This window comes from Clostridium sp. FS41, assembly GCF_000954015.1.
GTDB lineage: Bacteria > Bacillota > Clostridia > Lachnospirales > Lachnospiraceae > Enterocloster > Enterocloster citroniae.
The window spans coordinates 346,030-458,551 of sequence record NZ_JYHN01000061.1; the positions used below are offsets into that span (position 1 = coordinate 346,030).

The window sequence follows — 112,522 nt, forward strand, 5'->3', positions numbered from 1 at the left end:
CGGAAGCTTCAAAACCCTGGGGATGGCAGTGGTGCCCTGCAGCATGAAGACCCTGGCGGGAATCCACAGCGGATACAGCGACAGCCTTCTTCTCAGAGCCGCGGACGTAACCATAAAGGAGCGGCGAAGGCTGGTTCTGGTCACCAGGGAATGTCCCCTGAGCCCCATCCATTTGCGCAACATGTATGAACTGTCCCAGATGGGCGCCGTCATCCTTCCTCCGGTGATGAGCTATTACCAGAGGCCGGAGACCATTGAGGAGATGACCGTCCATGTTGTGGGAAAGATAATGGATCAGTTTGGCCTGGAATGCCAGTCCTTCCGGCGCTGGGAAGGGTAGGTCCTGTATGGAAAAAAATATGGAAGGGGAACTGGCCATTACAAAGACCATCACATTTTCCCACGTCCGGGGCACCATCACGGCCCGCGCCTTCCGGCTGGACAAGGGCGCCGTCATACTGGTTACAGGAGGCACCAGGACCCATGTGGGGGCGTTCAGCCGGGCTGTTCCGGGCCAGGAAACCATGACCATCCAGTTTCCGGGACACAGGGACGGCGTCATCAGCGGACACTGGGCGGAGGAGATCAGCCGGCTGCTTAAAGAACCGGTGACCGTGGAATGCGGAATCCATTTTGATGATCTTTCCGGAGATGAGATCCAAATAATCCTGGGGCTTTGCGGGGAAATGCTGGAAAGCCTGTGCAGGTGCTGGAATCCGTAGTATAATAAAGTAATACGGCAGCATCCTATTAGCAGGAGGAACGATATGAAATATTATATGGTAGAGGGAATCATACAAAATGCGGAAAATATGAATGATCATATTATGAAACAGCACATGGCCTACACCCAGAAAGCCATGGATCGGGGAATGATACTGATCTCCGGGCTGAAGGCTGATATGAGCGGGGGCATGTTCATCATGAGAGCAGAGACCCTGGAAGAGACAGAACACTATCTGGCCAATGAACCGTTTTGTCTGAACGGGATCCAGGAGTATAAGGTGATTGAATTTAATCCCCATTACCTGAACCCATCGACAGAAAGCTGGATGGAATCCACAAAATGAATCCATAAACCATTGCCCGGACTAAAACATAAAGATCCTCTCCGGCATACCTTAATCTATAAGGTATGTAAACCGGAGGGGATTTTTTATGGAATATGGCCTGGCCCTGGCGGGCGGCGGCACCAGAGGTGCGGCACATGTGGGCGTGTTAAAGGCCCTGGAGGAAGCACGGATACTGCCCCCGGCAGTGGCGGGGACCAGCGCGGGCAGTATCGTGGCAGGGCTGTACGCTTCAGGAATGCCGGTCTCCGAGATGGAGAAGGTGGTAAAGCATTTGTCCAAACATGGAAATGACTATCTGGACCCGGATTATGCCGGACTTCTGGGATTTATGCCCCAGCTGCTGGCCGGCATGAATGTAAGCCTGTCCGGCCTTATAAAGGGAAAAAAGCTGCTGGCCTATTTTAATGAGCTGACAGGTGAGAAACAGCTGGATGAGTCCATTGTAAAGCTTGTGATCCCGGCAGTTGACCTGATGAGCGGCAGGACCCTGTGCTTTACCAATATAGATGAGGTCAGGGACCGGAAGGATCTGCACTGGGTGTGGGATGGGTATCTGTGCGAAGTGATGATGGCCAGTTCCAGCGTTCCGGCCATTTTCGCTCCCCTGGAGATGGGAAATTACAGACTGGTGGACGGAGGTGTTACCGACAATCTGCCTGAAAATCTTTTACAGAAAGCCGGAATCCAAACAGTCATATCAGTGGATATAGGAGGGCGGTACTGCGCCCCCTCGGATGATTCCATCCTGGAAACAGCCACCCATTCCTTTTCCATTATGAGCGAACGGCTGAAGGCATGCGGCTCCAACAGCGGATCGCTTTTACTTAAGCCTCCTCTTCCGGAAAGGGCCGGTCTTCTCACCTTTGACCAGATGATGGCGTGTATGGAAGCCGGATATCAATATACGAGAAAAATGATTCCGGAAATAAAGATGTGTCTATTCAGAAGAAGTTAAATCTTAAGTCCCTTCAACTTTGGAGGGACTTTGTCTATAATTTAAGTACAGTTAGTGAAATGGGGATATACCGTCTTTACTGCGGCCGGAATCCACACCGGGAGACTGAACCTGCAGATATGTGGTTTATGCCCCTGAGGCGGATTCGTGGACAGAGAGCGGTTAAGGTATATCTGAGGGAAGAGGTCTTAATACTGGGAAAAAGGGCCGGAGAGTTTTTCACAGTGACCAAACAGGGGGTATGCTAAAAAGCTTGGCGGCAATCGCTTTTTTATGTTATGATAATAATCAGTAAACCCAAGGAAAAGCGTGACAGCCGGACAGGAGCCACAAGTATGCGGATCACAGAGAACAAATGTCCCTGGTGCGGCAGGGACATTGAAAAACCCAGTTTCTACCGGGGCAGGTGCGGACATTGCAGCAAAACCTATGAAAGTTTTTTATTCCTCTATAACCGGGACCGTTTTACGGGAAGATCCAACAGCCGCAGTGAGATGAGCCTTCCCGTATATTATCTCATCACACTGCTCCCCCTTGCATTTCTGGTGAAGTACAGCTTCAGGGCATTTAAAAACAGCTTTGGCAGCGGTATCATCAGTCTTGTGATGTGCGTTCTCTATGTATATTTGGCCTATATGAGGCGTGTACACGTGTATCTTAAAAAGGTGGAAAAGAGTGGGGAACAGGACGCCCAGGAGAACGGCGGAGAGAGGGAGCAGAAGAACAACGGGGACCGGGCGCAGGGGGATTCCCATGAAGAAGCTGACGGGGACCGGGATGCTGACAATGCGCCCGTTGTGGTGAGAAAGGTGTTCTTATCAGATGATCTCAGCTGCGGGTTCTACCACACGGAGATGGAGATAGAAATGTTCCATCCAGAGGACGGTTCCTCTAAGGGGCGTCAGGCAGTTGTATTTCACATGACAGAGAATCTGGATATTCTCATGGAGGTGCCGGAGAATGCGCCCTTGATTTTCAAACAGCCGGGCATTCCCTTTAAACTGTATGACCGGGAAGGCATATGGGTAAATCATGGGATCACCCTGGAACTTGCCGGTGACCATCCCGATCTTTTCCAGGTACAGCTGTCCCTTCCAAGTGAGGCGGGTAAACTGAGCCGGGATGTGTATTATACGGCAATTGTCCGAATGGGCGAGGAGAAGGAACTGTTTTACGCAGTCCTGGACTGCCGGGACGGACTGGAGAGCCTGAAGACCGGAAAGGAGGTCTATGAGGTGAAGCTGTACCACCAGGATCAGGTCCAGAAGAAGCTGGCTATACCAGCGGACCTGCGCCTGTATCATGAGGACCGGACCCTGGTGTGTAACGGAACGGTTACATACTATTTTGCAAAGCGTTATTTGTTTGAATATCCGGGATGAAAAAAACGTAGGATTCTGAGGGATGACACCCTTTGGGATCCTACGTTTTATGTTGCGGGAAATAGATTGACTCTTTCTCAGGCATCCCATATACTTAGGCTAGAATGAATTTGGTTTTCACAGACCTGTAGTGTATAGATTCTGGAAGGAGCGCATGATCATGATGGAGCAGATGTCGTTGTTTGACGACCGTGAAGTATACAACCCCCTGGCCAGCCGGCTGAGGCCGGAGGATCTGGATGGATTTGTGGGACAGGAGCATCTTTTGGGGAAGGGGAAGCTTCTTCGCCAGCTCATAGAGCAGGATAAGATCCCTTCCATGATCTTCTGGGGACCGCCGGGAGTGGGGAAGACAACCCTGGCCGGCATTATCGCTCACAAAACACATGCCCAGTTCATCAATTTCAGCGCTGTTACCAGCGGTATCAAAGAGATCAAGGACGTGATGGCCCAGGCTGAGAACAGCCGCAGAATGGGGATCAAAACCGTTGTTTTCGTGGACGAGATCCACCGTTTCAACAAGGCCCATCAGGATGCCTTTTTGCCCTATGTGGAAAAGGGAAGCATCATACTCATCGGAGCCACCACGGAGAATCCCTCCTTTGAGATTAACGGGGCTCTTCTTTCCCGGTGCAGGGTATTTGTACTTCAGGCACTGACCCAGGAGGACCTGACAAAACTTTTAAAGATTGCCATCCGCAGTGAGAAGGGACTGGGTTATCTGAATGTGGATATTGATGACCATATGCTGGATATGATCGCGATGTTTGCTGCCGGAGATGCCAGAACCGCGCTGAACACATTGGAGATGGCAGTGACCAACGGAGAGATCGGCGCAGATAAGACAACGGTCACCATGGAAGTGCTGAAACAGTGTATTGGAAAGAAAAGCTTTTTGTACGATAAAAAGGGTGAGGAGCATTATAACATTATATCAGCCCTCCACAAATCCATGCGCAACACGGACCCGGATGCGGCCGTGTACTGGCTGGCCCGGATGCTGGAGGCAGGGGAGGATCCCTTATATGTGGCCCGCCGCCTGATCCGCTTTGCCAGCGAGGATATAGGGATGGCGGACAGCCATGCCCTTCCCCTGGCAGTGGCAGCCTATGAGGCATGTCATTTTCTGGGCATGCCAGAGTGCAATGTGCATCTGAGCCACGCGGTGATCTATCTGTCCATGGCCCCTAAATCCAATTCCGCCTATGTGGCCTATAATGCGGCCAAAGAGGATGCCCAGGCCACAATGGCGGAAACCGTTCCGCTGAATATAAGGAACGCTCCCACAAAGCTGATGGAAGAGCTGCACTACGGCAGCGGATATGTGTATGCCCATGACACCGAACAAAAGGTGGCGCGTATGCAGTGCCTGCCGGACGGGCTTTTGGGCAGGACATACTATCATCCCCATGGACAGGGGGCTGAACCTGAGGTAAAGAAGCGGCTGGATGAAATAAAGGCGTGGAAAGCAGGGCAATAAGGCCCCTTATGCGTTCCGTATATTTTCTTCAAGCACCTTTAGCAGATAATCCATATCCACTGGTTTTGACACAAACCCGGTCATGCCCGCTTTGGCAGCTGCATCGGAGTCTTCCTTAAAGGAGTTGGCAGTCATTGCAATGATCGGCACTGAGGCGCTGTCCGGATGGGAGCTGGAGCGGATGTTTACGGTTGCGTCCAGTCCGTCCATGACAGGCATCCGGATATCCATCAATATGGCCTGGTATTGTCCGGCAGGGCCTCCGGTGAACAGGTCCAGGGCCTCCCGGCCATTGCAGGCCCTGTCCACCTGTGCTCCCCACATCTGAAGCAGCTCAACGGCGATCTCTGCATTCAGGTCATTGTCCTCAGCCAGCAGGATGCGTACTCCCTTAAGGCTTACTGTCTCCGCGTGTCCCGTCTCCATATGGTCAGGGGCCGGAGATAACTTCGGGGTCTCCTGGGTGCATTGGGAGAGGGGGAAGCGGAGAAGGAAAAAGAATTCAGATCCCTTATCGGGAATGCTGTGTAATTCCAGTTTACCGCCCATGGCCTGGACAATGCTGCTGCTGATAGGAAGGCCCAGTCCCGTGCCTTCACTTCTGGATACCGAGGATCCCAGCTGTTCAAAGGAATCAAAGATCCGCTTCTGGTATTCCAGGGGGATCCCCACTCCATTATCCCTTACAGAGAACAGGAAGGATGCGGTTCCCATGTCTGAATCCGTCTCATGGACCAGAATCTGGACCAGGCCCCCTTTGGGGGTGAATTTGATCGCGTTGGAGAGCAGGTTTACAAGCACCTGGCGCAGCCGCACCGGATCCCCGTCTATGCTGGAATGCGAAAGCCTAAAATCCACTTCAAACCGAAGCTGCCTGGCTTCCGCCTGGGTGCGCATCATGCTTTCCAGATCATCCAGAAGGTTCCTGAGTGAAAACGTCTCCGGAGAGATCTGCAATTTTCCGTTTTCGATCCTGGACATATCCAGTATGTCATTGATCAGGGACAGAAGGTACTGGGAGGAGGAGAGTATCTTTTTTAAATTGGTCTCCACCTGGGCTGGGAGATGTTCTTCCATGCAGGTCAGGTTTGCCAGTCCCATGATGGCATTCATGGGGGTCCGTATCTCGTGGCTCATCCTGGACAAAAATTCTCCCTTGGCTTTACTCTTGGCCTCTGCTTTTTCCAGCTCACTTTGGATCATGGAATTTTTTAAGCGAGCCCTCATGATCATGACCAGGGAAGCGGCTGCCATGAGCACAAATGCGCTGAAGATGCTTATAAAGGCCAGCGGATTGGCGTAGATCAGTTCAGACATGGACATGGAGGAATATCCCATGGATACCATGTTGCGGTTTGTCAGGGCATTCCTTTCACCCGTGGACAGGTTGCCGATCGCTTTGTTCAAAATCGTCATAAGGTTGGGATTGATGGGGCGGTCCATGGCAAAACATATTTCAGTGCTGTTGTTAATACTGCTGATAGGAACCACATTGGCGTACCGGTGATTCTGCATCTCCTGTTCAATGGAGGAGGAAAGGCCATAAGCAAAATCCACCTCATTGCTGTTGACAGCACGCAGGCAATCCTCCGGGCTGTCATAATACCGAATCTGGGAGCAGGGGATTCCGGCGGGCATAAAACGTCCGTTCATGATACCGGCAGTAAGTCCTTCCGATGGATAGTTGCCAGACTTATTCTTGACAATAATGTTGTTAAGGTTCATGTAGGACCGGGATAGGGCAAGGCCGTTCTGGGCAGCGTATTCCTGTGGATCCAGATAATATCCCAGTATATCGGCCTTTCTGTCCTTTACCAGTTCCACTGCCTCCTCATAGGTCTTTGTAAATACATAATTAAATGTAAAGCCTGAGTAATCAGAAATATTTGCAAGCAGGTCAGGCAATATGCCGCTGTGGTGGTCTGAGTTATTATTCAGACAATAAAAAGGATGCCAGTTTTCCACGGCAGCCACTGTGACCGTTTTCTTTTGCGCAACATAATCCAGTTCCTCCTGGCTCAACTGGATTTTGGAAGTGTCCACGTTCTGAAAATTCTTTTCATATCTTTCATCTGAGAATCTAGGTTCGGAATCCAGGATCTTTTCCAATCCCAGATTCAGCCCGTCCAGGATCTCCTGATTCCCCGGTCTGGTTACAATATAATATGGCTGGGCGGTAAATTCAGCAGCGATCCTGAAGTCAGTGCCCGCCTCTGTTTCATTGCCCAGAAGGAGATCCACATCCCCGTTTTCCAGAAAACGATACAGATCCCCTTCTGAGGACAAATTTTCTTTGGAATAGACCCGGACTCCGCACTGGATGCTGTTGAGCTGGAGGAAGTCTCTGAGCCGGCGGATTTTTTCATCAGCCTGCCCGTATACGCCGATTATCTTTCCGTTTAGGGTATTGAGTTCATAGCTTTTTATATCAGGGTCATCTTTGCGGCACAGGAGGACCGCTTTGCTGTTGCCCATGCTGTATTTGGGATATGCCATGTATTGTTCAAGGGATGGGAGATAATAAGCTCCTCCCACAAGATCGAATTTACCCTCAATGAATTCATCAATCAGATCATTGGGATCCGCCTCCACATATATATAATCCCAATTATTATATTTGGCGATCTCGTTTAGATAATCGATCATCAGTCCGTGGAGATTTCCAAAGGCATCCACGGTGCAGATGCCGGGAGTCTGGGAATAACCAACGGTCAGGACCTTGGGCTCAGAGTCAGGTATGTCCTGTATGTACTCCTGGCTGTCCGGTTTTTGGGAAGCATAAAAAGGGGCTGTCCAAACCGGGAGCAGGATAGCCAGGGCAAGTACGATATATATGGTTGTGCTGCGAACATATTTCTTCATGGTTGTGCTGCTTCCTTTCAACTTGGTTCCGGAAAACTACGCTTCCATTCTACCACGCTTTTCACTCCATAAGCAACAGAATGGCGGTTATTTGCCAGAAAATATTAAGGAAACCGTTATATGTATTTAACAGGCCCCATGCTATACTGAATATAGTTCATAAAAAGGAGGTTTTGTGGGATGCGGGAGTACAGATCAGTGATCATTGCCCTGATCGCAGCGGTCAGTGCAGTTGCCTGCGTGATGATCTTTACCAGTGGGCTGGTAGACTACAAGAAAAGCGCAGGAGGCAGCGGTATTACGGCCACGGGCTCGGCCAGCTGTGATTTTGAGTCGGACCTGATCGTGTGGAGAGGCAGTTTTTCCGTGCGGGGCAACACGCCCAAGGAGGCGTACAGCGTGATCAAGAAGGATGCCGGGCTGGTAAAGAAGTATCTGGAGGATAACCAGGTGTCGGAGGATGAGATGGTATTCAGTTCCATTAACATTTCCCAGAAATACACATCCAGATATGATGATGAGGGAAGGTATCTGGGAGATGAACCGGACGGATATGAGCTGACCCAGACCATGACGGTATCTTCCTACGATATCGATAAGGTGGAGGCGATCTCCAGGGATATCTCCACATTGATCGAGGCAGGGGTGGAACTGGAATCCAATCAGCCGGAGTATTATTATACAGAGCTGGATGAGATGAAACTGGACCTGATTGAGAAGGCAACCGCCAATGCCAAGAAGCGGGTGGATATCATAGCATCGGGAACAGGGGGCACACCAGGGACGCTTCTCAGCGCCAATCTGGGAGTATTCCAGATCACGGCCAGGAATTCCAGTTCCGAGTCCTACAGCTATGACGGAGCCCTGGATACCAGCTCACGGCTTAAAACGGCCATGATCACGGTGCGGCTGAATTACAGCGCGCGGTAAGGAGCCAGGGATCTGAGGCGCCCTTGTCCATTGAGGGTATAGATAAGATGACAGACAAAAAGTGCTGTACCGGGTATGATTGGAAAATCATAAACGGGGCAGCACTTTTCTAATGAGACAGATTATTTTAGGAGAGCTTATCCAGTCCTGCTTTTTTCATCGCAGCAGTCAATTTATCAGGAAAATTGATCGTCATTCCTCCGTCCACCCCATAGGCGATACATTTTCCCATCCTGTTCTCATCCGTGATTCCCCATGCCCTGACAGAAAAGCCTTCTTTTTTCAGCTGCTTTACGTTATCTGCATTAAGCATATCCACATGGGGACAGACCTGAAAGCAATTTATTGCCTTGGCCTCCCCTATAACCTGGGAGGTTGGATTCCGGAACAGGTATCCAATACGTACATCTGCGTCATGTTTTCTTAAACAGACCAGGGAACTGTAATTAAATGATGTGAAAATACATTTATCCGCAGCCCCGTGGCTTTTAATGATATCCAGGGCATCTGCTTCAACCCCGTTTTCCTTTAGTTCAATGGCAAAGGTCAGTTGACGGTAGCCGAAATAGTACATGAATTCATCCAAAGTTACGATGTGATCCGGAATAAATCCCGGTCTTCCGTAGATCATCACCTTCCTCAGCTCCTGAAGCGTGTAACGGTCCACTCCACCCTGAAGACCTGCTGCCTGCTCAAGGGTGGCATCATGAAAGAGAACAAGCTGTCCATCCTTTGTCCTTCTGATGTCTGTCTCGATTCCGTTTGCCCCCATTTCCAGCCCCAGATAAAATGCGGAAAGGGTGTTTTCAGGAGCATAAGCGCTGGCTCCTCTGTGCGCGTAATTTATAAACATGATCATTTACCTGCATATTCATTTAGATATTTTTCTATTTTACCATCTATTTCTGCCAAACGTCCATCCAGATCCACATCGGGTTCTGCTTCCACGGAATCTACCAGGCTCATGACCTCACTCCATACCAAAGAGTCGGCCGGATTCACTGCGGCACCGCCCAGATACGGAAGCTGTTCATTAACCACCTGGCGGTTTGGATCCTCCAGATATTTCCTGTAGGTTTCTGTATCAGTGGCACCATTGGTTACAGGTATATAGCCTGAGGTCAGACAGTTTGAGGCAACCCTCTCATCATCCAGCATAAATTCCACAAACATAGTGGCTGCTTTTTGTTTTTCAGGGGTTGTCTTAAACAGTCCAAGTCCGTTTCCGCCCATGGTAATATCCATTGTATTGACCCGGGGAAAGGATGCCAGAGCAATCTCAAATTTACCATCCACCAGTTTTTCTACTTTGGCATAGCTTGCACAGGAAGTCATGAGCATTCCGATCTTCCCATTACAGAAGTCTTCCTGAGCGGTGGAATGCTGATTTTTAGGCATGCTTCCATCCACATTGGCCATCTGGGATACTTGTTCAAAAATCTTTTTCACAGGCTCTGTATTCATCTGTGGTTTGTTGCCTGCAATAGGCGCCGTAGAGCTGTTGTACATTAACGCCATTATATACCAGGGATAATCGCTGTGAAAAGTAAACCCATAATTGCCGGTCACATCCTTGATTTCCTTTGCGGCAGAAACCACATCTTCCATGGTCTTGGGAACGGGAATGCCTGCCTGGTCAAACATGGTTTTGTTGTAATACAGCATAGGCATGCTGTTCTGGAAGGGAAGGATCACTTTTTTATCCTTGTAGGTAAAACGTTTCCAAAAGCCCGGAAGAATGTCATCCATGATATCCTTTGAAATATAATCCTCCACTGGAAGAAGATAACCGCTGTCATACATCTGGGCAAGCCCGTGACGCTGTCCCAGCTGTGCCACATCCGGAAGCTTTTTTCCTGCAATTCCCGCCATCACTTTATTTACCATATCGTCATAGCCGCCCATGTAGGTTGCGTTTACTTTGATTCCTGTCTCCCTGGTGAACTCCTCACAAAGTTCAGCAAAGCAGTCCTCCTTGGTAGACCAGAATGTGATTTCATCCGCAGGCTCAATATCTGTCCCTGAAGACAGTGATTCCTGGGTCGTCCCCTGGGGATTCTGCGGTGAACTGGTTTGAGCGTCTGCAGATTCAGCCCCACTTTTTTCCTGAACAGCAGGGGTCTGCCCGCAGCCTGTCATTATAAGGGCTGCGGCCATACTGATTACCAGGCCATACATTTTTCTTTTCATGTTCGTTCTCTCCTTTTTATTTTATTCCTGATGTAAGCATTCCTTCCACAAAATACTTTTGAAGGAAAACAAACAGCATCATTACAGGTATCAGGATCATAGTGGAAGCAGCCATGATCATGGGCCATTGGGGACCCAGATCAGGTCTGATCAGATATCGCAGACCGATCTGCAGGGTCCGGAAACGGTTCTCATCCGTTACCATATAAGGCCACATATAGTTATTCCATGAATTTAGGAATGACAGCAGTGCCACCGTTGCTATACTGCTTTTGGCATTTGGAAGAATGATATGCCAGAATACCTGGATACTGCCGCATCCGTCCAGACTGGCTGATTGGATCAGGTCATCGGGCACGGTCATAAAAATCTGGCGCATCAGGAAAATATTAAATACATTTACCAGCTGCATCATAGCCACCCCAAAAGAGGTATTTACCAGGTTCAGCTTTTGAGCCAGAAGATAATTTGAAATAATGGCTGCCTCCTCGGGCAGGATGAGCATGGCCAGCATAAGAGAAAAAAGCGTTTTTTTAAACGGAAATTGCAGTTTGGCAAAGGCATATGCCGCCATGGAGCAGAATGTGGTCTGGCAGACAACGGAAATGGCTGCCGCTTTCATGCTGTTGATGAAAAATGCTCCAAAGGGTGCTGCATTCCAGGCATCCACATAATTTTCAAATTTCCAACTGCTGGGGAAAAGGTGAAAGTTTTCAACAAACACATCCTGTTCCTCCTTAAAGGAAGCACATATCATCCACAGGAAAGGAAACAATATGACTGCAGCAAAGGAGATCAGGATTAAATGCCTTATAAAGTCATAGACCGTAAATCGTTTCTTCATAACCTGTTTTCCTCTCTTATATGTCATAATTTACATATTTCTCAAAAGCCATCTGAACAAAATTAATGATAAGGACTGTTAAAAGCATAATAACTGCCACTGCTCCACCATATCCTACCCGAAATTGCTCAAATGCCTGTACAAACATGTAGGTGAGCATATTTGTGGTAGCGGAATCCGGCCCTCCTGATGTCATGACATTGATCTGTGTAAATACTTTAAATGCCTCGATCGTCACTGTGATCACCAGCATAAAGGTAGTGGGGGAAACCAAAGGCGCTTCTATGAGCCAAAGTTTCTGCAGTCTGCTGGCGCCATCGATCTCAGCTGCCTCCTTCAACTCATCTGACACATTTAACAGTGCTCCCAAATAAACCACGGCGCAAAAACCGGTTGTTTTCCAGCAATTCATCGCAACAAGGGATGGAAGCGCCGTCTTTTTGCTGTTTAGCCACTGCAGGGGTTCAATTCCCAGGAATTTCAGCAGCGTATTCAGTGTTCCGTACTGAGGATGATATATAAAAAGGAAGACGGCTGACATGGCTACCATGGATGTTACATAGGGGGCAAAAAAGATGGTTCTGTACAGCACATTGACCGCGCTTTTTCTGGCCAAAAGGGATGCAAGGAGAAATCCCAGGGCTATGGTTAGGGGAACAAACATTAGTGCATAGCGGACTGTAACGATCACGCTGTTTCTAAAATCCTGGCTGGTGAATAGCTCCTTATAATTATTGAGACCCACAAATTTCGGATCCCCCACAACCATATTCCAGGACGTAAAGCTTAAAAGTACGTTTCTTATGACTGGAAGAAAATTAAACAAGGTCAAACAGGCAAATGCCGGAAATAAAAGCAGCCCTGCGGCGATGACATCTGATCGTTTCATGCTGATGCCTCCTTATAAATAAATTTTATAAATCCTGACGAAATTCCCTCAATCTGTGTAATGATTGTCACATTTGGAATTATAAGATGAATATTGTCAAAAATGAAATACTTGTTTATAATAGATTTATAAAATAAATTTATAAGTAAAACTTATGAAAAAAACCTGTAAAACCTTGTCCTCTTTCTTGTAAAAAGGAGTTAAAATCATGCAGCTAAAGGATATTGAGTATATACGTACCATCGCAGAGGAGGGGAGCTTTTCTGCCGCTGCCGCCAAATGCTTCATAAGCCAGCCGGCCCTCAGCCTGGCGGTAAAACGGTTGGAACAGGAGTTGGGCATAAGCCTGTTTGAGAGAAGTACGCATTCCGTGAAATTGAGCTCTGCCGGGGAATTGTTTGTGTCAGAGGGAGAAAATATTTTAAGACTCAGCCATCAGCTGAAAGAACATATGGTAAATATTGCGCTCATGAAAAGAGGCAATATTCGGATGGGTATATCAACATTTTACAGTTCCTATTATCTGATCAAGATCCTTCCGTCCTTTTACAGGCTTTATCCGGGAATCCATATTGATATTGTGGAGGGGACTTCATTGGCTCTGGAGGAGATGGTATTAAAAGATGAGGTGGATTTTAGTTTGATCCCACTGCCTCTGCGAAGTGAAGGCTCCCTGGAATATCAGGTTTTGCAGCAGGAACAGATTCTGTTTGCTATTCCATCCTCCAGCCCTTTGCGCTCCAAACTGAAATCTTCCCTTGCCAGAGACTTCCCTTTTATTGACCTGTCTGATGCAAAGGATGAATCCTTTATCTTTTTAAAGCCGGAGCAGCGTTTTTACCGAATGGGGATGGATTTATGTAAGGCAGCCGGATTTCGGCCGAACATTCTGTATGAGCTTACCAATTGGGATGCCATCAATACTTTGATCGGGGTTGGGATGGGAGTTGGCTTTGTACCGGAATTAGTGACGGAACGAATCCATAAAAATATCCGGCAGCCTATATACTGCCGGATTCTCAACCAAACTGCCATCCGCTCCTATGCGGTGGTTTATAAAAAACATAAGGATCTTTCCCTGGAGGCAATGGACTTTATTAAATTTTTACCCCATCTTTTCCATAATTAGGATTACTTTTCCCCAAGAGGCCGTACCTTCTCCACATAGATCTTCCGAAACAGGATGGAACTGAGCACTACCGAGGTGATCTCAGCCAGGGGGATGGAGTACCATACCATGTGGAGCCCAAAGGTCCTGGCAAAAAAGTACGCCAGGGGAAGGATACATACCAGCTGCCTGGCTACGGATACCATCAGGCTGTAGACGCCGTTGCCCATGGCCTGGAACACGGAACCTACGATGATGCAGTATCCGGCAAACAGGAAGCTGAGGCTGATGATGCGCAGGGCCGGGACGCCGATGGACAGCATGTCCGCGTCCGCCTGGAAGAGCATGAGCAGCTGCGGGGTCATGAGCTGGAACACGGTCAGTCCGATGAACATGATCCCCACCGCGATCCCAATGCTTAAACGCACGGTTTCCATGATACGCTTCCGGTTCCTGGCTCCATAGTTGTAGGCAATAATAGGGATCATGCCGTTGTTGAGGCCGAAGATGGGCATGAATATAAAGCTCTGAAGCTTAAAGTAAACGCCGAACACAGCCACCGCTGTCTCTGAAAAGGTGATAAGGATCTTGTTCAGGCCAAAGGTCATAACCGAACTGATGGACTGCATTATAATGGAAGGAACGCCCACCTGGTAGATGACGGATATGGTCCTTCCATGGGGACGAAAGCCCTTAAAACTGATGCGCACATCCTTATTCTTGGCGTGATTCAGGCATCCGGCCAGCACCATGGCCACGATCTGTCCAAACACGGTGGCAGCGGCAGCGCCCTGGATCCCCATCTTGGGCATACCCGCCAGACCAAAGATCAGGATGGGGTCCAGAATGATGTTGATAATGGCCCCTGTTCCCTGGGTGATCATGCAGTAGAAGGTTTGCCCCGTGGACTGGAGGATCCTCTCGAACATCATTTCCCCAAACAGGCCAAAGCTGAAAATGCAGACGATCTGCAGGTATTGAACGCCGTATTCAATGATAACGGGATTATCTGTCTGGCTTTCAAAGAACAGCCTTGCCCCAAACAGGCCAAAGACTGCAAATACCAGAAAGCTTAGAAATGCCAGAAACAGTCCGTTGGCAGCCGCCAGATTGGCATTCTTGGCATTTTTTTCGCCCAGGGAGCGGGACAGCAGGGCATTGACGCCCACGCATGTTCCAGCGGAAACCGCGATCAGCAGGTTTTGGATGGGGAACGCCATGGAGACCGCGGTGAGGGCCGCCTGATTGATCATGGAAACAAAGACACTGTCCACGATATTATACAGGGCCTGGACCAGCATGGAAATGATCATGGGCAGGGACATGGAGATCAGTAATCTGCGGACGGGCATGGTGCCCATCTTGTTTTCTTGTGACATGTAATAACATCCTTTCTCATTTGTGCATAGTGGTTATTGTAACATTATCCATATAGTAAAGTCAATGGGCGCAGGTATTATGAAGGCAGGCGGGGGATCTGCTTTTTAATGTTTGCTGAATATTGTCTGGACAGACGGTGGGATTTATGGTATATTTAAAACAGTAACGATTACTATTATTGTAAGACGGATAAGAAAGGGGTAAAGTTATGGCAATATACCGCTGCAGGTTCTGTGGTTCCATGTATGATGAAGAAAAAGAGGGGGTTCCGGTCCGTGAATTAAAGGTCTGTCCGGTTTGCAGAGTTGCCTCCGATAAGCTGGTGCCGGCCGGGGGTGTCCCCAGCGTGTCCGGGAATGAGAGCCGTCTGTCCGGGTCTGTGTCCGCCCCGGCCGCCCCCGTATCTGCTGCCCCGGCCTCGGCCGCATCCGCCCCGGCTTCCCCGGAGAAAAGGGAAGCCCTTCCCTATGATCCGGAATACGCAAGGTTAGGCACGGACAGCCGGTATATGGATGAGATCCATGAGATGGCTGTCAAGGGCAAGTCCATCATAGCTGCCATGGGCACACAGATGAGTATGCCGGGATGGGATGACATCCTGTTTTTAGGCGCCCAGTTAAATCCCATGCCGTTAGATGAGCACGCGCCGGTGAAGACGGAGACCATCATTGGCAAAAAGGCCAGGAAGCCTATGGTATTGGAGCATCCGGTCTACATTTCCCATATGTCCTTTGGCGCCCTGTCAAAGGAGACAAAGACAGCCCTGGCAATGGGCAGCGCAATGGCGCGCACTGCCATGTGTTCCGGTGAAGGGGGGATCCTCCCGCAGGAGAGGGAGGCCGCATACAAGTATATATTTGAATACGTACCAAACCTGTACAGTGTGTCGGAGGAGAACCTGCGGCGTGCAGATGCAATTGAGATTAAGATCGGACAGGGCACAAAGCCGGGAATGGGCGGTCATCTGCCCGGCAGCAAGGTGACACCGGAGATTGCGGCTGTGCGCGGCAAGCCCTTGGGCCGGGATGTGATCAGTCCCTCCCGTTTCCCGGGGATCGACTCCAAGGAAGACCTGAAGGCTCTTGTGGACAGGCTCAGGGAGGAGTCTGAAGGCAGGCCCATTGGAATTAAGATCGCGGCAGGCAGGATCGAAAAGGATCTGGAGTTCTGCGTGTATGCAGGACCGGATTTTATTACCATAGACGGCCGGGGCGGAGCCACGGGGGCCAGCCCCAAGCTGATCAGGGACTCCGCCAGCGTACCTACCATCTATGCCCTGTACCGGGCAAGAAAATATCTGGATGAGGTGGGAGCGGACATGGAACTGGTGATCACAGGCGGGCTCAGGGTGTCCTCCGACTTTGCAAAGGCTCTGGCAATGGGTGCCGATGCGGTGGCCATCGCATCAGCGGCCCTGATCGCAGCGGCCTGCCAGCAGTACCGCATCTGCGGGACCGGTATGTGCCCGGTTGGGGTGGCTACCCAGGATGAGGCTCTGCGCCGCCGCCTGCCTATGGATGCGGCAGCGCAGAGGGTGGCAAACTTTTTAAATGTCTCTCTGGAGGAGATAAAGACCTTTGCAAGGATCACGGGCCACCACAATATTCATGACATGGATGTGGATGACCTGTGCACCATCAGCAGGGAGATCTCTGAGTTCACAAATATCAGACATGCATAGAGCAGCTGGAAGCATAGACCTGTTCCAGGATTTCCACATGAAGCCGTTCATCCATGATGATACGGCGCAGGTTTTCCGTGATATTTTCATCCCGTATGTATGATATCTGGTGCTGATACTTGCTGATGGCCGCCTTCTCACTGTCGATGGCATTGCGCATCAGGGCAGGAAGTTCCCGGGGATACTGGTTGTAGCTGGGAGACCAGTAAGTCCTTTTGCATCCGTACTGGGTCCACATCCTGGGATCTTCTCCCAGCTGCAATGCTAATTTTCCAAAAATTTCCAGATGGTGCATTTCCACAATGCTGATCCTGCGGAAAACATCGGCAATCTCCTTATTTGATTCCGTCATCAGATTGTTATAAACATAAAGGCTTATGGCTGACATCTCAGAATTGGCGCCGCCTACATTGTCCAGTATGACCCTGGCATAGGCCGGATTCTTTTCCTCAGCCTTTACTGGCGGGTACGGCATGTCTGAGGAAAAATGGAAATGATCCAAGGATAACATGGTGAGCTCCTTTATAATATAAAGTTTTCATAGTGTAATGTATGAAATATGACTATGGAATATACAAATTTTCTAAAAATCAAAAGTTGTAAATTTTGGTTCTTGACTTTAGCGGATGAATGTACTATTTTATTAGATAAATAATTAAAAGCAATGAAAGAGACTCTTGCCTGAGAAATGTAACAGGAAGGAAGGCGTCACCGACTGAGAGCGCCTCCGCGCAGGACTGGGCAAAGGGAACACTCCGGAGCTGATATATTGAAGCGGTTAAGGCCGGCAGTAGGTATATCCGTTGTACACGTTACGTACAAAGAGAGGGGAACTGACACCGTATGATGTGCTCTGACTGTATTAGCGTACAGGAAGGCAGGCATACAGGCCCGGATCCCAATGCGGGTGGTACCGCGGGAATATCATATGAATGAAATCCCGTCCCGGAATGCAGTTACTGTGTTCCGGGGCGTTTTTGTTGTATTGGAAAAGCCGTTTGCATTTTCCTGGAAATGTTCCGGAACCGGATGTCAAAGTATACCAAACACGTTCCGAAAGGAGAAACAACCATGGATTTTGTAAGCGGAGTTAAGGAGAAGGCTGTCCTGGGTATCCGGGATATACGAAGCGGGGATTATGACGGGAAGACGGTTCATATGAATGGCGCTGTCCACACCATACGTCAGATGGGGGAGATTTCATTCATTGTTTTGAGAAAGGCGGAAGGGCTGGTACAGTGTGTATACGAGGGAAGGAAATCAGGGTTTGATATCAGGGAGCTGAAGGAGGAGAGCACGGTGGAGGTGACGGGAACGGTCCGTGGGGAGGAGAGAGCGCCCCAGGGCTTTGAGATCCGCCTGCAGGGCATCCGTGTCCTGTCCAAGCCTGCACAGCCCATGCCCATTGCCATCAGCAAATGGAAGCTGAACACTTCCCTGGAGACCAAACTGGCCCTGCGTCCCATTTCACTGAGAAATATCAGGGAGCGGGCAAAGTTTAAGATACAGGAAGGGATCGTAAGAGGATTCAGGGACTATCTGTTCAGCCAGGGCTTTACGGAGATCCATACGCCCAAAATCGTGGCCAGAGGCGCGGAGGGCGGTTCCAATGTGTTCCGTCTGGATTACTTCAATAAAAAAGCAGAGCTGGGCCAGAGTCCCCAGTTTTATAAACAGACCATGGTGGGAGTCTATGACAGGGTATTTGAGGCAGCCCCTGTGTTCCGGGCAGAAAAGCACAATACCACCCGCCATCTGAACGAATATACCAGCCTGGATTTTGAGATGGGGTATATCGATGGATTTGAGGATGTGATGGAGATGGAGACAGGTATGCTCCAGTACGTCATGGCTTTGCTGGAACAGGATTACAAAAAGGAGCTGGATCTGCTAAAGGTAACCCTGCCGGATGTGAGCCGCATCCCTGCTGTGCGCTTTGATGAGGCAAAACGGCTGGTATCTGAAGCATATAACAGGAAGATCCGCAACCCATATGACCTGGAGCCGGAGGAGGAACTGCTGATCGGCCGCTACTTTAAGGAAAAGTCAGGCAGTGATTTTGTGTTTGTGACCCACTACCCCTCCAAAAAGCGTCCCTTTTATGCCATGGATGACCCGCAGGATCCCAAGTTCACACTGAGCTTTGACCTGTTGCTGCGCGGGCTGGAGGTGACCACAGGAGGACAGAGGATCCACGACTATGACCGGATCATTGAGAAAATGACCAGGCGGGGCATGGATCCCCAGGATATCCAGTCCTATCTCATGATCTTCAAGTACGGAATGCCGCCCCACGGCGGCCTGGGAATCGGCCTGGAGCGCCTGACCATGCGGCTATTGGATGAACAGAATGTAAGGGAGACCTGCATGTTCCCAAGGGATGTGACAAGGCTGGAACCATAGGACGCGGGAGAGACATATCTGGAAAGAGACATGATCGGAATCAGAGAGGAGTATTACCATGGCAAACATTATAAGCGATGAAACCATCGAGTATGTGGGCATTCTGGCAAAGCTGGAGCTTTCCGATGAGGAAAAGGAAGCTGCCAAAAAGGATATGGGCCGCATGCTGGATTATATTGATAAACTGAATGAACTGGACACATCCGGCGTGGAACCCATGTCCCATGTGTTCCCGGTGACCAATGTGTTCCGGGAGGATGTGGTGACCAACAGGGATGAGCGTGACAGTATCCTTGCAAATGCGCCTGAGCAAAAGGACGGCGCGTTCAAGGTTCCGAAAACAGTGGAATAGGAGGGCGAAGACAATGGATATACTTGATTTAACTGCCCTGGAACTGGGGAAAAAGATACAGGCAGGGGAAGTCACTGCCATGGAGGCGGCCAGGGCTGCCTTAAAACAGATCCGCGCATGGGAGGCGTCCATCCACGCATACGTGACAGTGGATGAGGAAGGCGCACTAAAAAGGGCGGCCGCGGTACAGGCTAAGATCGAGGACGGAGCCCTTACAGGGCCGCTGGCAGGCGTGCCCATGGCCGTAAAGGATAATATGTGCACCAAAGGGCTGAGGACCACCTGCAGTTCCAATATCCTCAGAAACTTTATCCCCACCTATACGGCCCAGGCTGTCTCAAACCTGGAACAGGCGGGAGCCGTTATTCTGGGAAAGACAAATATGGATGAATTTGCCATGGGAAGCACCACGGAGACCTCTGCTTTTGGCGTTACCAGGAATCCGTGGAACACGGAACATGTGCCCGGGGGATCATCAGGCGGTTCCTGTGCGGCCGTGGCAGCAGGGGAGTGCTTCTATGCCTTAGGATCTGATACGGGCGGATCCATCCGCCAGCCCAGCTCCTTCTGCGGTGTTGCGGGGATCAAGCCCACCTACGGCACCGTGTCCCGGTACGGCCTGATCGCCTACGGTTCATCCCTGGACCAGATCGGCCCTGTTGCCAAGGATGTGGCGGACTGTGCAGCCATACTGGAGGTTCTGGCATCCCATGATACAAAAGACAGCACTTCCCTTGAACGGAAGGACTGTGATTTTACCGCCGCTCTTAAAGAGGACGTAAAGGGAATGAGAATCGGTATACCGGAACCCTATCTGGGGCAGGGCCTGGACCGTGAGGTGAAGGACGCAGTGCTCCGGGCAGCGGATGTGCTAAAGGAAAAAGGCGCTGTGGTGGAAACCTTTGACCTGCAGTTGGTGGATTACGCGATCCCGGCCTATTATGTCATCGCTTCCGCGGAGGCCAGCTCCAACCTGTCCCGTTTTGACGGGGTGAAATACGGATACCGGACCCCTGAGTATGAGGGGCTTCACAGCATGTATAAGAAGAGCCGCTCCGAAGGGTTTGGCCCGGAGGTAAAACGCCGCATCATGCTGGGGTCCTTTGTTCTCAGCTCCGGCTACTATGACGCCTACTATCTGAAGGCGCTGCGCACCAAGGCTCTGATCAAAAAGGAATTTGACCAGGCGTTTTCAAACTATGATGTGATCCTGGCCCCCGCGTCCCCGGGCACGGCGCCTCGGCTGGGTGAATCCCTTAAGGACCCGTTAAAAATGTACCTGGGGGACATCTATACCATATCCGTAAACCTGGCGGGACTCCCGGGCATCACCGTACCCTGCGGGATGGATTCAAAAGGGCTTCCCATCGGCCTTCAGCTGATCGGAGACTGCTTTAAGGAGAAGAATATCATCCGCGCAGCCTATGCCTATGAGAGCGCACACGACTTTACGGCTCCGTCCCTGGCAGCGGGAGGAGCAAGGGAGGAGGGAACATTATGAGTAAACAGTATGAAACCGTCATTGGTTTGGAGGTCCATGTGGAGCTGGCCACCAAAACCAAGATCTTCTGCTCCTGTTCCACTGAATTCGGCGGCGCCCCCAACACCCACACCTGTCCGGTGTGCACCGGTATGCCGGGCTCCCTTCCCGTGCTGAACCGCCAGGTGGTGGAATATGCGCTGGCCGTGGGCCTTGCCACCAACTGTGAGATCAACCAGTACTGTAAATTTGACCGGAAGAACTACTTTTATCCGGATAATCCCCAAAACTATCAGATATCCCAGCTGTACCTGCCCATATGCCGCCACGGCTGGGTGGAGATAGAGACGCCCTCAGGGGTGGCAAAAAAGGTGGGGATCCATGAGATCCATATGGAGGAGGACGCGGGAAAGCTGATCCATGATGAGTGGGAGGACTGCTCTCTGGTGGACTACAACCGAAGCGGCGTGCCCCTGATCGAGATCGTATCAGAGCCGGATATGAGAAATGCACAGGAGGTCATTGCCTACCTTGAAAAGCTGCGCCTGATCATCCAGTACCTGGGCGCCTCCGACTGCAAATTGCAGGAGGGGTCCATGCGCGCGGATGTGAACCTGTCTGTCCGCGAAGCGGGAAGCCGTGAACTGGGGACCAGGACGGAAATGAAGAACCTTAACTCCTTTAAAGCCATTGCAAGGGCCATTGAGGGGGAGAGAAAGCGTCAGATCGAGCGTTTGGAGGAGGGGAAAAGGGTCATCCAGGAGACACGCCGCTGGGATGACAACAAAGAGAGCTCCAGGGCCATGCGCTCCAAGGAGGATGCCCAGGATTACCGGTATTTTCCGGACCCGGACCTGGCGCCTGTTGTCATTAGCGATGAGTGGATCGCCCGCGTCAGGGCACAGCAGCCGGAGCTGCGCACTGAAAAGATCAGCCGTTACATGGCGGAGTACGGTCTGCCCGCATATGACGCGGATCTGATCACCAGTTCCAAGCATATGGCTGACCTGTTTGAGGAGACCGTGGCGCTGTGTAACAGGCCCAAGGAGGTGTCCAACTGGCTGATGGTGGAGGCCATGAGGCTGTTAAAGGAGCAGGGGATGGATGTAGATGACATCCGGTTCTCACCTTCCAATCTGGCAGCCCTGATCGCCATGGTGGAAGGATCAGAGATCAACAGGACCGTGGCCAAATCCGTGTTTGAGGAAATATTCATGAATGACGTGGATCCCCGGGCTTACGTGACGGAGCACGGGCTTAAGGTGGTCAATGATGAGGGCGCCTTAAAACGCGCAGTGGAGGATGTGATCGCAGCCAACCCCCAGTCCGTGGAGGACTATAAGAACGGAAAGGAAAGGGCCATGGGCTTTTTGGTGGGCCAGACCATGCGGGCCATGAAAGGCAAGGCGGACCCGGCCATGGTCAACCGGATCGTAAAAGAATTTCTTTCAGTACAATAGCTTTATAAGCGTAACTTTTATTAGTAATAAGAAAATTTTGTATTGACGGAACGCTCCAGTTGGTGTATGCTTGTGTACAATGCACGAATGTGTAAACCACTGGCTGACAGATGTGTGCCTAGTAACTACAAAACCATATGGCAAACCACCGGCAGCCGGACGAATTTTGAGGCACGGTTCAGATACGGGCCGATTAATGAAAAAAGAATATGATGGGTATCAAGGAGGATATTATGAAGCCATATGCAGAGATGACCAAAGAAGAACTTCTGGTACTGCGCAAGGAACTGAAAGCACAGTACCGCGAACTGCAGGGAAAGGACCTGAAGCTGGATATGTCCAGAGGCAAGCCCTGCGTGGAGCAGCTGGACCTTTCCATGGGTCTGATGGATGTTTTAAGCAGCAATGATGACCTGACCTGCGAAGACGGAACAGACTGCCGCAACTATGGTGTGCTCACCGGTATTGATGAGGCCAAAGAACTGATCGCGGACATGATGGAGGTGAATCCTTCCACTGTTATCCTGTATGGCAACTCCAGCCTGAACGTTATGTATGATACGGTATCACGGGCCATGACCCACGGTATCATGGGGAATACCCCCTGGTGCAAACTGGATAAGGTGAAATTCCTCTGCCCCGTTCCCGGATATGACCGGCATTTTGCTATTACAGAATATTTTGGCATTGAGATGATCAATGTGCCCATGACTCCCCAGGGCCCTGATATGGATATGGTGGAGGAGCTGGTGTCTTCCGATGACACTATTAAGGGAATCTGGTGTGTGCCCAAGTACTCCAATCCTCAGGGCTATTCCTATTCAGACGAGACTGTGCGCCGCTTTGCAAGGCTGGAGCCGGCTGCGCCTGATTTCAGGATCTTCTGGGATAATGCCTACGGCGTACACCATCTGTACGACCATGACCAGGACCATCTGATTGAAATCCTGGCAGAGTGCAAGCGGTCAGGCAACCCTGATATGGTTTATAAATTTGCTTCCACCTCCAAGATCAGCTTCCCCGGCTCGGGCATCGCGGCCCTTGCCACCTCCCACAACAACCTGGAGGATATCAAGGCACAGTTAAAGAACCAGACCATTGGCCATGACAAGGTAAACCAGCTGCGCCATGTACGCTTTTTCGGAGATATCCACGGCATGGTGGAGCACATGAGAAAGCATGCCGACATTGTGCGCCCTAAGTTCGAGGCTGTTGAGGAGATCCTGGAAAGAGAGCTGGGAGGACTGGGAATCGGACAGTGGTCACAGCCCAAGGGCGGTTACTTTATCTCCTTTGATTCCATGGACGGATGTGCCAAGGAGATTGTTGCCAGGTGTAAGAAGGCAGGCGTTGTGATGACCCCTGCAGGGGCAACCTATCCATATGGAAAGGATCCCCATGACAGCAATATCCGTATTGCTCCCACCTATCCTCCTTTAGGCGACCTGATTACCGCATCTGAGCTGTTTGCCCTGTGCGTAAAGCTGACCAGCGTGGAGAGACTTCTGAAGGGTATGGATTAAGGCATCCTTTTCAGGAAAATGATTCAAGTGTAAAATGAAAGGCTTTATCAGATAATGATAGGGAGCGGATCATTCGTGAGAACGAGTCCGCTCCCTATTGCCGTTTTGGAAGACTGTGCACCGCAGCTCCCCTATAGGCAAGGGAAAATCCTATAAGGAGGCAAAGGCCATGAGAGGCGCTGCAGGGCGGTTTAAAGGAAAATACGATCTCTTTACCATCTATTTAGTACCGGGCGCCACGGTACTGCTGGCATCCCTTGACAGCTGGACCGCCACGAACCTGTCCGTGCTGGGCAACACCTCAGGCAACAAGCTGCTCTTTGCCCTTTGGGGCTTTATCACCGGCATTTATTACTGTATCTATATCCTGTACCTGTTTCATATAGGAAGATACAGGAATATGGCAGGAAAATGCTTTGTGTACACAGCTGCGGCATTTCTGCTCACTGCTGTTATGATTCCCTATACTCCGCAGCAGTATCCAATAAAAGCCCATCTTCATGTGCTGCTGGCATTTTTATCCCCCATACTTCTGACATTGGGTATTGTTTGCTTTCTCCGTTTTTTAAGCAGCAGGGACAGACCGCGCTACCGCAGGGCCTGGAATATCATGTGGATCCTGGCGGCATGTTCCCTGGTGCTGATCCTGATGGCGGGTTTTATTACCAGCTTCCTGGAGGTGTTTTTAGTGGTGGGGCTGTGCGGATATCTGCGCTATATGGAACGTCTGCTGGTGAGCCGGGACCATGGCCGGGCCGGTTGGTAACAATGTAAAAAACAACGTGAAAAGAGGCGGAAAGGTCGAATCCCTTCCGCCTCTTTTCGGGCAGTAAAAACAAACCGTTTATATGGAGTGTATTAGAGATATCTCTAACACGTTGGGGGGCATTAGAATGTAACTTCCTCATCATAGAAGCAGCATGTAAGCAACTTCTCCATCTGGGCCGGGGTAATGGACCTTGGGTTGGAACCTGTACATGCATCTCCCACAGCCAACTCGGCAACGGCGGGAAGCTTTTCCATAAATTCCTTCTCATCAATGATGCCGCCTTCGTAATCCCTGATACAGGTGGGGATATCCAGCTCCTTGTTCATTTCACGGATACGTGCAATGAGGGCATCGGTCAGCTCCTGGTCAGTTGTACCAGGAAGGTTGATAAATTTGGCGATCTTTGCATATCTTGCAGCGGCCTCAGGTTCTTTGGAGTTATATTTAATAACCTTTGGCAGGTACATTGCATTTGCACAACCGTGAACAATGTGGCCGCCTGAATATGCTGCACCTGTCTTGTGAGCCATGGAGTGGACGATTCCAAGCAAAGCATTGGAAAATGCCATTCCGGCAAGACACTGTGCATTGTGCATCTTATCACGGGCTTCCATATCTCCGTTATAAGAAGGTATCAGATACTCGTTAATCATCTCGATGGCATGGAGAGCTAACGGGTCCGTATACTCGCAGTTAAGGGTTGACACATATGCCTCAATGGCATGTGTCATGGCATCCATGCCTGTGTGGGCTGTCAGTTTCTTTGGCATGGTCTCAGCCAGTGCCGGGTCAACGATGGCCACATCAGGGGTGATGTTAAAGTCTGCAAGAGGATATTTGATTCCCTTGCTGTAATCAGTGATAACGGAAAATGCGGTTACTTCCGTGGCAGTACCGGATGTGGAAGGAATCGCACAGAATTTAGCCTTGGTGCGCAGGGTGGGGAAGTTAAACGGTATGATCAGATCCTCAAAGGATGTATCCGGGTACTCATAGAATGCCCACATAGCCTTGGCCGCATCAATTGGGGAACCGCCGCCCATGGCCACGATCCAGTCAGGATTAAATTCCTCCATGGCCTTTGCGCCCTTCATTACGGTTTCAACAGAAGGATCCGGTTCAACGCCTTCAAAAAGCTGAACCTCCATGCCTGCTTCCTTCAGGTAGTCCACAACCTTATCCAGAAAGCCGAAGCGTTTCATGGAACCGCCGCCAACTACTACAAATGCTTTCTTTCCGGTTAAAGTCTTTAATGCATCCAATGCATGTTCGCCGTGATATAAATCTCTGGGTAATGTAAATCTCATGATAAAACCTCCCTTTTACGAGAAATAGTGTTGTTAATTAATGTTATTTATTTAACAACTATATGATAGCATGGCGTGGCATAAATGAGTAGGTATGAAAAAGGAATACCGGTATTCCTAAAGGGACATTCCAGGTATTATCCCATGAGTAAATTGGATATTCCGTAATTTGTAATATTTGTAAAGACAAAATATCTATTCCATGGGGGAAACCTATGATATACTGAAACTACTTTGTTGCAATTAATGGAGTAGAGCAATGTTCCAACACGCTCTGGTAAAAGAGAGGAGATACATATGAGTTTTTTCATGGGAAAAAAGTTTGTGGGCTTTGGAGGAAAAGGCTCACAGAAAGGACCGCAGAAAGGACCGGAGGTGGTCTTTGACAGCGGGGAGGACGGCAACCGGAAGATGAAGCGTATGCTGCGTCCCATTAAGTTTGGTATTTTAGTGGTATTTGTGGCAATTGCGGCCCTGGATTCCTTCTATACCCTGTCTGAGAACGAGATGGCGGTGCTCACCACCTTTGGCAGGCCCTCCAGCGTTATGACCTCGGGACCTAAGTTTAAGTACCCATTTATCCAAAAGGTTTATAAGATGTCCAAGGAGATCAAAGGGATGCCCATTGGATATGACCCTGATTATAATACGGAGTATCCGGCTGACAGCGAGAACAATCCTGTCTCCCTGCCCTCTGAGTCCGAGATGATCACAAAGGATTTCAACTTTGTAAATGTGGATTTTTACATTGAGTACCAGATCGTGGATCCCATCAAGGCATATATCAACAGCGATACGGCCATTTCCATTCTAAAGAACCTGGCCCAGTCCTATATAAGGGATACGGTGGGATCCTACAGCGTGGATGAGGTGATCACCACGGGCAAGTCCGAGATACAAGCCAAGGTAAAGTCCCTCTTATCAGAACGCCTGGAGCAGGAGGACATAGGGATCGGCATTGTCAATGTGACCATACAGGATGCGGAACCGCCCACCGAGGCGGTGAACAATGCCTTTAAGGCAGTGGAGGACGCAAAGCAGGGCATGGACACCAAGATCAATGAGGCCAAGAAGTACCAGTCAGAGCAGCTTCCGGCCGCTAATGCAAAGGCGGATAAGGCTGCCAGGGACGCGGAAGCCTACAGGCAGCAGCGTATCAGTGAAGCCGAAGGCCAGGTGTCCCGCTTTAACGATATGTACGAGGAGTACGCAAAGTATCCCCTGATCACCAAGAAGAGGATGTTCTATGAGACCATGGAGGAGCTTCTGCCAACCCTGAAGGTGATCATCAATGGCTCTGACGGAACCCAGACCATGCTGCCCCTGGATTCATTTGTCAGTGAAAATCAGAACGGAGGTGCCCGGTAATGAAAACCCTAGGAAAATTTATGAGAAATATTGGGATCGTGGTGGTGATCCTGCTTGTGGCCACCATATTTAATCCGATCGTTGTGACCAGGGCCAATGAATACAGCCTGATCATCCAGTTTGGAAAGGTGGTCCGGGTGGAGGAGGCCGCGGGGCCATCCCTGAAAGTGCCTTTCCTGCAGTCTGTGCAGAAGATACCCAGGTACAAGATGATCTCCGACCTGTACCCCAGCGATGTCACCACCAAGGATAAAAAGGTGATGACCGTGGATTCCTTTGTGATCTGGGATATCAACGATCCGGTGAAATACCTCTCCTCCCTAAATGCCAGCAAGGAAAAGGCAGAGGTCAGGCTGGGGAATGTGGTCTACAACTCCATCAAGAACGTGCTGAGTTCCACCAACCAGGCGGATATCATATCAGGCAGGGACGGCGACCTGGCTAAGACCATAACTGATAATATAGGAAGCGCCATGGATTCCTACGGCATCCATATCTATGCCGTGGAGACCAAGAAGCTGGACCTGCCTGATTCCAACAAGGAATCGGTTTACCAGAGGATGATCTCTGAGCGAAACAACATTGCGGCCCAGTACACGGCGGACGGAGACTACCAGTCTTCACTGATTAAGAATGAGACGGATAAGACTGTGAAGGAAACCATAGCAAAGGCCGATGCGGAGGCTGAGAAGATCAAGGCCGAGGGCGAGGCAAAGTATATGCAGATCCTCAGCGAGGCCTACAATGATGAGTCCAAGGCGGATTTTTACAATTATGTCCGCTCCCTGGACGCCCTGAAGGCTTCCCTGAAGGGGGATAACAAGACCGTTATCCTGAATCAGGACAGTGAACTGGCAAGGATATTATCCGGGAACTGATTCAAAATATTTATATGAAGAAACAGAGCGCATTGGCGAGGGATTGCCAATGCGCTTTTTGTTGCTTTAAATGACAGCATAAAATAAACCTGATAAGCCGGCTGAAATTATGTGCAAATAATATAAAAATGGACAAAAATATGGAACAAAATAATGCATAACTTATATACGAAAAGGTCCACATATAGAAAATACCTATTAAACATGCACGAAACCACCATTGCAATCAATTGGATATGTATAACAATCGGCTATATAATAAAGACAACCTAAGATTGCAGTTCATCAAATATACCACCCCCTGGCATATAATGCAATCCCCGGGAGATATCTGAGCAGTGATTGTTAAAAAAATAACAAAACGTATTAAAGGAGGGTGTTATATGGCAACAGCACAAGATTACAGCTTAAGAAAGAAGGTATTTGCAGCAGCCTGGGTGGTCATTTTTGTGGCGGCAGGGATTTCGGCCTATTCCGTGTTTAAGGCATCCATCATGGAAGCCACAGGTGGGACGGACAGCCAGATATCCATTGCATATACCATACAGCAGCTGTTTGCGGCCACGCTTGGGATTTTTTCCGGCAGGGCGGTTGACAAGATCGGGCCAAGGATCGTGATATACCTGGGCGGCTTTCTTTATGGGTTTGGATGGCTTGTGGGAGGACTCACCACCTCAGTGCCCATGTTTTATCTGTTTTTCGGCGTGGTCAATGGAATTGGTTCAGGACTTATCTACAACTCCTCGGTTGCCACGGGCCTTAAGTGGTATCCGGAAAAGAAGGGGACCATGTCGGGACTGCTGCTTATGTCCGCATCCATAGGGCCTTTCCTGACTTCCAGGTTCGGGGAGATTTTGTGCAACGGATTGGGGCTTGGAGCCAAGGGCTTGTCGGTGATCGGGGCAGCCTACATTGTTCTTGTGTGGGCAGTGGGCTGGATCATGACTGTTCCGGGCAAGGACTGGGTGGCGCCTCCCATACCTGCTTCTGTCACAAACACGGAAAAGGCGGACCGGGAGTACGGACCGTTTGATATGTTAAAAACACTGCGGTTCTGGCTGATGATTGTGCTCATGTGTCTGGCCAGCATGACGGGGATCATGTTCGTGGGCGCGCTTTCAGGGATTGCCCAGGCCCAGCTGGGGGTGGGGACCGCGGCTGCCTCATGGATCGTTGGTATCAGCGCATTGGCAAACTTTGTGGGAAGAATGGGCTTTGGCCGTGTCTGCGACAGGCTGGGTGAGGCCAAGACGGTTTTGATCATCCTTGTGGTCACTATTTTGTCCCTGTTTGTTATGAGAAATGCGTTTACAATCCCTATGTTTATTGTCTGTCTTATATTTATCGGCGCTGCCTTTGGCGGAGTCCTTGTCTGTTTCCCGCCTTTTACACAAAAGGTATTTGGAATGGAAAACAGCGGGGTCAATTACGGGATCATGTTTTTGGGTTATGCGTCCGGTTCTTACTTCGGCCCCCAGATCGCGGCCAAGACAAAGATGCTGGGACCGGATGGGGCGGTGATGGCCACCTCCTATGCCAATGCCTACAGCATTGCCATTGCAGTGGGGGTTGCGGGAATTGTGGTATGCTTCCTTCTTATGTATGTAAAAGACCGGTATGCAAAGCAGGCAAAAGCCGCATAGGGAAGAACAGGAGATGGAAACAATGAAAAAAAACGAATTTTCAGGACTGACAGTGCTGGATCTGTCCCGGTACCTTCCCGGGGGATACGCCACCCAGGTCCTGGCCGACATGGGAGCGGAGGTCATCAAGGTGGAGGATACGGCGAGGGGGGATTTCTGCCGCTATGATGAGCCCGGGATCAATGGGGTGAGCTATTATTTTACAGCACTGGGCAGGAATAAGAAAAGCCTGTCCGTCAATTTGAAATCAGACGAAGGAAAGGAAATTTTTTACAGGCTGGCAAGAAAGGCTGACGTGATCCTGGAGAGCTTTAGGCCGGGGGTCACCAACCGTCTGGGGATCGGATACCAGCAGATCAGGGAGATAAAGCCGGATATCATATACTGTTCCCTGTCCGGATACGGGCAGTTTCATCCCAGCAGCCTGAAGGCCCTTCATGATATCAACATGCAGGCCCAGTCCGGATACCTGTCCCTGAACGGGGGAAAGACCAGCCCGCTGCATTTGTGCGACCTGGCCAGCGGAATGGTGGCGGCCCAGGCCATACTGGCGGCCCTTTACCAGCGCAGTGTGAGCGGCAAGGGGAATTATATCGACATTTCCATGTTTGATTCCTTTGTGTGGTGGAACAGTATGCTGGACAGCCGCTATTACTTTTACGGGCGTCAGCTGGAGGCCAAGGACCTGGAGTATCCGGCCGTGTGCTACAACATCTACGACACATCCGATGGCGGGAAGATAGCGGTCGGAATGGTGGAGGAGAAATTCTGGAAGGAATTCTGCCGCCTTACGGACGCGCCGGAGCTGGTGCCTGTCCAGATGTGCCGCAGGCATGAGGCGCCGGAAGCATTTGCCAGAATGGAAGGGATCATGGCTTCCAAAACACTGAAAGAGTGGGAGGAATGGCTGGGTGACAAGGACCTGTGCATGGCTCCGGTCCTGAACAAGGACCAGGCTGTCTCCAATATATTAAAGCAGGAAAATGGGCTTATTGAGTATCACACCTTCCCTGGTACAGGCAAGGTACTGCAGACAAATATCCCCCACAAAATGTCAAACCTTCCCCTGTCCCTGGATGAGGCGCTGCCTCCGCCGGTACTGGGAGAGCATACCCTGGACCAGCTGACAGAACTGGGATATACCGGGGAACAGGCTAAGGAACTGGCAGAAAAAGGGGTTATTAGATTATCAATAAAGGAGGAATAGATGATATGGGTAAGAATTGGTTCAGCGTTGACCCAAGGGAGCACCTTGGGGGGAAAGTAGCAATCGTAACAGGCGGAGGAACCGGAATCGGGGCAGCCTGCGCCGAGACCCTGGCGGCAGCCGGAGCAAAGATCGTTGTGGCGGCCAGGAGAAAGGAGAAGCTGGAGGGTACTGTTGCAGCCATCAGGGAGGCAGGAGGAGAGGCGGTCGCGGTGTCCGCGGATGTTACCAAGCAGGAGGATATTGACCGGATCGTGGCTGAGACCCTGAAGGCATATGGGAGGATCGACATCCTTGTATCCAATGCAGGCATGGCTCTTCCCAGGTGCCATACCTTTGATTTTACCAGGGAAGACTGGCGCAGGATCTTTGATCTTAACCTGGATGCGGGGTATTTCCTGGCACAGGCGTGCGGCAGGGAGATGGCTAAGACAGGAGGAGGACGGATCGTGTTCATGACCTCCCAGAGAGGCATTTCCGCCATGCAGAACATTGCCCCATACTGTATTACCAAGGGCGCTGTGATGGCCATGATCAAGGCGCTGGCCATTGACCTGGCTCCTTATCAGATCAATGTAAACGGCGTAGCGCCCGGCTATGTTATGACGGACATGGTATCCGGCCTGCTGGCCGATGAGGCGCGCCTTAAGAACGTGCTGGATAAGACCCCCCTGGGGAAAATGGGAACCACGGATGAGATGGCTGCTGCAGTGCTGTACTTCTGTCTGCCACAGTCATCCTACACAACAGGACAGACCGCTATTTTGGACGGAGGATGGTCCTGCCAGTAAACCGATGTTTAAAAATTGAGAGGAGATAATAATATGAGCGAAACAATGGCAGCAATTATCAAAACAGCCCCAAAACCAGGATGTATGGAGTATGTAACGGATTTTCCAAAGCCGGAGATCAAGGAAGACGAGATCCTGGTGCAGGTAAAAGCCTGCGGTATCTGCGGCACGGACCACTCCCTTTACGGATGGAACGAAGCCATTGCCAAGAACTATAACATTCAGTTCCCAGGCATATTCGGACATGAGTTTTCAGGCGTTGTGGCTGAGATCGGGCCTGCAGCCCCAAAGAACTTTAAGATCGGCGACAGGGTGGTGGTGAATCCGGTCCTGTTCTGTAACGTGTGCTCTTACTGCGCAAAGGGACAGATCAATATCTGTGATAACCGTCCGTTCTATGGAACAGACCTTCCGGGGGCGTTTGCAGAGTATGTGGCGATCCGCGGCACCAACCTGATCCCCCTTCCCGACAATGTATCCTTTGAGGAGGGCGCTCTTTTGGAAGCATTGGGCGTGGCTATCAATGCAGTGGACCGCGTCAATCCCCAGATGGGCGACTGCGCAGTTGTGCTGGGATGCGGGGCCATCGGCCTTCTGATGCTCAAAGTGCTTAAATACATAGGGGTCGAAAAGGTGATGATCACCGGACTCGGCATTGATAAAAAGCGCCTGGCCCTTGCAGAGAAAATGGGCGGGATTCCCATTAACTGTGATGAGTGCGATCCGGTGGAACGTGTAAAGGAACTGACCGGCGGACGGGGCGTACAGGTGGCTTTTGATGCGGCAGGTAACGCCCGTGCCGTGGAGCAGGGCGTACAGATGCTGGCTAAGAACGGAAAGATCGGCATTTCCGGCCTTCCAAAGGAAAAATCCACACTGGATATGACCACCATCTCCATGCGCCAGTTAAGTATCATCGGCAACAGGGCATATGAGAGAAAGACATGGTTCCAGGGACTGGATATGATGGCCAACGGACTGGATATCAAGGAGATCGGAAGCCATACCCTCCCATTCTCGGAATTTGAGAAAGCAATGAAGATGCTGGACAACAGGGAAGGCCTGAGGATCATTTTGGTTCCATAAGGATCAGGGGTATTGGGAAAGACTGCTTGTAAAAGGCCGGGAGGCACATTGCCTGTCCACGCCTCCCTGAGGGGGGCGTCCCGGCCAGATACCAGACTGGAGGGTTACATATGTCAGTGTTAAAAAGAGAATATGGAAAAGAGCAGCCTTACATAGGATGCGGCATGTTTAAGATCAGGCTGCCCTTGATCCATTTTCGTTTTACCGGGCCGGAGGCAATCACCGGCCTTTGCAACAGCGTCACCTCCCTGGCGGCCATTGCCACCCTGGTGGGGATACTGGGGATTGAAGACCGTCAGGCGTGGGCCGTGATCGTGTTCAGCTGCCTGGCTTACTGTCTTCACTGGCTGTTGGGGGACGCCACGGTGGGAGGCTGGATCACTCCGGCCCTGGCCCTGGTCATTGTATATCTCAACGGGTATGGGGAAGGGATCCCAAGGATGCAGGCCATGTGCGCCCTGCAGCTGGAATTGGCTGTTATCTTTATTGTGCTGGGTGTGACCGGAGGCGCCAGGAAGATCACCGGTATGGTGCCGCCCTCCATCAAATCAGGGATTGTCATGGGGACGGCTGTCACGGCGGCCTTTAGCCAGTTTAAGGCAGGGGCAGGGTTGTACACTTACCCTATTACCATTTTTGCCGGTTCCATGGTGGTGTTTTACTTCATGTTCAGTACCTATTTTAAAAAACATTCAAACCGGATCCATCTGTTTAAGATCATGGGCCGGTTTGCATTTGCCTGCGGAGTGTTTGTCTGTCTTCTGGTGGGAGCCGTCACCGGGGAGATCGATTATTCTTCCGTCAGTTTTTCCCAGGTCCTGGCAGTTCCTGATTTTGCAGGAGCAGTCAGATCCATGTCGCCCTTTTTTATCGGCTTTGCGCCCCTAAGGATCTGGCTTCAGGCGCTTCCCATTGCTTTTGTGGCCTATATTATTGCCTTTGGTGATTTTATTACGGTCAAGCAGCTGGGGATGGATGCCGCCCGCGAGGATGAGCTGGTGGATTACAACACAAACAGGACTAATGTGGTGTGCGGACTGAGAAACCTGTTTCTGGGGCTTCTTACCCCGTTCCCTCCTCTGGGCGGTCCCATGAGCGCCCCCTATGCGGTTTCCACCTTCCAGCGCTATAAGAATTCAGGGCGGGAGGGCATGGACAGCATCTGGGACGGATACGGAACCAATATGATCCTGGCAGTGCTGGGCCTGTTCTGTTATCCCCTTTACCTGGTGGCCCTGGCCGGGTCCGGTGCGGTTCTGGCAGTGCTGGTAATGATCCAGGGCTATGTGTGCACCCAGATCGCCGTATCCCTTTCAGGGGATAAGACAGACTTGGGAATTGCCGGTATGATGTCGGGCGTCATGGTGGCAAAAGGAGGCGCATGGGGAATCGGGATCGGGATCCTTTTGTATTTTCTCCTGTGCGGTCCGGAAAAGATCAGGAAGGATTACCAGTTTAACCTGCAGAAACAGAGAGAAGAGGATGAGGTGTTGCAATGAATGGATTAGAGGGAATCAAGGTAGTGGACCTGACCGCCTATGTGGCGGCGCCTGCCTGTCCGCGTATTTTGGGAGAGATGGGGGCCACGGTATATAAGATCGAGCCCTTTACAGGAGATGAGCAGCGCACCCAGGGAGCCAGCTGGGGGATGAAATCCAAAACGGAATTTGACGACCAGGCATATGACCTAAGCTCCATGAATAAACAATGGCTCAGCGTAAACTTAAAAACCGCCCAGGGGCTGGAGTTTGTGTACCGGCTGATCGGGGATTCAGATATTGTTGTCACCAGCTTCCGGGATAAGGCCCTTAAAAAGCTGGGGCTGGATTATGAGACACTGAGTGAAAAGTTCCCCCACATTGTCTTTGGACAGATGCGGGGATATGGGGAGAGAGGGCCTGAGAAGGATTCCAAGGGCTTTGATGCCACTTCCTATTCCTCCAGAGGCGGCCTGGTCATGGCCTTTCCGCAAAAGGGGGAACACTTTGAGCCTGCCAACGTACCTGTGGCCTTTGGGGACTGGAACGCATCCGTGGCCCTTACGGCCGGGATCTTGGCAGCCCTGGTGCGCAGGCTGAGAAGCGGTGTGGGAGATAAGGTGGTGGTAAATCTGTACCACTGCGCCGTATGGGGCATGTCCAGCGCCGTGGCGGTTTCGCAGCAGGGGGGAGAGTATCCGCGTTCAAGGAAAGAAGTGCCCTGTCCCACCAACAACTGTTACCGATCCAGGGACGGCATTTGGTTTTTAATGTGCTTTGGCCATTACAACAAATATTTTGAGCTGGTCATGAGGGTCATGGGGCTGGACCATCTTATTGGAAACAAGGAATACGATACCCTGGAGGTGCTCAACGAGACAGGGAACAATGTGCAGATGATCCGGTGGATGGAAGAGGCCTTTGAAAAACAGGATTTTGCCTATTGGGAAAAGGCGTTTAAGGAAAACGACATCCCATTCCAGAAATGTTTTACCATGGACGACATTTTAAATGACCAGGAGGCCTATGACAACGACATCCTGAGAAAGATCCCTTATGATTCCCTGGGGGAAGTCAGCGTGCCCACCAGCCCCATCCGCCTGAAAAGCGTGGGGGATCCTGTCCTTGTAAGATCCAGATCCATTGGGGCGGATACCAGGAGGGTGATGGAGGAATACGGTTACAGCCGGGAGGAGATCACATGCCTGGAGCAGGCCGGCGCTGTCAAATGCTATGACGGCCCGCCGCTGCCGGAAAGCGTCACAGCCCCCAGCTACGGACCGGGATTTTCTGAAGCAGGAAACTGAAAAAAGGGGTTTTTGCCCTGCCGGAACATGGGCAGGGCAAAAGCCCTCAAGGCGCTTTAAAAAGGAGGTATTTTGTAATGAACCTTTCACAGCTTTATTATTTCCGCAAGCTGGCTGAAGTACAGCACTATACCAAGGCGGCCCAGGAGCTTTACATCACCCAGCCCAGCCTCAGCGCCTCCATCCTGTCCCTGGAGCGGGATCTGGGCATTGACCTGTTTCAGCGGGAAGGGAGGGGAGTGAAGCTGACCAAGTATGGGCGGGACTTCTACGTCCATGTGTGTAAGGCCCTGGTTGAACTGGAAGTTGGGATCGACAATGCAAAGGAAAATTCCGGAACCATAGGAGGTATGATCGATGTGGCCTGCATCCCCACCCTTTGCGGGGATTTTCTGCCCAGGTCCATTAACAGCTACATGCAGGAGTGCAATCCCACGGTCAAATTTAATGTGTTTAACGGCATGACCCCGGCCATTGTGGAGGGGGTCCGCTCGGACGCGTATGATGTTGGATTCTGCTCCATGTCGGAGGGGGAGACGGACCTGTGCTTTACCCCCATTCTGTCCCAGGAGTACACGGCCATTGTCAATAGTACCCATCCTCTGGCTGCCTTTGAGGGCAAGCCCATGAAGCTGGAGGATCTGGAGCCCTATGAGATCCTCACCTATCCGGAGAACAGCCCTGTGGGAAGGATCATAAAAAAGGAACTGAGAAAGCATAACCTGAAAGCCACCCACTATGGCTATGATGAAACCACCATTGGGGGATATGCCGCCATTAACCAGGTGGTTGCCATTGTGGCCGACACCCCGCTTTTAAAACAGTTTGACAACCTGGTCCACCTGGATGTGAAGCTGGAGGCAGAAGCCAGACTGGTCTATATGGTGTACCACAAGAACAATTACCTGACCCCGGCCGTGAAGAATTATATCCAGCATGTACTGGACAGAGGCCCGGAATTTGGCGGGGTATCCACCCTGGCGTAAGCTGTCCCGGGACAGGACCTACACCGGGTCAAAGAGGAACATGGTAAAGGTGGCGTCCGCCACCACTTTTCCCTCCGGGGTGGTGACCCCAACGTGGTGGATGACGGTCCGGCTCCCCTTGTGCACCGCGTCCGCCTGCACATACAGTTTTCCGGAGTTCACGCTTTTGATAAAGTGGATACAGCCCTGCTGGGTCACGTTGGACACCTCGTAGGCATAGGTGGCCATTCCTGCGGCCATGTCACAGAGGGCGAAGATCAAACCGCCGTGAAGATTGCCGTAAAGATTCAGGGCGGACGGATGAACGTCCCAAGCGATTTTGGCATGGCCCGGCGCGATTTCCAGGATCTGGACATGCTCCAGCCCTTCCAGGGATTGGACATGACGCCTGATGCCCTCCAGTATTTCCTGTCTCATGTGAATCATTACCTCCTGCCTTTGAATTGTTATGATTTGGATTGGGATAAATGTATCATATTACCCATTGTGATGGAGACAATATAACACATAAAGGTGAAGTGCACAATAGAAAAAAGATATGATAGACATAATCTATAGATTGTGCACAAAAGTGAGGAAAAGGACGATTGGATATGTGGATCAGATTATATTATAATGGAAACATCAAGAGATTGTTAAAAAATTGATAAAACAATACAGCAAGGAGGAATCACCCTATGAGTAAATTATCACCCCAGCAGTTCCAGGACTATCTGATGCAGATCCGGGCGCTTGCCGAAGGCCCGCTGGAAGAGATCCAGAAGGAAGTGGAAGTGACCAACAAGTTTCCCCAGGAGTTTTATGACCTGGCCATTGAGAATGATCTATACCGGTGTGCACTGCCCGAGGAATACGGCGGATACGGGCTGTCGGAACTTGAGATCCTTCAGGTCCAGGAGGAGTTTTCCAGGGGCCCGGGCGGAATGAGGATGCATCTCCACTATGCAATGGATCTGAACTGGAGAATCCTGGATGATTATGGAAATGAAGAGCTGAAAGCGGAGTATATGCCTAAATTCCAGGATAAGTCGGTCTTTACCTGTTTTGCCCTGACCGAGGCAGCCGGCGGCACCGGCGCCGACCTGCACACCACAGCGGTAAGAGACGGAGACAGTTACATACTGAACGGGGAAAAGACACTGATCTCCCACACGGACTGCTGTGAGTTTGCTTATGTGATCGCAGTGACCAATCCGGAGTCCGACAAGGCCGACCGTTTATCCGCTTTCTTTGTTCCCATGGATGCTCCCGGATTTGAGGTCATTAATATGCCTCATATGATGGGATGCCGGGGAGCCGGACACGGGGATCTTAAGTTTACGGACTGCCGCATTGACAAGAAATACCTGTTGGGAAAGGAAGGACAGGGACTTGAGATCGCCCTTCACTCCCTGTCTGTTTCCAGGGCCCATATAGCGGCCAGCAACCTGGGAATGGCCCAGAGGATGCTGGAAATGTCCTTAAAGTACGCGGCTGACCGTGTAACCTTTGGAAAACCCATCATCACACGTCAGGCGATCAGGATGAAGATCGCCAACATGCAGATGAATATCCATGCCCTGCGCTGTATGGTATATGATTTTGCCAGGGATTACGAGGTGGAGGCAGAGGGACCGTACATTGAGGAAAAGGCTGCCATGTGTAAGCTGTTCAGCATTGATACCGTAAGGCTGGTAAGTGACGAGATGCTGGAGATCTTTGGCGGCGTGGGATACTTTGAGGACAATCCTTACGGGCCTGTTGAGCGCATGTACCGGGACTGCCGCGCCATGTGGCTGGAAGAGGGCGCTCCCACCGTGCAGCGCATCACCATTTCAAAGAGTGCAGTTAAGTTCGGCGGTCAGGTCAAGTATGTGATCTAACCGGACGGCCCTGGGATGTGGCCAAAAAGATCCCGTGGGAGCAGGGCAGCCAGCCAGGATGAACAGCCGGATCTGGCTGCCCTGTCCTCTTATTCCAACAGTGTGGGAAACGGAATAGGGAAGATGTCTCATTATAACGAGAAGGAAGGGGAAAGAAAATGGCATTACTGTATACCGAGGAACAAAAAGAACTGATCGCCCTGGTACGGGATATGGCAGAGCATGAGATCAAGCCTTTTGTTCAGGAAGCGGACGAGAAGGGCGAGTGCCCCAGGGAATTGTTTGACTGGGGATTTAAGATGGGCCTCCACATGCTGGAGATTCCGGCCCAGTACGGCGGAACGGGTCTGAGCTATGAGACCACGGCCATGATTTTTGAGGAGCTGGCAAAGGTGGATGCCGGTTACGCGATCACATTTGTCACCACGTTTGTGGCCCTGCGCAACGTGATCCTGGCCGGAACACCGGAGCAGGCCCAGTACTTTGCGGATATTATAAACAGGGGGAGCTTTGCGGGCTTTGCCCTGACCGAACCCAATGCAGGTTCCGATCCTGCGGGCATCAGGGGAACGGCTGTGGCGGACGGTGACGAGTACGTACTTAACGCCACCAAAACCTTTATAACCAACGGAGCCCTGTCCGATATTTACGTGGGCTTTTTTAAGACCGATCCGGAAGCCGGACACAAGGGGATTTCCGCCTTTATCATTGACAGGGATACGCCGGGAGTTTCCGTGGGCGCCCATGAAGACAAGATGGGGCTCAGGCTGTCCAACACAACGGATCTGATCTTTGAGAATGTGAGAGTGCCAAAGAGCCGTATGCTGGGGCCGGAGGGCTCAGGCTTTAAGCTGGCTCTAAATGCACTTAACCTTTCCCGGGCCTTTGTGGCAACGCTGGCCGTGGGCATTATGCAGAGGGCGCTGGATGAAGCCGTAAAGTACGCAAAGGAGCGCAAACAGTTTAACACTCCTATTATCAAATTCCAGATGGTCCAGGCACTTCTGGCCGACATGGCCATTAAGGTGGAGGCGTCCAGATGCCTTGTGAACAATACCATGAAGCTGATGGATGCGGGAAATCTGGTGCAGAAGGAAGGCTCCATCACCAAGACCTTTGTGACGGACTGCGCCCAGGAGGTCACCTCCAATGCGGTCCAGGTATTTGGAGGATACGGCTACAGCAGAGAGTATCCGGTTGAGAAGCTGATGCGGGACGTAAAGGTATTCCAGATTTTCGAGGGAACCAACCAGATCCAGCGCATGACCATAGCAAATGTCCTGAACAAGGAATACAAATAAGAAGGGGGTTCACGATGAAGATTGTTGTATGTGTAAAACAGGTTCCGGATACAACAGAGATTAAGATCGATCCGGTAAAAAATACATTGATACGTACCGGCGTTCCCAGCATTTTAAATCCCTTTGACAGAAATGCGGTGGAGACGGCGCTTCAGCTAAAGGATACATACGGCGGAGAAGTGACCGTACTTTCCATGGGGCCGCCTCAGGCCAAAGCCGTACTGAGGGAAGCCCTTTCCATGGGCGCTGACAGGGCGTATCTTATCACGGACAGGGCCTTTGGGGGCTCCGATACCTATGCCACCAGCTATATATTGTCCAGCGCCATCCGGCATCTGGGACCCTTTGATGTGGTACTGGGAGGAAAGCAGGCCATTGACGGGGATACGGGCCAGACAGCTCCCAGCATTGCGGAGCATCTGGGGATGATCCGTCTTACCTATATTGTCTCCATGGAGATCCAGGGGGACAAGGTGATCGCAAAACGCCAGGTGGAAGAGGGCGTGGAGGTGATCGAGGCAAAGCTTCCCGTGCTGTGCACCGCCACCAAGGAAACGAATAAGCCGCGTTACGCCACCATCAGAGGAAAGCTGGAATCCCTAAAGGCTGAGATACCGGAGCTGACCCTGGAGGATATGAAGGATATTATAGATACTGCCAAAATAGGATTAAAGGGTTCGCCCACCAAGGTTAAGGCAACCTTTACCCCCAAGCGCACGGCTGACGGGGTATATATAGCAGGCGGTCCCCAGAGCATGGCGGCATCGCTTCTCGACTGCCTGGAAGAGTCAAAGGTATTGTAGAAAGGGGGAAGAATCATGGGTTTTGAACAATATAAAGATGTATGGGTGTTCATTGAATGTTTTGAGGGAACCCCCAAGAATGTGGGACTGGAGCTTTTGGGCCAGGGCAGGAAGCTGGCGGAAGGTCTGGGACAGCAGCTGTGTGCAGTGGTCATTGGCAAAGAGGTGGAGAACGCGGTCCAGGCAGCGGGGATCTACGGCGCGGATAAGATCTATGTGGTGCAGGGGGATGAGTATGACCATTATTCCGCGGACGGATACGGGTATGCCTTCCTGGAGCTGTGCAAAAAGTATGATCCCAACACCATCCTGGTGGGAGCAACGGTCAATGGAAGGGATCTGGGCTCCAAGCTGGCGGTGAGCCTGCACACCGGGCTGACTGCGGATTGTACGGCCCTCAGCGTGGAAGATACAGGGAACGTGGTGTGGGAGCGCCCTGCCTTTGGAGGAAACCTGTACGCCCAGATCCTCTGCAGCGAGACACGCCCGCAGATGGGGACCGTAAGGCCCGGGGCATTTAAAAAACCGGCTCCCCTGGCTGAGAGCCGGGCCAGGATCATCCGCGAGGAGATCCATGCGGACCATATCCGCACACAGGTGATCCAGTTCATACAGGCATGTACGGACGGCACCATCCCGGTGGGGGAGGCGGATGTGATCGTTTCCGGCGGCCGCGGAATGAAGAACTCGGAAAACTTTGCCATCCTTAAGGAACTGGCCGACCTTTTAGGCGGCACGGTGGGCTGTTCCAGGGCAGCGGTGGATTCGGGGTGGATGCCCCAGTCCAGGCAGGTGGGGCAGACCGGCTCTACTGTGACTCCCAAGCTGTACATTGCCTGCGGAATCTCCGGGGCAGTGCAGCATGTGGCAGGCATGAGCGAGTCAGGAACCATAGTGGCCATTAACAAGGATGCCTCAGCCCCCATATTTGAGGTGGCGGATTACTGTCTGGTAGGAGATCTGTTTGAGATAGTCCCTGCCCTGACCAAGGAGTTAAAAGCCAGGAAGCAGGCCTGAGGATCGCGATGGATGGAATGAAGACAGACCAAAAGCAGATGGAGCATTACCTGAAAGAGGGATACTGGAGCCATGAAACCCTGTTGGACCGCTTTGTCCAGATCACGGAGCGGTTCCCGGACAGGGAATATGTGGTGGACGACAGGGGAAACCGCTGTACCTACAGGGAGATGGATATCCTGTCCTCCAAAGTGGCTGCCTACTTAAGGGACATGGGAGTGGAGACCGGGGACTGCGTATCCTTCCAGGTGCCCGTGTGGAGCGAGTTCATTGTCATTGCCTTTGGATGCATGAAGGCCGGCGCCGTAATGCACCCCATTGCCATGTGCTATGAGGAACCGGACCTGATCCACGCCATGAACAAAGCCGATACAAAGATCTTTTTCGGCACTGCCTGGTTTCGCGGCAAGGATTATGAGGCAAGGTTTCAGTCCGTAAGGGAAGAGATAAGGACTTTAAAACATGCGGTATTCCTGGATTCTCTGGGACCGGTAAAAGGCGGGTTTACCACGTACGGTGAAATCCTAAAAACGTACCCGCCCCTTCCGCCCCGGGAGTACGGCCGGATGGACGGCCTGGACGTGGCCCTGATCCTGGGCACTTCGGGTACCACGGGTAATAATAAGGGCGTGATGCTGACCCACAGCAATATTATATTCAGTGAGGAACAGTTTAACAGGGAGCTTGGCCTGGATGAAACGGATATCATGTTCATGCCGGCGCCCCTAAACCATGCCACCGGTTTTCACCACGGCATCATCGCCCCCATGCTTTTGGGGGCGAAGGTAGTGCTTCAGCAAAGGTTTAAATGTCCTGAGGCCATAGAGCTTATGAACCGGGAAGGGTGTACCTATTCCATGGGATCCACTCCATTCATCTACGATATCCTAAACTGCCTGGAACAGCAGGGGGGAAGGGTCAAAACCCTGAAGTTTTACCTTTGCGGCGGCGCGCCCGTACCGGAGAATATGGTGAAAAGGGCCGCGGCCTTTGACATACGTCTGTGCGAGGTGTACGGATCCACGGAGAGCGTGCCCCATGTGTTTGTCAGGCCCCAGGAGGCGCCCGCCCTTAAAAAAAGTACGGCAGGACGCCCGCTGAAGGGGATCGAGGTGCGGGTGGTGGATGAGCAGGGAAGGGATGTAAAGCCGGGGACCATTGGCGAGGAGATATCCAGAGGTCCCAATGTGTTTGTGGGATATCTGAAGGACCGGGAGGAAACGGACCGGGTTTTAAAGGATGACGGATGGTTTTTCAGCGGCGATCTCTGTGTCATGGATGATGACGGCTGCATACGCATTGTGGGAAGAAAAAAGGATATGATCGTAAGGGGCGGGGAGAACCTGAACTCCAATTATATTAATGACGCCATAGAGGGATGTCCCGGCGTGGCGGACCATGCTGTGATCGGAATGCCGGATGAGCGGCTGGGGGAGCGGATCTGCGCCTATGTGGTGCCCGGGGAGGGGGAGCCGCCGGATCTGGGGCAGATGCTGGCCTATATGAAGGAAAAACACGTCCCCAAGCGTTTTTGGCCGGAACGTTTGGAATTGATCGGCAGAATACCGAGAACAGGGAGCGGGAAGGTAAAGAAATATCTGCTGCTGGAAGACTTAAAACAGAGGGGGTGAGATGGTGAAGGAGCAGGTGTTTGGCCCCAGAAGGAGCAGGGCTGCCAGAAAACCTTCTGTCCAGTGCCCCAAGGTCATATTCTACCGCTGTGAGGTCTGCGGCAGCATCTGCCAGCGCACGGGCTGGGCGGAAACAGAGTCCGGGATCAGCTGCTGCGGTGAGGAGATGGAGGTATTGGTCCCTGTCTCCAGCCGGGACCTGGGCAGCGCCGGCTCCATGAGCTACCGGATCGTGGGCGGCTATAATGACAATGCGGTCCAGGTATTCTTTCACATGGAAAAGGGCTATGAGTTGGAGTGGCTCTATCTGAGAACATTTACCGGAGGTTATATGAAATACATCATGCCCGGAAAGCGTCCGCCCTGCGTGTTTGCCCTGGCGGACGAGGATGCATTTTCCTATTGTGATGAAAGCCCGTGCCTGGAATGCACCTTCTGGTGCAAACGGGGCTTTGTGGTCTACGGCTACGTGAAGGGACTGGGGCTGGTGGAAATGCCTCTGGACCAGGTTTCGCCTTACTGGCAGTCAGGGGCAAAAACAAAAGGCTGAGTACTGTACGGCACAGGTACACAAACCGGCAGGCCAAGAGCATGGTCACGGCGTGACCACCGGGCTACTGTACGGACAGGCGGCTGATCATACGTGCCAGGCAGTGAAGAAATTCGTTCTCATCCCTGGAAAAACGGTATCCGCTCCTGTAAATAAGCAGGTCCTTGTGTACGTTGCCCGGATAGCTGCAGGGCTTTTGGATCAGGCCCGTGGCCTCCAGACAGCTGTAGGGAACAGGGGAGGTCCACATGTAAGTGCCCGGAATCTGCCGCAATATTTCAAACTGGCTGCCTCTGTCATAGATGGAAATGGTTTTACGTGAATTTCCTCCTGTGGCAGAGGCATCTTGTGTTTCAAAGGTAAAGGAGGGATTTTGTATATCACCCTGGACCACCTCCATGCAGTCGGCAAAGTCCAGATAGGTAAGATGTTCCCTGTCAGCCAGCGGGTGGCCGGCGGACATGAGTACATTGCAGGAAAACTCCCACAGCTCCTTCCAGTCCAGGTTCTCATCCTGGAGCATTTTCATGTAATAGGATTCGTAGAGGGCCTGACACCGTATGATCCCCAGGTCAAAGCTTTTGGAGGACACGCCGCGTATGGTATCCCGGGAATTGGTCTCCTTGTAGCCAAGGCTCACGGAGGGGAATGAACGCATGTCCTTTAAGTAGTCTGTAAACGCATAGGAAATATAGGTGGCCCTGGGCACACTCAGACTGATCTCCAGGGTGCGCTCGCTGTTCTTGACGCACAGGGATTCGATCTGCTCCTCCTGGACCAGGATGGCTTTGGCGTAGCGCAAAAACTCTTCCCCCCGTTTGGTGGGAACCATCCCGCGGCTGGTGCGGTCAAAGATGGGACAGCCCAGATCCCTCTCCAGCTCCCGTATGATCTTGCTCAGGTGAGGCTGGTTCATATAGAAGTTTTGGGCCGCCTTTGTGATGGACCCTGTTTTTTCCACTTCAACAGCATATTTTAAATAAGAAAGATTCATATACAACTCCTGGAATTTTTGTGTTATTATATCAGTATATATCAGAACAACGAATTTGAAAAGGAAAACAGCAGGGGGTCATCATGGATAAGATCGACTACAAAATATTGAATATACTGAAAGAAAATGGACGGGAGACAGCATCGGATATCAGCAAGGCCATTCATTTATCCGTGTCAGCTGTGCTGGACCGCATTAAGAAGATGGAGGAGGCCGGGATCATCAAGGGATATACGGTGAGGGTGGATTCCAAAGCCCTTGGCAATGATGTGACGGCTCTGATGGAGATCAGCCTGGAACATCCAAGGTTTCACGATTCTTTTACCGAAGTGATCATGGGCCATCCCAACATCCTGGACTGCTATTATCTCACAGGGGATTATGATTTTGTGATCAAGATCACCTGTGCCTCATCAGACGAGCTGGAGAGCATACACAGGACCATCAAAAGCCTTCCCGGTGTCTCGGCCACCAGGACCCATTTTGTATTAAAGGAGATCAAGAACGTGTACTCAGCTATTCCTGAGCTGTAGAGCGTGCGTATATGAGGAAAAGGAGATCAGAATGCAATGAAGACACTGGGGTATTACAATGGAACATATGATGAGATCCATAAGATGACCATACCCATGAACGACCGGGTATGCTGGTTCGGAGACGGGGTGTATGACGCAGGCCCCTGCCGCAATTACAACATATTTGCCCTTGACGAGCATGTGGACCGCTTTTTTAACAGCGCGGGCCTTTTACGGATACAGATGCCCTGCACCAAGGAAGAACTGAAAACACTGTTAAAGGATCTGGTTAGGGAGATGGACACCGGCGACCTGTTTGTATATTATCAGGTTACAAGGGGGACGGCTATGCGCACCCATGAATTTCCCGCAGACGCTCCGGCTAACCTCTGGGTCATGTTAAAACCCCTTCCCTCCCCGGAACTCACTGAGAAGATCAAGCTGATCACCGTGGAGGATACCCGTTTCTTCCATTGTAATATAAAGACCCTGAACCTGATCCCCAGTGTCATGGCTGCCCAGAAAGCCAGCGAGGCGGGATGTAAGGAAGCTATTTTCCACAGGGGGGACCGTGTGACGGAATGTGCCCACAGCAACTGCCACATTTTAAAGGAAGGAATCCTGTACACGGCTCCCGCGGATAACCTGATCCTTCCCGGCATTGCAAGGGCCCATCTGATCAATAACTGTAAAAAATTAGGGATTCCTGTAAGCGAGACTCCCTATACCCTTAAAGAACTGATGCACGCCGATGAGGTCCTGGTCACCTCCTCCACCAAGTTCTGCTTGTCTGCCAGCGAGGTGGACAAAAAGCCGGTGGGCGGAAAAGCGCCTGAGCTCCTTAAGAGGATCCAGGACGCTGTCCAGGCCGAGTTCATAGAGCAGACCGACCCTCATCTTGACTAATACACATCACAGTGATAGAATGTAAAACATGAAAAATACAGGATTAAAAACAATTGCATGGGTGTGTTCCCTTATATTAATAGGTACGGCTTGGCTGGCAGGATGCAGCAGAAAGAACGCAGATCCTGTCAGTCGGTCGTCTTTTTTGTTAAACACATTCATAACCGTTACCTTATATGATACCCAGGATGAAAAGCTGTTGGACGGCTGCATCCAGCTTTGCTCCGACTATGAAAAGCTTTTAAGCAAGACCATGGAGGGAAGCGAGATATACAGGATGAACCACAGGCAGCCCGGGGACCGGGTGTTTACGGTTTCGGAAAAGACGGCCAGGGTCCTTGCCAAGGGGCTGGAGTACAGCCGTATCTCAGGGGGTGCGTTTGATATTACCATTGAACCCTTAAGTTCTCTGTGGGATTTTACCGCAAAAGATCCACGGGTCCCTGCTGCAAAGGAGATCCAAAAGGACCTTCCCAAGGTAGGATACCAGAGTATCCTTTTGGAGGGGGATCAGGTCACCTTTTTAAATGATGACACCACCATAGACCTGGGAGCCATAGCCAAAGGCTATATTGCAGATGAGATGAAGGCCTATTTGGAAGAAAATGGTGTAAAAAGCGCTGTAATCAACCTGGGCGGAAACATCCTGTGCGTGGGAGGGCTTCCAGGGGGAAGGCCCTTTAAGATCGGTCTTCAAAAACCCTATGCCACCCACACGGAGACCGTGGCTGCCCTGAAGATCACGGGAATGTCTGTTGTATCCTCCGGTGTCTATGAGCGCCACTTTATCCAGGATGGGGTCAACTACCACCATATCCTGGATCCGCGGACCGGCTATCCCTATGAGAACGGCCTGGTCCAGGTCTCCATTATTTCACCCAGGTCCATAGACGGGGACGGACTGAGCACCACCTGTTTTGCTTTGGGACTGGAAAAGGGCAGGGAACTGATCGAGTCCATGGAAGGAATCTACGGCGTGTTCATCACCCAGGACGGCGGGCTCCACTATACGGACGGCGCCGAAGACTTTCTATATAATGAATAGAGGATACAGGGGAAAGCGCCGTTTCCTTCAGGTTTTATGACATCTATTCCCCTTTACAATTCAACCCCTCTACCATATAATAGAAGGCGTACTTGAATGAAAAAGAACCAGGAGTAAGAAATGCTGCGTAAAATATGGGAAAAATGCGTGAATTACGAGACTGTGAGCTACCTGATCTGCGGTGTATTGACCACGGCGGTGGACTTTGCCGTATACACGGTTTTAAGAAACGTGGATGTAGGAGTGGGGGTGTCCCAGGCATTGTCCTGGCTGGCAGCTGTTTTGTTTGCCTATGTGGTGAACAAGCTGATCGTATTCCGCAACTATAACATGCGTCCCTCCTACCTTGCCAGGGAAGTGGGGACATTTGTGGCAGCCCGGGCTTTTTCAGGCGTGGTCACATGGGTCCTTATGGTGGTCATGGTCAGACTGGGGGGAGACAGGGGATTTATATATGAGCTGTTCTGTAAGTTCACATCTTCTGTGATCAACATGGTCCTGAACTATGTGTTCAGCAAGCTGTGGATATTTAAAAAAGAATAAGCCTGAGTAGAGAAAGGTGACTGTAATGGAACGTGAAGAAATCGAACGGGTTGAACAGGAACTGGATGCAGTTCTGAAGCTTGTGCAGCCGGAACCGCCCATGCAGGATAAAGTGCCGGAAACGGAACATAGGACACATAAGAAACAGGCGGAGGAGGACTCCGCAAAGGAACAGAAGAGAAACAGCCCCCAGGAAGAAGCATGGAAAGAGTATGCCTTTTCCGAGGAGGATGAGATTGGAGTACAGATCATGCCCAAAGAAGCTTCCGGTGAAGAAGAGATGTATTTTGATGAACAGCCCCCTTCCCAGGAAATCCTGCCGGAGGATTTTGAGACAGATCCCCGGTGGGATGAAGGGGACGAAGGGGATGAAAGAGAAGAGACAGAAGAAAGAGATGGACAGGAAGAAAGAACCTTGAGGAACCAGCGATGGGAACGGAAACGGGAATGGGCGGAATCCGGCAGGCCTAAGAGGACACTGCGGCTGCTGAAACCTTCCGATGGACTGGTGGCGGCCTTTTTTGTGCCGGTTATTGTAATGATCATCATATTTGCCCAGAGAGGCATCTTCCCCTTTGGGGAGGAAAGCTTTTTAAGGACAGATATGTATCACCAGTATGCCCCGTTTTTTTCCGAGTTTCAGTACAAGCTGACCCACGGGGGAAACCTGCTGTACAGCTGGGATATCGGCATGGGAGTGAATTTTTCCGCCCTTTATGCCTATTATCTGGCAAGCCCGGTCAACTGGCTTTTGATCCTCTGTCCCAAGCAGTTTATTATTGAGTTTATGACACTGATGATCGTGCTTAAGATCGGACTGTCGGGACTGAGCTTTGCATGGTATCTGAAAAAGCATTTTGGCACAAGGGACTTCGGCGTGGGGCTTTTTGGCATCTTTTATGCGCTCAGCGGCTACATGGCTGCCTACAGCTGGAATATCATGTGGCTGGACTGCATCCTGCTGTTTCCGCTGATCCTTCTGGGTCTGGAGGCACTGGTAAAGGGAAAGAGCGGCCTTTTATACTGCATTACCCTGGGGCTCTCCATTCTTTCCAATTACTATATATCTATTATGATATGTATTTTTATGGTCATCTATGTCATTGCCCAGATGATCATCAACCCGCCGGGGGGACTGTGGGCGTTTGTGAAGACCTGCCTGCGCTTTGCGGTGTATTCCCTGCTGGCAGGAGGGCTGGCCGCAGTGGTGCTGCTGCCGGAGATCTATGCGCTGCAGGCAACGGCTTCCGGGGACTTTGATTTCCCCAAGACGGTTTCCTCCTACTTCTCCATCTTTGACATGGTTGCCCGCCATATCGGGAACGTGGGGACGGAGATCGGGCTGGACCACTGGCCCAATATATATTGCGGCGTGGCCGTGCTGATGTTCTTCCTCCTCTATCTGGGAAGCAGGAAGGTCGCTTTCAGGGAAAAGGCAGTGTACTGCAGCCTTTTGCTGCTGTTTTACGCCAGCTTTTCCACCAATGTGCTGAACTTTATATGGCATGGATTCCACTATCCCAACAGCCTTCCCTGCAGGCAGTCCTTTATCTACATTGCCCTGATGCTGTTCATGTGTTATCAGGCGTACATCCACCTGAAGGAAACCTCCTGGAAGCACATATGCCTGGCCTTCTGGGGAGCTGTCATATTTGTGCTGCTGGCTGAAAAGCTGGTGGACAATTCAGAGCAGTTCCACTTTTCCGTGTTCTATGTGGCGGTTTTGTTTATTGCAGCCTATGCAGGGCTGATCTACCAGTATAAAAAGGGCAGATGGAGCCTGGACGCCATCATACTGACAGCCCTTGCAGTGGTTGCCGTTGAGGCGGCTGTGAATACGGCGGTCACCAGCGTCCCCACCACCAGCAGGACCGCTTATGTAAAGGATAATAAGGATGTGGAGGAACTGGTGTGGAACCTGAAGCCGGATACCTTTTACCGGGTGGAGAAATCCGACAGGAAGACCAAGAATGACGGAGCCTGGATGAATTTCCCCTCCGTATCCCTGTTCTCTTCCACTGCCAATGCATCCCTTTCAGACTTTTTCCGTCTTCTCGGATGCGAGAGCTCTACCAATGCCTACAGCATCACGGGAAGCACACCCCTGGTGGACAGCCTGTTCTCCGTACTTTACGGCCTGTATCCCGACCAGCAGCCTGCATCCAGCCCCATGGACCAGGAAGCGCGAAAGGGCGGTGTGTGGCTTTATAAAAACAGATATACCCTTCCTGTGGCCTTTATGCTGCCAAAGGATGTGGAGGAAAACTGGATCATTGATTCAGGGAATCCGGCGCTGGTGCAGAATGATCTGTGCGATGTGCTGGGTACCGGCCACGTGCTTGTTCCCAATGAGAGTGTGACAGAGGGAAAGAAGCTTTCCTTCACAGCCCAGGAGACCGGGGATTATTACGTATATGTGACCAACAAAAAGGTGAAGGAAGTCTCTGTTGTAATAGGCGAGCATTCAGAAAGCTTTGACAATGTGGACCGGGGATATTTCCTGGAACTGGGCTGTGTTACAAAGGGACAGGAAGTAAACCTGGAATCCAGGGATGACGGGAATCCCACCCTTCAGGCAGAGGTGTGGCGTTTTGATACCCAGGCCCTTAAGTCTGTTTATGAGATCATGAATGCAAACCCTATCACCCTTACAAGCTGGGCTGATACAAAGCTTAAAGGCACTGTTACAGCCAGCCAGCCGGGGGTGATGTACACCAGCGTCCCATATGATAAGGGCTGGAGTATCCTGGTGGACGGTGTGCCGGTAACGCCCAGAAAACTCTTTGACACCTTCCTGGCCGTGGACCTAAGCCAGGGCACCCATGAGATTTCTATGACCTATGAGCCGGAGGGGCTTCGCACAGGCGCATGGATAACAGGGGCATCGGCTGCAATTCTGGGCTGTATTGTACTGGCAGGCTGTTTTAAAAAGAATCAAAAAGATAAGAAATCCAACAAAGTGAGGAGATAAAAGCCATGAAATTATGGGGAGGACGTTTTACCAAGGAAACAGATCAACTGGTGCACAATTTCAACGAATCCCTGTCCTTTGACCAGAAATTTTATCATCAGGACATAGAGGGAAGCATTGCACATGTGAAAATGCTGGAAAAGCAGGGGATCCTGTCAACAGAGGACAGAGATGATATTATCCGCGGATTGGAAAGCATTCTGTCTGACCTGGACAGCGGAGCATTGACCATATCATCCGATTCCGGATATGAGGATATCCACTCTTTTGTGGAGGGGACTCTGACAGAGCGTATCGGGGAAGCGGGAAAGCGCCTTCACACAGGGCGCAGCCGCAATGACCAGGTAGCCCTGGATATGAAACTCTACACCAGGGATGAGATTGATGAGATAGAAAAACTGGTAAAGGAATTGTTAAAGGAGCTGCTGGTTATCATGGAGGCCAATACAGATACCTTTATGCCGGGCTTCACCCATCTGCAAAAGGCCCAGCCCATCACCCTGGCCCATCACATGGGAGCATACTTTGAGATGTTTTCCAGAGACCGCTCAAGGCTGCAGGACATCCGTAAGAGGATGAACTACTGTCCTCTGGGTTCCGGAGCGCTGGCAGGCACCACCTATCCTTTGGACCGGGAATACACGGCAGCCCTTTTGGGCTTTGACGGCCCCACCCTCAATTCCATGGATTCCGTGGCTGACAGGGACTATCTGATCGAACTGTTAAGCGCCCTGTCCACCATCGCCATGCACCTGAGCCGGTTCTGCGAGGAGATCATTATATGGAACACCAACGAATACCGTTTTGTGGAGATCGATGACTCCTACAGCACGGGCAGTTCCATCATGCCCCAAAAAAAGAATCCCGACATTGCAGAGTTGATCCGCGGCAAGAGCGGCCGCGTCTACGGTGCCCTGGTATCCCTTCTGACCACCATGAAGGGGATCCCCCTTGCCTACAACAAGGACATGCAGGAGGACAAGGAACTGACTTTTGATGCCATTGACACGGCCAAGGGCTGCCTGGCGCTGTTCACAGGCATGATCTCCTCCATGTCCTTTCGCAAGGATGTGATGGAGGCCAGTGCCAAGAATGGCTTTACCAATGCCACGGATGCGGCCGACTACCTGGTCAACAAGGGGGTCCCCTTCCGTGACGCCCATGGGATCGTGGGCCAGCTGGTGCTGTTGTGTATTGGGAAGGGGATTGCGCTGGACGACCTTTCCCTGGAGGAATACAGGCAGATCAGCCCGGTATTTGAGGAGGACGTGTACGAGGCCATCAGCATGAAGACCTGTGTAGAAAAACGCGTCACCATCGGAGCCCCGGGACAGGAAGCCATGAAGCAGGTGATCGAAATCTACAGACAGCAGCTGGCCGGTTGACGGCAGGGCAACTGACAGAAGAAAAGGGCAAAGCTTCCAAAAACGCTGTCCTCAGGACAGGCGGCTGCTTTGTCCTTTTATCATTCGCCGGACCATTGTCAGTACTAGAAAAAAACACCTCTTGACGATTTTTAAGAGGGATTATATAATATTTACATCATGCTAGTTGTAAAAACAACAGAAAGAGGGGGCGGAATGGAGGAATATCTTCACCTTGTGAAAAAATCTCCGCTATTCTATGGGATTAATGATGACGAGCTTTACACGCTTTTAAAGTGCTGTGCCGCGGAGCAGATCGCTTATGAGGACAGCGAATATATTTTCCGAATGGGTGAATCTGTGAATAAAGTGATGATCCTGTTAAGGGGCAGGGCCCAGGTCATGCAGGAGAACTTCTGGGGACGCCAGGAGCTGATCTACCATATCAAAGAGGGGGAGCTGTTCGGCGAGTCCTACTCCTGTGCCAGGACCCCGGTGCTTCCGGTGAGTGTGATAACAGAGGGAGCCTGTGAGGTGCTGTTCCTCAATTATCAGAGGATGATCACCTTCTGCTCCCTGGCCTGTGAGTTCCACACCAGGTTTATCCATAATATGCTCCGCCTGGTATCGGAGCACAATGTAAAACTGGAGAATAAGCTGGAACATGTGTGCAGGAAAACTACCAGGGAAAAGCTTTTGTCCTACCTGTCCGAGCAGGCTGTTGCAAGAGGCGGACGGGATTTTGACATTCCCCATAACCGGCAGGAGCTGGCGGAGTATCTTTGCGTGGACCGCAGCGCCATGTCCAGTGAACTGAGCAAGATGCGGAACGAGGGAATCCTGGACTTCCAGAAAAATCATTTTGTGCTCCACGACAGGTATGACGGCGGGCGCAGAGAGGGCGCATAAGCAGCTGACTGCTGATGCGCCCTGTTCCTTGGGTGACGTTTATTCCGGAAAAACCGCATTGAGGCATTTTTCCGCTGCTTCTTTGGAGATCAGGTTAATGGCCCTGGAGTCATCCTTTCTGGTGTAATAGCCGGTTCCCTCATCATCGGGACTGCCGATGGCAAGGGTGACGGTGCCTGAATCTTCGCCCTTTTCATAGGTCCAGGACAGGGTCATGACCGGGGCGGACAGGCCGAAGCTGCCCAGCTCCTCATCCGTGGCCTTGTAGGTGGTACACGACTGGATGGACAGGCCGCCGATGGCCTGGGCCAGATTATTGAGGGCAGCATTGTCAGGCAGGCGGTTTTCCTCCCGGTCCGCGGAATCTTTGTACCAGGCGATATTATCCTCGCCGTCAATGGTCTTCTTTAGAAAATGTGATGTCTTCCCTTCCTTTGTAACCGTGATCTCCCTGATATCAGCACCGGTCACATAGGGGAGGGATTCTGTTTCCACAAAGTCGTAAAGCCCTTTTCCCGCAGTATCTGTCAGATAGTTCCCAATGGTATATACCTGATCGCTGCCTTCCACGCAGGCGTAGTATTCCGCGGCCGTGCTTGCGTAACCGGAGGCCGTATCCCCGGTGCCGGCAACCTGGCTGCCCACCAGGATGGTCCGGGCAGTGCCGTCTTTTGACCGGGTCTCAAACCGGACAGACGGTGTATCAAGCCCGTAGGAAGCCAGGCTGTCCGGAGTGTCCAGGCGCCGTTCGGCCCTGAGCTTAGACAGGGTATCCGCCAGTGTGGACAGGGTATACTGGCGGATGGGGCAGTCTCTGTCTGTCTGATAGTACCATGTGTCGCCCTCCTTTTCAAAGGACAGACCCTGCCCGTCCTTTTCCCACGACAGGGAGGAAATCCCTTCGATGTCTGTCATATAGATCTGTTCCTCCTCCCGGCGTTGGCTGCTCTCACCGCTTTTCTTCTGCTGCCAGGTGATCAGGCCATAGGCGGCGCAGAGCAGAACCAGGATGGCGGCAGCCGGCACAAGGGCGTTTGTCTTTTTCTTCATATGCTGATCCTCCTTACAGTTTGCGGCGTTTCATCCAGACCACAAATCCGGTGATCAGGAATACCACGGGAATCACAATGATAAACAATGCGCTCCATAACCCGCCCGATGTTATCATATTATAGGTAATATCCAGACTCTTGCTTGGAATGGACAGGGTGGTCACTCCCGGCATTTTGTAGGAAACCGCGTTCATGAATATGGTCAGATTGGTAATATTTTGAAAACTGGTAAGTATGTCGTCTGAGATCAGTTCAGGCGCTGCGATCACAGTGAACACAGACGCCGTATTCTCCTCCTCATTGACGGTTTCCACAGCGGCTGCGGCCAGGACGTAGGTGCCCTCTGTCTTTTCCTGTGTGGCAGGGTCAACCAATATGCCGGAATCCGAAGTGGTCAGGAAGGGGGTTACGGTCAGGCCGTCCCTCAGGTCTTCCTGAATGGTCATGCCTGAGGGCTGAATTGCCAGGGCAGCCTGTTTGGAGTCCACCCCGCTTAACAATCCGCTGGAAAAGTCATATTCAGGGATTACATAGAATGGATTGTTGTTGTAAAAATGCCGGGGGGCCGAGTCTGCCACAAACCCGTTCTTTATATCCATTCCATACTGTGAACACAAGCCGGACAGGTTGGCAAGGCGATTCTGGGTCACTCCTGACAGGAGCAGCAGATGACCGCCATTTTTCAGATAATCTGTGAGGGCGGTTGTTTCATCCTGGATTATATCCGTCTGGGGATTGTTGATGATCAGCAGGCCGCAGTCCTGCGGGATCGTGCTGTCCGTCATCAGGTTCAGATCCGACAGTATCATGCCGGACTTTTCCAGGGCATCCTTTACCGTGGCTGACAGAGCGGATTCCTGGTGTCCGGTGAGTGTGTACACCGCAGTCTCATTGTCGTTGGTCACATAGCTTACAGCGCTTGTGATCTGCCCTTCTCCGTCAAAGGCGGTTTCCTTGATCTGCTGGTACTGATAGTAGGCCATGAGGTCGATCTGGATGATATCATTAAATGAGACGGCTGTCTTCTTGCCTGTCTCTTCGCAGGCCACCAGCACCTGGCCCGGCTGGGCATCCAGGGTGGTCAGCACATCCGGGTGCAGGACAGGGTCGTCCTCCACCACACGGATGTGGGGAGACTGGTCAGCGTACAGGCTGACAAAGGATCTGATCCTTTCATCCACCGAGTCCGGACTGGCTATGATGTGGATGGTAACATCCTTGTCAAGCTTAGACAGGATATCCTTTGTGGTGTCTCCCAGGGTAAGGATCTGGTTAGTGCTTAAATCCCATTTCCTGTATTTGGCCGGGATCTTCCCTATGATTAAGTTGGCTATGATAATGGCAGCAATGACCACAATGGTAAACAGCGCCATATAGCTGCCCTTTTTTAATTTCCTTGTCATGTTTTCCTCCTTGATATGGTGAATCCTGTTATGTCAACTCCATCTGCGTTTTTGTGTGGACTGGACCGTGAGAAAAAGAAGGATAGCGGCAGCGCTGACATAGTATACCAGGCCCCCGATATCCAGTATATGGGTGCCGGCGATATTGTTAAATACATCGGTTAGCACGATCTTTCCCAGGATGTCCGTGAGGGCATGCTCTAACAGGCTTTGTTTCACCAGGTAAGTGCCTGCCAGGCCCATAACGCCCAGGGCTTCCAGACCAAGGGCCAGGGGCACATGGCTTGTGAGGCGGTACATGACAAAGCAGACCAGGCTCCAGAGGATCAGCAGCCCGGCCAGGGAGCCAAGGGCAGTGGTGGGCATGAAGCTTAAAAGCCCGGGCCACAGGATCAGGAGGAGAAGGATGCCAAAGGTCCCGGCCGCCGCAATGAGCTGGCTCTCGGTAAGGGAGGAGATAAACAGCCCGATGGCGATGTACACGCAGCCCAAGAGGAAAAATGCCAGAATAGAGGCGTAGTCCTCAGCCAGATAGGCGGTCCCGTTGGCCTTGATGATCAGCGGGCAGAGGCAGGCAATGGCCATAGGAACCGCGAATATGGTGATCATGGACAGGTATTTCCCCATAATGATCCCCCACAGGGATACCGGGGATGTGAGAAGCATCTGATCAGTGCGGGAGCGCCGTTCATCGGCCATGCTGCGCATGGTGAGGATGGGGACCGCGATCATGAGTATCATCAGGGTGGAGTTCAGTGTGTATGAAAAGTAGGGGTATCCGTTTATCATGTTATATACCATGAAGTAAATGCCCATAAACATGGTCAGGAACGCAATGAACACATAACCTGTCATGGAATAGAAATAGGATTTCAGTTCACGTTCATAGATCGCTCTCATGGGTTTCGTCCTCCTTTTCCTGTGTTGGGGAATCCATAGCCCGGTCAAGGGAGGATCCGGTGCCTGGATCATTGGTTTCGTCTTCTGAATAATTAGTTTCGTAACCTGGATCTTGGCTCTCCGTCAGTGTTCCTTCTGTCAGTTCCAGGAACACCTCCTCCAGGGACGCCTTAGATGCGCTCATGGACAGGATGGGCATGCGGTTTTCGGCAAAGGCATAGAAGAGCTGTTCCCGCACATCCATGGACGCATCCATGGACGCATCTGCGGACGCATTCCCGGCATTGGTTCCGATCTGAAGGTTCAGGCGGCAGACAGGGTTTCCCTCCTCCTGGGACACTGCGCCTATCGATACGGATGGGATATCCTTAAGAACACGGCGGATGGAATCCGCATCACCCTTTACATCCAGCTCCAGTGCGGCTGAGCCCTCCAGCCGTTGCTCCAGATTTTCCGGAGTGTCGCTGGCGATCAGCTTTCCCCGGGAGATGATCATAATATGGTCACAGACAGCGCTGACTTCCGAAAGAATGTGGGAGCTGAGGATGACCGTGTGCTTTTTCCCCAGGTCGCGGATCATATCCCGGATCTCAATGATCTGCTTGGGATCCAGTCCCACGGTGGGTTCATCCAGTATGATCACATCCGGTTTCCCCAGAATGGCCTGGGCCATCCCCACTCTCTGCCTGTAGCCCTTGGAGAGGTTCTTGATCAGGCGTCCCTGTACGTCCGTGATCTTTACCAGTTCCATAACCTCCTGAATGGACTCTTCCCGTTTGTCTTTTGGAATTTTTTTTAGTTTCGCAGCAAATTCCAAATATTCCCTTACAGTCATATCCAGATAAAGGGGCGGTACTTCAGGAAGGTAGCCCATGCGTTTTTTTGCTTCCCCCGGTTCATCCAGTATATTGTGGCCGTCTATGAGGACTTCCCCCTCCGTGGCGCCCAGATAACCCGTCATGATGTTCATGGTGGTTGACTTTCCCGCGCCGTTTGGTCCCAGGAAGCCGTAGATCTGACCGTCTTCCACCGTAAAACTCAGATGGTCCACGGCCAGGCGGCCGCCGTAATCCTTTACAAGATTTTTTACTTCGATCACTGATTGAATCCTCCCGTCTGTTTTTATTCATCTCATAGTTGTAAAATTAAAATGTGATGAAAATGTGATTAATTTATAATATTTTTAATAAGATTCCGTTTTCATTTGGCAAAGTATCGCATAAACACGCAAAATATCGCACAAAATATTGCAAGAAAACTCTTGCCCTAAGTAGCTGATGTTGGTATAATATAGGACAGTTGGTAAAAATATAACATATAAGATGTACGAGATGCCTTCGGGCATCAGAATGGAGGGAACAATGAATCAGATTGATACCATGTCGGTCAACGCAATCCGCGTTCTGGCAGCAGATGCTGTGCAGAAGGCAAAGTCAGGCCATCCAGGACTTCCTTTAGGTTCAGCGCCAATGGCTTATGAACTTTGGGCAAACCATATGAACCACAACCCTAAAAACCCCCAGTGGAAGAACAGGGACCGTTTTGTACTTTCAGGAGGCCATGGATCCACTCTTCTTTACTCACTGCTCCATCTCTTTGGATATGGCCTTACAAAGGAAGATATGATGAACTTCCGTCAGATGGATTCCCTGACCCCGGGACATCCGGAATATGGCCATACGGTGGGTGTTGAGGCCACCACAGGACCTCTGGGCGCCGGTATGGGCATGGCGGTGGGCATGGCCATGGCTGAGGCACATCTGTCGGCCGTATTCAACAAGGACGGGTATCCGGTGGTAGACCACTATACATACGTCCTGGGCGGAGACGGGTGTATGATGGAGGGGATTTCCTCTGAGGCATTTTCACTGGCAGGGACCCTGGGTCTTGGAAAGCTGATCGTGTTCTATGATTCCAATCAGATCTCCATTGAGGGAAGCACGGATATTGCATTTACCGAGAATGTCCAAAAGCGCATGGAGGCATTTGGCTTCCAGCTGCTGATGGTTGAGGACGGCAATGACCTGGATGCCATTGGAAAGGCTATCCAGGAGGCAAAGGCTGATACCACACGTCCTTCCTTTATCACGGTTAAAACACAGATCGGTTACGGCTGCCCGGCTAAGCAGGGCAAGGCCAGCGCCCATGGCGAGCCTCTGGGTGAGGACAACGTGGCCGCTATGAAGGAAAACTTAAACTGGCCGTCCATGGAGCCGTTTTATGTACCGGATGAGGTATATGCCAATTATAAGGCACATAGTGAAAAGGGCGCTGAGACAGAGGCAAAGTGGAACGCATTATTTGATGAATACTGTGGTAAATACCCTGAGATGAAGGAACTTTGGGACAAGTTCTATAACCCGGAACTGGGTAACGAGGTATATGACAACGAGGAGTACTGGGCGTATGACGAGAAGCCGGATGCAACCAGAAGCTTATCAGGAAAGCAGCTTCAGAAGCTTAAGAACCTGATGCCCAACCTGATCGGCGGCGCGGCCGACCTGGCTCCCTCCACCAAGACATATATGGCGGATATGGGAGATTTTTCCAAGGATAATTACGCCGGACGTAACCTGCATTTTGGTGTCCGGGAACTGGCAATGGCAGCAATCGGTAATGGTCTGATGCTTCATGGAGGCCTTCGGGCATTTGTCTCCACCTTCTTTGTGTTCAGTGATTACACCAAGCCAATGGCAAGACTGTCCGCGCTGATGGGAGTTCCCCTGACCTTTGTATTTACCCATGACAGCATTGGCGTGGGTGAGGACGGGCCTACCCATGAGCCCATTGAGCAGCTGGCCATGCTGCGCTCCATGCCCAATTTCCATGTGTTCCGTCCCGCGGACGCAACAGAGACAGCCGCCGCCTGGTACAGCGCTGTCTCCTCATCCAAGACGCCTACCGCCCTGGTGCTTACAAGGCAGAATCTGCCGCAGTTAGCCGGGTCCGGCAAGGAAGCCTTAAAGGGCGCGTATATTCTGGAGGATTCCGCCAAGGAAGTTCCGGACGCCATCATTATTGCAACCGGTTCAGAGGTGGAACTGGCCGTTGGAGCAAAGGCAGAGCTGGCCAAAGAGGGTATGGATGTGCGCGTTGTCAGCATGCCGAGTATGGATGTATTTGAGGAGCAGCCTGAGGAGTACAAAGAGGCAGTGCTTCCTAAGGCAGTGAGAAAGAGGGTAGCAGTGGAAGCCCTGGGCGATTTCGGATGGGGTAGATATGTGGGCCTGGACGGAATAACCGTTACCATGAAGAGCTTTGGCGCCAGCGCTCCTGCAGGGCAGCTGTTTAAGAAGTTTGGATTTACAGTGGAGAATGTGGTGGCTGCGGTTAAATCCCTGTAATCCCATAGCAAAAAAAGAAAGCGTTGATCATAAGGGAATCCCTGACCGGAAAAAGAATGGCGGTCAGGGATTCTTTTGTATAGGGCTTTCATATCCGGAAGGGGGATGTTGAACATTTTCGTTCTCAATGGTATAATCTGGTCAATACAGGATAAAGAGGGCAGGCACATGATCGATTTCTTAAAAGAAGAGCATGTAAACAGTGATATTATCAGGGGAATTGAGGGATTTCGGGCTGACTATCCGGCGGATGCCGGGGATCAGGAACGGATTCCTGCGCCCAAATGCCAATACTATGGGCGGGAAATATGGGAACAGGCTGCAGCGGCCCTGTTGTGCGGCCAGAATCTTTTGCTGGCAGGGCCAAAGGCAACGGGAAAGAACATACTGGCCGAGAACCTGGCGGCGGCGTTTGGCCGCCCTCTTTGGGACATTTCTTTTCATGTGAATATGGATGGAGCGGCCCTGATCGGAGCAGATACCTTTGAGGATAACCGGGTGGTGTTCCGCCCCGGGCCCGTGAGCTGCTGCGGGGTGAGCGGCGGCTTTGGAATCCTGGATGAGATCAATATGGCCAGGAATGAGGCCCTGGCAGTGCTCCACAGCATATTGGATTTCAGAAGGGTCATTGATGTGCCTGGTTATAACAGGATCAGGCTGAGGGAGGAGACCCGGTTTATTGCAACCATGAATTACGGTTACGCCGGGACCAGGGAATTGAATGAGGCATTGGCTTCCCGGTTTGTGGTCATAAACATGCCCGTGATCTCCCAGGACAGCTTGGAACGCCTGCTGAGAACCCAGTTCCCCCGTCTGAGAGACAAGTATGCCAGGCAGTTTGCCCTTTTGTTCCAGGAGATCAGGATAAAGTGCCAGAGCGGTGAGATCTCCACCAAGCCCCTGGACCTGAGAGGGCTGCTGAGCGCCCTGGAACTGATGGAAATGGGAGTGGGGGCATATCAGGCACTGGATATGGGGATTACCAACAAATCCTTTGATCCCTATGAACAGACTCTGATAAGGGATATGATCCGAAGCCGGATACCAAAGGGGCTGGACGGGGAAAAACTGTTTTCAGAGCGGATATGAGGAAGAACATCCACCTAAAGAGGAGGGAGTTTCAATCGAAGGGAAAGAGGAATACAGATTGCAGCGCCGGAGAGCGCTGAATATGATATGGACAGCGGCGGAGGATTATTCCTTCCGCCCGGTTTTCATGGCCTTTGACAGGGAGGGAAAGGCGGATTTGTATCTCAACAGTGTGATCGGATGGACCCACAAATGGTACGGGGGCGGAAGTCTGGAGGCATTGCCCCGCGCCTTTGAGGGCGCGGCCTTTCAGGATCTGTACGATACGGTGTACTGGCTCTGCATGGAGACGTGCGTCTATGAGCAGGAGCGGGAAGACCGTCCTGCGGTTCCGGAATTAAGGCGGGAATATGCCCGGCGGATATTGAGGGACTCTGGGAGTGACGGGGAGCAGGAGCTGGCAGTTACCCTGAGAAATGCCCACTTTGGCAAGGCGCTGGGGGGCAGGACCGTGCTGCTGCCCAAAGAGCAGCGGCTGGTCCGTGACATGGATATGAAGGGAAAGCTGACAGAGGCGGAAGTGGAAGCCCGGATCCGGATGATCCTGAGGGAATATTTTCATTTTCGGTGTGATGTGCCTGAGGAGGGGATTGGGACTGGGCGGCGGAGGCATTTCCGGAGGGGAAAGCTGTTTTTGAAAAAGCCGGCTGTCCGTTTTATGATAACACGCCTGGATGATCCGGAGGAGGATTATGAGGAGGAGGCCGGGGAAGAAAAGGGCAAAGATCCCGGTAGAAAGAACGGCAAAAAGCCTGGGGAAAAGGAGGGGGAGGGAAAGGAAGGCCGTACAGGCCGGCTGGGGAATTTCCTGGGCGAACTGTGGGAAGCCGGCAGGGATGAGTGGAGCCGGGAATATATAGAGACATGTTTTGGAAGCCCGGTGTACCATGTGCGTGAACTGCAGCGGATCGAATCACTTCTGTGCACCGGCAGCCATGAGGGCTGCCATCTGTACTTTACCAAAGGGGAGAGACGGATTACGGCCGGTTCGGGCAGTCCCCGGGGCAGGCTGGAAAAAGAAGCCCAGGGCCGGCAGCGCATAGCCCTGGAGCAGGAAAAGAAGAACCGGGAATACTATGAGGCTCACAGGGATGTGCACCAAAACTGTATTCTCAGGCTGAAGGAACAGATTGCAAATACCCTTCTTATTGAGCAGGAACCGGAATCAGTGACTGCAAGAATGGGAAAACTGAACGGAAGAAGGGTGTGGAGGGAGCGGTGCCTGGGGGATATGCGGGTGTTTGACAGGGAGATTATCAATGACACGGCTCCTTTTTCCGTGGATATTATGCTGGACGGTTCCGCCTCCCAGCTCCACAGGCAGGAGATGATCGCCTCCCAGGGGTATATCATAGCCGAAAGCCTGCGCCTTTGCCGCATCCCGGTTCAGGTGTATTCCTTTTGCAGCTTTTGCGGGTATACGGTTTTTAATATATTGAGGGAATATAAAGACAGGGACGGGAACCGGGATATGTTCAGGTATTCCGCCTGCGGATGGAACCGGGACGGACTGGCTTTAAGAGGGGCGGGATATCTTATGGAGCAGTCACAGTACCCCAACCGGCTTCTTATCATACTCACAGATGCCAGCCCCAATGACGATAAAAAGATCCCCTCACAGGGAGTGTGGTTCAAAAAGACGGAATATGAGGCGGAGACAGGGATCCGGGATGCGGCGGATGAGGTGAGGAAGCTGAAGAAAAAAGGGATTCGGGTCATAGGTGTCTTTTATGGCCTGGATCAGGAGCTGGAGGGAGCCAGGAAGATATATGGCAGCAGCTTTGTAAGGATCAGGGATGCCGGACAGCTGGCCGACACGGTGGGCGGGTTGATCCGGGAAGAGGTGAGAAGAATGGAGGAATCATGCCAGTAGATGCGTTAGAGCTATTTTCGCGGCCAACGGCCCGGTGGTTTTTAAAGACATTTGGAGCGCCCACAAAAGTCCAGGAGGAGACCTGGCCCGCCATTGCCGCCGGCCGCTCCGTGCTGGTCAGTGCGCCTACGGGAACAGGAAAGACACTGTCCGCATTTCTTGTATTTATAGACAGGCTGAATGCCATGGCCCGGGAGGGGAGGCTGAAGGAGGAGCTGTACCTGATCTATGTGTCTCCCTTAAAATCCCTGGCAGGGGATATCAGGGAAAACCTGCGCCGCCCCCTGGATGGGATCTGCCAAGAGACGGAGCTGATGGGAGAGGGGAAGATGCCGGATGGTCTCCGGGTGGCGATCCGCACCGGGGACACGCCCCAGAAGGACCGGCAGAGAATGGTCAGGCATCCGCCCCATATCCTTATCATCACGCCGGAATCCCTGTATCTGATGCTCACCTCCAAAACAGGGCAGACCGTGCTGAGAACGGCAAAAGCAGTGATCGTGGATGAGCTTCATGCCCTGATCGATACAAAAAGGGGCGCCCATCTGATGCTTTCCATTGCAAGGCTGGACTGGCTCTGCAAAAGGCCGCTCCAGCGCATCGGACTGTCGGCGACCATTGAACCCCTTGACCTGGCCGCGGCATATCTGTCCCCGGAGCCGGCCCTGATCTGCGCTCCGGCCATGGACAAGCAGGTGAGGATCCAGGTGCTGGGAACCATGCCGGCCCAGGGCAGGAGGAAGGATCCTGTGTGGGAAGAACTGGGACAGGCAGTTTACCGCCAGTGCCTGCAGTACAGGAGTGTCATTGCCTTTTCCGAGGGCCGCCGGTATGCGGAGAAACTGGCTTACTATGTCAACCTTTTGGGAGGGGACGGTTTTGCCAGAGTGCATCACGGCAGTCTGTCCAAGGAGGCTCGGGCCGGGGTAGAGCAGGATTTAAGGGACGGAAGTCTGCGGCTTCTGTGCGCAACCTCCTCCATGGAGCTGGGGATCGATGTGGGGGAGCTGGACCTTGTTCTGCAGATCGGCTGCCCGCGCACCGTGTCCAGCACCATGCAGCGTTTGGGACGGGCCGGTCACAATCCGGGGAAGGTAAGCGTTATGTATATGTATCCCCGGACCGCGCCTGAGAGTGTGTACTGCGGAATGACGGCCCAGGTGGCCAGGCAGGGAGGAGTGGAGCACACCAAGCCGCCGCGGCTGTGCCTGGATGTGCTGGCCCAGCATCTGGTCTCCATGGCAAACGGGGAAGGCTACACGGTGGAGGATGTGATGGAGATCCTTGCCAGGGCCTATTCCTTTCAGGATGTGACCAGGGAGGATGTGAAGGACCTGCTTTGTATGCTGGCCGGGGACTATGAACACAGAAGGGATGTTCCGGTCCGTCCAAGAGTCCTGTATGACAGGATCCATGAGCGGGTGGACGGGGACGCATACAGCCGGATGCTTGCAACGGCAGCCGGAGGTACTATACCGGATAAAGGCCTGTACACGGCCAAGACCGAAGACGGGGTTAAATTAGGTGAACTGGATGAAGAGTTTGTCTATGAGTCCCAGCGTGGGGATAAGTTCATGCTGGGCTCCTTTGCGTGGAAGATCGCAAGGATCGATAAGGATACGGTTTATGTCACCCAGGTGTCAGCAGAGGGAGCCAGGCTGCCTTTCTGGAAAGGGGAAGCCAGGGGGCGCACCTTAAAGACCAGTCTGGCGTTTGGCAGGATTCTGGGCAGGCTGGGGGAGGCCGGGGAACAGGGAAGGCTGGGGGAAGAACTGGCCGGCCTGGGATTGGACAAGGCATCGGTGATCAGTGCCGAAAGCTTTCTGAAACGGCAGATGGAAGCGGTGGGAGGGCTTCCTGACCACAGGACCATAGTGGCGGAACATTTTACCGACCACACAGGTTCACACCAGGTGATGGTCCACGCCCTTTTTGGACGCAGGGTCAACGGACCGTTATCCCTTCTGCTGCAGCACATGGTAAGGACCGAATACGGGTTTGACACAGGCTGTGTGGATGAGGAGGACGGGTTTATGCTGTACCCCTACGGGCAGGAGACGATCCCGGAACAGCTTTTATACCGGCTGGATCCGGACCGGGTACGGGATATACTGGAAGCACTGCTGCCCGTCACCCCTCTGTTTAATATGACATTCCGGTATAATGCTGCCAGGGCGCTGATGATGGGCATGAAACGAAACGGCCGCCAGCCTTTGTGGATGCAGCGGCTGAAGAGTACGGAAATGCTGGATTCCCTGATGCATGAGAAAAACCATCCCCTGATCCGGGAGACAAAGCGGGAATGTCTGGAGGATCACTGGGACATAGATGGAGTGATGCAGATCATCCATGGGATCCGCGCCGGCTCCATAAAGGTGCGGGAGGTCTGTACCGATGTGCCTTCCCCCATGTCCCTGCCTCTCCAGTGGCAGGCGGAGTCGGCGGAAATGTATGAATATTCCCCCACCACACCCGGGATCCGCCAGGCGGTCTATGACGAATTAAAATACATGGAGGGGATCAGGCCTGCATCCAATGTCCTGGAAAAGCAGCAGGAACGGACAAAGCTGCCAGGGGATGAGAAGCAGCTCCATTCCCTGCTGATGATAGAAGGGGGCCTGATTGCAGGAGAACTTGAGGTACCGGTGGAATGGCTGGAACTTCTGGCAGGGCAGGGGCGGACGCTTTACATTGAGCCGGGGCTCTGGATCGCTGCGGAGCAGGAGGAACTTTATGAAAAAGCCCTGTCCGAGGGGGGACTTGAGGAAGCTGCCTCCATTGTGCGCAGAATGCTGCGCTACCGCGGGGGACAGACCGCGGACCAGATCAGGGAGCGATATTTCCTGACCCCGGAGAGGACAGAGGCAATCCTTGCCCGTCTTCTGGAGCAGGATGAGATCGTGGAGTGGGAGCATGTTTTCTACCATAAAAAGCTGTACGACAGAGCCAGACAGTCCACACTTCGCAGTATGCGTCTGGAGACATCCACCCAGCCCGGCGCCCACTACGGCGCATTGCTGGCCCGGAGGGCAAAGCCATATACCACGCCCGGGGACCAGTTAAAGAAGACCCTGGACCTGTATTACGGGAGAATGTTCCCTGTCAGGCTCTGGGAGTCGGTGATACTGCCCCGAAGGGTCAGGCATTACAGCGGGGGGATGCTGGATAAGCTGCTGGCGGAGGGGGATTATTTCTGGAAAATGGGAGAGGACGGCGCGCTGTGTTTCTGCCGGTATGAGGATATTGACTGGGATGCCCCGCTTCCTGATGCAGAGAAACAGCTGGAGGGGGATGAAAGGCTTTTGTACGGGGAACTGAAACGCAGAGGCGCCAGTTTTTTAAGATTTCTCACAGACATCCCAAAAGAAAAAAGCGCCCAGGAGGTGTTGCTGAGCCTGGCGGAAAAGGGGCTGGTATGCGCGGACAGCTTCGTGCCGGTACGCCAGTGGCAGAACCGGGAAAAGGTAAAAAAAGCCACTGCAAGGCAGCGGGCCAATGCCCGGGTAATGGCCTTGTCAGCAGGGCGCTGGGATATTGTGCGCCCATTAAAAGCAAAGTCCATGGAGGAGTGGCTGGACCTGTTTTTCCTTGAGCAGCCTGTCATGTGCAGGGAGACATTTGCAAGGGCTGCTGCGGCCTGCGCCGGTTCGCCTTACGGTTTGGCGGGTCACGATCCTGCGGGTCCTGGTTCCGTTTCCGCCGGGCCCTCATGGAGTTACCAGCAGGCCATGGAACTGCTCAGGATCTGGGAGTATACCGGAAGGGTGCGCAGAGGGTACTTTGTGGAAGGAATGTCAGGGGCCCAGTTCATACGGAAGGAAGAGTATGAGGGGATCACAGCTGTGCTGAAGACGCCGGAGGACGAGGTGGTATGGCTGAATGCATGGGACCCTGCCCAGATATGGGGAAAGGCTCTGGAACAGCCTGAGGGCAGGGATTTTTTAAATGTACCCGGAACCGCAGCCGGCCTCCGGTCAGGACGCATTGCCGCGGTTATGGAACGCCAGGGCAAGGTGCTGCGCGTATTTGAGACAGAGGTGTTGGAGCAGGTACTGAAGGAATTTATTAAGGAGTTCCAGGGAAAGGCCCTGTTTCCGGAATTAAAGCGGCTGATCCTTAAGGAATATCCAAAGGAGTCTGAGGATGTGCTGAGGGGAGCCGGTTTTGTGAAGGAAATGAACGACTATGTGCTGTACCGGTGAGAAAATTAAAAGGAATCGTCTGTCCTAAAAATCCCCAGGGCAGACTGCAAGGGAGGAAAATCTTACATGGATATGATCATAAGAGAATACACAAGGGACGATGCAGAGGAAGCGGCTGTGATCTGGAACCATATTGTGGAGGAGGGGATCGCATTTCCCCAAACGGACTGCCTGACCAAAGAAAGCGCGGATGCATTTTTTTCAGAACAGTCTTTTACGGGAACTGCATTTGACAGGCACAGCGGGGCCATGGTAGGCCTGTATATCCTGCACCCCAACAATGTGGGACGGTGCGGCCACATCTGCAATGCCAGCTATGCTGTGAAATGGGATATGAGGGGCCGGCAGATCGGGGAGAAGCTGGTGCGCCACTGCATGGAAAAGGGAAGGGAGCTGGGCTTTGGCATCCTTCAGTTTAACGCCGTGGTCAAAACAAATGAAGCCGCCCTTCATCTGTACCAAAAACTGGGATTTACGCGGCTGGGCGTAATACCAGGAGGTTTCCTGATGAAGGACGGCAGGTATGAGGATATTATTCCCCATTATATTGTGCTGTAACAGACTGTGATCAGTTCCCCTTATTCTCAGCCTTCACCTCAGCCATCTTCATGGCGCGGACCTTAAGAGGCAGGCCGAACAGCGTGATGAAGCCATCGGCATCGTGGTGGTCATACAGGTCGCCTGTTGTAAAGGAGGCCAGGGACTCGCTGTATAAGGAGTAGGGGGATGTGGTTCCGGCCTTGATGATATTGCCCTTGTACAGCTTGAATTTTACTTCGCCTGTGACATATTCCTGGGTGGACTCAACAAATGCCTGGACTGCTTCACGCAGCGGCGTGAACCATTTTCCCTCGTATACGATCTGGGCCATCTTATTGCCCATGTCTTTCTTGGCATCCATGGTGGCGCGGTCTAATACCAGTTCTTCCAGCTGCTGATGTGCTTCCATCAGAATGGTTCCGCCCGGAGTTTCATATACGCCGTGGGACTTCATGCCAACCACACGGTTTTCCACGATATCCACTATACCGATGCCGTGCTTGCCGCCCAGCTCATTTAATTTACGGATGATGTCGGCCACTTTCATCTTTTCGCCGTTCACGCTGGTGGGAACGCCTTTTTCAAATGTCATGGTCACATATTCGCCCTGGTCGGGAGCTTTCTCAGGAGATACGCTCAAGACCAGCAGATGGTCGAAGTTGGGCTCCAGGGACGGGTCCTCCAGTTCCAGGCCTTCGTGGCTGATGTGCCACAGGTTGCGGTCACGGCTGTAGCTGGAATCAGCTGAAAAGGGCAGGTCAATACCGTGCTGCTTGCAGTACTCGATCTCATCTTCACGAGACTGAATGGTCCATACATCGGTCATACGCCATGGAGCAATGATCTTAAGATCAGGAGCCAGAGCCTTGATGCTCAGCTCAAAACGGATCTGGTCATTGCCTTTTCCGGTAGCGCCGTGGCATATGGCGGTGGCGCCTTCCTTGCGGGCGATCTCCACCAGGCATTTTGCAATGGCAGGACGTGCCATGGAAGTGCCCAGAAGGTATTTATTCTCATATACTGCATTTGCCTTAACACAGGGCATAATGTAGTTTTCACTGAAATCATCTACTAAATCTTCAATATATAATTTGGAAGCTCCGGATAATTTTGCTCTCTCCTCAAGGCCGTCCAATTCATTGCCCTGACCGCAGTCGATGCAGCAGCAGATTACTTCATAACCAAAATTTTCCTTTAACCACGGAATAATGGTGGTGGTATCAAGCCCGCCGGAATAAGCTAAAATTACTTTCTCTTTCATATCTATATCCTCCTGATATTGCTCTCTAATTGAACTTTCATAAATATACAACATTATGCAGGAAAATGCAAGCACTAAAATAAAAATTTTAAAAAATGTTGCATATTATGCATTTGTAATGTATAATTATGAAAATCAAGAGAAACACGGTGAAAAGCCGGTCCTAAAAGATACTTTCCTTTTGTGGGAAAAGTTACTATAATTAGGGTATTGGTGTATTTTCCGGATAAGAAGACGAGTTATTCTGAGCAGTTACAAATACTTTATAAATATGTATAAGGAGAATGGATATGGTTAAGGCAGGAATCATCGGTTCCACAGGATATGCAGGAGGAGAGCTGGCAAGGCTTCTGCTTCAGAGGGATGACATAGAGATCAAATGGTATGGCTCCAGAAGCTACATCGGGCAAAGTTATGCATCCTTATACCAGAATATGTTCCGGATCGTGGACGCGGACTGCATGGATGATAATATGAAGGAACTGGCCGGGCAGGTGGATGTGATCTTTACCGCAACGCCCCAGGGGCTGTGCGCTTCCCTGGTGGATGAGGACATTTTATCAAAGTCAAAGGTGATCGACCTGAGCGCTGACTTCAGGATCAAGGATGTTGCCGTTTATGAAAAGTGGTATAAACTCACCCATGGGTCGCCACAGTTTATTGAGGAGGCCGTGTACGGTCTTCCTGAGATCAACAGGGAGAAGATAAAGAAAGCCAGGATCATTGCCAATCCGGGATGTTTCCCCACCTGTTCCTTCTTATCCGCATACCCCCTTGTTAAGGAAGGGCTGATCGACCCCAATACCCTGATCATTGATGCCAAGTCAGGGACCTCCGGAGCGGGCAGGGGCGCAAAGGTGGACAGTCTGTACTGTGAGGTGAATGAGAATATCAAGGCATACGGCGTGGGATCCCACAGACACACGCCGGAGATCGAGGAGCAGCTGTCCTATGCTGCAGGGAAGCCGGTGACCATCAGCTTTACTCCCCACCTGGTGCCCATGAACCGTGGGATCCTGGTAACCGCCTACGCTTCCCTGACAAAGGAAGTTACCTATGAGCAAGTAAGGGCAGCCTACGACAAGTATTATAAGGAAGAATATTTTGTCCGTGTGCTGGACAGGGATGTGGTGCCCCAGACCCGATGGGTGGAGGGAAGCAATTTTGCAGATGTGAATTTTAAGATCGATCCAAGAACAAACCGTATTGTGATCATGGGAGCAATTGACAATATGGTCAAAGGCGCCGCGGGCCAGGCCGTCCAGAACATGAACCTGATGTTCGGATTGCCGGAGAATACGGGGCTTAAGCAGATTCCGGCATTTCCCTAAGAAGGAAATCGGAACGGGTTTGAAATTTCCATAGAAAGGGAATGCTTATCATGGCAGGAACAATGGATATCCTCATCCGGGAGATGACGATCGAGGATTACGAACAGGTCTATGAGCTTTGGACAGATATCAAAGGCTTTGGGATCAGAAGCATTGACGATTCCCGGGAGGGGGTGGAGCGTTTCCTTAAAAGAAACCCGACCACCAGCGTGGTAGCTGTCCAGAATGGACTGATCATCGGAAATATCCTCTGCGGGCATGACGGAAGGACCGGGTGCTTTTACCATGTGTGTGTGGCTCCGGGGTACAGGAAGCATGGAATCGGATACCGTATGGTCCGGACAGCCATGGAAGCCCTTCAGCGTGAAGGGGTGAGCAAGATCAGCCTGATCGCATTTAAAAACAATGAGGTGGGAAACGCCTTCTGGCAGGGGATTGGATGGACCGAGAGAGAAGATGTCAACAGTTATGAATTTATTTTAAATGAGGAAAATATAACGCGTTTTGTGCGCTGACACGGCTGTGGCCGCGGTTACCAAAGATGTTGGAGATCGCTGCATAAGCGGAATAAACGGAGGAATCAAGTGATGAGCGGAAATGTGGATGGAATCAGGAAGATAGCAGGCGGTGTGACTGCTGCCAAAGGATTTAAGGCAGCATCCACTGCGGCAGGGATCAAATACAGGGACAGAAAGGATATGGCCCTGATCTACAGCGAGGCGCCCTGTAAGTCGGCGGGTACATTTACCAGCAATATTGTGAAGGCAGCTCCTGTGAAATGGGATAAGAACCAGGTTACCGGCAATGTGCCGGCCCGTACCGTTGTTATCAACGCGGGCATTGCAAATGCATGCACCGGTGAGGAAGGCATGGGATACTGCAGCCAGACTGCGGATGCAGCCGCAGCAGTGCTGGGTATTCCGGCAGAGAGCGTGCTGGTGGCTTCCACCGGAGTGATCGGAAAGCAGCTGCCCATGGATAAGATCAAGGCGGGCATCGAGGCCATGGCGCCTTTACTGGACGGCGGGACGGACAGCGGGACGGAGGCATCCAAAGCCATTATGACCACGGATACTAAGAATAAGGAAGTGGCCGTACAGTTTGAGCTGGGCGGGGTTACCGTGACCATGGGCGGGATGTGCAAGGGCTCAGGCATGATCCATCCCAACATGTGCACCATGCTCAGCTTTGTGACCACGGACGCGGCGATCAGCAAGGAAATGCTCCAGGAAGCCCTCAGTGAGGACATTAAGGATACATATAATATGATCTCCGTGGACGGTGATACCTCCACCAATGACACAGTGCTCCTTCTGGCCAACGGACTGGCAGGGAATGAGGAGATAAGGGAAAAGAACAGTGATTATCAGGTGTTCTGCAAGGCGCTTAACTATATCAATGAAACTCTGGCCAAGAAAATGGCCGGGGACGGCGAGGGATGCACGGCCCTGTTTGAGGTGACCATTGTGGGCGCAAAGACAAAGGACCAGGCCAAGGTGCTGGCCAAATCCGTCATCACCTCCAGCCTGACCAAGGCTGCCATCTTTGGCCATGACGCCAACTGGGGCAGGATCCTCTGTGCCATGGGGTATTCCGGAGCCAGCTTTGACCCGGAAAAGGTGGATCTGTTCTTTAAGAGCGCTGCCGGTGAAATGCAGATCATAAAGGACGGCGTGGCCGTGGACTACAGCGAGGAGCAGGCCACAAAGATACTGTCCCAGCCCCAGGTCACCGCAGTGGCGGATATCAAGATGGGAGATGCCCAGGCAACGGCATGGGGGTGTGACCTGACTTTGGACTATGTGAAGATCAACGCGGATTACAGGTCTTAAGCGGCCAAGCGGAGATGTCATGTATCGCACGTAAGAGACCAAAACACGGTCTCTAAGTGCTCATAACGAGGAGGAGAATGAGATGAATTTGGAACCGATGCAGAAAGCGGCTGTGCTGATTGAGGCACTGCCTTATATCCAAAGGTTTAACAGGAAGATCGTGGTTGTCAAGTACGGCGGCAGCGCCATGCTGGATGAAGAACTGAAGAAAAAGGTGATCCAGGATGTGGTGCTTTTAAAGCTGGTAGGCTTTAAGCCCATTATTGTCCACGGCGGGGGCAAGGAAATAAGCAAATGGGTAAATAAGGTGGGTATGGAGGCCCAGTTTATCAATGGGCTCAGGGTCACGGATGAACCTACCATGGAAATAGCGGAGATGGTGCTGAACAAAGTGAATAAAAGCCTGGTCCAGCTGGTTAATGAGCTGGGCATCAAGGCGGTGGGGATCAGCGGCAAGGACGGCATGATGCTGAAGTGCCATAAGAAGTATTCAGGGGGCGAGGACATCGGATACGTGGGCGAGGTGGAGAAGGTCGATCCCAAGATCATTTATGACCTGCTGGAAAAGGATTTCCTGCCCATCATATGTCCCATTGGGTTTGATGACGAGTTCTTAAGCTATAATGTGAATGCGGATGACGCTGCTTGTGCCATTGCAACCGCAGTACAGGCGGAAAAGCTGGCATTCCTCACGGATGTGGAGGGAGTTTATAAGGACTTTGACGACAAAGAGTCCCTGATCTCCGAAATGACGGTGCAGGAGGCGCAGAGCTTTGTGAGCAGCGGAATGCTGGGAGGCGGAATGCTTCCAAAACTCCAGAACTGCATCAATGCCATAACCAGCGGGGTATCACGGGTACATATACTGGACGGCCGCATCCCGCACTGCCTGCTGCTGGAGATTTTCACGGACCGGGGCATTGGGACCGCCATATTTAATTCTGAGGAAGATGAGAGGTACTATCATGGCTGACAAACAGTTGATCGACCGGGCGGAACACGCCCTTTATAAGACGTATAACCGTTTTCCTGTGGTGTTTGACCACGGACAGGGCGTAAAGCTTTACGACACAGAGGGCAATGAATACCTGGATTTTGGCGCGGGAATTGCCGTTATGGGGCTGGGATATGGGGATGAGGAGTATACAAAGGCGGTGGAAGAGCAGCTTCACAAGCTGACCCATATATCCAATCTGTTCTACAACCAGCCCGCGGTGGAGGCTGGGGAGAAGCTGTTAAAGGTATCCCGGATGGATAAGGTATTCTTTACCAACAGCGGGACAGAGGCCATTGAAGGCGCCTTAAAGATTGCTAAGCGTTATCACTATAACAAACTCCATGAATCCATGGGAGATGGGGCTGAGGGATGTGAGGACGTGGATGCGGACATGACCGGTGAGATCATTGCCATGAACCACTCGTTCCACGGGCGCAGCCTGGGGGCCTTGTCTGTTACCGGCAATGCCCATTATCAGGAGCCCTTTAAGCCCCTGGTTCCCGGCATCCGTTTTGCGGATTTTAATAATCTGGACAGCGTCAAGGCATTGATCAATGACAAGACCTGCGCGGTCATCATGGAGACTATCCAGGGAGAGGGAGGTATTTACCCTGCAGAGGAAGGGTTTATAAAGGGCGTCCGGGCCCTCTGTGATGAACATGACCTGCTTTTGATCCTGGATGAGATACAGTGTGGTATGGGGCGGTCAGGTGAAATGTTCGCATGGCAGCATTACGGCGTGAAGCCGGATGTGATGACCGTGGCAAAGGCCCTTGGAAACGGCCTTCCCGTGGGCGCATTCCTGGCCCGGGGCAAGGCGGCGGACGCCATGGTGCCCGGTGATCACGGGACCACCTACGGGGGGAATCCCCTGGTGACAGCGGGTGCAAGCGCGGTGCTGGATCTATTTGAAAAGCGCCACATGGTGGAGCATGTGAGGAAAATAGGCGCTTACCTGGCTGAAAAGCTGGATGGATTGGTAAATGAATTTGATGTGGTAAAAGAACGCCGGGGAATGGGCCTGATCCAGGGACTGGAATTTGCCGGTCCGGTGGGTCCCGTGGTGTCCGGCGCACTGTTGGAACAAAGGCTTGTGCTCATCAGCGCGGGAGCCGACATCATACGTTTTGTACCGCCTCTGGTGATCAGGGAGGGGGATGTGGACGAGATGATCCTGAGACTTAGACGGGCGATTAAGGCCTCATTTTAGAGGAAAGAGATGATAAGAGAAATGCTTCGGGAAAAGAATGATCTTCCCGGAGCATTTCTTTTTCCACCTTTTATTAGGCTGCCTTAAGTAATTCTTTCGTTTTCATTTATAAATTGTTATGAAAATACTGGATGAAATATTTAGCCCAACCCTCTATAATGGCCTTATGGAATGAACAAAGAAAGGCATTATGTTTATTTTTCTTGTAGCATAGTAAGAAATGTGATATAACTGTATTAATATAAATAGTACAGTAAAGAATGGATTCAGGAGGGCGGCATGGAGCGTGAGAAAAGAACAGAGGATGTGGATTTGGATGCCATACAGGCTGAGATGAAAGAATCAGAGGAGATAGACCGCAGGGTGGAGGCGTTAATGGCGCCTGAGGAAGATGGAGGAAACGGTAAGAAAAAGAAAAAAAGAAAGAAAAATAAAGGAGAAAACGGATATTCGGAAAAACAGGGTCTGATAAAACGGATCAAGGGATGGAGCCGCAGACGCAAGATCATTACAGCAGCGGTTATTGTGATCGCAGCCGTGTTCATAAGTTCCCGGTTTGGGGGAAGCAGCAAGAACACGGGGATGATGGTGGATGTCCTTCCTTTGTCAAAGCAGTCCATACAGGAAAAGCTGTCCTTAAGCGGCCCGGTGTCCGGGACGGACAGCGTGGATGTTGTATCCAATATCCATGCCGAGATCACGGCCATGAATGTAAAGGAGGGCGACCAGGTCCATAAGGACCAGGTGCTGGCAGTGCTGGACAGCACGGACCTGGAGCGGGAAGTGCGGATTGCCCAGAACGCCTATGACCTGGCAGTGAATAACAAGCAGGAAAAGGATAAGGAAGCTGCTCTGGGATATGAGAAAGCGGCACAGGATTTCCAGAAGGCCGGCATGGACCACAGCCGCAACAGCCAGCTGTTTGCCACCGGGGATATTTCCCAGATGGATCTGGAGGCCAGCGCCAATGCGTTAAATGATGCAAAGCGCACCATGGATGGCTATACGGTGGTCAATGGAAAGGGCGTGGCGGATAAGTCATATGAACTTCAGATAGAAAATGCCCGGTATGACCTGGAAAAGAAGATGGAAGAACTGGAAAATACCCAGATCAAAAGTACCATTGACGGTACGGTCGTCAGGGTCAATTCCAAGGTGGGTCAGTTTGCCGACAAGGTGGAAGATGACAAACCTATATTCAGCATAGAGAACCTGGAACAATTGGAACTGGAGATCAAGGTCAGCGAGTTCTCCATCGGAAAGGTAAAGGTGGGACAGTCGGCTGTGATCAGCGCAGACATCCTGGACGGCGGCACGGTAAACGGCGAGGTGATCAAGATATCGCCCACCGGCGAGGAAAAGGGAGGCGGCTCCACGGAGCGGGTCATCCCCACTACCATCCGTGTGGATGGGCAGGACACAAAGCTGATCGCCGGCATTACAGCCAAGGCGGAACTGCTGATCAAGGAGTCGGAGGATGCATTTGTGGTTCCGACAACCGCCCTTCTGGATGACGGGGACACTACATATATTGCCATTGTGCAGGATTTGAAGGTCAAGCGCATACCGGTTACCATTGGCGTGGACGGTGATGTGTTAGTGGAAGTGATACCAACGGACGATACGGTACTGGAAGAGGGCATGCAGGTCATCCAGAATCCCAATCCCATGATGGTGGATGGCGCGGATGTGATCGTGCGCCCGCAGTAGCAGGAGGCGTCTAATGAAAATAGACAAAATAAAACAGGGCTTTCAAAAGGGATTTACCCAGGGATATACATATAAAAAAATCACCTTCCGCCTGGCGCCGCACATACACCCGGCCTGGCTCAGGCGGCTGCTCCTTCCCCTTCATGCCCCGCACCAGGAGGCCGGGGACGGTCCCCTGCTCAAGCTGGAAAACCTGGTAAAGATATATGATACCGGAGCCATCAAGGTTCTGGGACTTAAGAAGATCAACCTCACCATAGACCGGGGCGAGTTTGTGGCCATTATGGGGCATTCCGGTTCTGGAAAATCCACCCTTATGAATATTCTGGGGTGCCTGGACCGCCCTACGCTGGGACATTATTACCTGGATGGCGTGGATGTGGCGGAGATGACACCGGATGAGCTGTCCGATATCAGGAACCGGAAGATAGGGTTTGTGTTCCAGTCCTTTAACCTGATTTCCAGGACATCGGCTCTTAAAAATGTGGAGCTGCCCATGACTTATGCCAGGGTACCAAAGGCAAAGCGTCTCCAGAGGGCCGGAATGCTGCTGGAGCGGGTGGGCCTGGGGACAAGACAGGACCATATGCCCAACGAGCTCTCAGGAGGACAGAGGCAGAGGGTGGCCATTGCAAGGGCTTTGGCCAACGAACCGCCCCTGATCCTGGCTGATGAGCCAACAGGCAACCTGGATACGGCTTCCTCCATTGAGATCATGGAGCTGTTCAGCCAGCTGCACCAGGAAGGGGCCACCGTGGTGGTGGTTACCCATGAGGAAGACATAGCCGCATTTGCGGACCGGGTTATCCGGTTCAGCGATGGGCAGATACAGAGCGACACGCTGAATGTCCATGGGGACGATTTCCATGGAACGCGTGCCTGCGGCTCCGGAAAGGAGGCAGAGGATGCTGATTGAGAATATGAAGATGGCATTTTCCGCCATCCGCGCAAACAAGATGCGTTCCGCCCTCACCATGCTGGGCATTATAATCGGTATTGGTTCTGTTATATCCATTGTATCCATTGGGGATACCATGAGAGGGCTTTTTGCAGACCTGTACAAGGACGTGGGCATTACCCAGGCATATGTATCCGTTGGTTACTGGCTGGATGATGTAAGGCAGAGCGATTATTTTACATTAGATGAGATGGAGCGGGCCAGGGAGGCATTCAAAGATGAAGTCGCTTACATTGACAGCAGCGCCTATACCAGCGCTGACGCCAGTTACAAGCGTACCAAGATCAAGTTTGAGTTTCAGGGGATTGACTATAATTACCAGGATGTACAGCCGGTGAACATGGTTTACGGCCGGTATCTGAATGAGGGAGATATACTTGGCAGGAAGAAAAATGCGGTCATGGACACGGACAGCGCCCTGAAGCTCTTTGGCATAGAGAATGCAGTGGGAAAATCATTCCGCACCACCATATACGGCAGCACGGAGGATTTTACAGTGGTGGGCGTGTACCGGAAGAATGTCAATGCCTTCCAGGCACTGATGATGGGCGGCAGCAACAGCGATAAAGGGGCTGCGTTCATACCATATACCCTTCTCACCTGGCCCAATGACTATTTCTACCAGCTTCACGTATATGCCAAGGATGATGTGAACCTGGACCAGTTCTTTGAACAGTTTAAGGCATATGCGGCCAAGATGCACGGCAGGCAGGCGGAGGATATGTACATGTACACGGCCATGCAGGAGATGACCTCGGTGGATGCCATGATGGGAGGCCTGTCCATGGCAGTTGGCGGTATTGCAGCCATTTCCCTTCTGGTAGGCGGCATCGGCATCATGAATATCATGCTGGTATCCGTTACGGAGCGGACCAGGGAGATCGGTATCAGAAAGGCCCTGGGAGCCAGGACGCAGGATGTGCTGATCCAGTTTCTCACAGAGTCGGCAATCCTGTCGGCCTGCGGCGGGATCATAGGCGTGGTCATGGGCGTGGGGCTTGTGTCCCTGGGAGGCCTGGCACTGGGAATGCCGGTCATTATAAAGCCGGGAGTCATCCTTGTGGCCGTATCCTTTTCAGCGGTGGTGGGTATTTTCTTTGGACTTTATCCCGCGTCCAAGGCAGCTAAGTCAGACCCCATTGACGCGCTGCGCTATGAGTAACAGGAAGGTAACAGAAGAAAGGTTTTTATTAGAAAAGAGGTTTGTTAATGATAGATAACAGCAGGAAGGACAAAAGGAGGATCCGGGCGCGCCTGAGACATCATGGCACCTGTCTTGGCGCCATGTTTCTGGCGGTGTCCGTCAGTGCAGCGGCACCGTTTACTGCCTGGGCCAGTCCGGAGTTTGCCTATACTGGGGAAAAGTGGGCGTCCCTTCGCGACAATGTGCTGGAATATGATGAATTGGCGGACCTGATTCATGAGTATAATGTGACTGTGATCAATAACAGGATAGAGTATGACGAGTACAGGGGCAAGGACCATGACGATATGAAAAATGCCTATCAGGACATGGCGGATAAGCTTTACGATTCCAGTGATAAGATGATGGACGCCACGGACGAGGACCAGCCTGGATACGGCAGTATGGCGGCAGGTGCGATCGGCGCCCGGCTTCAGGCCGAGCAGAACCAGGACATGGCGGATTCCCAGAACGAAGACGGCTATGTAAAGAAACTGGAATATGACAGGCAGGAGGCATCCCTTGTAAAGGAAGCCCAGGCCAAGATGAACTCCTATTGGCAGAAATTTAAAGCAATGCCCGCCCTTGAGGAAGCGGCAGCCACAGCCCTTTCCCAGTATCAGTCAGCGGCAGTGAAAGCAGGCCAGGGCATGGTGACCCAGGCTGAGCTTCTGTCCGCCCAGGAGAAGGCGGAAGCAGCCCAGGCGGCAATCCAGACCAATGAAAAGGAGATGGACGCCCTCCGCAGGGAACTGTGCGTTATGACGGGCTGGAGCTATGATGCCCGGCCGGATATTCAGGAGATCGTTGTACCTGATTCCGGTGAGGTGGATTCCATTGATCTGGCAGCTGATAAGGAAAGAGCCAAAACCACCAATTACACCCAGGCGGCCAACGAACGCCGCCTGAAATATACCGGTGTGGGAAACCAGTATGATGTGATGGAGCGCAAGGTAGAAAGCGGACGCCGGCAGATTGAGGCGGATGTGGAAGCCAAGTATAAGCTTTTAAAACAGGCTCAGGCAGACTATGACCAGACACGGGGGGAGCTGGAGCTGGCGGTGAGAAATGCCCAGGCAGCTGAACGCCGCTACAGCCTTGGCACTATTTCCAGAAACGAGTACCTGCAGCAGCGGGACGGGCTGGCATCCAAACAGTCTTCAAATGATGTGGCCGGACTCAGGTTCAGACAGGCCATGGAGGATTACCGGTGGTCTGTGAATGGACTGGCGCAGACGGAGGGAGCATGATATGGTCAGGATCAGACGAATCGTTCCGGCATTGATGAGCGCCTGCCTGGCATTTTCCGCGGCAGGGGCTGTGAGCAGTAGTGGCCAGACGGCCTGGGGAGCCCAGGCCATCCAGTACAGCGATTTGCCGGAGTTGGTAAAAACCTATTCTCCCCAGGTCCAGATGGAGCGGACCCTGTATGAAACCAGGCTGGGACGTTATGAATCCGCAAGGGAAGAGATGATGGAAACAAGACGCCGCCTGCGGGAGGAAGCGGAGGATATGGAGAAAAATGGGGATTCCGATGGGGCAAGCAATTACAGGGCCCAGGCAAAGGTCCTGGAGGAGGCTGCAAAGGATATGGATAAGCAGATCCGCTCAGCCAAGGGAAGTTCCAGCACCATGTCCCTGCGCAGGATGGAAGATACCATGATATGGACCGCCCAGAGCCTTATGGGGACTTACCACAGTCTCAGGGCAGAGCAGGAAGGCGCCCTTGCAGAAGCCGAGCTTATGCAGGGGAAATACGAGAAAGCAATGCGTCAGGCCGGCCTTGGAATGGTATCCCAGGCAGCGGCGGATGAGGCGGGAAAGGCAGCAACAGCGGCAGCCAACAAGGCACAGTCCCTTCAGGATGATATGGAGCGTGTCAGGAAGGAACTTCTGATGGTTACGGGATATCCCGGGGATTCCCAGGTCCAGATCGGCATGTTACCCGTTCCGGATCAGAGCCGTGTGGATGGGATCACCCTGGAGGCGGATAAGTGGAGAGCCCTTGGGAATAACTACGAACTGAGACAGCAGAGGGGCAGCTCCTCCGGAGGAACCATTAAAGAGCACCATGTCCGCCAACGGACAATTGAGGAGGGCGAAGCAACCATGTACGGCCAGATGGATACACTGTACCAAAATGTTCTGGCCGGACGCACCATGTGGCAGAGCGCTGTAACGGCCCAGGCAGCCCGGGAGGCAGAGTGGAAGGCCGCTTCCAACAAGATGGACCTGGGCATGCTCTCCAGACAGGAATACCTGGAAGCCAGATCATCCTATCTGGACGGGGCGGCAGCCAAGGCCCAGGCAGATGTGAATTTTCAGCAGGCCATGGATATGTATGACTGGGCGGTGAAGGGATTGATGGCCACTAACTGAATTCTGCCCGATGCTCCGTCACTGCCTGAGCATCCGGTATCCGACTCCCACGTGGGTCTGTATGTACTGGGGCTGTGACGGGGTTCTCTCGATTTTCTTCCTAAGCGAAGCCATAAATACCCGCAGGGAGGCCACATCCCCCTCCCAGGCAGCGCCCCAGATTTCCCTGGTGATATAGGAATGGGTCAGGACCTTGCCTACATTGTGGGCCAGGAGGCACAGGAGTTTGTATTCGTATGGGGTCAGGTGGAGCTCTTCACCGTCCAGGGTGGCATAGCCGGCCGCATAGTCGATAATCAGGCCTCCGTTGATAAAGGTGGAGGACTGATCCTCCTTCAGGCTCTGCATATAGCTGAGCCGCCTTTGGGTAGTGCGAAGCCTGGCCAGCAGCTCATCCACTGAGAAGGGTTTGGTGAGATAATCATCCGCACCAGCGTCCAGGGCAGCTATCTTGTCGTCATCCTCGCTTCTGGCGCTGATGACGATAATGGGGATCTTGGACCAGGAACGGATTTTCTTAATTACATCCACCCCGTCCATATCAGGCAGCCCCAGGTCCAGCAGTATAATATCGGGCCGCTGGGAAGCCGCGCTCAGGATTCCCTGCTCCCCCTTGTCAGCCCACATATAGTGGTAATCGTGCATCTCCAGGGTGGTGGCGATCAGGTTCTTGATCGCTTTGTCATCTTCTATGATCAATATTCCGGTTTTATTCATGGATGGAAACCTCCTCAGCAGGTAATGTGATCCGGAATATGCTTCCGGAAGGCGTGTGATCCAGAACCTCAATGGTTCCCTTGTGTGCATTCAGGATCGCCCTGCACAGGGGCAGCCCCAGGCCCATGCCGCGTTTTCCGTCAGCAGATTTGTAGCCTGTGGTATAGAACATCTGGAAAATCTTTTCTTTGGAATCATCCGGTATTCCCGGACCGTTATCCGTAACTTCAATAATAGCACAATTTCCCCTCTGATAACTTTTCACCGTAATATCAGAGTTTTCAGGGGTATATTTGATGGCGTTATCCACCAGGTTGGTGACCACCTGGATGATGAGCTGGGCGTCCACACTGACCAGGATATAATCTCCCTCCTGGGTCACCCGGACCTTGCGGCTTTCATGGCGCCTGTGAATATGGCGCATGGCTTCATCGATGATCTCCTCCAACAGTTCAGTCTCCATGTGCAGCTGTACAGCCCCGCCCTCTACCCTGGTAATGGAGAGCAGATTTTCCACCAGGCTGATAAGCCACATGGAATCATCATGGATATCCTTATATATACGCTGCCTGTGCTCATGGTCTAGGCTGTCCGCGTCATTCATAAGGACCCCGGCGTTGCCGGAAATGCTGGTAAGAGGGGTGCGCAGATCATGGGAAATGGAGCGCAGCAGATTGCTTCGGAACTGCTCTGCCTGGGCCATGGCTGCCTCCTCCTCCCTTTTGCGGGAGATGTATTCCTTTTCAAGGGCTGTGGCGCACTGGTTCAGTATCGCAATGGCCAGGCTGTTCTCAAAGTCGTCAGGAACCACAAGGCCAACCCGGATCCCCATTACTGCGTACACCAGGTCGCAGCTTTTTACCGGAAGATAGTGGAACGCGGCGGTGGACAGGATCTGTGTGGTAGCTCCTGTCTCGCAGTGCCCCATATAGCACTTCCTGGCAGCGGTCATTTCCTCCAGGGTATCAGGAGAAGGTCCGCGGCTGTCGGGATGTTCTGAGAATTCCGTAAATCCCACAGGGGAACACAGTCCGCGTGCATCCGCCTGAAAGCAGGCAATGTCCCGTTTTAAAAGTTTGTTCAGCTGGATGGCCGCAGTTCTCAGAATGTCCTCCTGGTTTCCGGCCTTTTGAAGCATCTGGCTGGTGTCCAGGATCACGCCGGAGCGGTAGGCATCCTGTCTGGATATGCGGGCATTTTCCTTGATCTGGACCGCGTAGGAGCTGGTAAAAACAGCGGCCAGGAATGTGATCAGCAGTGTAAGCTGCGTGCCCGCATCATCTGCTTTAAACGCAAACATGGGCTCTGTGAAGATATAGTTGAACAAAAGGATGCTGGCAAGGGAAGCGGCTGTGCTGTACCACCGGCTGGCGGTAAGGGCGGCCACAACCAGGACACCCAGGATATATACGGTAATGATATTAGTCTGCGGCAGGCCCATCTCCTCAAACAGGAACCCTAAGGCTGTTGACAGCGCCAGCACAGAAACCGTGATCATGGTGTCCGTGCATCTGGTATGCTTGAGCGTGTGCCCAATATGTAGTAACTTCATGGATCAAATGCCTCCTTTACAGTGAAGTGTACTCTCGGAGTCTCCGCGGCACCCATCTTTGCGGCTGATTTCCCGCCAGCCGCACATAAATTGATTCAATGTACACACCGTGTACGCCTCATAAATTTATGTACAACCGACAAAAAATCATCTCGCAAATCTGAGTACCAGGAAACTCCGAGAGTACACTGAAATAATTATAGCACAATCCCCAGGCAATCAACAGGGATTTGGATATTTCTTTACATAATCTTTATAGGCTGGCCCTTTCCATTATACCTGTTTTATGCCTTCCGTGATAAGCTTTAGCCAACAGGAGGAGTTGATGATATGAAATCCATAGAAAAACAAACCCCTGCCAGGATCATAGCATTGGGCTTTATGGCAGTGATCCTGACTGGGTCATTTCTCTTAATGCTGCCCGTGTGCGTGAAGCCGGGGGTCAATCTTCATTATGTGGACGCCCTGTTTACATCCACCAGCGCAGTATGTGTAACCGGACTGATCGCAGTGGACACCGCGGACACGTACACGGCCCTGGGTCAGGCCATTGTCGCCTTTCTGATACAGGTCGGCGGTCTGGGAGTGACATCCGTGGGAGTGGGCGTGATCCTGGCACTTGGACGCAGGGTGAACCTGAAGGAACGTCTGCTGATAAAAGAGGCCATGAACCTGGATTCGGGAAAAGGGATCGTATGCATTGTAAAGAATGTACTAAAGACCACCCTGTGTTTTGAGGGGGCGGGCGCTGTTCTCAGCTATCTTGTGTTTTCCAGGGATTATCCCCCTTTAAAGGCTCTGGGGATCAGCCTGTTCCATTCGGTGGCTGCATTTAACAATTCAGGCTTTGACATTCTGGGAGGGCTTCAGAATCTGACAGGGTATAAAGATAATATCCTGTTAAACCTTACCACCTCCGGCCTTATTATATTTGGCGGCCTGGGATTCCTGGTAATCATGGACATTGCGGGAAAACGTTCATTTAAAAAACTCTGTCTTCATTCCAAAGCAGTGATCGTCACTACTCTGATCCTGCTGGCAGTGGGGACCGTGCTGCTGCGGCTCACAGAGGACATCACATGGCTGGGCGCTTTTTTTACCAGTGTTTCAGCCAGAACAGCGGGATTTACCACATTTCCCTTAAGTGATTTTACCACGGCGGGACTTTTGACCGTTACTGTGCTGATGTTTATCGGTGCATCACCTGGGTCCACAGGAGGCGGGATCAAGACCAGCACCTTGTTTACTCTGTTCCACACCATAAAGGGAGCTGCCACCAACACCCAGCCCCATGCATTTCACTACAAGATACCCCAGGAGGCCTTTTATAAAGCCGCGATCGTGACAGCCCTGTCATCCCTGGTGGTGATCTCCGGTATTCTGTGCATGTGTGTGCTGGAACCGGGGCTTCCCTTTGAGGACATCATGCTGGAGATCACATCCGCCTTTGGCACCGTGGGACTGTCCACCGGCATCACACCCGGGCTGAGCCCCTTAAGCAAGCTGTTGGAGGTCCTGATCATGTACATCGGAAGGCTTGGACCATTGACAATTGTCACTATCTGGATTTTTAAGCCGGATACATCCGTATCCTTCCCTGAGGGAAGCATATCCATCGGATGAGTCCCATCGCACTTAGGGACCAAAGTACGGTCCCTAAGTGCTCATAGCGAGCCACTCCACTAGGCTTGTGGAAGACCGCGCCAAGTGGAGATGACATGCATCGCACGTAAGGGACCAAGATACGGTCCCTAAGTGCTCATAACGAGGAGGAAAGTAATGATGGCACGTAAACAGGCAGAAGAACTGTCATATGGAATTATCGGATTAGGCCGCTTTGGAAGCGCCCTGGCGTCTACGCTGGCGGAAGCCGGAAAGGAGATCATGGTTTTGGACTGCAATGAGGAAAAGGTCAGGCAGATCCGCAATTTTACCGAGCATGCATATGTGGTAAAGGATTTGCAGAAGGAGACCCTCAGGGAAACCGGGATCCAGAACTGTGACGTGGTGGTGGTCTGTATCGGGGATAAGGTGGATGTGAGCATCCTTACGACCCTGAATGTGATCAATCTGGGGGTCCCCCAGGTGGTGGCCAAGGCCAATAGCCCGGAACAGGGAGAAATACTTGAAAAGATCGGAGCCCAGGTGGTGTATCCGGAAAAGGATATGGCCCTGCGCCTTGCAAAACGCCTTATTTCCAAAAGGGTATTTAATCTCTTTGAACTGGACCATAACATTGATATTTCGGAATTTAAGCTTACCTCCCGGCTGGCCGGACAGACGGTCCTGGAAGCACAGCTTCGCAACCGCTACGGCGTAAATATCATTGCCATCAGCCGCGGCGGATGGCTTACCACGGATATCACCCCGGATTATACCCTGGCGGAAGGAGATACCCTGGTGGTGATCGGGGAACGGGATAAAATAAAAAGGCTGGAAGATGCGCTGTAGAAATGCAGTATTGATATGGCGAAGAAAGCCAAAGGGTTATGGTAAGGCAAAACTACAAACTGTAAAAAATTCTTAAATAGATAGCTGAAATCTGTTATGATATAGACATAAAGAGGAACAACCGCCCACAAGGGGGTGACCTGATTATGAGTATAGAAAAACCACCCTCCAACCGGTCAAGTTTTGGGGTGGTTTTTCTATGTTAAGCTAGTGACAAATCAAATAAATGGATGTCAGCAATGCTAAAATAAACATTCCAAAAGCCATAAGGTCTTTAAAATCGAAATGTTTCATAGACATCACCTCCATCCTATGTAGAATGAAGGCCAACGCCACCCTGCAACACGATTGATCCCTAATTGCTTCTTGTAAACTGGCCTAAGAAGATGTGCAAATACCATATCGGTGCGGCCTGAACAGCGATATAAGCTGATCACACGGGACAAGTTATTGTTAGAAAAGGGAATCGTTATACTTTTTTGAGAATATCGACAATTAACAAAGATTTTCTGTTTTATTCAAAGATTTATCAGAAAATTTATTCAAAATGCAGAAAATGCACAAAAAAGTGGCGGCGTATTGACATCCAGTTGTCTATTGTGATAGACTCAAAGTGTCAGAAGATGATACAACTAAATAGACGTATAAGTATTCAAAACTTATATATGCTCAAAATAGGTTGAGCGTTTCTACCAACTACCGTAATAGTTGACTATAAGTTTTCACATCTGGTACTGCCCGGGGCACTGGGGACAGACAGTTGTGAAACCTTAGGCACAGCGGTGGTTTTTTTGTATGTAAAAAATCATATAAAAGCCCGGGCCTGCCGCTGGTCAGGTGGATACAAGTATGTGTGCGGACAGCAAAACCGCACGCAATCCAGAACAGGAGGAGCATATGGCAGAGAATTTTGTATTAAAAGGCAATATCTGCTACAGCCAGGATGCCCAGACCCTTAAGATAGCAGAGCAGGGGTATGCGGTATGTATGGATGGCAGGTCAGCCGGAGTGTACAGAGAACTTCCTGAGATGTATGCAGCATTACCCCTGACAGATTATGGAGACCGGCTGATCGTGCCGGGACTTGTGGACCTGCATCTCCATGCGCCACAGTATTCATTCAGGGGATTGGGCATGGATCTTGAACTGCTGGAATGGCTGAACACACGGACATTCCCGGAGGAAGCTAAGTACAAAGACAATGAATATGCAAAAAAAGCATATTCCATATTTGCGGATAACATGAAGCGTAGCGCGACAACAAGGGCATGTATATTTGCCACCCTTCACAGGGATGCCACGGAAATACTCATGGACCTGATGGAGGAAACAGGATTAAAGACCATGGTGGGAAAGGTGAATATGGACCGCAACAGCCCGGATTTCCTGGTGGAAGAAGGGCCGGAGGCATCAGCGGAAGAAACGATCAGATGGCTGGAGGACATTGAGGGCAGGTATAAGAACACAATGCCTATCCTCACACCCCGCTTTATTCCCACCTGTTCAGATGAACTCATGGAACGCCTGAAAGAGATCCAGGCCAGGTACGACCTGCCCATGCAGTCCCATCTGTCCGAAAACCGGGGGGAGATTTCATGGGTTCAGGAGCTTTGCCCATGGTCTGAGTTTTACGGTGATGCATATGACCATTTCGGACTCTTTGGAAATGGGGTAAGAACCATTATGGCCCACTGTGTGTGGCCGTCCCATGAGGAAGTGAGCCGGATGCGGGATAACGGCGTGTTTGTTGCCCATTGTCCCCAGTCCAACACCAACCTGTCATCGGGGATTGCGCCGGTCAGGACTTATCTGGATCAGGGGATCAGGGTGGGACTTGGCACGGATGTGGCCGGAGGCGTAGGGGAATCCATATTCCGGGCCATGGCAGATGCCGTCCAGGTGTCAAAACTTCGCTGGAGGCTGGTGGATGAAAGCCTGAAGCCGCTTACTGTGGAGGAGGCGTTCTACCTGGGAACCGTGGGAGGCGGAGCCTTCTTTGGAAAGGTGGGAAGCTTTGAGGAAGGATATGAGTTTGATGCAGTGGTTCTTAATGACCAGAGCCTTAAGCATCCCCAGCCATTAGGTGTTAAGGAACGGCTGGAGCGTTTTATCTATCTTTCAGATGAGCGACATATTGATGCAAAGTATGTGTCGGGAAGCAATGTTTTCTAGGCACGATCTAACACTGTACCGTTCCATTAAAACTGAATATGTGTAAAAAGAACGAATAGGGGAAAACGTTCTTTATTATAGAAGTGAAACTATAGGTATTCAAATCAAGGAGGTATGAAGTATGGAGAACAAGGCAGAGCAGGGTTTCTTAGAAAGAGTATTTCACCTAAAAGAAAATCACACCGATGTAAAGACAGAGATTATCGCAGGAATCACCACTTTCATGACAATGGCTTACATACTGGCAGTTAATCCAAACATCTTAAGTGCGACCGGAATGGACCGGGGCGCGGTCTTTACCGCAACCGCCCTGGCGTCCCTGATTGCAACCTTGTTAATGGCAGCTTTTGCAAACTATCCCTTTGTACTTGCACCAGGTATGGGACTTAACGCATACTTTGCATACACCGTAGTGCTTCAGATGGGTTATTCATGGGAAATGGCCCTGGCAGCCGTATTTGTTGAAGGCCTTATTTTCATCGCCCTGTCATTGACCAGTGTCCGTGAAGCAATCTTTAACGCAATACCAATGAACTTAAAACATGCGGTTTCCGCAGGTATCGGACTCTTTATCGCTTTCATCGGCCTTCAGAACGCAAAGATCGTAGTGGAGAGCGCAACCCTTGTTTCCGTGTTCTCCTTCAAGGGTTCCCTGGAAGCAGGAACATTCAGTTCAGTGGGGATTACGGTCCTCCTGGCACTGGTCGGCGTGCTGATCACAGGTATACTGGTGGTTAAGAATGTAAAGGGAAATATCCTTTGGGGAATCCTGATTACCTGGCTGTTGGGCATCATCTGTGAGGTTACGGGACTGTACCAGCCAAACGCAGATCTGGGAATGTTCAGCGTACTGCCGGACTTTTCCAGCGGATTCGGCATCCAGAGCATGGCGCCAACCTTCTTTAAGATGGATTTCTCAGGAATCCTGTCCTTTAACTTTATCACCATCATGTTCGCGTTCCTGTTTGTGGATATGTTCGATACACTGGGAACCCTGATCGGCGTGGCTTCCAAGGCAGATATGCTGGATAAAGACGGAAAGCTTCCGAAGATCAAAGGTGCCCTGATGGCGGATGCGGTTGGTACATCCTTAGGCGCGGTATTCGGCACATCCACCACCACCACCTTTGTGGAGAGCGCATCCGGTGTTGCTGAAGGCGGAAGGACCGGTCTTACATCCGTGGTAGCAGCCCTGTTCTTTGGACTGTCCCTGTTCCTGTCACCTATCTTCCTAGCCATTCCGTCCTTTGCAACGGCTCCGGCTCTGATCATAGTAGGCTTCCTGATGGTGTCATCCATACTGAAAATTGATTTTAATGATTTCACAGAGGCAATCCCAAGCTATATCGCAATCATCGCAATGCCGTTTATGTACAGTATTTCCGAAGGTATTGCAATGGGCGTTATCTCTTACGTAGTGATCAACCTGGCTACCGGCCATGCAAAAGAGAAGAAGATCAGCCTGCTGATGTACGTTCTGGCCGTGCTGTTTGTTCTGAAATATGTACTGATTTAATGTTACGCAAAGTATGGCGAAGTGCTTTCGCACATAAGCGCCCAAAATACAGGCGCTAAGTGCTCAATGCAAGGAGGAGGATGGAATGGGAATTGGTAATAACATGACCCGCGTTGATGCAAAGGATAAGGTTACCGGTAATGCCAGGTATACGGCTGACTTAGAGCCGAAGGGGCTTCTGGTGGCCAAGGTGGTGCACAGCACCATTGCCAACGGCGTGGTAAAAAGCTTTGACCTGAAGGAAGCGCTTGCAGTTCCGGGGGTGGTGAAGATCGTCACATGCTTTGATGTGCCGGATATCCAATTCCCGACCCCGGGCCATCCGTGGTCCGTGGAAACAGCCCATCAGGATATTGCCGACAGGAAGCTTCTGAACACCCGGGTAAGGGTGTACGGGGATGATATTGCCGCTGTCATAGCAGAGGATGAGATAGCGGCCGCCAGGGCAGCGCGCAAGGTAAAGGTGGAGTATGAGGAGTATGAGCCCCTGCTCACAGTGGAAGCAGCCATGGCAGAGGGAGCCGCCCGGCTTCATGATGAAAAGCCGGGAAATGTGATCGCCCATTCCGCGTTTAAGGTGGGAGAGGGGACCTACGAGGAGGCTGTAAAAGAGGAAGGGCTGGTGGTCATTGATAAGGACTACAGGACCCAGAGCGTGCAGCACTGCCATATTGAGACCCCGGTTTCATTTGCTTACATGGAGAATGACAGGATCATTGTCACAACCTCCACCCAGATCCCCCATATCGTGCGCCGGGTGATCAGCCAGGCGCTGGGGCTGCCCATGGGCAGGATCCGTGTTATCAAGCCGTACATCGGCGGCGGATTTGGCAATAAGCAGGATGTGCTCTATGAGCCGCTGAATGCATTTCTCACCACACAGGTGGGAGGCAGGGGCGTAAGGCTGGAACTGTCCAGGGAGGAAACCCTGGGATGTACCCGTGTGCGCCATGCCATTGAACTTAAGGTAAAGGCAGCGGCCAGAAAGGACGGGACACTGGTGGCCAGGAAACTGGAAGCTTATTCCAACCAGGGAGGATATGCATCCCACGCCCATGCGATCGTGGCCAACTCATCCAATGAATTTAAGCAGATATACAGGGATGAAAAAGTGCTGGAGTCCGATGCCTACACTGTTTACACCAACATTACCACGGGCGGCGCCATGAGAGGATACGGCATTCCCCAGGCGGCGTTTGCAGCAGAGTGCATGGCGGATGACCTGGCCCTGGCCCTGCACATGGACCCCTTGGAGTTCAGGAAAAAGAACTGCATGCAGGCGGGATACGAGGATCCCCACACCCATGTAAAATGTAATTCATACGGCCTGGAAGCTTGTATGGAAAAGGGCCGGGAGTTTATCCGCTGGGATGAGAAACGCAAAGAATATGAAAACCAGACAGGACCTGTGAGAAAAGGAATCGGAATGGCAATCTTCTGTTATAAGACAGGAGTCTACCCCATTTCCCTGGAAACAGCGGCATGCCGTATGATACTGAATCAGGACGGTTCCATGCAGCTTCAGATGGGAGCCACGGAGATCGGCCAGGGAGCCGACACTGTGTTTACCCAGATGGCGGCGGAGGTGACCGGTATCACAGAGGATAAGGTCAATATCATGTCCACCCAGGACACGGATGTAACACCCTTTGACACAGGAGCCTATGCCTCCAGACAGACCTATGTAAGCGGCATGGCAGTGAAAAAGACCGGTGCGGTCCTGAAGGAAAAGATCCTGGACTACGGCGCCTACATGCTGGGCAGACCTCAGGACACACTGGATATAGAGGCAAACTATGTGGTGGATCAGGAGACAAGACAGCAGCTTCTTTCCATGGAAGAACTGGCAACCACGGCGTTTTACAGCCTGGACCGTTCCGTGCACATCACGGCGGAGGCCACCAGCCACTGCAAGATCAACACCTTTGCCACAGGTGTGTGCTTTGCCGAGGTGGAAGTAGATATGCCGTTAGGCAAAGTAAAAGTGACCAACATTGTTAATGTCCACGACAGCGGGACGCTCATTAACCCCAAGCTGGCAGCTGCCCAGGTACACGGCGGCATGAGCATGGGCCTGGGATACGGGCTCAGCGAACAGCTGCTCTTTGATGCAAAGGGAAGGCCGTTAAATGACAACCTGCTGGATTATAAACTGCCCACCTCCATGGACACCCCGGATCTGAATGCCCTGTTTGTGGAGCTGGACGATCCCACAGGCCCCTTTGGCAACAAGGCGCTGGGAGAGCCGCCGGCCATTCCGGTTGCCCCGGCCGTGCGCAATGCGGTGCTTCATGCCACCGGAGTAGCAGTGGACTCTCTGCCCCTTGATCCCCAGAAAATGGTGGAGCATTTTAAGGCAGCAGGATTAATATAGAAAGGGCGGTGTAAGGCATGTATGATATTGAAAAATATTACCAGGCAAAGGATATAGATGATGCAGTGCGCGCTCTCTCTGCTGACCCGGATGCGGTTGTGATCTCAGGAGGCAGCGATGTACTGATCAAGATCAGGGAAGGAAAGCTGGCAGGCTGTTCCCTGGTGAGCATACATGGGATCAGGGAACTGGAAGGCATTTCCATGGAGGAGGACGGTACCATTGTCATCGGCCCGGCCACTACCTTTTCCCATATTACAAACAATAAGATCATCCAGGAGTATATTCCGATCCTGGGGGATGCAGTGGATATGGCAGGAGGACCCCAGCTGCGCAACATCGGAACCGTGGGCGGAAATGTGTGCAACGGAGTGACCAGCGCCGACAGCGCAAGCAGCCTTTGCTGCCTGGATGCCATTCTGGTCCTTACGGGACCGGCAGGCGTCAGGGAAGTGCCTATCAGTGAATGGTATACCGGACCCGGCAGAACGGTGAGGGCGCATGATGAGCTTCTGACCTCAATTAAAATAAAGAAGGAAAACTATGAAGGCTACGGCGGCCACTATATTAAATATGGAAAGAGGGGGGCAATGGAGATCGCTACCCTGGGCTGTGCCGTGACCGTAAAGCTGGGTGAGGACAAAAAGCACATTGAGGATCTGCGCCTGGGATATGGCGTGGCAGCTCCCACACCCATCCGGTGCCGTGAGACGGAGCAATCCGTGATCGGTATGGAGACGGGGGAGGCCCTGGCTGAGAAGGTGGGAAAAGGAGCTCTCAGTGAAGTAAGTCCGCGTTCCAGCTGGAGGGCTTCCAAGGAATTCCGCCTGCAGCTGGTGGAGGAACTGGGAAAAAGGGCTGTGAAGCAGGCCGTGATCAATGCAGGAGGTGAATGGGATGCTTAATATTGTGCAGATGACCGTCAATGGGAAAGAAGTGGAGTTGGCAGTGGATCCAAGGGAATCCCTTCTGGACACATTGAGGAACCGCCTGGGCCTGACCAGTGTAAAAAAGGGCTGCGAGGTGGGGGAGTGCGGTGCCTGTACCGTGTTGGTTGACGGTGAGGCCATAGACAGCTGCATTTACCTGACCATGTGGGCGCAGGGACGGCGCATTATGACCGTGGAGGGCCTAAAGGGGCCTAACGGGGAGCTGAGCCCCATACAGAAGGCATTTATAGAGGAAGCAGCCGTGCAGTGCGGGTTCTGTACGCCCGGGCTGATCATGTCGGCTGTGGAGATAGTAGGGACCGGAAAGCGGTATAACCGTGAGGAACTGCGAAAACTCATATCCGGGCACCTGTGCAGATGTACGGGGTATGAAAATATCCTCAATGCCATGGAGCGGATTGTTGAAGAAACCTACAAGGTAGTTGGAAAATAGAAAAGAAGATTTAATTGGATCAGATCGATGGATGCGGTTAACGGACAAAGCCCTGAGGAAGCTTGGACGGCATCTTGAGATATAAGAGTTTAGGATTCACCATAGTGAAAAAGAGGGCGCCGTGCCAAATACGGCGCCCTCTTTTTCACTATAAAATCCCAGTAAATGGAAGCTAACGGAACTTTTTGAGAAAGTACATAAAAATGTTGAAAAATTATAATTTATATGTAAAATAAGGAGGGGGAAATTTCCGGGATTTAGGGTTATATTACTGGAATTAGCTGGTCGTTTATGTTAACATATAGGTAGGGGCCAGGGAGGCCCTGCGAGGAGATAAAGGGACGCTTGGTCCCTAAGACGTGGGATAAAAGGTGAGTATGCATCATGTTTGATATTAATATGGACAAAGTATATGTAAAAACCTTTGGCGGCTTTGATCTGTATTATAGGGGAGAGCTGATATACTTTTCCAGCAGTAAGGCCAAGGAGCTACTGGCAGTGCTTGTGGACTGGAGAGGTAAAGCGGTTACGCTGGCCCATCTGGCAGGAGTTCTATCAGAAGGAGAGCGGGATGAGGCAGCGGCCAAACAGGCTGTCCATCTGGCATGGCACAGACTGAAGCAAACTCTTAAGAAGTACGGAATTGAGAAGATCGTCATAAAGGGAAGAGGTACATATGCCGTTAATAAGGAGCAGATTGTCTGCGACAGTTATGATATGGTGCGACAGGTAGAAGGCGCATCTAATTACTTTGCAGGTGAATATATGCCGGAGTACAGCTGGGCGGAGGTAACTCTGTCAAGTCTTATGAGGGATTATTTTGAGGAGGAATTTTAGGAAAATTCTGAATCAAATGTTTAGAAAGGTAAATAATAATAAAATATTAGGTTTTCCGGAAAGAAAGAAGAAGCAGTCTGAAAAGATAGCTTCTTTTTTTATATGTGTGTAATTAACAAATTATACCCAATATTTCCAGAAAACTACAAAAAATTACATGCCGCGTATAATTGAAACGGTTCTGTAACGAAACTGAAAGCAATTAGGTGGTATATCCTTACAGAGAACAGTACTATGCGGCTGGAAATAACGGGAGTAATAACGCTGATGTCGGTGGTGAAAAATGAGAGGATATTTGTCAAGACCTTTGACGGCTTTGATGTTTATGTAAATGGCAAACTGATTTATTTTCCCAGCAGCAAGGCAAAGGAGATGCTGGCGGTTTTGGTGGAAAAGCGTGGAAGCAGCGTATCCTTATCCCAGATGACGTATTTACTGTATGAAAATGTGGAAGAAAAAACAGCCAAGAATAATCTGAGGGTTATCTACCACCGTTTACGCCGGAGCTTGGAAGAGTACGGGATCGAGAAGATACTGATCAAGAAGAGGGGGAGCTATGCGGTGGACACGGAGTTATTTGTCTGTGACTTTTATGAGTTTATAGAGGGAAATCCCGATTATGGAACCCTATTTTCAGGAAGCTACATGCCTGAATATTCCTGGGCAGAGGACACATTGCCTTATCTGAAGAATCTGTACCGAAAATACAACGGAGTGTTGAAGTGACATGACAGGAATCATTGACATACACACCCATATCCTGCCGGGAATCGATGATGGATCAAGGGATTGGGACGAGAGCAGGAGGATGCTGGAGGCGGCTTATCAACAGGGAACGCGCTGTATCATAGCCACGCCCCACTATTCCAGAAGGGGGCTGCCGCCCCAGATATATGATCTGGCTGAAAGGCTGTCAGAGGAGGCAGGCAGGATCGCGCCGGATTTTAAGACAGGTTTGGGACAGGAAACATATTTCCATGAAGGTCTGGTGGAAAACCTAAAGCAGGGAAAGGCTCTGACCTTGGAGAACACCAGGTATGTGTTGGTGGAGTTTGATCCCCAGGTGTCCTACCACAGCATGTACCAGGCGGTCAGGAAAATGACCATGGCCAGATACATACCCGTGATCGCCCACGTGGAGCGCTATTTCTGCCTGAGGGAAGGGGACGGGGTGGAAGAGTTGATCCAATGCGGCTGCAGGCTTCAGATGAATTACAGCAGCCTGGAGGGAAACGGCATATGGAACCGGGATGTGCGGTGGTGCCGCAGACAGGTGGCGGAGGGCAGAATCCATATGCTTGGCACAGACATGCACCGAATGGATTACAGGAAGCCGGACATGGAGGAATCCCTCCGGTGGCTGGAAAAACATATGGGCGAACATGAGGTAAGAGCCCTGGTTAGCAGCAATGCGGACAAAATACTACAAAAAAGAAAAACAGGAGAATAGGGATAGGTATGGAAAAGAATTTTGATGATGACGAGATAGAGATCGACCTCTTGGAACTGCTGAGGGAGTTCCGGCGCCGGATATGGATCATATTGGGCGTTATCGTGCTGTTTGGAGGCGTTGCAGGGGCGTTCAGCAAGTTTGTCCTTACACCGCAGTTCAAATCCACAGCCATGGTCTACATCCTTTCCAAGGAGACCACGCTGACTTCACTGGCAGATCTGCAGATCGGCAGCCAGCTGACCAAGGATTATAAGATAATCGTCACCAGCCGCAGGGTGTTAAACCAGGTGATCGATGAGATGGAACTGGGCCTTACATACAAAGATTTGAAAGAAAAGGTCACCATTGACAATCCCCAGGATACGCGTATCCTTTCCATTTCCGTGGAAGACCCGGATCCCAACATGGCAAAGATGATCGCGGACAAGATCGCAACCGTGTCGTCAGACTACATTGGAGATATCATGGAAATGGTTCCGCCCAAACTCATTGAGGAGGGCGAGGTGCCTGTCCTTAAATCCAGCCCCAGCAATGCCAAGAACGCATTGATCGGCGGCTTGCTGGGTGCGGTGCTGATCTGCGGCCTGATCACGGTCCAGGTAGTGATGAACGACACCATCCGTACCGAGGAGGACGTAACCAAGTATCTGGGACTCTCCGTCCTGGCTTCCGTGCCTGAGAGAGAAGGGGAAAAGCCTGAGGACAAGGAAGCCATGATCTCGGGAAAGTCAAAACCCAAGACGGGAACTGGAAAATCAAGGAAAAAGAAGGGCGGTAGAGCGTCATGAAACAGATCATAACATTAAACAGGGATATGAAAGACGATTATCACTACAATGAGGCGATCAAGACCCTGAGGACCAATATACAGTTTTGCGGAAACGGTATCAGGACCATTATGCTGACCAGCTCCCTTCCCGATGAGGGAAAGAGTGACATCACATTTGCAATGGCCGCCTCCCTTGCCCAGATCGGGAAAAAGGTAGTGATGATTGATGCGGATATAAGAAAATCCGTACTGGTATCCAGGTACCAGCTGGAGACGGAGGTTTATGGACTGTCCCAGTATCTAAGCGGCCAGAAAACGCTGGCGGACGTGCTCTATGATACAAATGTGGAGAACCTGAGCATGGTATTCGCGGGACCGTATTCACCTAATCCGGCGGAGCTTCTGGAGGAGGATCTGTTTGAACAGATGGTCCAGGAACTGAAAAAGACATACGATTACGTGATCATAGATACCCCGCCCATGGCAAACCTGATCGATGGGGCCATTGTGGCCAGACAGTGCGATGGTGCCGTGATGGTGGTGGAAAGCGGCTGCATCAGCTACCGTTTGGAGCAAAGGGTAAAAGGACAGCTGGAAAAGAGCGGCTGCCGTATCCTGGGAGTTGTGCTCAACAAAGTGAGCATGGAGCGGAACGGTTATTACAGCAAATACTACAGCCGTTACGGTAAATATGGAAAATACTCCAAGTACGGCAAATATGGAAAATACGGGAAATATGAAAAATACGAGAAGGCAGAGGCATGAGTTGGCTGAGAAACCATAGAACTACCGTTTACCGCATTGGAATCGGGATCGCGGCACTGGCTATTGTGGCTTTTATCTGGGCAGGCATCGGACTGTACCGGCAGAGAAAAGCCATAGAAGCAGAGATTGCGGCCAGGAACTACGCTGCCCAGTCTGCAAACCAGTCCGGGGGACAGTCAGGGGGTCAGAACGACACATACCTGTTCAGCGGCGATATCGTTACATACAACGGCAGGAAATACAGGCGCAACAGCTATGTAAAAGCCATTCTGTGCATGGGTGTGGACCGGGCCGGCGAGATGACAGAAAAGACCACCACCGGATTCGGAGGACAGGCCGATGGACTGTTCCTCATTGCCCAGGACACGGTGCGCAACACACTGAAAATACTTATGATCCCCAGGGACACCATGACAGATATTACCCTGACAGATCTAAGCGGCAATGAGCTGGGCAAGGACCTGCAGCACCTGAACCTGGCCTACGCATACGGCGATGGCAGGGAAAAGAGCTGTGAATACATGGTGGAGGCGGTATCAGGGCTTCTTGGAGGCCTGAAAATAGAGTGGTACCTGGCAGCTGATACCAGCGCCATTTCAATGCTCAATGACGAGGTGGGGGGCGTTGCCGTGACCATAGAGACAGATGGGATGGAGAAACGGGATCCGGCCCTGATCAAAGGGGAAACAGTAACCCTTAAAGGAAAGCAGGCGGAGATATTTGTCCGGTTCAGGGATATCCATGTGGACCATTCGGCATTGTTCCGCATGGACCAGCAGCAGCAGTATATCAAAAGCTTTTTTGAAACCGTACAAAAGGGGGCTTCCCACGACAACGGACTGGTGGTCAGGCTGTTCGACAAGGTCCAGGACTACATGGTGACCAATATGGCCAAAGACCAGTATCTCAAGATTGCAATGGATGCAGTGGGGAATGGAAAGCTAAGTGATGAAGATTTCTACACGGTTCCGGGTGAGGGGGTAGTAACCCCAAGATATGATGAGTTCTATGCGGACAAAGATGCATTGACCCCGGTTATATTGGAACTGTTTTACCGCGAGCTTGAGTAAGTTGCGGGAAGCAAGAATCAGGCAAGTGATAAGCGGGAAACACAAAGGCGCAATATCCAGTGTGGAAACATGCTGTTTATTGAATATAAAAAACTCTTTAGGAGAGAAGAAAGGAGAGGTGAAGGATATGAAAAAGAAATACGTAGCAGCGTTGGTTCTGGCAGCAGCCCTGGCTTCACAGCCGGTATGGGCATTTGCAGCAGGAAGTTCATCCAGTGACGGCAGCATCGGACTTGATTCCGGTTCTGTTGCAACAACTACAACCAACACTACAACCAACAGTTCCAACACCACAGTAACTGTATCACCCTCTGGCGTCAAGACCACAGGAGCAACCACCAGTGCAAGCCCAGCAGGCAGCACGATCGGTGTTGCAGTAGACACTGTGACCACAACAGGCCAGCAGGTAACAACCAACTCCAAGGGACAGGCCGTAATCGGCGACACAGCAGTTGGATTTGCTGCAAGCACAGCAGCAACAGTAGGTCTTCCTGAGAATGTAGTATCTGCAATCAACAATATCAATGCAGGTAAGCCATTAACAGAAGCTGTACAGAACCTTGACCTGACCGGATACAACGCACTGACAGGCACCCATGCCATTGTTACCATGGATGCAAACACAGGCGCTGTTAAGACAGGTGCAGTAGAAGTATCCCTGTATGTTCCAAACCTGGTTGATAACCTGGCTAACGTACAGGTACTGTTCTACGACAACGCTACCGGCCAGTGGCAGCTGATTCCAGCCCTTAAGGTGGACCCGGTTACCAAGACCGTAGCTGTTAATGTTCCAGGATCTGGCACATTATCCGTAGTTTACAAGAACTAAAAGCATTGAAGAAATGCAGGCCGGGGTACATGACTGATAAAGCCGTGTACCCGGTTCTACAGGGATAGGACAGGGAGCAGGGGTTTGAGGAAAAGAGTGGTGGGAAAAAATGTATCGAAAAGCGGATAAGGGCTGGATGAAGCATCTGGATTTTACTTTGATAGATGCGTTGTGTCTGCAGCTTGCATATGTTGCAGCGTATTTTGTGCGTCATGGGCTTCACTGGCCATACGAAAGCCAGTTGTACCGCAACATGGTGTTTGTATTTCTGTTCATTCAGATATTTGTTACATTTTTTGGCGAGAGCTTTAAGAATGTGCTGAAACGAGGCTATTTTAAGGAACTGATTTCGGCTGTCAAGCATGTATGCCTGGTGGTCCTTATTGCCGCCTTTTATCTGTTTGCTACTCAGCAGGGGGAGGAATATTCCAGAATTACGCTGATAATGACTGGGATTTTTTATGCCGTATTTTCCTACGGAGCAAGGATCCTCTGGAAGAGATATCTGCTTACAAGGGGAGATGTGGGAAAGGGAAAGCGTTCCCTTTTGATCCTCACGTCCAAAGATATGGTGGAGGAAGCGGTTGAGAGTATCCGCCAGAACAATTATGAGTGTTTCCGCATTGTGGGCGTCACGTTATTGGATGCGGATTGGGCCGGCCGAAGTATAAACGGTGTGGAAGTTGTTGCTAACAGCGATTCCGTTGCCGAGTATGTGTGCCGGGAGTGGGTGGACGAGGTATTTGTCAATCTTCCCAAGAAGATGCCGCTGCCCCAGGAGTTGATGGACTGCTTTATAGACATGGGAGTTACCGTTCATTTGAAGCTGATCGAGATGGGAAGGCTGAAGGGCCAGATCCAGCACGTGGAGCGCTTGGGAACCTATACGGTGCTGACCAGCAGCATCAACATGGCTTCATGGAAACAGGCGTTTTTCAAACGGGCCATGGATATCGCGGGAGGGGTCGTAGGATGTGTATTAACAGGCCTGCTGTTTGTTATAGTGGCGCCCTGCATCTACGTCCAGTCGCCGGGACCAATATTCTTTTCCCAGGTCCGGATCGGAAAGAACGGAAAAAAGTTTAAATTATATAAATTCCGAAGCATGTATATGGATGCTGAGGAGCGCAAAAAGGAATTAATGAGTCAGAACCGCGTACAGGGCGGGATGATGTTTAAAATAGAGAACGATCCCCGGATCATCGGCGGAGCAAAGGGAATTGGGAACTTTATCCGAAAATACTCCATTGATGAGTTCCCCCAGTTCTGGAATGTGCTAAAGGGTGATATGAGCCTGGTAGGCACCAGGCCCCCCACCGTGGATGAATGGGAGAAGTACGACCTGCATCACCGAGCCAGGCTGAGTATCAAGCCGGGGATCACCGGAATGTGGCAGGTGAGCGGAAGAAGCGAGATAACGGACTTTGAGGAAGTCGTCCAGCTGGACAGGGACTATATTACGGATTGGAGTATTGGGCTGGATATAAGGACCTTGTTTAAGACGGTTTGGGTGGTCTTTGATAAGAAGGGGTCTATGTAGAGGGTGTGTGGGAATGGTTGTGGGGATTTGTGAGGGTGGTTGGTGCAAATAATAACAATTATTTGAACAAAAACTCCAGTCAATTATGGCTTTTTGATAATAAAAAAAGGGGGGAGAGGCAATGGGATGTATAAAAGCAACACAAACTCCTATTGAGGGATTATATGTGATAGAGCCGACAATTCATAAAGATGACCTTGGATATTTCATTGAAACATATAATCTTAAGGATATGGCAGAAGCTGGACTAAAGGCTACGTTTGTTCAGGATAACCAGACAATGTCAATTAAAGGTGTATTACGTGGACTTCACATTCAGAATAAATATCCACAAGAAAAATTAATTAGAGTAATTAAAGGAACAGTATTTGATGTTGCCGTTGATATGAGAAAAAATTCTCTCACCTATGGACAATGGTTCGGCATTGAGTTATCAAATGAGAATAAAAAGCAATTTTATATTTCAAAAGGGTTTGCTCATGGCTATTATGTTACATCTGATATTGCAGAACTTTGTTATAAAGTAACAGACTTTTGGCATACGAATGATGAAATAGGAATTCCGTGGAATGATCCTACGTTAGCAATCAGTTGGCCTATTCCCAAAGGTACTCAACCTATAATGGCTGAAAAGGATAAACACTATAGTAATCTTGGTAGATTATTTTTATGAGGGAGGATACCATGAATATTTTATATACATGTGATAATAATTATGTATGGTTAATGGGAATATCCATGCTATCTCTATTTGAAAACAATAAAAAAGCTGACAAAATAATAGTATATTTGTTTAGTGAACATATAGCTATTGATAACCAGAATAGATTAAAATCAATCGCATACTTGTATGGCAGAGAATGTATTATTATAGATTTACCAGAATTAGATATTCCTAAGGCACTTTGCAGTCTAAGATGGCCCAAAAGTGCTTTTAGTCGGTTGTACTCGGCAGAACTACTCCCAAAAGAAATCTATAAAATTCTTTATATAGACTGTGACACAATCATTTTAGGGTCATTAGCTGAACTATGGGAAATGAATGTTGATGAATATACTGTATTTGGGGTAAAGGATTGTATTGGTTTAAATTACCGAAGAAATATAGGATTAGATACGCATAGCTTATATATTAATGCTGGTGTTCTTTTATTGAATTTGGAAAAGTTAAGGATGTTTCGGATAACTGCATTAATCGATGGCTTTCTAAAAAGTTATGGCAATACAATCCATTATGCGGATCAAGATATTCTTAACGGTATGTTTAACGGGAAATTTGGAATTCTGCCTTCTAAATATAATGTTATGACGCTGGAATTTATGTATAACTATACTGAGATTAGAGCAATAAGGCATCCTATTAATTATTATTCTAGAGAGGAGATTAAAAATGCAATAGAGCATCCATGTATTACCCATTTCACAACTTGTATGTTAAATATACGCCCATGGTTTAGAAACTCCACACATCCATTAACAAACGAATTTATGCATTATAAAATGATGAGCCCGTGGAAGGATAAAACGCTTAATGTTATGCATATGGACCTAGGCACTAAAACGAGACTATTAAAATTACTACATAAACTCCCATTAACATTGGAACTAAATATTCTAGGATTATTACATTCGGTCATTTATCCCAAAATGATTTGTTTGAGAGCATTTTTGAAAAATATATTAAGAATTAATCAGGAGCGAATACAAGAATGAAGATATTAGTTACAGGAGGGACTGGATTTATAGGAGAATACTTTATTCCAGCGCTATTGGAAGAGGGACATAACGTAAGGCTTCTTGTACGGGATCTAAAAAAAGGAAAAAAAATGTTTTCTGACAAATGTGAATACTTTGTTGGAGATGTAACAAAAAAGGAATCTCTCATTGGCTGTTGTAATGATATTGATATAGTATATCATATGGTAGCAAAGGTTGGAAACGAACTTCCCAATAAAACGAATTTTTATAATTTTCGTAAAGTCAATGTTGAAGGTACAAAAAATCTTATTGAAGAATGTAAAAAAACGAACTTAAAGAGGTTTATATATGTGAGTTCAATTGCTGCAATGGGAATAGTAAAAGAAATTCCAATCACCGAAAATAGCAAATGCAATCCATATTTGCCGTATCAGGTATCCAAATATGAAGCTGAAATGCTTATAAAGGAAGAATATAAAAAAAACAGTTTTCCAGGGATTTGCCTACGCCCGACTAAAGTTTATGGGATAGGTGAACATGAATACTCTTATTTAACGCTAGCAAAGTTATGTAAAAAAGGTATTTACTTGAAGATAGGAAAAAGTCATAATTATACATCAAATATATATATAACTGATTTTGTTAAAGGATTAATTCAGTTACTTAACTATGGGACTAATGGCAGTACATATATAATGACCTCGAACGAATCTATTTCATTCATTGAAACCGGAAGACTGATCGCACAAAATTTAGGAAAAAGAATTACTATAATACCAATACCAGCAAATGTAATGATTATGGCCGCTTCATTTGAAGAAGCGTTATTCCTCTTTTTGAATAAAAAACCTATAATTACAAGAAAAAATATAGAAGCAACTCTTACAAACCGTGTTTATGATATTACAAAAGCCAAGGATGAATTACATTTCAATCCAGAGGTTACGTTAAAAGAAGGTATTACACGGACTGTGAAATGGTATGTTAAAAAAGGAATAGTATAAATTTCAGAAGGATCGGAGCTATTAAAAAATGAACATAGCTTTTTTGACATATGGAACCTCACCAGTTCCAGCAACTAAAGGAGGAGCAGTTGAAAATCTTATAGAAAATCTACTTAAGGAAAATGAACGTTATCATTTACTTAATATGACAGTATTTAGTATTTATGATTTTGAGGCTGCACAAAAAGCAAAAACATATAAGTATACTAAGTTTAATTTTGTAAAGTGCCCAAGAATTATTGACTATGGCGATAAGTTGATTTATTTTGTAGCTAAAAATTTATTAAAAAAAGAAAACTTGATATCGTATCGTTTTATTTTAAGAAGAATATATGTAATGGGACATTATCCTAAACTACTTTTAAAACAAAATTACGATAGGGTTATATTAGTGACAAATTCCACTTTATTTTTTGTTTTGAAAAATAAAAAAGTATTTAATAAATACAAAGATAAGGTTGTTTACTATTTACATAATGAAGTAAGATCTTTATTTCGATGTCAGCGAGAAGCGGCGTCCATACACAGCTTAATTGGCATCAGCGAATTTGTTATCAATTCATTCAGGAGAGAGATCAATGCTATTAGTTTTAACAATTGTTTTATCTTGAAGAATTGTATTGATACTAACATATTTGGCATTTCCGATATACAGAAGGAAGCTGAATTAAAAAAGAGGTTTCACATCGTGGAAGATGATTTTATAGTAGTATTTGCTGGGAGAATAGTAAAAGAGAAGGGCGCTTTGGAGGTAGTAAAGGCAGTAAAAGAATGTAGAAGAAGTAATATAAAATTAATAATTGTAGGAGGAGGATTTTACAGTAGTGATGTTGTGGATAAATATTCACTTAAACTAAGAAAAGAGGCAGAAAAAAATTCTGACAGGATTATATTTACAAATTATATTGATTACAATGATATGCCATCAATATATGCAATAAGTGATGTGGCTGTCCTACCCTCCATATGGGATGAACCAGCAGGAATGACAATGATAGAGGCTGCTATAAGCGGCACTCCTTTAATTACTACTAATTCCGGAGGCATTCCAGAGTATATTCCTCGAAATGCTGCAATAATCCTTAATAGAGATGAGCATTTAATTTCCAATATTGCGAAATCAATATGCAAATTAATGGATGACGAAAGACTGCGTTATAAATTAGCTGCTGAAGGAAAAAAACTACGTCAGGATTTGAATCTTAAATCTTACTACTATAACTTTGTTAAAATCATAAAGAAATAGAATCTTATTAAGAAAGAGTTTGAGATATGGCCCCAAAAGTATTGATCTTGATGTCTACATATAATGGCGGAGAAAGAATAAGGCGTCAGATTCAAAGTATTATAAATCAAAAAGGAATAGAAACCCACTTACTAATTAGGGATGATGGCTCTGATTCAGAAACAGTGAGGTTATTACAGCATGTTAGTAATATTTGGAATGAAAGAATCACATGTATTTATGGGACAAATATTGGATGGAAAAGGAGTTTCATGGAATTACTATTTCTATCGAATGATAATTTCGATTATTATGGTTTTTCTGATCAGGATGATCTATGGTTTGAAAATAAAATATCCTTCTGCATCCATAAGATGAATGATGACAACTATGATGGTGTCAAGCTATCTCATTGTAATTGTTTGTCAGTAAATGAAATGTTGGAACGAAGGAAGGAACAAGAGCCAAGAAGGCCTTATCCATCGTGTCATAAAGCCGCGATTGCAACAGAGTATTTTCAAGGATGCGGAATGTTGTGGAATAAGGATGCTATGAAATTAATTAAATTGTATCATCCTCAGAATTTATCCTTGGCCCATGATTATTGGGTAGGATTAGTTTGCTATCTTTTTGGTAAGGTTTATTTTTTAGAGTCTCCTCAATTTTTTCATATAAGATACGATAACAATTCATCAGAAGACGGCAATGTGTTACGTGGAAGAATCCAACGTATAAAACTCTTTATAAGTAAGTCCAATCCTTATATGAATCCAGCCAAAGATTTGTTGAGAGGGTATCATGATTATTTAACAGAAGAGGATTACAAATTTTGTTCTATATTAGCTAATTATAAAGTCAATTATAAGTACAGAGTAATTTTGTTTTTGGATTGTAAATTTAAACGCCCATCAAAGGCGGCAAGTCTTTTACTAAAATGTGCAATTTTATCAGGCCGCTACTAGTATTTTATAAGTATGCCTTTAGATATATGAGGTGACCAAATTATTATGCTGAAGATCAACTTTAATTACAAAAAAGCAGGATTTAATTGTATTTTTTTTATCTGTCTACTATATATACTAATGAGGCCTGTACTGATTACTTATATAACCCCTGTTTTCAAATATTTATTTATTTTAACAATAATTATAACCTTTATGATAGCAATATCACATAAAAAAATTATAACCTTAATCGGTTTTAAAGAAATCATTTGCTTGACACTATTTTATGTATATGTTGTGGTCAATAGCTGGTATTTTGGCGATTCAGAATTGCTTTATTACGGATTAGAAAGATATATTTTCCTAACGCTTCCAATTTTTATTATTCCTTTAATAAATACAAGAATAAATTGGCTATATGTGCTGAAGTGCTTAACTGCTTTTGGGATAATTGATTCATTAATATCTATATATGAATTTATAACATACAATGCTGTATTTCCACTCGCTAATATTTCGGAAGATATATCCATACAAATGTCAAACTATAAAATTATACGGACATATGGATTGAATGGTAATTACTTTTTATTGGCAGAAATCTTGTGTGTATGTGGTTTTGCTGCTTATTATTTATATAAGTTTGAAAAAAAAAGAAGTGCTTTATTTGCTTTAGTAATTATATCAATTGGAGTGTTAACTACTGGATCCCGAGGGTATTATGTGGCTTATATGGTTGGGCTATTAGTATTATATATTAGCGAAGCAAAATATCATTATATTAGTCAATCACAATTATTTAAAGTAGTATTTATAATCTTAATAGCTTTGCTGGCATTATGGTTTTTGTTAGGTACGAATTATATGTTAGGAATACCAAGTATAGATACAATTCTTACAAGAATGAGACAAATATTTGCATGGACAGGAGAAGATGCCAATGAAGCAAGATTAATTAAATGGCAATGGTCAAGTCAACAGTGGAAAACTAGTTTTTGGTTTGGATATGGTGCTTGTAGTACAGATACACGTTATTCAGGCTTTATATCAGTTACTGAAAGCGGACTCCTTAAAAGACTTGTTGAATTGGGATTAGTAGGGACTGTAATGCAATATTATACTTTTTTTCATCCACTTATTAAAGGACTAAAAGAATATAATAAAGCAATAAAGAAAAATCCTATGGTTATATTTTTTTTGACAGTTATTCTCTGTTTTTTAGTCGAGGATTTAATTTTACAAAGATACACAGAGCTTGAATATACAATTATCTTATGGTGTTCAGTTTCATATATATCATATTGTCAAAAAGATGATGCGAAACTTTAATAATAAAAGCAAGATGTGAGGGAAATCATTTCATGAATATACTTATTATACACGCACATACATCTAATAGGGGAGATGAAGCAGCAGTAAAATCCATGGTAGATGAGCTTCTGTTGAAATATCCAAGAGCAAATATAACCATTTCTTTGACTGGAATTACGCCCTATCCTAATTTACCAAGTCAAGTCATGCTTATAGATCGTTTTCCAAAGGTTCGAGCAAGACTGGAACAATTTGAGTTTTTCATTGCAATATTTACAAAGGGAAATTTTGTTTTTACAAAATCAGGAAAGGAGTTTCTGAATGCGGTAGAAAATGCTGATTTAGTGATACATGCCCCTGGTGGGCCATCTATCGGTGATATATACTATAAAGTGGAGATTTTATATTTATTGTGTCTTGATTTTATAAGAAAAAAAGGGAAACGATATATGTTCTATGCGCCATCCATGGGGCCATTTAAGATCACAAAACGAAATAATTTACGCAAGAAGATTCTTCTTGGAGCTCAAAAAATAATTGTGAGGGATCCTATTTCGTTACAATACATAAAAGAACTTATTCCTGATATTAATGTAATTCAGACATTAGACTCTGCCCTCCAACATGATATTGATATTGTTACAAATAAGAATAAGTATTTACAATATCATGGCTTACGGAACTTTGTTGAATCACATAATATGTGTATCGGAATTACAATCACTGATTTGCAATGGCACCCATTGTACAAAAATAAAGCTATTGTAAAGAATATTCCCATTATTTTTAATGAATTTATTGAAAGTAAAATAAAAGAAGGTTATGGTATTATTTTCATTCCCCAGTTATATGGAGCTGGAAATGATACAATTGTCATGAAAACATATATGAAAGAAAAACATACATTTATGGTTGATGCTTTTTTAGATGAATATGATGCATATTTCCAACAGTATTTAATTAGTATCCTCCATGCTGTTGTGGGTATGCGTTACCATAGTAATATTTTTTCGGCAAAAATGGGCACGCCTTTTATATCTATTTCATATGAGCAGAAAATGAAAGGATTTATGCAATCTATTAATATGGAGGATTATTGTATTGAGTTAGATGATATTTCCCTCCAATTATTAGATGAAAAGTATATGGTGTTAGAATCTAATTATGAAGATTATAAAAGAACGCTTAACAACCTGCATCCCAAAATGAAGGAAGATGCTTACAAGTCAACACAAGCTGTAATTGATATTCTTGAAAATTGATATAAGGATTTATTATAGGATTTTGATTATTTTAGAATACGGGGAAGGCTAATGTTATCATATTTTAAAGAAAAGATAAAAATTAAATTAGATCGTATCACGATGATCAATGAATTTTATCATGATTATAAAGATTATAAAAAGTGGAATTATAACAGTCCTCATGCACGAACACAAAATGCTCAAGATGCCAGAATATTACGTCAAACACATATATTAGAGAAAGGGTTATCATTAAGTAATCCAAGAATGGGATTTGGGAAAGAAAAAATAAAGGAACTTCTATTCATGCTTGATGAGTATATTAAAGAGGGATTTTGTACTGATGATTTTGCATTTCAAAATGCTATATGCATATTAAACCAGTATTCTTCTTTTCAAAAAAGTTTGAATTATGAGAATACAGACTTAAGTATTAAATTAGATAGTCTAAATAAATACAGAAATTATCAATTCACTGCTGGCATTCTTCATGCTACTCGTGAAGAAATGTATAATAAAGCACATGGTTATTTTCCGGTTTTTTTTCATAGCAGGCATTCTATTAGGCAGTTCTCTGATGAGAGTATTGATCCTGAAAAGCTAAGAAAAGCAGTGCAATTAGCTCAAAAGGCACCTACAGCATGTAATCGCCAGGCCTGTAAAGTTTACTTTTACAATGATCCTGTAATAAATAGGAAGCTTGGAGAACTTATTGCTGGTAACAATGGATTTGAAAATGAAGTGAAGCATTATCTTGTAATTACAGCAGATATCTCTGCATTTTATAATACCTTTGAAAGAAATCAACTTTATATTGAAGCAGGTATTTTTTCAATGGCTCTAATGCAAGCCTTACATTTTTATGGTATTGCAAGTTGTGCTCTTCAAAATGGGGAATATTATAAAAAAAATCAGAGATTTAAGACAATATGCAAAAATATTCCTAAAAACGAAAAAATAGCCATATTTATTGCCATTGGTATGTATAAAGAAGAATTTAATTATGCTGTTTCTAAACGAAAAAATATTAATAGTGTTTTAATAAGGGACTGATTATGAACAACCGAAATAAGGAGCTTGTAGTTAATACTTTGATTTTAGGTATTGGACAATTTATACCTAAGTTGATGACGTTAATCATTTTACCTATATTAACAATGTATTTAACAACAAATGAGTATGGTAATTATGATTTGGTTTTAAGTCTTGCGAGCTTTCTAATACCGATTTTAACACTTCAAATACAACAAGCTGTTTTAAGATATTTATTATCCACTTTGGAAAATGATAATAAAGATAAGTATGTCACAAGTGCACTATATTATGTTACTGCTTCATCAGTTATTTTATTACCTATTATATTTGCTATCTTATGCGTAGTGAGGGTTAGGATAGCCATGTCCTTATCTTTTTGTATATTATTTTTCTCAGAAACTATGTATACATTATTAGGACAAATTGTAAGGGGGTTAGGACAGAACACTAAATTTTCGATAGGTGTCATTATCTATGCCTTTGTCAACATGCTTTTAACAATTTTATTTGTTACCATATGGAAACAGGGCCTTTTTGGTGTGGTAATATCCCTTGTTTTATCGTATATTCTTACAAATCTATATTATATATATGGTAGTGATATGTTTAAGCATATTCATCGAGATGCCTTTTCAAAATACAAGCTAAAAGAATTACTAGATTTTTCAATCCCTATCGTTCCCAGTTCTATAGCTCTTTGGGTTGTCAATCTGTCTGATCGGTTAGTTATAATATATTTTTTGGGTGCATCTTCCAATGGTATATACGCTGTTGCAAACAAAATTCCTGCGTTATATAATTCAGCATATAATATATTTAATTTAGCTTGGACTGAGACAGCATCAAAAGTTTCTGACGATGGGAATCCTGCGGATTACTATAGTAGAATGTTTAGAATTTTGTTTCATTTTTTGATTGGTATAATGCTTGCTATGATTACATGTACACCCTTCATTTTTAGGCTATTGGTAAAAGGTAGTTATGGAGGTGCTTTTTTTCAGGTACCAATACTTTATGTTGGTATTTTCTTTAATAGTTTTGTCAGCTATTACAGTGGAATTTATATAGCTATGAAGAGAACAAAGGAGGTAGGCGAATCCTCAATTGCAGGAGCTCTCCTAAATATTATTATAAACATTATACTAATTAAAGAAATAGGATTATACGCCGCCTCTATATCAACGGCTTTGTCATTTGCAGTTATTGTTCTATACAGAGCCTATGACTTGAATAAGGTTATAAATATAAAGTATAATATAAAAGATATTACAATTGGTTTGCTATTCTTCATAGTGTCAAGTATGATGCTTTATTACCAATCAATATGGTCAACTGTGATCTGTCTTATTTTAGCTATTTTGTATAACTTACGGTATAACCTAATACTAATCAAAAAATTATTCTGCATGTTTTAATATAGTCAACAAATTAATATTCATAATATATAAAATTTATTTCATAGATCTTTGATTGTGGCAAAAAAGAAACATGTATATAAAATATAAATAACTGGGGAAAAATGTAACATCATCTAATAGCCTACTGATGGGAACGATATTAAGCTTTTCCAATTAAGAACATATAGGCTCTCCTTTAAGCATAGAGAAAGTCCTGTCCACGATGACAGGCACGCAGTATATACATATGTAAGAACTGAAGATTTATAAAAAGGGCCGAAAGCTTCTATATGGAAGTTCATCTGCCAGTTCTTACGGCCGATGCAGAATCCACGGATTGCACGTTCACTGGCATTGTTGTCAATGGGCACTTCTCCATCCGACAGAAATACCCTGAGATATTTTTCCTGATTCAGGGCATAGGTAAAGGCTGCTCTGAGTGTACCCTTTCGCTCAATCAAAGGCTCATTCTGTTTCAGATACGCAAACAATGCATCCACCAATGGTTTTACTACCACTTGTCGCTGCATACGCCGTTCCCGGGCACTCAGGTCTTTCAGTTTTCCTTCTTCGCGGTAGGTAGCCTGGATCTGCTTCATGATCAGGTACGATATGGATTCTTTTTGATGCTCTTTTGCAATGGTCTGCATGGCATCATCAAATCCACGTCTGCAATGGACCCAGTAGCCGGCTATTGTAAGATCATCCATTCGTTTTTCCACGGTATGATACACCTGATATCCGTCTGTGACACAGATCCCTTTGTAATCCTTTATGAACTTTCTGGGATGTTCTCCTGAACGGGTCTTCTGATAATCATACAAGATAATCTGCTGCTCTTTATTCATAAAACCTGAGCGGTAGACCCACATGTAGCTTTTGGCTCCGGCATCACGTCCATCCCGTTTTACAAGAACCGGTGTTTCGTCTGCCTGGATGACATGGAAGTCGTATAGCTTCTCGTGAAGCCGGTCATATAAGACTCCCAGATATTCTTCCGATAGACGGATCATCCAGTTAGCCATGTTCCTCCGGTCAATGGTCAGGCCATACCGCTCGAACTCCTTTTTCCATACGGTGCAGGGGGATTCCATTCACATATTTGGCGTTCATGATGGCTGTGCCAAGGCCTGCGGATACCAGGCTCCCTCTGAGAAGGCTGGACGGATGCGGTGCTTTTACCACGCGGTTGTTTTTTTTGCTTGAATAAACTCCGATATGGTGTTCGTCCACTTCAACCTTAGCAGGGACAAAACGGTAATGTTTCATCACAGCGTCCGGAAGCTGTTTCCAGCCCTTCTCTCCGAATTCCAGCGTAAGCTGTCCGGCGCTCAGATAATGATCAATCCTGTTAACAGGCAGACCGGATATGTGTCCCTCTTTCCTTCCAGCCGGTTTTACACCGCGGGTTGGTTTGACCTCCAGGTCTTCCGGTTCCGGAATGGCCATGTTGCTGATGGCTTCAGCCTCATTAAAAAAGAGGATGTTACCATCGACTTCCTTGAAGCAGATCTGACCAGCATCTGTCATCTTTTCTGAGGAACGGCCAAAACGGGCCTGTTACAAGGAAAGACTTATCAAGCGTATTCAGTTGATCTTCTGTATACTTTTTAGCCATAATCGGAACTCCTGTGTTTTCTAGTTCTGATTATAGCAGATACCGCGTATTTCCGCCAATCCATAGTATTTCCTCTTTCGTCATAATGACGGTGGATAATCCATATGAGAGGTTTCAATCGCCCGGTTTCTCACAATCGTTATCCACACCAGCTGCAACCGCCAGGACCTCGTTGAAGAGATCATGCATCAGAGAATGAACGGTTTGTGGATAACCGGGGAGAACTTCCGGTTTCCTGCTTTTTAAGATGAATTTTAATTGATTTATTTTCAGCGTATTGCACAATGCCACATAACAGAGGGAACTGTCTTTAAAGTTTTGATGGGATGCCTGGCAAAGACCTCCAGGCCCTGCATAAGAGCCTGATATTGGTCAGCTGATATCTTTCGGACTTCATGAGCGGAACGGGGCCAGTCAAACGAACCATTATCAACGCGTTTGTAGCAGAGAAGGAATCCATCCCCTTCCCAGATCAGTGCCTTAATCCTGTCACAGCGCTTGCCGCAGAAAAGGAAAATAGTATTCTCATTGTAAGGATCCAGATGGAACTGGAATCTTATGATACCAGCCAGTCTTTCGATCCCCCTGCGCAGGTCGGTGTAACCTGTGGCAATGTAGATCTTTTTGAAATTCCGGGCATTACTCAGCATGGGAGATCACCTTAAGTACCGCGTCCACCAGCTCAGATGGTACTGTTGGAAGAAGCTGCAGCGTTAATCCGTTTTTGCCATGAAGAATGGCAATGGGCGGGGAAGAATTATTTTCTGCCAAACGATCAGGTTTTGTAGTGACAGGAAGCGAAAGTTCTACAAACACTGGTTTTGTCGGAGTCATGACATTTAGGCAGGCCTGCCTGACTTTCCTAAGGCGATAATAGTAGGTAGCTTTGTTGATTCCATGCAGCAGACACCAGGTATCCAGTGTCATTTCACAAGGACGGTTCTGGCAGTCCCTAATCAAATGTGCCCATTGTTGAATACGAACCTGCTGTGCAACGGAACTTGTTTGAGAACTCATACTTCTAAACCTCCATAACTTGGTATAAAAAGTTGAAAACTCAACTTTTTATACTGTAGTTGTGTCACAGTAAAAATAAACCACCTGCTCTGCAGGTGGAGGGAATATCTTCAG

General features: G+C 49.6%; 98 protein-coding genes and 1 riboswitch (1 of these 99 cut by a window edge). Of the genes, 77 read left to right on the forward strand and 21 right to left on the reverse strand.

What is annotated here, in order from left to right; genetic code table 11:
- The 6 genes from CLFS41_RS16155 to CLFS41_RS16185 form a co-directional block, all read left to right on the forward strand.
- Window positions 1-340, forward strand: partial view of a UbiX family flavin prenyltransferase gene (locus CLFS41_RS16155; RefSeq protein WP_007860861.1) — the 3' portion only. Its footprint begins 221 nt before the window's first position; 340 of the gene's 561 nt are visible here — the last part of the coding sequence; its start codon lies off the left edge, out of view; its stop codon occupies window positions 338-340.
- Window positions 341-347: 7 nt separating this feature from the next.
- Window positions 348-722, forward strand: a complete 375-nt coding sequence (locus CLFS41_RS16160; protein ID WP_045092833.1) for a hypothetical protein — start codon at window positions 348-350, stop codon at window positions 720-722.
- A gap of 45 nt (window positions 723-767) precedes the next feature.
- Window positions 768-1,070, forward strand: a complete 303-nt coding sequence (locus tag CLFS41_RS16165) for a YciI family protein (protein ID WP_045092834.1) — start codon at window positions 768-770, stop codon at window positions 1,068-1,070.
- Window positions 1,071-1,158: 88 nt separating this feature from the next.
- Window positions 1,159-2,028: a patatin-like phospholipase family protein gene (locus CLFS41_RS16170; protein WP_045092835.1), complete on the forward strand. Its 870-nt coding sequence runs from the start codon at window positions 1,159-1,161 to the stop codon at window positions 2,026-2,028.
- Between the two features lie 335 nt (window positions 2,029-2,363).
- Complete coding sequence (locus CLFS41_RS16180; RefSeq protein ID WP_045092837.1) at window positions 2,364-3,410, forward strand: hypothetical protein; 1,047 nt, start codon at window positions 2,364-2,366, stop codon at window positions 3,408-3,410.
- A gap of 160 nt (window positions 3,411-3,570) precedes the next feature.
- On the forward strand, window positions 3,571-4,890 hold the full coding sequence (locus tag CLFS41_RS16185; RefSeq protein WP_347468551.1) for a replication-associated recombination protein A: 1,320 nt from the start codon (window positions 3,571-3,573) through the stop codon (window positions 4,888-4,890).
- A 6-nt stretch (window positions 4,891-4,896) separates the two neighbouring features.
- Here CLFS41_RS16185 and CLFS41_RS16190 read toward each other — a convergent pair whose 3' ends face one another.
- Window positions 4,897-7,752, reverse strand: coding sequence for a transporter substrate-binding domain-containing protein (locus CLFS41_RS16190; protein ID WP_045092838.1), 2,856 nt, complete (start codon window positions 7,750-7,752; stop codon window positions 4,897-4,899).
- Window positions 7,753-7,932: 180 nt separating this feature from the next.
- Here CLFS41_RS16190 and CLFS41_RS16195 point away from each other — a divergent pair, with 180 nt between their 5' ends.
- Window positions 7,933-8,682: an SIMPL domain-containing protein gene (locus CLFS41_RS16195; RefSeq protein WP_045092839.1), complete on the forward strand. Its 750-nt coding sequence runs from the start codon at window positions 7,933-7,935 to the stop codon at window positions 8,680-8,682.
- A gap of 127 nt (window positions 8,683-8,809) precedes the next feature.
- Here CLFS41_RS16195 and CLFS41_RS29050 read toward each other — a convergent pair whose 3' ends face one another.
- From CLFS41_RS29050 to CLFS41_RS16215, 4 genes are read right to left on the reverse strand one after another with little or no spacing between them, the layout of a single operon-like run.
- Window positions 8,810-9,535, reverse strand: a complete 726-nt coding sequence (locus tag CLFS41_RS29050; RefSeq protein ID WP_052665777.1) for a glycerophosphodiester phosphodiesterase family protein — start codon at window positions 9,533-9,535, stop codon at window positions 8,810-8,812.
- Window positions 9,536-9,537: 2 nt separating this feature from the next.
- Entirely contained in the window at window positions 9,538-10,872 is a 1,335-nt protein-coding gene (locus CLFS41_RS16205; RefSeq protein ID WP_007860844.1) for an ABC transporter substrate-binding protein, read from the reverse strand.
- 16 nt (window positions 10,873-10,888) lie between these two features.
- The gene (locus tag CLFS41_RS16210; RefSeq protein ID WP_007860842.1) at window positions 10,889-11,716 is read right to left on the reverse strand and encodes a carbohydrate ABC transporter permease; all 828 of its coding nucleotides are present in this window, start codon (window positions 11,714-11,716) and stop codon (window positions 10,889-10,891) included.
- 16 nt (window positions 11,717-11,732) lie between these two features.
- A complete protein-coding gene (locus tag CLFS41_RS16215; protein WP_045092840.1) occupies window positions 11,733-12,605 on the reverse strand; it encodes a sugar ABC transporter permease in 873 nt (290 codons plus the stop codon).
- 208 nt (window positions 12,606-12,813) lie between these two features.
- Here CLFS41_RS16215 and CLFS41_RS16220 point away from each other — a divergent pair, with 208 nt between their 5' ends.
- The gene (locus CLFS41_RS16220) at window positions 12,814-13,734 is read left to right on the forward strand and encodes a LysR family transcriptional regulator (RefSeq protein ID WP_045092841.1); all 921 of its coding nucleotides are present in this window, start codon (window positions 12,814-12,816) and stop codon (window positions 13,732-13,734) included.
- 2 nt (window positions 13,735-13,736) lie between these two features.
- Here the strand turns inward: CLFS41_RS16220 and CLFS41_RS16225 are convergent, their stop codons facing one another.
- On the reverse strand, window positions 13,737-15,092 hold the full coding sequence (locus CLFS41_RS16225) for an MATE family efflux transporter (protein WP_007860839.1): 1,356 nt from the start codon (window positions 15,090-15,092) through the stop codon (window positions 13,737-13,739).
- A 209-nt stretch (window positions 15,093-15,301) separates the two neighbouring features.
- On the opposite strand from CLFS41_RS16225, the gene CLFS41_RS16230 reads away from it, so the two are divergent.
- Window positions 15,302-16,774 carry a glutamate synthase-related protein gene (locus tag CLFS41_RS16230; RefSeq protein ID WP_007860838.1) on the forward strand — a complete coding sequence of 491 codons (1,473 nt, stop codon included), beginning with the start codon at window positions 15,302-15,304 and terminating at the stop codon, window positions 16,772-16,774.
- Here the strand turns inward: CLFS41_RS16230 and CLFS41_RS16235 are convergent.
- A complete protein-coding gene (locus tag CLFS41_RS16235) occupies window positions 16,761-17,285 on the reverse strand; it encodes a ferritin family protein (protein WP_007860836.1) in 525 nt (174 codons plus the stop codon). The genes CLFS41_RS16230 and CLFS41_RS16235 overlap by 14 nt on opposite strands.
- Window positions 17,286-17,845: 560 nt before the next feature.
- Here CLFS41_RS16235 and aspS point away from each other — a divergent pair.
- The 6 genes from aspS to CLFS41_RS16270 all read left to right on the forward strand — a co-directional run bounded on the left by aspS (window position 17,846) and on the right by CLFS41_RS16270 (window position 24,758).
- The gene (gene aspS, locus CLFS41_RS16245) at window positions 17,846-19,177 is read left to right on the forward strand and encodes an aspartate--tRNA(Asn) ligase (RefSeq protein ID WP_045092842.1); all 1,332 of its coding nucleotides are present in this window, start codon (window positions 17,846-17,848) and stop codon (window positions 19,175-19,177) included.
- Window positions 19,178-19,235: 58 nt separating this feature from the next.
- Window positions 19,236-19,529, forward strand: coding sequence for an Asp-tRNA(Asn)/Glu-tRNA(Gln) amidotransferase subunit GatC (gatC, locus tag CLFS41_RS16250; RefSeq protein ID WP_007860832.1), 294 nt, complete (start codon window positions 19,236-19,238; stop codon window positions 19,527-19,529).
- Window positions 19,530-19,542: 13 nt separating this feature from the next.
- On the forward strand, window positions 19,543-21,030 hold the full coding sequence (gatA, locus tag CLFS41_RS16255; RefSeq protein WP_045092843.1) for an Asp-tRNA(Asn)/Glu-tRNA(Gln) amidotransferase subunit GatA: 1,488 nt from the start codon (window positions 19,543-19,545) through the stop codon (window positions 21,028-21,030).
- Entirely contained in the window at window positions 21,027-22,469 is a 1,443-nt protein-coding gene (gatB, locus tag CLFS41_RS16260; protein ID WP_045092844.1) for an Asp-tRNA(Asn)/Glu-tRNA(Gln) amidotransferase subunit GatB, read from the forward strand. The genes gatA and gatB overlap by 4 nt, the downstream gene beginning before the upstream one ends.
- Before the next feature lie 233 nt (window positions 22,470-22,702).
- Window positions 22,703-23,992, forward strand: a complete 1,290-nt coding sequence (locus tag CLFS41_RS16265; RefSeq protein ID WP_045092845.1) for an aminotransferase — start codon at window positions 22,703-22,705, stop codon at window positions 23,990-23,992.
- A 169-nt stretch (window positions 23,993-24,161) separates the two neighbouring features.
- Window positions 24,162-24,758, forward strand: a complete 597-nt coding sequence (locus tag CLFS41_RS16270) for a hypothetical protein (RefSeq protein ID WP_007860826.1) — start codon at window positions 24,162-24,164, stop codon at window positions 24,756-24,758.
- 122 nt (window positions 24,759-24,880) lie between these two features.
- Here the strand turns inward: CLFS41_RS16270 and CLFS41_RS16275 are convergent, their stop codons facing one another.
- A complete protein-coding gene (locus CLFS41_RS16275; protein ID WP_195415888.1) occupies window positions 24,881-26,071 on the reverse strand; it encodes an iron-containing alcohol dehydrogenase in 1,191 nt (396 codons plus the stop codon).
- A gap of 294 nt (window positions 26,072-26,365) precedes the next feature.
- On the opposite strand from CLFS41_RS16275, the gene hflK reads away from it, so the two are divergent.
- From hflK to CLFS41_RS16320, 9 genes are all read left to right on the forward strand, one after another.
- Complete coding sequence (gene hflK / locus CLFS41_RS16280; protein ID WP_007860824.1) at window positions 26,366-27,436, forward strand: FtsH protease activity modulator HflK; 1,071 nt, start codon at window positions 26,366-26,368, stop codon at window positions 27,434-27,436.
- Complete coding sequence (locus tag CLFS41_RS16285; protein WP_007860823.1) at window positions 27,436-28,314, forward strand: protease modulator HflC; 879 nt, start codon at window positions 27,436-27,438, stop codon at window positions 28,312-28,314. Before hflK ends, CLFS41_RS16285 begins: the two co-directional genes overlap by 1 nt.
- 383 nt (window positions 28,315-28,697) lie before the next feature.
- On the forward strand, window positions 28,698-29,957 hold the full coding sequence (locus CLFS41_RS16290; RefSeq protein WP_007860822.1) for an MFS transporter: 1,260 nt from the start codon (window positions 28,698-28,700) through the stop codon (window positions 29,955-29,957).
- A gap of 22 nt (window positions 29,958-29,979) precedes the next feature.
- On the forward strand, window positions 29,980-31,164 hold the full coding sequence (locus tag CLFS41_RS16295) for a CaiB/BaiF CoA-transferase family protein (protein ID WP_007860821.1): 1,185 nt from the start codon (window positions 29,980-29,982) through the stop codon (window positions 31,162-31,164).
- Window positions 31,165-31,169: 5 nt separating this feature from the next.
- Window positions 31,170-31,955, forward strand: coding sequence for an SDR family oxidoreductase (locus tag CLFS41_RS16300; protein WP_007860820.1), 786 nt, complete (start codon window positions 31,170-31,172; stop codon window positions 31,953-31,955).
- Between the two features lie 33 nt (window positions 31,956-31,988).
- A complete protein-coding gene (locus CLFS41_RS16305; RefSeq protein ID WP_007860819.1) occupies window positions 31,989-33,041 on the forward strand; it encodes an alcohol dehydrogenase catalytic domain-containing protein in 1,053 nt (350 codons plus the stop codon).
- A gap of 110 nt (window positions 33,042-33,151) precedes the next feature.
- Window positions 33,152-34,540 carry a hypothetical protein gene (locus CLFS41_RS16310; protein WP_045092846.1) on the forward strand — a complete coding sequence of 463 codons (1,389 nt, stop codon included), beginning with the start codon at window positions 33,152-33,154 and terminating at the stop codon, window positions 34,538-34,540.
- Window positions 34,537-35,826 (forward strand): CoA transferase, encoded by a 1,290-nt coding sequence (locus CLFS41_RS16315; protein ID WP_045092847.1) that lies wholly within the window; start codon window positions 34,537-34,539, stop codon window positions 35,824-35,826. The genes CLFS41_RS16310 and CLFS41_RS16315 overlap by 4 nt, the downstream gene beginning before the upstream one ends.
- A gap of 77 nt (window positions 35,827-35,903) precedes the next feature.
- On the forward strand, window positions 35,904-36,812 hold the full coding sequence (locus CLFS41_RS16320) for a LysR family transcriptional regulator (RefSeq protein ID WP_007860814.1): 909 nt from the start codon (window positions 35,904-35,906) through the stop codon (window positions 36,810-36,812).
- 18 nt (window positions 36,813-36,830) lie between these two features.
- Here the strand turns inward: CLFS41_RS16320 and CLFS41_RS16325 are convergent, their stop codons facing one another.
- Window positions 36,831-37,229, reverse strand: a complete 399-nt coding sequence (locus CLFS41_RS16325; RefSeq protein WP_007860813.1) for a PaaI family thioesterase — start codon at window positions 37,227-37,229, stop codon at window positions 36,831-36,833.
- A gap of 260 nt (window positions 37,230-37,489) precedes the next feature.
- Here CLFS41_RS16325 and CLFS41_RS16330 point away from each other — a divergent pair, with 260 nt between their 5' ends.
- From CLFS41_RS16330 to CLFS41_RS16360, 7 genes are read left to right on the forward strand one after another with little or no spacing between them, the layout of a single operon-like run.
- Complete coding sequence (locus CLFS41_RS16330; RefSeq protein ID WP_007860810.1) at window positions 37,490-38,674, forward strand: acyl-CoA dehydrogenase family protein; 1,185 nt, start codon at window positions 37,490-37,492, stop codon at window positions 38,672-38,674.
- A gap of 15 nt (window positions 38,675-38,689) precedes the next feature.
- Window positions 38,690-38,869: a hypothetical protein gene (locus CLFS41_RS16335; protein ID WP_040415186.1), complete on the forward strand. Its 180-nt coding sequence runs from the start codon at window positions 38,690-38,692 to the stop codon at window positions 38,867-38,869.
- Window positions 38,833-39,975 (forward strand): acyl-CoA dehydrogenase family protein, encoded by a 1,143-nt coding sequence (locus CLFS41_RS16340; protein WP_007860809.1) that lies wholly within the window; start codon window positions 38,833-38,835, stop codon window positions 39,973-39,975. The genes CLFS41_RS16335 and CLFS41_RS16340 overlap by 37 nt, the downstream gene beginning before the upstream one ends.
- Window positions 39,976-39,989: 14 nt before the next feature.
- Window positions 39,990-40,778, forward strand: a complete 789-nt coding sequence (locus CLFS41_RS16345) for an electron transfer flavoprotein subunit beta/FixA family protein (protein ID WP_007860807.1) — start codon at window positions 39,990-39,992, stop codon at window positions 40,776-40,778.
- A 15-nt stretch (window positions 40,779-40,793) separates the two neighbouring features.
- Window positions 40,794-41,795 carry an electron transfer flavoprotein subunit alpha/FixB family protein gene (locus CLFS41_RS16350; RefSeq protein ID WP_007860805.1) on the forward strand — a complete coding sequence of 334 codons (1,002 nt, stop codon included), beginning with the start codon at window positions 40,794-40,796 and terminating at the stop codon, window positions 41,793-41,795.
- 8 nt (window positions 41,796-41,803) lie between these two features.
- Window positions 41,804-43,426, forward strand: a complete 1,623-nt coding sequence (locus CLFS41_RS16355) for an AMP-binding protein (RefSeq protein WP_045092848.1) — start codon at window positions 41,804-41,806, stop codon at window positions 43,424-43,426.
- Window position 43,427: 1 nt separating this feature from the next.
- Window positions 43,428-43,976, forward strand: coding sequence for a hypothetical protein (locus CLFS41_RS16360; RefSeq protein ID WP_242856884.1), 549 nt, complete (start codon window positions 43,428-43,430; stop codon window positions 43,974-43,976).
- 64 nt (window positions 43,977-44,040) lie between these two features.
- Here CLFS41_RS16360 and CLFS41_RS16365 read toward each other — a convergent pair whose 3' ends face one another.
- Window positions 44,041-44,970 (reverse strand): LysR family transcriptional regulator, encoded by a 930-nt coding sequence (locus tag CLFS41_RS16365; RefSeq protein WP_007860795.1) that lies wholly within the window; start codon window positions 44,968-44,970, stop codon window positions 44,041-44,043.
- An 83-nt stretch (window positions 44,971-45,053) separates the two neighbouring features.
- Between CLFS41_RS16365 and CLFS41_RS16370 the strand changes: the two genes are divergently transcribed.
- From CLFS41_RS16370 to CLFS41_RS16400, 7 genes are all read left to right on the forward strand, one after another.
- Window positions 45,054-45,503 carry an Lrp/AsnC family transcriptional regulator gene (locus CLFS41_RS16370; RefSeq protein ID WP_007860794.1) on the forward strand — a complete coding sequence of 150 codons (450 nt, stop codon included), beginning with the start codon at window positions 45,054-45,056 and terminating at the stop codon, window positions 45,501-45,503.
- Between the two features lie 36 nt (window positions 45,504-45,539).
- Window positions 45,540-46,391, forward strand: coding sequence for a D-amino acid aminotransferase (locus tag CLFS41_RS16375; RefSeq protein ID WP_045092849.1), 852 nt, complete (start codon window positions 45,540-45,542; stop codon window positions 46,389-46,391).
- A 28-nt stretch (window positions 46,392-46,419) separates the two neighbouring features.
- The gene (locus CLFS41_RS16380) at window positions 46,420-47,436 is read left to right on the forward strand and encodes an FAD:protein FMN transferase (protein WP_347468557.1); all 1,017 of its coding nucleotides are present in this window, start codon (window positions 46,420-46,422) and stop codon (window positions 47,434-47,436) included.
- Window positions 47,437-47,556: 120 nt separating this feature from the next.
- Complete coding sequence (locus tag CLFS41_RS16385; RefSeq protein ID WP_007860791.1) at window positions 47,557-47,979, forward strand: GtrA family protein; 423 nt, start codon at window positions 47,557-47,559, stop codon at window positions 47,977-47,979.
- A gap of 25 nt (window positions 47,980-48,004) precedes the next feature.
- Entirely contained in the window at window positions 48,005-50,950 is a 2,946-nt protein-coding gene (locus CLFS41_RS16390; protein WP_045092850.1) for a YfhO family protein, read from the forward strand.
- A 5-nt stretch (window positions 50,951-50,955) separates the two neighbouring features.
- Window positions 50,956-52,335: an argininosuccinate lyase gene (gene argH, locus CLFS41_RS16395; protein WP_045092851.1), complete on the forward strand. Its 1,380-nt coding sequence runs from the start codon at window positions 50,956-50,958 to the stop codon at window positions 52,333-52,335.
- A gap of 195 nt (window positions 52,336-52,530) precedes the next feature.
- A complete protein-coding gene (locus CLFS41_RS16400; RefSeq protein WP_007860784.1) occupies window positions 52,531-53,223 on the forward strand; it encodes a Crp/Fnr family transcriptional regulator in 693 nt (230 codons plus the stop codon).
- Between the two features lie 39 nt (window positions 53,224-53,262).
- On the opposite strand, the gene CLFS41_RS16405 is transcribed toward CLFS41_RS16400, so the two are convergent.
- From CLFS41_RS16405 to CLFS41_RS16420, 4 genes are read right to left on the reverse strand one after another with little or no spacing between them, the layout of a single operon-like run.
- The gene (locus CLFS41_RS16405; protein ID WP_007860782.1) at window positions 53,263-54,273 is read right to left on the reverse strand and encodes a DUF4340 domain-containing protein; all 1,011 of its coding nucleotides are present in this window, start codon (window positions 54,271-54,273) and stop codon (window positions 53,263-53,265) included.
- 13 nt (window positions 54,274-54,286) lie between these two features.
- The gene (locus CLFS41_RS16410) at window positions 54,287-55,678 is read right to left on the reverse strand and encodes a Gldg family protein (protein ID WP_045092852.1); all 1,392 of its coding nucleotides are present in this window, start codon (window positions 55,676-55,678) and stop codon (window positions 54,287-54,289) included.
- 33 nt (window positions 55,679-55,711) lie between these two features.
- A complete protein-coding gene (locus CLFS41_RS16415; RefSeq protein ID WP_045092853.1) occupies window positions 55,712-56,578 on the reverse strand; it encodes an ABC transporter permease in 867 nt (288 codons plus the stop codon).
- Entirely contained in the window at window positions 56,562-57,677 is a 1,116-nt protein-coding gene (locus CLFS41_RS16420; protein WP_045092854.1) for an ABC transporter ATP-binding protein, read from the reverse strand. Before CLFS41_RS16420 ends, CLFS41_RS16415 begins: the two co-directional genes overlap by 17 nt.
- Window positions 57,678-57,939: 262 nt before the next feature.
- Here CLFS41_RS16420 and tkt point away from each other — a divergent pair, with 262 nt between their 5' ends.
- The 5 genes from tkt to CLFS41_RS16445 all read left to right on the forward strand — a co-directional run bounded on the left by tkt (window position 57,940) and on the right by CLFS41_RS16445 (window position 67,644).
- On the forward strand, window positions 57,940-59,922 hold the full coding sequence (gene tkt, locus CLFS41_RS16425; protein WP_045092855.1) for a transketolase: 1,983 nt from the start codon (window positions 57,940-57,942) through the stop codon (window positions 59,920-59,922).
- Window positions 59,923-60,090: 168 nt separating this feature from the next.
- Window positions 60,091-61,011, forward strand: a complete 921-nt coding sequence (locus CLFS41_RS16430) for a MoxR family ATPase (RefSeq protein ID WP_045092856.1) — start codon at window positions 60,091-60,093, stop codon at window positions 61,009-61,011.
- Window positions 61,012-61,093: 82 nt separating this feature from the next.
- On the forward strand, window positions 61,094-62,884 hold the full coding sequence (locus CLFS41_RS16435; protein ID WP_045092857.1) for a hypothetical protein: 1,791 nt from the start codon (window positions 61,094-61,096) through the stop codon (window positions 62,882-62,884).
- Window positions 62,875-67,086 (forward strand): DEAD/DEAH box helicase, encoded by a 4,212-nt coding sequence (locus tag CLFS41_RS16440; RefSeq protein WP_045092858.1) that lies wholly within the window; start codon window positions 62,875-62,877, stop codon window positions 67,084-67,086. Before CLFS41_RS16435 ends, CLFS41_RS16440 begins: the two co-directional genes overlap by 10 nt.
- A 66-nt stretch (window positions 67,087-67,152) precedes the next feature.
- Entirely contained in the window at window positions 67,153-67,644 is a 492-nt protein-coding gene (locus tag CLFS41_RS16445) for an N-acetyltransferase (RefSeq protein WP_007860771.1), read from the forward strand.
- Window positions 67,645-67,654: 10 nt separating this feature from the next.
- On the opposite strand, the gene CLFS41_RS16450 is transcribed toward CLFS41_RS16445, so the two are convergent.
- Window positions 67,655-68,887: an argininosuccinate synthase gene (locus tag CLFS41_RS16450; protein WP_007860770.1), complete on the reverse strand. Its 1,233-nt coding sequence runs from the start codon at window positions 68,885-68,887 to the stop codon at window positions 67,655-67,657.
- Window positions 68,888-69,177: 290 nt separating this feature from the next.
- Here CLFS41_RS16450 and argC point away from each other — a divergent pair, with 290 nt between their 5' ends.
- The 10 genes from argC (at window position 69,178) to CLFS41_RS16500 (ending at window position 80,487) form a co-directional block, all read left to right on the forward strand.
- Complete coding sequence (gene argC / locus CLFS41_RS16455) at window positions 69,178-70,218, forward strand: N-acetyl-gamma-glutamyl-phosphate reductase (RefSeq protein WP_007860769.1); 1,041 nt, start codon at window positions 69,178-69,180, stop codon at window positions 70,216-70,218.
- A gap of 50 nt (window positions 70,219-70,268) precedes the next feature.
- Window positions 70,269-70,733, forward strand: a complete 465-nt coding sequence (locus CLFS41_RS16460; protein ID WP_007860768.1) for a GNAT family N-acetyltransferase — start codon at window positions 70,269-70,271, stop codon at window positions 70,731-70,733.
- A gap of 93 nt (window positions 70,734-70,826) precedes the next feature.
- The gene (gene argJ / locus CLFS41_RS16465) at window positions 70,827-72,050 is read left to right on the forward strand and encodes a bifunctional glutamate N-acetyltransferase/amino-acid acetyltransferase ArgJ (protein WP_347468573.1); all 1,224 of its coding nucleotides are present in this window, start codon (window positions 70,827-70,829) and stop codon (window positions 72,048-72,050) included.
- A gap of 82 nt (window positions 72,051-72,132) precedes the next feature.
- Complete coding sequence (argB, locus tag CLFS41_RS16470) at window positions 72,133-73,023, forward strand: acetylglutamate kinase (protein WP_007860765.1); 891 nt, start codon at window positions 72,133-72,135, stop codon at window positions 73,021-73,023.
- A complete protein-coding gene (locus CLFS41_RS16475; protein WP_045092859.1) occupies window positions 73,016-74,257 on the forward strand; it encodes an aspartate aminotransferase family protein in 1,242 nt (413 codons plus the stop codon). The genes argB and CLFS41_RS16475 overlap by 8 nt, the downstream gene beginning before the upstream one ends.
- Window positions 74,258-74,536: 279 nt before the next feature.
- Window positions 74,537-75,967, forward strand: a complete 1,431-nt coding sequence (locus CLFS41_RS16480; RefSeq protein WP_045092860.1) for an efflux RND transporter periplasmic adaptor subunit — start codon at window positions 74,537-74,539, stop codon at window positions 75,965-75,967.
- 13 nt (window positions 75,968-75,980) lie between these two features.
- The gene (locus CLFS41_RS16485) at window positions 75,981-76,883 is read left to right on the forward strand and encodes an ABC transporter ATP-binding protein (RefSeq protein WP_007860758.1); all 903 of its coding nucleotides are present in this window, start codon (window positions 75,981-75,983) and stop codon (window positions 76,881-76,883) included.
- Window positions 76,873-78,087 carry an ABC transporter permease gene (locus CLFS41_RS16490; RefSeq protein WP_045092861.1) on the forward strand — a complete coding sequence of 405 codons (1,215 nt, stop codon included), beginning with the start codon at window positions 76,873-76,875 and terminating at the stop codon, window positions 78,085-78,087. Before CLFS41_RS16485 ends, CLFS41_RS16490 begins: the two co-directional genes overlap by 11 nt.
- 47 nt (window positions 78,088-78,134) lie before the next feature.
- The gene (locus tag CLFS41_RS16495; RefSeq protein ID WP_052665779.1) at window positions 78,135-79,358 is read left to right on the forward strand and encodes a hypothetical protein; all 1,224 of its coding nucleotides are present in this window, start codon (window positions 78,135-78,137) and stop codon (window positions 79,356-79,358) included.
- A 1-nt stretch (window position 79,359) separates the two neighbouring features.
- Complete coding sequence (locus CLFS41_RS16500; RefSeq protein WP_052665781.1) at window positions 79,360-80,487, forward strand: hypothetical protein; 1,128 nt, start codon at window positions 79,360-79,362, stop codon at window positions 80,485-80,487.
- An 18-nt stretch (window positions 80,488-80,505) separates the two neighbouring features.
- On the opposite strand, the gene CLFS41_RS16505 is transcribed toward CLFS41_RS16500, so the two are convergent.
- Both CLFS41_RS16505 and CLFS41_RS16510 read right to left on the reverse strand, forming a co-directional pair.
- Window positions 80,506-81,204, reverse strand: coding sequence for a response regulator transcription factor (locus CLFS41_RS16505; RefSeq protein ID WP_007860752.1), 699 nt, complete (start codon window positions 81,202-81,204; stop codon window positions 80,506-80,508).
- Window positions 81,197-82,756: an ATP-binding protein gene (locus CLFS41_RS16510; protein WP_045092862.1), complete on the reverse strand. Its 1,560-nt coding sequence runs from the start codon at window positions 82,754-82,756 to the stop codon at window positions 81,197-81,199. The genes CLFS41_RS16505 and CLFS41_RS16510 overlap by 8 nt, the downstream gene beginning before the upstream one ends.
- A 330-nt stretch (window positions 82,757-83,086) precedes the next feature.
- Here CLFS41_RS16510 and CLFS41_RS16515 point away from each other — a divergent pair, with 330 nt between their 5' ends.
- The 24 genes from CLFS41_RS16515 (at window position 83,087) to CLFS41_RS16630 (ending at window position 109,791) form a co-directional block, all read left to right on the forward strand.
- Complete coding sequence (locus CLFS41_RS16515) at window positions 83,087-84,379, forward strand: potassium transporter TrkG (protein ID WP_007860750.1); 1,293 nt, start codon at window positions 83,087-83,089, stop codon at window positions 84,377-84,379.
- A gap of 156 nt (window positions 84,380-84,535) precedes the next feature.
- Window positions 84,536-85,207: a TrkA family potassium uptake protein gene (locus CLFS41_RS16520; protein ID WP_007860749.1), complete on the forward strand. Its 672-nt coding sequence runs from the start codon at window positions 84,536-84,538 to the stop codon at window positions 85,205-85,207.
- A 639-nt stretch (window positions 85,208-85,846) separates the two neighbouring features.
- Window positions 85,847-85,942: riboswitch (purine riboswitch) on the forward strand.
- 162 nt (window positions 85,943-86,104) lie between these two features.
- A complete protein-coding gene (locus CLFS41_RS16525) occupies window positions 86,105-87,379 on the forward strand; it encodes an amidohydrolase family protein (RefSeq protein ID WP_045092924.1) in 1,275 nt (424 codons plus the stop codon).
- Between the two features lie 121 nt (window positions 87,380-87,500).
- Window positions 87,501-88,895: an NCS2 family permease gene (locus CLFS41_RS16530; RefSeq protein ID WP_045092863.1), complete on the forward strand. Its 1,395-nt coding sequence runs from the start codon at window positions 87,501-87,503 to the stop codon at window positions 88,893-88,895.
- Window positions 88,896-88,980: 85 nt separating this feature from the next.
- Window positions 88,981-91,269, forward strand: coding sequence for a xanthine dehydrogenase subunit XdhA (xdhA, locus tag CLFS41_RS16535; RefSeq protein ID WP_045092864.1), 2,289 nt, complete (start codon window positions 88,981-88,983; stop codon window positions 91,267-91,269).
- Window positions 91,270-91,286: 17 nt separating this feature from the next.
- On the forward strand, window positions 91,287-92,174 hold the full coding sequence (xdhB, locus tag CLFS41_RS16540; protein WP_007860739.1) for a xanthine dehydrogenase subunit XdhB: 888 nt from the start codon (window positions 91,287-91,289) through the stop codon (window positions 92,172-92,174).
- Complete coding sequence (gene xdhC / locus CLFS41_RS16545) at window positions 92,167-92,652, forward strand: xanthine dehydrogenase subunit XdhC (RefSeq protein ID WP_040415158.1); 486 nt, start codon at window positions 92,167-92,169, stop codon at window positions 92,650-92,652. Before xdhB ends, xdhC begins: the two co-directional genes overlap by 8 nt.
- Window positions 92,653-93,036: 384 nt before the next feature.
- Window positions 93,037-93,489, forward strand: a complete 453-nt coding sequence (locus tag CLFS41_RS16550) for a hypothetical protein (RefSeq protein WP_007860737.1) — start codon at window positions 93,037-93,039, stop codon at window positions 93,487-93,489.
- Between the two features lie 234 nt (window positions 93,490-93,723).
- Window positions 93,724-94,215 (forward strand): hypothetical protein, encoded by a 492-nt coding sequence (locus CLFS41_RS16555; protein WP_007860736.1) that lies wholly within the window; start codon window positions 93,724-93,726, stop codon window positions 94,213-94,215.
- Window position 94,216: 1 nt separating this feature from the next.
- Window positions 94,217-94,939 carry a CpsB/CapC family capsule biosynthesis tyrosine phosphatase gene (locus CLFS41_RS16560; protein WP_045092865.1) on the forward strand — a complete coding sequence of 241 codons (723 nt, stop codon included), beginning with the start codon at window positions 94,217-94,219 and terminating at the stop codon, window positions 94,937-94,939.
- Window positions 94,940-94,947: 8 nt separating this feature from the next.
- Window positions 94,948-95,730: a Wzz/FepE/Etk N-terminal domain-containing protein gene (locus CLFS41_RS16565; protein WP_007860734.1), complete on the forward strand. Its 783-nt coding sequence runs from the start codon at window positions 94,948-94,950 to the stop codon at window positions 95,728-95,730.
- Entirely contained in the window at window positions 95,727-96,476 is a 750-nt protein-coding gene (locus CLFS41_RS16570; protein ID WP_007860733.1) for a CpsD/CapB family tyrosine-protein kinase, read from the forward strand. Before CLFS41_RS16565 ends, CLFS41_RS16570 begins: the two co-directional genes overlap by 4 nt.
- Window positions 96,473-97,546, forward strand: coding sequence for an LCP family protein (locus tag CLFS41_RS16575; protein ID WP_045092866.1), 1,074 nt, complete (start codon window positions 96,473-96,475; stop codon window positions 97,544-97,546). Before CLFS41_RS16570 ends, CLFS41_RS16575 begins: the two co-directional genes overlap by 4 nt.
- A 127-nt stretch (window positions 97,547-97,673) precedes the next feature.
- A complete protein-coding gene (locus CLFS41_RS16580) occupies window positions 97,674-98,375 on the forward strand; it encodes a hypothetical protein (RefSeq protein WP_007860730.1) in 702 nt (233 codons plus the stop codon).
- Between the two features lie 109 nt (window positions 98,376-98,484).
- Complete coding sequence (locus CLFS41_RS16585) at window positions 98,485-99,915, forward strand: sugar transferase (protein WP_045092867.1); 1,431 nt, start codon at window positions 98,485-98,487, stop codon at window positions 99,913-99,915.
- 121 nt (window positions 99,916-100,036) lie between these two features.
- Window positions 100,037-100,588 carry a dTDP-4-dehydrorhamnose 3,5-epimerase gene (gene rfbC, locus CLFS41_RS16590; protein WP_045092868.1) on the forward strand — a complete coding sequence of 184 codons (552 nt, stop codon included), beginning with the start codon at window positions 100,037-100,039 and terminating at the stop codon, window positions 100,586-100,588.
- Window positions 100,589-100,599: 11 nt separating this feature from the next.
- Window positions 100,600-101,628, forward strand: a complete 1,029-nt coding sequence (locus CLFS41_RS16595; RefSeq protein WP_045092869.1) for a glycosyltransferase family 8 protein — start codon at window positions 100,600-100,602, stop codon at window positions 101,626-101,628.
- Complete coding sequence (locus CLFS41_RS16600; protein WP_045092870.1) at window positions 101,625-102,617, forward strand: NAD(P)-dependent oxidoreductase; 993 nt, start codon at window positions 101,625-101,627, stop codon at window positions 102,615-102,617. The genes CLFS41_RS16595 and CLFS41_RS16600 overlap by 4 nt, the downstream gene beginning before the upstream one ends.
- Window positions 102,618-102,645: 28 nt before the next feature.
- On the forward strand, window positions 102,646-103,863 hold the full coding sequence (locus tag CLFS41_RS16605; protein ID WP_045092871.1) for a glycosyltransferase family 4 protein: 1,218 nt from the start codon (window positions 102,646-102,648) through the stop codon (window positions 103,861-103,863).
- Window positions 103,864-103,889: 26 nt separating this feature from the next.
- Window positions 103,890-104,804, forward strand: a complete 915-nt coding sequence (locus CLFS41_RS16610) for a glycosyltransferase (RefSeq protein ID WP_045092872.1) — start codon at window positions 103,890-103,892, stop codon at window positions 104,802-104,804.
- A gap of 45 nt (window positions 104,805-104,849) precedes the next feature.
- Complete coding sequence (locus CLFS41_RS16615) at window positions 104,850-106,115, forward strand: O-antigen ligase family protein (RefSeq protein WP_045092873.1); 1,266 nt, start codon at window positions 104,850-104,852, stop codon at window positions 106,113-106,115.
- Between the two features lie 32 nt (window positions 106,116-106,147).
- The gene (locus CLFS41_RS16620; RefSeq protein ID WP_045092874.1) at window positions 106,148-107,359 is read left to right on the forward strand and encodes a polysaccharide pyruvyl transferase family protein; all 1,212 of its coding nucleotides are present in this window, start codon (window positions 106,148-106,150) and stop codon (window positions 107,357-107,359) included.
- 51 nt (window positions 107,360-107,410) lie between these two features.
- Window positions 107,411-108,394: a nitroreductase family protein gene (locus CLFS41_RS16625; protein WP_045092875.1), complete on the forward strand. Its 984-nt coding sequence runs from the start codon at window positions 107,411-107,413 to the stop codon at window positions 108,392-108,394.
- A 2-nt stretch (window positions 108,395-108,396) separates the two neighbouring features.
- The gene (locus CLFS41_RS16630) at window positions 108,397-109,791 is read left to right on the forward strand and encodes an oligosaccharide flippase family protein (protein WP_045092876.1); all 1,395 of its coding nucleotides are present in this window, start codon (window positions 108,397-108,399) and stop codon (window positions 109,789-109,791) included.
- Between the two features lie 116 nt (window positions 109,792-109,907).
- Here the strand turns inward: CLFS41_RS16630 and CLFS41_RS31185 are convergent, their stop codons facing one another.
- The 4 genes from CLFS41_RS31185 to CLFS41_RS16645 form a co-directional block, all read right to left on the reverse strand.
- Window positions 109,908-110,798: an IS66 family transposase gene (locus tag CLFS41_RS31185; protein WP_052665784.1), complete on the reverse strand. Its 891-nt coding sequence runs from the start codon at window positions 110,796-110,798 to the stop codon at window positions 109,908-109,910.
- Between the two features lie 10 nt (window positions 110,799-110,808).
- The gene (locus tag CLFS41_RS31190) at window positions 110,809-111,303 is read right to left on the reverse strand and encodes a hypothetical protein (protein ID WP_052665786.1); all 495 of its coding nucleotides are present in this window, start codon (window positions 111,301-111,303) and stop codon (window positions 110,809-110,811) included.
- 357 nt (window positions 111,304-111,660) lie between these two features.
- Window positions 111,661-112,041 carry an IS66 family insertion sequence element accessory protein TnpB gene (gene tnpB / locus CLFS41_RS16640; RefSeq protein ID WP_045092877.1) on the reverse strand — a complete coding sequence of 127 codons (381 nt, stop codon included), beginning with the start codon at window positions 112,039-112,041 and terminating at the stop codon, window positions 111,661-111,663.
- Complete coding sequence (locus CLFS41_RS16645; protein WP_045092878.1) at window positions 112,031-112,408, reverse strand: hypothetical protein; 378 nt, start codon at window positions 112,406-112,408, stop codon at window positions 112,031-112,033. The genes tnpB and CLFS41_RS16645 overlap by 11 nt, the downstream gene beginning before the upstream one ends.
- Between the last annotated feature and the right edge of the window lie 114 nt (window positions 112,409-112,522).

Excerpts from the sequence above, each read along its gene's own strand:
- gatB (WP_045092844.1), top strand. The coding sequence starts at position 21,027 with ATGAGTAAACAGTATGAAACCGTCATTGGTTTGGAGGTCCATGTGGAG.
- CLFS41_RS16165 (WP_045092834.1), top strand. The coding sequence starts at position 768 with ATGAAATATTATATGGTAGAGGGAATCATACAAAATGCGGAAAATATG.
- CLFS41_RS16555 (WP_007860736.1), top strand. The coding sequence starts at position 93,724 with ATGCGGCTGGAAATAACGGGAGTAATAACGCTGATGTCGGTGGTGAAA.
- gatA (WP_045092843.1), top strand. The coding sequence starts at position 19,543 with ATGGATATACTTGATTTAACTGCCCTGGAACTGGGGAAAAAGATACAG.
- CLFS41_RS16210 (WP_007860842.1), bottom strand. The coding sequence starts at position 11,716 with ATGAAGAAACGATTTACGGTCTATGACTTTATAAGGCATTTAATCCTG.
- CLFS41_RS16170 (WP_045092835.1), top strand. The coding sequence starts at position 1,159 with ATGGAATATGGCCTGGCCCTGGCGGGCGGCGGCACCAGAGGTGCGGCA.
- gatC (WP_007860832.1), top strand. The coding sequence starts at position 19,236 with ATGGCAAACATTATAAGCGATGAAACCATCGAGTATGTGGGCATTCTG.
- CLFS41_RS16385 (WP_007860791.1), top strand. The coding sequence starts at position 47,557 with ATGCTGCGTAAAATATGGGAAAAATGCGTGAATTACGAGACTGTGAGC.
- CLFS41_RS16575 (WP_045092866.1), top strand. The coding sequence starts at position 96,473 with ATGAGTTGGCTGAGAAACCATAGAACTACCGTTTACCGCATTGGAATC.
- CLFS41_RS16190 (WP_045092838.1), bottom strand. The coding sequence starts at position 7,752 with ATGAAGAAATATGTTCGCAGCACAACCATATATATCGTACTTGCCCTG.
- CLFS41_RS16380 (WP_347468557.1), top strand. The coding sequence starts at position 46,420 with ATGAAAAATACAGGATTAAAAACAATTGCATGGGTGTGTTCCCTTATA.
- CLFS41_RS16615 (WP_045092873.1), top strand. The coding sequence starts at position 104,850 with ATGCTGAAGATCAACTTTAATTACAAAAAAGCAGGATTTAATTGTATT.
- CLFS41_RS16160 (WP_045092833.1), top strand. The coding sequence starts at position 348 with ATGGAAAAAAATATGGAAGGGGAACTGGCCATTACAAAGACCATCACA.
- CLFS41_RS16415 (WP_045092853.1), bottom strand. The coding sequence starts at position 56,578 with ATGAGAGCGATCTATGAACGTGAACTGAAATCCTATTTCTATTCCATG.
- CLFS41_RS16605 (WP_045092871.1), top strand. The coding sequence starts at position 102,646 with ATGAACATAGCTTTTTTGACATATGGAACCTCACCAGTTCCAGCAACT.
- xdhC (WP_040415158.1), top strand. The coding sequence starts at position 92,167 with ATGCTTAATATTGTGCAGATGACCGTCAATGGGAAAGAAGTGGAGTTG.
- CLFS41_RS16460 (WP_007860768.1), top strand. The coding sequence starts at position 70,269 with ATGGCAGGAACAATGGATATCCTCATCCGGGAGATGACGATCGAGGAT.
- CLFS41_RS16180 (WP_045092837.1), top strand. The coding sequence starts at position 2,364 with ATGCGGATCACAGAGAACAAATGTCCCTGGTGCGGCAGGGACATTGAA.
- hflK (WP_007860824.1), top strand. The coding sequence starts at position 26,366 with ATGAGTTTTTTCATGGGAAAAAAGTTTGTGGGCTTTGGAGGAAAAGGC.
- CLFS41_RS16485 (WP_007860758.1), top strand. The coding sequence starts at position 75,981 with ATGAAAATAGACAAAATAAAACAGGGCTTTCAAAAGGGATTTACCCAG.
- CLFS41_RS16350 (WP_007860805.1), top strand. The coding sequence starts at position 40,794 with ATGGGTTTTGAACAATATAAAGATGTATGGGTGTTCATTGAATGTTTT.
- CLFS41_RS16450 (WP_007860770.1), bottom strand. The coding sequence starts at position 68,887 with ATGAAAGAGAAAGTAATTTTAGCTTATTCCGGCGGGCTTGATACCACC.
- CLFS41_RS16500 (WP_052665781.1), top strand. The coding sequence starts at position 79,360 with ATGGTCAGGATCAGACGAATCGTTCCGGCATTGATGAGCGCCTGCCTG.
- CLFS41_RS16290 (WP_007860822.1), top strand. The coding sequence starts at position 28,698 with ATGGCAACAGCACAAGATTACAGCTTAAGAAAGAAGGTATTTGCAGCA.
- CLFS41_RS16560 (WP_045092865.1), top strand. The coding sequence starts at position 94,217 with ATGACAGGAATCATTGACATACACACCCATATCCTGCCGGGAATCGAT.
- CLFS41_RS16370 (WP_007860794.1), top strand. The coding sequence starts at position 45,054 with ATGGATAAGATCGACTACAAAATATTGAATATACTGAAAGAAAATGGA.
- CLFS41_RS16645 (WP_045092878.1), bottom strand. The coding sequence starts at position 112,408 with ATGAGTTCTCAAACAAGTTCCGTTGCACAGCAGGTTCGTATTCAACAA.
- CLFS41_RS16340 (WP_007860809.1), top strand. The coding sequence starts at position 38,833 with ATGGCATTACTGTATACCGAGGAACAAAAAGAACTGATCGCCCTGGTA.
- CLFS41_RS16410 (WP_045092852.1), bottom strand. The coding sequence starts at position 55,678 with ATGACAAGGAAATTAAAAAAGGGCAGCTATATGGCGCTGTTTACCATT.
- CLFS41_RS16230 (WP_007860838.1), top strand. The coding sequence starts at position 15,302 with ATGGCAATATACCGCTGCAGGTTCTGTGGTTCCATGTATGATGAAGAA.
- CLFS41_RS16480 (WP_045092860.1), top strand. The coding sequence starts at position 74,537 with ATGGAGCGTGAGAAAAGAACAGAGGATGTGGATTTGGATGCCATACAG.
- CLFS41_RS16365 (WP_007860795.1), bottom strand. The coding sequence starts at position 44,970 with ATGAATCTTTCTTATTTAAAATATGCTGTTGAAGTGGAAAAAACAGGG.
- CLFS41_RS16610 (WP_045092872.1), top strand. The coding sequence starts at position 103,890 with ATGGCCCCAAAAGTATTGATCTTGATGTCTACATATAATGGCGGAGAA.
- CLFS41_RS16270 (WP_007860826.1), top strand. The coding sequence starts at position 24,162 with ATGAGAGGCGCTGCAGGGCGGTTTAAAGGAAAATACGATCTCTTTACC.
- CLFS41_RS16295 (WP_007860821.1), top strand. The coding sequence starts at position 29,980 with ATGAAAAAAAACGAATTTTCAGGACTGACAGTGCTGGATCTGTCCCGG.
- CLFS41_RS16325 (WP_007860813.1), bottom strand. The coding sequence starts at position 37,229 with ATGAGACAGGAAATACTGGAGGGCATCAGGCGTCATGTCCAATCCCTG.
- tnpB (WP_045092877.1), bottom strand. The coding sequence starts at position 112,041 with ATGCTGAGTAATGCCCGGAATTTCAAAAAGATCTACATTGCCACAGGT.
- CLFS41_RS16495 (WP_052665779.1), top strand. The coding sequence starts at position 78,135 with ATGATAGATAACAGCAGGAAGGACAAAAGGAGGATCCGGGCGCGCCTG.
- CLFS41_RS16600 (WP_045092870.1), top strand. The coding sequence starts at position 101,625 with ATGAAGATATTAGTTACAGGAGGGACTGGATTTATAGGAGAATACTTT.
- CLFS41_RS16530 (WP_045092863.1), top strand. The coding sequence starts at position 87,501 with ATGGAGAACAAGGCAGAGCAGGGTTTCTTAGAAAGAGTATTTCACCTA.
- CLFS41_RS16400 (WP_007860784.1), top strand. The coding sequence starts at position 52,531 with ATGGAGGAATATCTTCACCTTGTGAAAAAATCTCCGCTATTCTATGGG.
- CLFS41_RS16315 (WP_045092847.1), top strand. The coding sequence starts at position 34,537 with ATGAATGGATTAGAGGGAATCAAGGTAGTGGACCTGACCGCCTATGTG.
- tkt (WP_045092855.1), top strand. The coding sequence starts at position 57,940 with ATGAATCAGATTGATACCATGTCGGTCAACGCAATCCGCGTTCTGGCA.
- CLFS41_RS16405 (WP_007860782.1), bottom strand. The coding sequence starts at position 54,273 with ATGAAGAAAAAGACAAACGCCCTTGTGCCGGCTGCCGCCATCCTGGTT.
- CLFS41_RS29050 (WP_052665777.1), bottom strand. The coding sequence starts at position 9,535 with ATGTTTATAAATTACGCGCACAGAGGAGCCAGCGCTTATGCTCCTGAA.
- CLFS41_RS16185 (WP_347468551.1), top strand. The coding sequence starts at position 3,571 with ATGATGGAGCAGATGTCGTTGTTTGACGACCGTGAAGTATACAACCCC.
- CLFS41_RS16335 (WP_040415186.1), top strand. The coding sequence starts at position 38,690 with ATGTGGCCAAAAAGATCCCGTGGGAGCAGGGCAGCCAGCCAGGATGAA.
- CLFS41_RS16390 (WP_045092850.1), top strand. The coding sequence starts at position 48,005 with ATGGAACGTGAAGAAATCGAACGGGTTGAACAGGAACTGGATGCAGTT.
- CLFS41_RS16305 (WP_007860819.1), top strand. The coding sequence starts at position 31,989 with ATGAGCGAAACAATGGCAGCAATTATCAAAACAGCCCCAAAACCAGGA.
- CLFS41_RS16235 (WP_007860836.1), bottom strand. The coding sequence starts at position 17,285 with ATGTTATCCTTGGATCATTTCCATTTTTCCTCAGACATGCCGTACCCG.
- CLFS41_RS16225 (WP_007860839.1), bottom strand. The coding sequence starts at position 15,092 with ATGTCACAAGAAAACAAGATGGGCACCATGCCCGTCCGCAGATTACTG.
- CLFS41_RS16285 (WP_007860823.1), top strand. The coding sequence starts at position 27,436 with ATGAAAACCCTAGGAAAATTTATGAGAAATATTGGGATCGTGGTGGTG.
- CLFS41_RS16265 (WP_045092845.1), top strand. The coding sequence starts at position 22,703 with ATGAAGCCATATGCAGAGATGACCAAAGAAGAACTTCTGGTACTGCGC.
- CLFS41_RS16475 (WP_045092859.1), top strand. The coding sequence starts at position 73,016 with ATGGCTGACAAACAGTTGATCGACCGGGCGGAACACGCCCTTTATAAG.
- CLFS41_RS16195 (WP_045092839.1), top strand. The coding sequence starts at position 7,933 with ATGCGGGAGTACAGATCAGTGATCATTGCCCTGATCGCAGCGGTCAGT.
- CLFS41_RS16330 (WP_007860810.1), top strand. The coding sequence starts at position 37,490 with ATGAGTAAATTATCACCCCAGCAGTTCCAGGACTATCTGATGCAGATC.
- CLFS41_RS16300 (WP_007860820.1), top strand. The coding sequence starts at position 31,170 with ATGGGTAAGAATTGGTTCAGCGTTGACCCAAGGGAGCACCTTGGGGGG.
- argH (WP_045092851.1), top strand. The coding sequence starts at position 50,956 with ATGAAATTATGGGGAGGACGTTTTACCAAGGAAACAGATCAACTGGTG.
- CLFS41_RS16520 (WP_007860749.1), top strand. The coding sequence starts at position 84,536 with ATGATGGCACGTAAACAGGCAGAAGAACTGTCATATGGAATTATCGGA.
- argC (WP_007860769.1), top strand. The coding sequence starts at position 69,178 with ATGGTTAAGGCAGGAATCATCGGTTCCACAGGATATGCAGGAGGAGAG.
- CLFS41_RS16525 (WP_045092924.1), top strand. The coding sequence starts at position 86,105 with ATGGCAGAGAATTTTGTATTAAAAGGCAATATCTGCTACAGCCAGGAT.
- aspS (WP_045092842.1), top strand. The coding sequence starts at position 17,846 with ATGGATTTTGTAAGCGGAGTTAAGGAGAAGGCTGTCCTGGGTATCCGG.
- xdhA (WP_045092864.1), top strand. The coding sequence starts at position 88,981 with ATGGGAATTGGTAATAACATGACCCGCGTTGATGCAAAGGATAAGGTT.
- CLFS41_RS16515 (WP_007860750.1), top strand. The coding sequence starts at position 83,087 with ATGAAATCCATAGAAAAACAAACCCCTGCCAGGATCATAGCATTGGGC.
- rfbC (WP_045092868.1), top strand. The coding sequence starts at position 100,037 with ATGGGATGTATAAAAGCAACACAAACTCCTATTGAGGGATTATATGTG.
- CLFS41_RS16220 (WP_045092841.1), top strand. The coding sequence starts at position 12,814 with ATGCAGCTAAAGGATATTGAGTATATACGTACCATCGCAGAGGAGGGG.
- CLFS41_RS16595 (WP_045092869.1), top strand. The coding sequence starts at position 100,600 with ATGAATATTTTATATACATGTGATAATAATTATGTATGGTTAATGGGA.
- CLFS41_RS16580 (WP_007860730.1), top strand. The coding sequence starts at position 97,674 with ATGAAAAAGAAATACGTAGCAGCGTTGGTTCTGGCAGCAGCCCTGGCT.
- CLFS41_RS31190 (WP_052665786.1), bottom strand. The coding sequence starts at position 111,303 with ATGACAGATGCTGGTCAGATCTGCTTCAAGGAAGTCGATGGTAACATC.
- CLFS41_RS16310 (WP_045092846.1), top strand. The coding sequence starts at position 33,152 with ATGTCAGTGTTAAAAAGAGAATATGGAAAAGAGCAGCCTTACATAGGA.
- CLFS41_RS16565 (WP_007860734.1), top strand. The coding sequence starts at position 94,948 with ATGGAAAAGAATTTTGATGATGACGAGATAGAGATCGACCTCTTGGAA.
- CLFS41_RS16625 (WP_045092875.1), top strand. The coding sequence starts at position 107,411 with ATGTTATCATATTTTAAAGAAAAGATAAAAATTAAATTAGATCGTATC.
- CLFS41_RS16345 (WP_007860807.1), top strand. The coding sequence starts at position 39,990 with ATGAAGATTGTTGTATGTGTAAAACAGGTTCCGGATACAACAGAGATT.
- CLFS41_RS16440 (WP_045092858.1), top strand. The coding sequence starts at position 62,875 with ATGCCAGTAGATGCGTTAGAGCTATTTTCGCGGCCAACGGCCCGGTGG.
- CLFS41_RS16505 (WP_007860752.1), bottom strand. The coding sequence starts at position 81,204 with ATGAATAAAACCGGAATATTGATCATAGAAGATGACAAAGCGATCAAG.
- CLFS41_RS16585 (WP_045092867.1), top strand. The coding sequence starts at position 98,485 with ATGTATCGAAAAGCGGATAAGGGCTGGATGAAGCATCTGGATTTTACT.
- CLFS41_RS16630 (WP_045092876.1), top strand. The coding sequence starts at position 108,397 with ATGAACAACCGAAATAAGGAGCTTGTAGTTAATACTTTGATTTTAGGT.
- CLFS41_RS16430 (WP_045092856.1), top strand. The coding sequence starts at position 60,091 with ATGATCGATTTCTTAAAAGAAGAGCATGTAAACAGTGATATTATCAGG.
- CLFS41_RS16510 (WP_045092862.1), bottom strand. The coding sequence starts at position 82,756 with ATGAAGTTACTACATATTGGGCACACGCTCAAGCATACCAGATGCACG.
- CLFS41_RS16550 (WP_007860737.1), top strand. The coding sequence starts at position 93,037 with ATGTTTGATATTAATATGGACAAAGTATATGTAAAAACCTTTGGCGGC.
- CLFS41_RS16445 (WP_007860771.1), top strand. The coding sequence starts at position 67,153 with ATGGATATGATCATAAGAGAATACACAAGGGACGATGCAGAGGAAGCG.
- CLFS41_RS16320 (WP_007860814.1), top strand. The coding sequence starts at position 35,904 with ATGAACCTTTCACAGCTTTATTATTTCCGCAAGCTGGCTGAAGTACAG.
- CLFS41_RS16570 (WP_007860733.1), top strand. The coding sequence starts at position 95,727 with ATGAAACAGATCATAACATTAAACAGGGATATGAAAGACGATTATCAC.
- xdhB (WP_007860739.1), top strand. The coding sequence starts at position 91,287 with ATGTATGATATTGAAAAATATTACCAGGCAAAGGATATAGATGATGCA.
- CLFS41_RS16215 (WP_045092840.1), bottom strand. The coding sequence starts at position 12,605 with ATGAAACGATCAGATGTCATCGCCGCAGGGCTGCTTTTATTTCCGGCA.
- argB (WP_007860765.1), top strand. The coding sequence starts at position 72,133 with ATGAATTTGGAACCGATGCAGAAAGCGGCTGTGCTGATTGAGGCACTG.
- CLFS41_RS16375 (WP_045092849.1), top strand. The coding sequence starts at position 45,540 with ATGAAGACACTGGGGTATTACAATGGAACATATGATGAGATCCATAAG.
- CLFS41_RS16360 (WP_242856884.1), top strand. The coding sequence starts at position 43,428 with ATGGTGAAGGAGCAGGTGTTTGGCCCCAGAAGGAGCAGGGCTGCCAGA.
- CLFS41_RS16435 (WP_045092857.1), top strand. The coding sequence starts at position 61,094 with ATGATATGGACAGCGGCGGAGGATTATTCCTTCCGCCCGGTTTTCATG.
- CLFS41_RS16205 (WP_007860844.1), bottom strand. The coding sequence starts at position 10,872 with ATGAAAAGAAAAATGTATGGCCTGGTAATCAGTATGGCCGCAGCCCTT.
- CLFS41_RS31185 (WP_052665784.1), bottom strand. The coding sequence starts at position 110,798 with ATGGCTAACTGGATGATCCGTCTATCGGAAGAATATCTGGGAGTCTTA.
- CLFS41_RS16490 (WP_045092861.1), top strand. The coding sequence starts at position 76,873 with ATGCTGATTGAGAATATGAAGATGGCATTTTCCGCCATCCGCGCAAAC.
- CLFS41_RS16355 (WP_045092848.1), top strand. The coding sequence starts at position 41,804 with ATGGATGGAATGAAGACAGACCAAAAGCAGATGGAGCATTACCTGAAA.
- CLFS41_RS16620 (WP_045092874.1), top strand. The coding sequence starts at position 106,148 with ATGAATATACTTATTATACACGCACATACATCTAATAGGGGAGATGAA.